The organism is Prevotella sp. tf2-5, assembly GCF_900115435.1.
GTDB lineage: Bacteria > Bacteroidota > Bacteroidia > Bacteroidales > Bacteroidaceae > Prevotella.
This window is the reverse complement of the sequence record NZ_FOWK01000007.1, coordinates 1-115,343: the sequence shown is the minus strand read 5'-3', so window position 1 is coordinate 115,343 and position 115,343 is coordinate 1. Positions and strand designations below refer to the sequence as shown.

The 115,343-nt window shown below is 46.3% G+C and carries 97 protein-coding genes, 2 tRNA genes and 3 pseudogenes (1 of these 102 running past the window's edge); 41 read left to right on the top strand and 61 right to left on the bottom strand.

Going from position 1 to position 115,343, the window contains the following annotated elements:
• Positions 1 to 710, top strand: partial view of a beta-glucosidase gene (locus BM257_RS08990; protein ID WP_092071478.1) — the 3' end only. It extends 1,648 nt beyond the left edge of the window; only the last 710 of its 2,358 coding nucleotides appear in the window; its start codon lies beyond the left edge, outside the window; the stop codon is at positions 708 to 710.
• Positions 711 to 959: 249 nt separating this feature from the next.
• Here the strand turns inward: BM257_RS08990 and BM257_RS08985 are convergent, their stop codons facing one another.
• The 4 genes from BM257_RS08985 to BM257_RS08970 form a co-directional block, all read right to left on the bottom strand.
• Positions 960 to 2,894 carry a DUF349 domain-containing protein gene (locus BM257_RS08985; RefSeq protein ID WP_092071339.1) on the bottom strand — a complete coding sequence of 645 codons (1,935 nt, stop codon included), beginning with the start codon at positions 2,892 to 2,894 and terminating at the stop codon, positions 960 to 962.
• A 113-nt stretch (positions 2,895 to 3,007) separates the two neighbouring features.
• Positions 3,008 to 3,934: a magnesium transporter CorA family protein gene (locus tag BM257_RS08980; RefSeq protein WP_092071336.1), complete on the bottom strand. Its 927-nt coding sequence runs from the start codon at positions 3,932 to 3,934 to the stop codon at positions 3,008 to 3,010.
• Positions 3,935 to 4,165: 231 nt separating this feature from the next.
• Positions 4,166 to 5,623 carry an aminoacyl-histidine dipeptidase gene (locus BM257_RS08975; protein ID WP_092071333.1) on the bottom strand — a complete coding sequence of 486 codons (1,458 nt, stop codon included), beginning with the start codon at positions 5,621 to 5,623 and terminating at the stop codon, positions 4,166 to 4,168.
• A gap of 11 nt (positions 5,624 to 5,634) precedes the next feature.
• The gene (locus BM257_RS08970) at positions 5,635 to 6,621 is read right to left on the bottom strand and encodes a lysylphosphatidylglycerol synthase transmembrane domain-containing protein (protein ID WP_092071330.1); all 987 of its coding nucleotides are present in this window, start codon (positions 6,619 to 6,621) and stop codon (positions 5,635 to 5,637) included.
• A 129-nt stretch (positions 6,622 to 6,750) separates the two neighbouring features.
• Here BM257_RS08970 and BM257_RS08965 point away from each other — a divergent pair, with 129 nt between their 5' ends.
• Together BM257_RS08965 and rsmA are read left to right on the top strand one after the other, a co-directional pair.
• Positions 6,751 to 7,779, top strand: coding sequence for an SDR family oxidoreductase (locus BM257_RS08965; RefSeq protein WP_092071328.1), 1,029 nt, complete (start codon positions 6,751 to 6,753; stop codon positions 7,777 to 7,779).
• Between the two features lie 13 nt (positions 7,780 to 7,792).
• On the top strand, positions 7,793 to 8,629 hold the full coding sequence (gene rsmA / locus BM257_RS08960) for a 16S rRNA (adenine(1518)-N(6)/adenine(1519)-N(6))-dimethyltransferase RsmA (RefSeq protein WP_092071475.1): 837 nt from the start codon (positions 7,793 to 7,795) through the stop codon (positions 8,627 to 8,629).
• A 265-nt stretch (positions 8,630 to 8,894) separates the two neighbouring features.
• On the opposite strand, the gene BM257_RS08955 is transcribed toward rsmA, so the two are convergent.
• The 6 genes from BM257_RS08955 to BM257_RS08930 all read right to left on the bottom strand — a co-directional run bounded on the left by BM257_RS08955 (position 8,895) and on the right by BM257_RS08930 (position 19,136).
• Complete coding sequence (locus BM257_RS08955; RefSeq protein WP_092071325.1) at positions 8,895 to 10,274, bottom strand: MATE family efflux transporter; 1,380 nt, start codon at positions 10,272 to 10,274, stop codon at positions 8,895 to 8,897.
• 49 nt (positions 10,275 to 10,323) lie between these two features.
• Positions 10,324 to 12,513, bottom strand: coding sequence for an alpha-galactosidase (locus BM257_RS08950; protein WP_092071322.1), 2,190 nt, complete (start codon positions 12,511 to 12,513; stop codon positions 10,324 to 10,326).
• Positions 12,514 to 12,520: 7 nt separating this feature from the next.
• Positions 12,521 to 14,578: a PAS domain-containing sensor histidine kinase gene (locus tag BM257_RS08945; RefSeq protein ID WP_092071319.1), complete on the bottom strand. Its 2,058-nt coding sequence runs from the start codon at positions 14,576 to 14,578 to the stop codon at positions 12,521 to 12,523.
• Positions 14,575 to 16,740 carry a sensor histidine kinase gene (locus BM257_RS08940; RefSeq protein WP_092071316.1) on the bottom strand — a complete coding sequence of 722 codons (2,166 nt, stop codon included), beginning with the start codon at positions 16,738 to 16,740 and terminating at the stop codon, positions 14,575 to 14,577. The genes BM257_RS08945 and BM257_RS08940 overlap by 4 nt, the downstream gene beginning before the upstream one ends.
• Positions 16,741 to 16,879: 139 nt before the next feature.
• On the bottom strand, positions 16,880 to 17,827 hold the full coding sequence (gene cysK, locus BM257_RS08935; protein WP_092071313.1) for a cysteine synthase A: 948 nt from the start codon (positions 17,825 to 17,827) through the stop codon (positions 16,880 to 16,882).
• 19 nt (positions 17,828 to 17,846) lie between these two features.
• The gene (locus BM257_RS08930) at positions 17,847 to 19,136 is read right to left on the bottom strand and encodes an O-acetylhomoserine aminocarboxypropyltransferase/cysteine synthase family protein (protein ID WP_092071310.1); all 1,290 of its coding nucleotides are present in this window, start codon (positions 19,134 to 19,136) and stop codon (positions 17,847 to 17,849) included.
• Positions 19,137 to 19,354: 218 nt separating this feature from the next.
• Between BM257_RS08930 and BM257_RS08925 the strand changes: the two genes are divergently transcribed.
• From BM257_RS08925 to rsgA, 3 genes are all read left to right on the top strand, one after another.
• Entirely contained in the window at positions 19,355 to 20,281 is a 927-nt protein-coding gene (locus tag BM257_RS08925; RefSeq protein WP_092071307.1) for a cation diffusion facilitator family transporter, read from the top strand.
• 70 nt (positions 20,282 to 20,351) lie between these two features.
• Positions 20,352 to 20,912: a ribosome recycling factor gene (gene frr, locus BM257_RS08920; protein WP_092071304.1), complete on the top strand. Its 561-nt coding sequence runs from the start codon at positions 20,352 to 20,354 to the stop codon at positions 20,910 to 20,912.
• Between the two features lie 28 nt (positions 20,913 to 20,940).
• Complete coding sequence (rsgA, locus tag BM257_RS08915; RefSeq protein WP_092071301.1) at positions 20,941 to 21,909, top strand: ribosome small subunit-dependent GTPase A; 969 nt, start codon at positions 20,941 to 20,943, stop codon at positions 21,907 to 21,909.
• 16 nt (positions 21,910 to 21,925) lie between these two features.
• On the opposite strand, the gene BM257_RS08910 is transcribed toward rsgA, so the two are convergent.
• Together BM257_RS08910 and BM257_RS08905 are read right to left on the bottom strand one after the other, a co-directional pair.
• Entirely contained in the window at positions 21,926 to 22,780 is an 855-nt protein-coding gene (locus BM257_RS08910; protein WP_092071298.1) for an aldose 1-epimerase family protein, read from the bottom strand.
• A 1-nt stretch (position 22,781) separates the two neighbouring features.
• Positions 22,782 to 23,255 (bottom strand): hypothetical protein, encoded by a 474-nt coding sequence (locus BM257_RS08905; RefSeq protein ID WP_092071295.1) that lies wholly within the window; start codon positions 23,253 to 23,255, stop codon positions 22,782 to 22,784.
• Positions 23,256 to 23,356: 101 nt separating this feature from the next.
• On the opposite strand from BM257_RS08905, the gene mnmA reads away from it, so the two are divergent.
• Genes mnmA through recA form a run of 4 tightly spaced genes read left to right on the top strand, consistent with a single transcriptional unit; the run spans position 23,357 to position 27,421 of the window.
• Complete coding sequence (mnmA, locus tag BM257_RS08900) at positions 23,357 to 24,427, top strand: tRNA 2-thiouridine(34) synthase MnmA (protein ID WP_092071292.1); 1,071 nt, start codon at positions 23,357 to 23,359, stop codon at positions 24,425 to 24,427.
• Positions 24,428 to 24,484: 57 nt separating this feature from the next.
• Entirely contained in the window at positions 24,485 to 25,099 is a 615-nt protein-coding gene (locus tag BM257_RS08895) for a DUF6621 family protein (RefSeq protein ID WP_092071289.1), read from the top strand.
• Between the two features lie 17 nt (positions 25,100 to 25,116).
• Positions 25,117 to 26,355 carry a saccharopine dehydrogenase family protein gene (locus BM257_RS08890; RefSeq protein ID WP_092071286.1) on the top strand — a complete coding sequence of 413 codons (1,239 nt, stop codon included), beginning with the start codon at positions 25,117 to 25,119 and terminating at the stop codon, positions 26,353 to 26,355.
• A 34-nt stretch (positions 26,356 to 26,389) separates the two neighbouring features.
• On the top strand, positions 26,390 to 27,421 hold the full coding sequence (recA, locus tag BM257_RS08885; RefSeq protein WP_092071283.1) for a recombinase RecA: 1,032 nt from the start codon (positions 26,390 to 26,392) through the stop codon (positions 27,419 to 27,421).
• A gap of 53 nt (positions 27,422 to 27,474) precedes the next feature.
• Here recA and BM257_RS08880 read toward each other — a convergent pair whose 3' ends face one another.
• Positions 27,475 to 28,821 (bottom strand): hypothetical protein, encoded by a 1,347-nt coding sequence (locus tag BM257_RS08880; protein WP_143096814.1) that lies wholly within the window; start codon positions 28,819 to 28,821, stop codon positions 27,475 to 27,477.
• A gap of 180 nt (positions 28,822 to 29,001) precedes the next feature.
• Here BM257_RS08880 and dnaK point away from each other — a divergent pair, with 180 nt between their 5' ends.
• A complete protein-coding gene (gene dnaK / locus BM257_RS08875) occupies positions 29,002 to 30,930 on the top strand; it encodes a molecular chaperone DnaK (RefSeq protein WP_092071276.1) in 1,929 nt (642 codons plus the stop codon).
• 173 nt (positions 30,931 to 31,103) lie between these two features.
• Here the strand turns inward: dnaK and BM257_RS08870 are convergent, their stop codons facing one another.
• The 6 genes from BM257_RS08870 to BM257_RS08845 all read right to left on the bottom strand — a co-directional run bounded on the left by BM257_RS08870 (position 31,104) and on the right by BM257_RS08845 (position 39,052).
• Positions 31,104 to 32,303 carry a VapE domain-containing protein gene (locus BM257_RS08870; protein ID WP_092071273.1) on the bottom strand — a complete coding sequence of 400 codons (1,200 nt, stop codon included), beginning with the start codon at positions 32,301 to 32,303 and terminating at the stop codon, positions 31,104 to 31,106.
• A 728-nt stretch (positions 32,304 to 33,031) separates the two neighbouring features.
• On the bottom strand, positions 33,032 to 34,237 hold the full coding sequence (locus BM257_RS08865) for a hypothetical protein (protein ID WP_092071270.1): 1,206 nt from the start codon (positions 34,235 to 34,237) through the stop codon (positions 33,032 to 33,034).
• 39 nt (positions 34,238 to 34,276) lie between these two features.
• Positions 34,277 to 36,814: a hypothetical protein gene (locus BM257_RS08860; protein ID WP_092071268.1), complete on the bottom strand. Its 2,538-nt coding sequence runs from the start codon at positions 36,812 to 36,814 to the stop codon at positions 34,277 to 34,279.
• A gap of 62 nt (positions 36,815 to 36,876) precedes the next feature.
• The gene (locus BM257_RS08855) at positions 36,877 to 37,362 is read right to left on the bottom strand and encodes a hypothetical protein (protein WP_092071265.1); all 486 of its coding nucleotides are present in this window, start codon (positions 37,360 to 37,362) and stop codon (positions 36,877 to 36,879) included.
• Between the two features lie 6 nt (positions 37,363 to 37,368).
• Entirely contained in the window at positions 37,369 to 38,829 is a 1,461-nt protein-coding gene (locus BM257_RS08850; protein WP_092071472.1) for a Fic family protein, read from the bottom strand.
• A 7-nt stretch (positions 38,830 to 38,836) separates the two neighbouring features.
• Positions 38,837 to 39,052 carry a helix-turn-helix transcriptional regulator gene (locus tag BM257_RS08845; RefSeq protein WP_092071263.1) on the bottom strand — a complete coding sequence of 72 codons (216 nt, stop codon included), beginning with the start codon at positions 39,050 to 39,052 and terminating at the stop codon, positions 38,837 to 38,839.
• 226 nt (positions 39,053 to 39,278) lie between these two features.
• Here BM257_RS08845 and ald point away from each other — a divergent pair, with 226 nt between their 5' ends.
• From ald to BM257_RS08790, 12 genes are all read left to right on the top strand, one after another.
• Positions 39,279 to 40,385 (top strand): alanine dehydrogenase, encoded by a 1,107-nt coding sequence (ald, locus tag BM257_RS08840; protein WP_092071260.1) that lies wholly within the window; start codon positions 39,279 to 39,281, stop codon positions 40,383 to 40,385.
• Positions 40,386 to 40,537: 152 nt separating this feature from the next.
• The gene (locus BM257_RS08835; protein WP_092071257.1) at positions 40,538 to 42,289 is read left to right on the top strand and encodes a hypothetical protein; all 1,752 of its coding nucleotides are present in this window, start codon (positions 40,538 to 40,540) and stop codon (positions 42,287 to 42,289) included.
• Positions 42,290 to 42,329: 40 nt separating this feature from the next.
• Positions 42,330 to 45,719, top strand: coding sequence for a leucine-rich repeat domain-containing protein (locus tag BM257_RS08830; RefSeq protein ID WP_092071254.1), 3,390 nt, complete (start codon positions 42,330 to 42,332; stop codon positions 45,717 to 45,719).
• A gap of 12 nt (positions 45,720 to 45,731) precedes the next feature.
• Entirely contained in the window at positions 45,732 to 45,917 is a 186-nt protein-coding gene (locus BM257_RS08825) for a hypothetical protein (RefSeq protein ID WP_092071251.1), read from the top strand.
• Positions 45,918 to 45,941: 24 nt separating this feature from the next.
• On the top strand, positions 45,942 to 47,522 hold the full coding sequence (gene eptA / locus BM257_RS08820) for a phosphoethanolamine--lipid A transferase EptA (RefSeq protein ID WP_218154502.1): 1,581 nt from the start codon (positions 45,942 to 45,944) through the stop codon (positions 47,520 to 47,522).
• 657 nt (positions 47,523 to 48,179) lie between these two features.
• A complete protein-coding gene (locus tag BM257_RS08815; protein WP_092071245.1) occupies positions 48,180 to 48,407 on the top strand; it encodes a hypothetical protein in 228 nt (75 codons plus the stop codon).
• Between the two features lie 2 nt (positions 48,408 to 48,409).
• Complete coding sequence (locus BM257_RS08810) at positions 48,410 to 48,916, top strand: hypothetical protein (protein ID WP_092071242.1); 507 nt, start codon at positions 48,410 to 48,412, stop codon at positions 48,914 to 48,916.
• Positions 48,917 to 48,924: 8 nt separating this feature from the next.
• Complete coding sequence (locus tag BM257_RS08805) at positions 48,925 to 49,176, top strand: hypothetical protein (RefSeq protein ID WP_092071239.1); 252 nt, start codon at positions 48,925 to 48,927, stop codon at positions 49,174 to 49,176.
• A 7-nt stretch (positions 49,177 to 49,183) separates the two neighbouring features.
• On the top strand, positions 49,184 to 49,357 hold the full coding sequence (locus tag BM257_RS14840; protein ID WP_177216069.1) for a hypothetical protein: 174 nt from the start codon (positions 49,184 to 49,186) through the stop codon (positions 49,355 to 49,357).
• Positions 49,358 to 49,565: 208 nt separating this feature from the next.
• Complete coding sequence (locus BM257_RS15305; protein WP_092071236.1) at positions 49,566 to 49,682, top strand: four helix bundle suffix domain-containing protein; 117 nt, start codon at positions 49,566 to 49,568, stop codon at positions 49,680 to 49,682.
• A 145-nt stretch (positions 49,683 to 49,827) separates the two neighbouring features.
• Positions 49,828 to 50,397 (top strand): very short patch repair endonuclease, encoded by a 570-nt coding sequence (locus BM257_RS08795; RefSeq protein ID WP_177216067.1) that lies wholly within the window; start codon positions 49,828 to 49,830, stop codon positions 50,395 to 50,397.
• Positions 50,398 to 50,408: 11 nt separating this feature from the next.
• Entirely contained in the window at positions 50,409 to 51,362 is a 954-nt protein-coding gene (locus BM257_RS08790; protein WP_092071230.1) for a D-2-hydroxyacid dehydrogenase, read from the top strand.
• An 8-nt stretch (positions 51,363 to 51,370) separates the two neighbouring features.
• Here BM257_RS08790 and greA read toward each other — a convergent pair whose 3' ends face one another.
• The 7 genes from greA to BM257_RS08755 are packed head-to-tail and all read right to left on the bottom strand — an operon-like array spanning position 51,371 to position 56,305.
• The gene (gene greA / locus BM257_RS08785; protein WP_092071227.1) at positions 51,371 to 51,835 is read right to left on the bottom strand and encodes a transcription elongation factor GreA; all 465 of its coding nucleotides are present in this window, start codon (positions 51,833 to 51,835) and stop codon (positions 51,371 to 51,373) included.
• A gap of 38 nt (positions 51,836 to 51,873) precedes the next feature.
• On the bottom strand, positions 51,874 to 52,548 hold the full coding sequence (locus BM257_RS08780; RefSeq protein ID WP_092071224.1) for a Crp/Fnr family transcriptional regulator: 675 nt from the start codon (positions 52,546 to 52,548) through the stop codon (positions 51,874 to 51,876).
• A gap of 27 nt (positions 52,549 to 52,575) precedes the next feature.
• The gene (locus BM257_RS08775; RefSeq protein ID WP_092071221.1) at positions 52,576 to 53,592 is read right to left on the bottom strand and encodes an FAD:protein FMN transferase; all 1,017 of its coding nucleotides are present in this window, start codon (positions 53,590 to 53,592) and stop codon (positions 52,576 to 52,578) included.
• A gap of 48 nt (positions 53,593 to 53,640) precedes the next feature.
• Positions 53,641 to 54,333, bottom strand: coding sequence for a DUF6048 family protein (locus tag BM257_RS08770; RefSeq protein WP_092071218.1), 693 nt, complete (start codon positions 54,331 to 54,333; stop codon positions 53,641 to 53,643).
• Positions 54,284 to 54,772: a DUF6452 family protein gene (locus tag BM257_RS08765; RefSeq protein WP_092071215.1), complete on the bottom strand. Its 489-nt coding sequence runs from the start codon at positions 54,770 to 54,772 to the stop codon at positions 54,284 to 54,286. The genes BM257_RS08770 and BM257_RS08765 overlap by 50 nt, the downstream gene beginning before the upstream one ends.
• Positions 54,760 to 55,731, bottom strand: coding sequence for a glycosyltransferase family 2 protein (locus BM257_RS08760; protein WP_092071212.1), 972 nt, complete (start codon positions 55,729 to 55,731; stop codon positions 54,760 to 54,762). Before BM257_RS08760 ends, BM257_RS08765 begins: the two co-directional genes overlap by 13 nt.
• Positions 55,732 to 55,747: 16 nt before the next feature.
• Positions 55,748 to 56,305: a DUF4199 domain-containing protein gene (locus BM257_RS08755; protein ID WP_177216066.1), complete on the bottom strand. Its 558-nt coding sequence runs from the start codon at positions 56,303 to 56,305 to the stop codon at positions 55,748 to 55,750.
• 260 nt (positions 56,306 to 56,565) lie between these two features.
• On the opposite strand from BM257_RS08755, the gene BM257_RS08750 reads away from it, so the two are divergent.
• Positions 56,566 to 56,639, top strand: a tRNA-Thr gene (locus BM257_RS08750).
• Positions 56,640 to 56,749: 110 nt separating this feature from the next.
• On the opposite strand, the gene BM257_RS08745 is transcribed toward BM257_RS08750, so the two are convergent.
• Together BM257_RS08745 and BM257_RS08740 are read right to left on the bottom strand one after the other, a co-directional pair.
• The gene (locus BM257_RS08745) at positions 56,750 to 58,651 is read right to left on the bottom strand and encodes a glycoside hydrolase family 97 protein (RefSeq protein ID WP_092071206.1); all 1,902 of its coding nucleotides are present in this window, start codon (positions 58,649 to 58,651) and stop codon (positions 56,750 to 56,752) included.
• Positions 58,652 to 58,721: 70 nt separating this feature from the next.
• On the bottom strand, positions 58,722 to 61,283 hold the full coding sequence (locus BM257_RS08740; protein WP_092071203.1) for an endonuclease MutS2: 2,562 nt from the start codon (positions 61,281 to 61,283) through the stop codon (positions 58,722 to 58,724).
• A gap of 123 nt (positions 61,284 to 61,406) precedes the next feature.
• Here BM257_RS08740 and BM257_RS08735 point away from each other — a divergent pair.
• Positions 61,407 to 61,494: transfer RNA gene (locus BM257_RS08735), tRNA-Ser, on the top strand.
• A 153-nt stretch (positions 61,495 to 61,647) separates the two neighbouring features.
• Here the strand turns inward: BM257_RS08735 and BM257_RS08730 are convergent.
• From BM257_RS08730 to BM257_RS08695, 8 genes and pseudogenes are all read right to left on the bottom strand, one after another.
• Positions 61,648 to 62,454: an MBL fold metallo-hydrolase gene (locus BM257_RS08730; RefSeq protein ID WP_092071201.1), complete on the bottom strand. Its 807-nt coding sequence runs from the start codon at positions 62,452 to 62,454 to the stop codon at positions 61,648 to 61,650.
• Positions 62,455 to 62,516: 62 nt separating this feature from the next.
• The gene (locus tag BM257_RS08725; RefSeq protein WP_092071198.1) at positions 62,517 to 62,807 is read right to left on the bottom strand and encodes a DUF1294 domain-containing protein; all 291 of its coding nucleotides are present in this window, start codon (positions 62,805 to 62,807) and stop codon (positions 62,517 to 62,519) included.
• A 9-nt stretch (positions 62,808 to 62,816) separates the two neighbouring features.
• Positions 62,817 to 63,032: a hypothetical protein gene (locus tag BM257_RS08720; protein ID WP_369821318.1), complete on the bottom strand. Its 216-nt coding sequence runs from the start codon at positions 63,030 to 63,032 to the stop codon at positions 62,817 to 62,819.
• 59 nt (positions 63,033 to 63,091) lie between these two features.
• Positions 63,092 to 63,337: a hypothetical protein gene (locus BM257_RS08715; protein WP_092071196.1), complete on the bottom strand. Its 246-nt coding sequence runs from the start codon at positions 63,335 to 63,337 to the stop codon at positions 63,092 to 63,094.
• Positions 63,334 to 63,540 carry a DUF4250 domain-containing protein gene (locus BM257_RS08710; RefSeq protein ID WP_092071193.1) on the bottom strand — a complete coding sequence of 69 codons (207 nt, stop codon included), beginning with the start codon at positions 63,538 to 63,540 and terminating at the stop codon, positions 63,334 to 63,336. The genes BM257_RS08715 and BM257_RS08710 overlap by 4 nt, the downstream gene beginning before the upstream one ends.
• A gap of 38 nt (positions 63,541 to 63,578) precedes the next feature.
• Positions 63,579 to 63,779 carry a leucine-rich repeat domain-containing protein gene (locus tag BM257_RS08705; protein ID WP_092071191.1) on the bottom strand — a complete coding sequence of 67 codons (201 nt, stop codon included), beginning with the start codon at positions 63,777 to 63,779 and terminating at the stop codon, positions 63,579 to 63,581.
• Between the two features lie 176 nt (positions 63,780 to 63,955).
• A complete protein-coding gene (locus BM257_RS08700) occupies positions 63,956 to 64,381 on the bottom strand; it encodes an Hsp20/alpha crystallin family protein (protein WP_092071189.1) in 426 nt (141 codons plus the stop codon).
• Between the two features lie 196 nt (positions 64,382 to 64,577).
• Positions 64,578 to 64,682: pseudogene (locus BM257_RS08695) on the bottom strand (YccF domain-containing protein); the annotation flags it as partial.
• A gap of 115 nt (positions 64,683 to 64,797) precedes the next feature.
• On the opposite strand from BM257_RS08695, the gene BM257_RS08690 reads away from it, so the two are divergent.
• Both BM257_RS08690 and BM257_RS08685 read left to right on the top strand, forming a co-directional pair.
• On the top strand, positions 64,798 to 65,361 hold the full coding sequence (locus BM257_RS08690) for a GNAT family N-acetyltransferase (RefSeq protein ID WP_092071186.1): 564 nt from the start codon (positions 64,798 to 64,800) through the stop codon (positions 65,359 to 65,361).
• Between the two features lie 2 nt (positions 65,362 to 65,363).
• The gene (locus BM257_RS08685; protein ID WP_092071184.1) at positions 65,364 to 66,092 is read left to right on the top strand and encodes a sulfite exporter TauE/SafE family protein; all 729 of its coding nucleotides are present in this window, start codon (positions 65,364 to 65,366) and stop codon (positions 66,090 to 66,092) included.
• 45 nt (positions 66,093 to 66,137) lie between these two features.
• On the opposite strand, the gene BM257_RS08680 is transcribed toward BM257_RS08685, so the two are convergent.
• The 5 genes and pseudogenes from BM257_RS08680 to BM257_RS08665 all read right to left on the bottom strand — a co-directional run bounded on the left by BM257_RS08680 (position 66,138) and on the right by BM257_RS08665 (position 69,751).
• Positions 66,138 to 66,839: an acyl-[acyl-carrier-protein] thioesterase gene (locus BM257_RS08680; protein ID WP_092071181.1), complete on the bottom strand. Its 702-nt coding sequence runs from the start codon at positions 66,837 to 66,839 to the stop codon at positions 66,138 to 66,140.
• A gap of 8 nt (positions 66,840 to 66,847) precedes the next feature.
• On the bottom strand, positions 66,848 to 68,035 hold the full coding sequence (locus tag BM257_RS08675; protein ID WP_255405675.1) for a transporter substrate-binding domain-containing protein: 1,188 nt from the start codon (positions 68,033 to 68,035) through the stop codon (positions 66,848 to 66,850).
• A 43-nt stretch (positions 68,036 to 68,078) separates the two neighbouring features.
• Positions 68,079 to 68,534 (bottom strand): annotated as a pseudogene (locus BM257_RS15170) (nitroreductase family protein); the annotation flags it as partial.
• 78 nt (positions 68,535 to 68,612) lie between these two features.
• Positions 68,613 to 69,080, bottom strand: a pseudogene (locus tag BM257_RS15165) (glutathione peroxidase); the annotation flags it as partial.
• Complete coding sequence (locus tag BM257_RS08665) at positions 69,077 to 69,751, bottom strand: HAD family hydrolase (RefSeq protein WP_092071176.1); 675 nt, start codon at positions 69,749 to 69,751, stop codon at positions 69,077 to 69,079. The gene BM257_RS08665 and the pseudogene BM257_RS15165, both read right to left, overlap by 4 nt.
• 143 nt (positions 69,752 to 69,894) lie before the next feature.
• Here BM257_RS08665 and BM257_RS08660 point away from each other — a divergent pair, with 143 nt between their 5' ends.
• The 4 genes from BM257_RS08660 to BM257_RS08645 all read left to right on the top strand — a co-directional run bounded on the left by BM257_RS08660 (position 69,895) and on the right by BM257_RS08645 (position 76,845).
• Entirely contained in the window at positions 69,895 to 70,530 is a 636-nt protein-coding gene (locus BM257_RS08660; protein WP_092071173.1) for an HU family DNA-binding protein, read from the top strand.
• Between the two features lie 486 nt (positions 70,531 to 71,016).
• Complete coding sequence (locus tag BM257_RS08655) at positions 71,017 to 72,201, top strand: aminoacetone oxidase family FAD-binding enzyme (protein WP_092071170.1); 1,185 nt, start codon at positions 71,017 to 71,019, stop codon at positions 72,199 to 72,201.
• Positions 72,202 to 72,322: 121 nt separating this feature from the next.
• Positions 72,323 to 74,191: an alpha/beta hydrolase-fold protein gene (locus tag BM257_RS08650; RefSeq protein ID WP_092071167.1), complete on the top strand. Its 1,869-nt coding sequence runs from the start codon at positions 72,323 to 72,325 to the stop codon at positions 74,189 to 74,191.
• Between the two features lie 2 nt (positions 74,192 to 74,193).
• Complete coding sequence (locus BM257_RS08645; protein WP_255405674.1) at positions 74,194 to 76,845, top strand: glycoside hydrolase family 3 C-terminal domain-containing protein; 2,652 nt, start codon at positions 74,194 to 74,196, stop codon at positions 76,843 to 76,845.
• Between the two features lie 54 nt (positions 76,846 to 76,899).
• On the opposite strand, the gene BM257_RS08640 is transcribed toward BM257_RS08645, so the two are convergent.
• The 7 genes from BM257_RS08640 to BM257_RS08610 all read right to left on the bottom strand — a co-directional run bounded on the left by BM257_RS08640 (position 76,900) and on the right by BM257_RS08610 (position 89,280).
• Complete coding sequence (locus tag BM257_RS08640; RefSeq protein WP_092071164.1) at positions 76,900 to 78,309, bottom strand: aldo/keto reductase; 1,410 nt, start codon at positions 78,307 to 78,309, stop codon at positions 76,900 to 76,902.
• 25 nt (positions 78,310 to 78,334) lie between these two features.
• The gene (locus tag BM257_RS08635; protein ID WP_092071161.1) at positions 78,335 to 79,822 is read right to left on the bottom strand and encodes a 4Fe-4S binding protein; all 1,488 of its coding nucleotides are present in this window, start codon (positions 79,820 to 79,822) and stop codon (positions 78,335 to 78,337) included.
• A gap of 16 nt (positions 79,823 to 79,838) precedes the next feature.
• The gene (tatC, locus tag BM257_RS08630; protein WP_092071158.1) at positions 79,839 to 80,582 is read right to left on the bottom strand and encodes a twin-arginine translocase subunit TatC; all 744 of its coding nucleotides are present in this window, start codon (positions 80,580 to 80,582) and stop codon (positions 79,839 to 79,841) included.
• Entirely contained in the window at positions 80,579 to 80,755 is a 177-nt protein-coding gene (locus BM257_RS08625) for a Sec-independent protein translocase subunit TatA/TatB (RefSeq protein WP_092071156.1), read from the bottom strand. Before BM257_RS08625 ends, tatC begins: the two co-directional genes overlap by 4 nt.
• Before the next feature lie 259 nt (positions 80,756 to 81,014).
• Positions 81,015 to 85,064: a hypothetical protein gene (locus BM257_RS08620; RefSeq protein ID WP_092071153.1), complete on the bottom strand. Its 4,050-nt coding sequence runs from the start codon at positions 85,062 to 85,064 to the stop codon at positions 81,015 to 81,017.
• A 19-nt stretch (positions 85,065 to 85,083) separates the two neighbouring features.
• Positions 85,084 to 87,147: a hypothetical protein gene (locus BM257_RS08615; protein ID WP_143096813.1), complete on the bottom strand. Its 2,064-nt coding sequence runs from the start codon at positions 87,145 to 87,147 to the stop codon at positions 85,084 to 85,086.
• A gap of 18 nt (positions 87,148 to 87,165) precedes the next feature.
• Complete coding sequence (locus tag BM257_RS08610) at positions 87,166 to 89,280, bottom strand: hypothetical protein (RefSeq protein ID WP_143096812.1); 2,115 nt, start codon at positions 89,278 to 89,280, stop codon at positions 87,166 to 87,168.
• 231 nt (positions 89,281 to 89,511) lie between these two features.
• Between BM257_RS08610 and BM257_RS08605 the strand changes: the two genes are divergently transcribed.
• Positions 89,512 to 89,958 (top strand): MgtC/SapB family protein, encoded by a 447-nt coding sequence (locus BM257_RS08605; protein WP_177216065.1) that lies wholly within the window; start codon positions 89,512 to 89,514, stop codon positions 89,956 to 89,958.
• A gap of 1 nt (position 89,959) precedes the next feature.
• Here the strand turns inward: BM257_RS08605 and coaW are convergent, their stop codons facing one another.
• The 7 genes from coaW to BM257_RS08570 form a co-directional block, all read right to left on the bottom strand.
• Positions 89,960 to 90,778 carry a type II pantothenate kinase gene (gene coaW / locus BM257_RS08600; protein ID WP_092071142.1) on the bottom strand — a complete coding sequence of 273 codons (819 nt, stop codon included), beginning with the start codon at positions 90,776 to 90,778 and terminating at the stop codon, positions 89,960 to 89,962.
• A 129-nt stretch (positions 90,779 to 90,907) separates the two neighbouring features.
• Positions 90,908 to 91,879, bottom strand: coding sequence for a S66 peptidase family protein (locus BM257_RS08595; RefSeq protein ID WP_177216064.1), 972 nt, complete (start codon positions 91,877 to 91,879; stop codon positions 90,908 to 90,910).
• Positions 91,880 to 91,914: 35 nt separating this feature from the next.
• The gene (locus tag BM257_RS08590; RefSeq protein ID WP_092071136.1) at positions 91,915 to 93,654 is read right to left on the bottom strand and encodes a helix-turn-helix domain-containing protein; all 1,740 of its coding nucleotides are present in this window, start codon (positions 93,652 to 93,654) and stop codon (positions 91,915 to 91,917) included.
• 25 nt (positions 93,655 to 93,679) lie between these two features.
• Positions 93,680 to 94,024, bottom strand: a complete 345-nt coding sequence (locus BM257_RS08585; protein WP_092071134.1) for a hypothetical protein — start codon at positions 94,022 to 94,024, stop codon at positions 93,680 to 93,682.
• 65 nt (positions 94,025 to 94,089) lie between these two features.
• Positions 94,090 to 94,425, bottom strand: a complete 336-nt coding sequence (locus tag BM257_RS08580) for a helix-turn-helix domain-containing protein (RefSeq protein WP_092071131.1) — start codon at positions 94,423 to 94,425, stop codon at positions 94,090 to 94,092.
• Positions 94,426 to 95,249: 824 nt separating this feature from the next.
• The gene (locus BM257_RS08575) at positions 95,250 to 96,008 is read right to left on the bottom strand and encodes a LytR/AlgR family response regulator transcription factor (RefSeq protein WP_092071128.1); all 759 of its coding nucleotides are present in this window, start codon (positions 96,006 to 96,008) and stop codon (positions 95,250 to 95,252) included.
• Between the two features lie 11 nt (positions 96,009 to 96,019).
• Positions 96,020 to 97,945 carry a histidine kinase gene (locus BM257_RS08570; protein WP_092071125.1) on the bottom strand — a complete coding sequence of 642 codons (1,926 nt, stop codon included), beginning with the start codon at positions 97,943 to 97,945 and terminating at the stop codon, positions 96,020 to 96,022.
• A gap of 236 nt (positions 97,946 to 98,181) precedes the next feature.
• Here BM257_RS08570 and BM257_RS08565 point away from each other — a divergent pair, with 236 nt between their 5' ends.
• The 8 genes from BM257_RS08565 to BM257_RS08530 all read left to right on the top strand — a co-directional run bounded on the left by BM257_RS08565 (position 98,182) and on the right by BM257_RS08530 (position 105,339).
• A complete protein-coding gene (locus tag BM257_RS08565; RefSeq protein ID WP_092071122.1) occupies positions 98,182 to 98,670 on the top strand; it encodes a hypothetical protein in 489 nt (162 codons plus the stop codon).
• Positions 98,671 to 98,682: 12 nt separating this feature from the next.
• Positions 98,683 to 99,165: a hypothetical protein gene (locus BM257_RS08560; protein WP_092071119.1), complete on the top strand. Its 483-nt coding sequence runs from the start codon at positions 98,683 to 98,685 to the stop codon at positions 99,163 to 99,165.
• A gap of 12 nt (positions 99,166 to 99,177) precedes the next feature.
• On the top strand, positions 99,178 to 100,134 hold the full coding sequence (locus tag BM257_RS08555; protein ID WP_255405666.1) for a DUF6175 family protein: 957 nt from the start codon (positions 99,178 to 99,180) through the stop codon (positions 100,132 to 100,134).
• Between the two features lie 9 nt (positions 100,135 to 100,143).
• Entirely contained in the window at positions 100,144 to 101,079 is a 936-nt protein-coding gene (locus BM257_RS08550) for a hypothetical protein (protein ID WP_143096811.1), read from the top strand.
• Between the two features lie 209 nt (positions 101,080 to 101,288).
• Positions 101,289 to 102,017 (top strand): hypothetical protein, encoded by a 729-nt coding sequence (locus BM257_RS08545; RefSeq protein WP_143096810.1) that lies wholly within the window; start codon positions 101,289 to 101,291, stop codon positions 102,015 to 102,017.
• Between the two features lie 12 nt (positions 102,018 to 102,029).
• Entirely contained in the window at positions 102,030 to 103,289 is a 1,260-nt protein-coding gene (locus BM257_RS08540) for a hypothetical protein (RefSeq protein ID WP_092071110.1), read from the top strand.
• Positions 103,290 to 103,646: 357 nt separating this feature from the next.
• A complete protein-coding gene (locus BM257_RS08535) occupies positions 103,647 to 104,102 on the top strand; it encodes a hypothetical protein (RefSeq protein ID WP_092071106.1) in 456 nt (151 codons plus the stop codon).
• A 202-nt stretch (positions 104,103 to 104,304) separates the two neighbouring features.
• Positions 104,305 to 105,339 (top strand): Fic family protein, encoded by a 1,035-nt coding sequence (locus BM257_RS08530; protein ID WP_092071103.1) that lies wholly within the window; start codon positions 104,305 to 104,307, stop codon positions 105,337 to 105,339.
• Positions 105,340 to 105,348: 9 nt separating this feature from the next.
• On the opposite strand, the gene BM257_RS08525 is transcribed toward BM257_RS08530, so the two are convergent.
• Complete coding sequence (locus BM257_RS08525) at positions 105,349 to 106,143, bottom strand: TIGR03915 family putative DNA repair protein (protein ID WP_092071100.1); 795 nt, start codon at positions 106,141 to 106,143, stop codon at positions 105,349 to 105,351.
• 151 nt (positions 106,144 to 106,294) lie between these two features.
• Between BM257_RS08525 and BM257_RS08520 the strand changes: the two genes are divergently transcribed.
• Positions 106,295 to 108,736, top strand: a complete 2,442-nt coding sequence (locus BM257_RS08520; protein WP_092071098.1) for a DUF3943 domain-containing protein — start codon at positions 106,295 to 106,297, stop codon at positions 108,734 to 108,736.
• 20 nt (positions 108,737 to 108,756) lie between these two features.
• Here BM257_RS08520 and BM257_RS08515 read toward each other — a convergent pair whose 3' ends face one another.
• From BM257_RS08515 to BM257_RS08495, 5 genes are all read right to left on the bottom strand, one after another.
• Entirely contained in the window at positions 108,757 to 110,046 is a 1,290-nt protein-coding gene (locus tag BM257_RS08515; RefSeq protein WP_092071096.1) for a putative DNA modification/repair radical SAM protein, read from the bottom strand.
• A gap of 109 nt (positions 110,047 to 110,155) precedes the next feature.
• Positions 110,156 to 110,488 carry a hypothetical protein gene (locus BM257_RS08510; RefSeq protein ID WP_177216063.1) on the bottom strand — a complete coding sequence of 111 codons (333 nt, stop codon included), beginning with the start codon at positions 110,486 to 110,488 and terminating at the stop codon, positions 110,156 to 110,158.
• A gap of 216 nt (positions 110,489 to 110,704) precedes the next feature.
• On the bottom strand, positions 110,705 to 112,564 hold the full coding sequence (locus tag BM257_RS08505; RefSeq protein ID WP_092071093.1) for a VapE domain-containing protein: 1,860 nt from the start codon (positions 112,562 to 112,564) through the stop codon (positions 110,705 to 110,707).
• Positions 112,565 to 112,714: 150 nt separating this feature from the next.
• Positions 112,715 to 113,155, bottom strand: a complete 441-nt coding sequence (locus tag BM257_RS08500) for a DUF6078 family protein (RefSeq protein WP_143096809.1) — start codon at positions 113,153 to 113,155, stop codon at positions 112,715 to 112,717.
• Positions 113,156 to 113,420: 265 nt separating this feature from the next.
• A partial coding sequence (locus BM257_RS08495; RefSeq protein WP_092071087.1) for a leucine-rich repeat domain-containing protein occupies positions 113,421 to 115,343 on the bottom strand: 1,923 nt, incomplete at its 5' end.

Genomic DNA, 115,343 nt, shown 5'->3' with positions numbered 1-115,343 from the left:
CATGGCAGGCAGGACAGGAGGGCGGAAACAGTGTCGTTGACGTGCTGAGTGGCAAACAGTCGCCCTCGGGTAAGTTTACCATGACATGGCCTGTCAAGTTCAGCGATGCCTACTCCTCTAAGAACTTCCCTGTAGATCAGACTGCCAAGCTCGACTTCATGAATACTGTTGAGCGTGGTAATGTGAAGAATGTGGACTGGACGAACTATGAGGAGGATGTCTACGTGGGCTATCGCTACTTTGACTCCTTCGATGTGCCTGTCAGCTATCCTTTTGGCTTCGGCTTGAGCTATACTTCCTTCGATTACACTGATGCCAAGATTGCGGAGAAAGGTGATGCTTATGTGGTGTCCGTCACTGTCAAGAATAGTGGTGAGCGTGAGGGTAAGGAGGTGGTGGAACTTTACATCTCTGCCCCTGATAACAAGGCTGCCAATAAGCCTGCCAAGGAGCTGAAGGCTTATGCTAAGACCAAGAACCTGAAACCGGGTGAGAGCGAGACGCTGTCTCTCAGTGTGAAGGCTGCCGACCTCGCATCGTTCGATGACACTGCCTCTGCATGGGTAGTGGCTGAGGGTGAGTATCAGTTCCTCGTGGCTGCCTCTTCACAAGATGTCAAGGCGACGCTGCCTGCTAAGGTCAAGGCTCAGCAGACTAAGGTGCATGATGTCATGAAGCCTACGGAAAAACTGAACCTGCTGAAGAGGTAGACACGCTCTTCCCAGTTCCGATGGGGTATTATATGCGCCCTTCGAGGGAGTTAGTGCCTACAGTCTTATTTTAAATAAGACATCAAAAACATATAACCATATAACATGACATGCTTCAAACGCCCTTGTACAAAGGGATTGAAGCATGTTATATGTTGTTCAAACATGTAACATACATCTAACATACATACCACATAATGAAGATATTCAAAAAAAATGAGGAAGCAATTGTTGCTTCCTCGTTTTGCTTTATTCTTTCTCGTTGTTCTTAGCGTCAATCGCTTTGATCTTCTCACGTACGAGTTGTACCTCGTCTTTCAGTTTCTGCACCTTACGATTCATCTCGTCGATGAGGGAGTTGCCCTTCTTGGAGGCAGCGTTGAGGAAACCGAGGTTGTTCTCGTAGGTCTGAACCTCAGCCTTCAACTGCTCGTATTGGCGCATCAGGCGAGCCCGCTCGTTGTCAAGGGCATCGGCACCGCGGTCAGCTACTTGCTTGAGGTTGTCCTTAAACTTGTTAAGGCGACGCTTAGCCACACTGATATTCAGTTCTTTATAGAGCTTGTCGACAACAGCGTGATATTCCTCATAGAGCTTGTCCTTCTCCTTGAAGGGTACGTGACCAATAGACTGGTACTGCTCCACGAGTTGCTGTACCTTCTCTTGCAGACCGTCGCCAGCCTCTTGGGCAGCGGCTTTCAGCTGTTCGATGATGCTACGCTTCTTCTCCAGGTTCTGGTATTCCTCACCACGACCACTTACGCCGGCAGCGTTACGAGCCTCGAAGAACTTGTTGCAGGCTCCCAGGAATTCCTCCCACAGCTGGTCACCCAGTTTCTTGGGAACCATACCGATGGTCTTCCACTCGCGCTGCAGGTTGATGAGCTTGTCACTTGTCGACTTCCAGTCGGTAGAGTCTTGCAAAGCTTTTGCCTTCTCGATGAGGGCACGCTTCTTTTCCGCATTCTCCTTGAAGTTCTCCTTGAGTCCTTTGAAGTATTCTGCCTTCCGTCCGAAGAAGTCATCACAAGCGGCACGGAAACGCTCGAAGATCTTGACATTCATCTTCTGGGGAGCAAAACCGATGGTCTTCCACTCAGCCTGAATGGCGATAATCTCCTTGGTATGACGCTCCCAGTCGGCACTACCCTTGTTCTCCTCAGCGGCAATCGCCTCTACTTTCTCACAGAGGGCAGTCTTGCGGGCGAGGTTATCCTCTTCCTTGGCACGCAGCTCCTCGAAATGCTGTTGGTGACGCTTGTTGATAACTGTTGAGGCAGCTTTGAAGCGGCTCCATATCTCCTCACGCAGTTCCTTTGCCACAGGACCGATCTCACGGAACTCCTGGTGGAGCTTCTGCAACTGGTGGAAGGCGCTGATCACCTCTGGCTCGTCGGCAAGTTTCTCGGCAGACTCGCAGAGTTTCGTCTTTAACTCAAGATTCTTCTTGAAGTCATACTCACGAGCCTCACTGTTGAGTTTCAACAGGTCATAGAATTGCTCGACATAGAGCTGGTAGTTACGCCATAGCTCGTTGGCTTTCTCGGCAGGGACGTTCTTGATCTCCTTCCATTCTTCCTGTAACGCCTTGAATTCCTTGTATGACTTGTTGGCTTCCTCGGGAGAGGTCACCATTCCTTTGATTTTCTCGATAATGTCGAGCTTCTTCTGGAGGTTCTCTTGTTTCTCCTGCTCTTGTTCCTTGAAGAGCTTCTGGCGCTTCTCCTTGATGATGCTCATCTCAGCCTTGAAAGCCTCCTCGTCCACATCAGGCAGTATCTGGTAAGCCTCTGGGTCACCACCACCATCGATATATTCTTTCAAACGGGCCTCTCGCTCTGCGATATGCATTTTATAGAAGACAGTCTTCAGGTAGTCTACCTCCTCTTTTTGTGGTGCTTCTTCCCCTTGGGCGATCTCACGGGCACGTTCCAGTACCTCTTTCTTGGTCTGGTACTGTTTGCGCTCAGGCTCCTCAGCGGGAGCTGCCACCTCCTCAGCGGGAGCTGCCACCTCTTCAGTGGGAGCTGCCACCTCTTCAGCAGGAGCCGTCGCCTCCTCTGCGGGAGCTTTCACCTCTTCTGCGGGAGCCGTCACCTCTTCTACCGGGGCAGTTGCCTTTGTTTCCACTACGTTCTGTTCCACGTTCTGCTCTTGTTCGAGAGCTTGTTCTTGAGAGTCCATCGTCTATTCTTTTTTAGTTAATGAAAATGGTTAGTACACACATATCAAGGTACAAACTTAGTAAAAAAACATGAAAGTACCTAATTTTTTGCCAATTATTTTCCAAAATAGGGCTAAATCAGTCGTTTATGACGGAAGAAGAACCATGAGGCAATGGAAATAGCAAGTGACAGGACGATAGCAATAATGAATCCTACGGGGTTACTTTCCATGCCGTTGATGAGGTTCATGCCGAAGAAACTGGATATCAAAGTGGGCAGCATCAGGATGATGGTCACAGAGGTCAGCGTACGCATGATGGTGTTCATGTTGTTGTTGATGATACTCTGGTAGGTGTCCATCGTCGACTCGAGGATGTTCGAGTAGATATTGGTTGTCTCCCGGGCCTGTGTCATCTCGATATTCACGTCTTCGATCAAGTCGGCGTCGAGCTCGTCAATCTGCAATTTGAACTTCAGTTTGGAGAGCAGCGTCTCATTGCCTCGGATAGAGGTGTTGAAATAGGTGAGCGAGTCTTGCAGGCGTGACAATCCGATCAGGCTCTCATTGTTCACCTCTTTGTCGAGGTTGCGTTTTGCCTTCTCAATGAGCATGGATATCTGTTTCAGTCGCTTCAGATACCAGACCGCACTGGAGAGGAAAAGTCGGAAGATCATATCGACATAGTCCGTGAAGCCCTCACCACGCTTCTGCTGGTAGGACACGAAGTCAATCATCATGTTCGTCTCGTAGTAGCATACGGTGATGGTGACATCACGTTTATGGATGATACCCAAGGGCACTGTAGTATATGGTGTACGTGAGCGTACCTCCTTGACATAAGGGATACGCAGGATGATGAGCATCCATCCGTCGTCGTACTCATAGCGGGCACGCTCGTCGGTATCGCTGATGTCTGAGAGGAAATAATCGGGTATCTGATACTGCTCTTCCAGCATCTGGATATCCTCTTCTGTTGGACATGTCACCTGTATCCAACAATTTGGCTGCCACTCCTCGAGTTGGCTGAGCCCACCTGTCATGTTCCAGAAAGTCTTCATAATGCTAATCCTTTTTTAGAAAAACGGTCTTAGCGGCAAGAGGATTAGCGGTCTTGCCTGCTGTCCTCACGCCTTACGAATTGTAATGATTCGCCGGGTAATCGTCCATTTTATTTGTTACTATTTTGGTTATTCGGTTGCAAAGGTACGAAAATATTTAAAAGAAAAAAGAAAAAAAGGTAAAAAAGTAAAGGCTGTGCCCCCTTTTTTACCCTTTTACCTTTTATTTTCTTACTTTTGTGGAATATCCTCCAATGTCTTCTTCAGCAGTTGCCAAAAGGGGTCGACGGTCTCAATAAGGGCACGCTCGCTAGTGGTGTGTGGTGACTTCATCGTGGGACCGAAGCTGACGACATCGAGGTGTGGGTACTTGCCAAGGATGACGGAACACTCAAGACCAGCATGATCGACCTGAATGATGCCGTCCTTGCCAAACAACTGTTTGTACTCTTTCAAGAGCAGATGCAGGATGGGGGAGTCGGGATTGGGGTCCCAGCCGCCATAGGATCCGGCGGTCTCCACCTTCATGCCTGCCATATTGAAACAACTCTCCAGCATCTTCACGATATAGTCTTTCATATCCTCGCGACTGCTTCGCGCAAGAATCTTGATGACAGCCTGACCACCCTCGATATCGATGATGGCAAGGTTGCTGGAGGTCTCTACGACATCGGGGTAGGAGGGTATCATACGTACCACGCCGTCATGACAAGCGTAGATGGCATTGATGAGGTTATCCTGGATCTCCACGGGCACTTCCTGAGCTGGTGTCGCTATTTCCTCGACACTGAACTTAATACCGGTCTCTATACCTTTGTATTGTCTGTTGAAATCATCAAGCCAGCTGTCTGCCAGTTCTTTCAGGGCATCGACGTTCTCCTTGGGAAGTGTCAGCACAACTTCTGCCTTGTAAGGGATGACATTACGCACCTTCCCACCATGCCATGAAGCGAGACGTGCCTCTGTCTGTTCGATGGCCTCACGGACGAAGCGCACCATGAGTTTGTTGGCATTGGCACGCCCCTCGTTGATCTCCAGACCGCTATGTCCGCTGCGCAGACCTTTCAAGGTGACACGGACGGCGGCATCCTCCGGGTCGGTGTCTGTCTCTTGATACCCCATCGTGGCAGTGATGTCGATACCGCCAGCGGAGCCGATGACGAACTTTCCCCAGTGCTCAGAGTCAAGGTTCATGAGGATGTCACCTTGTAACTCACCTGCGGGTAGATCGTTGGCACCATACATACCTGTTTCCTCGTCACGGGTGATGAGGGCTTCGATAGGTCCGTGCTTCAGGGTCTTATCCTCCATGATAGACATGATGGCAGCAACACCCAGTCCGTTGTCAGCACCCAGTGTGGTGCCCTTCGCCTTCACCCATCCGTCGTCAATCCATGTACGGATGGGGTCTGTCTCGAAGTTATGACTCGACTCTGTGTCACGCTCTGGTACCATATCCATATGAGCCTGTAAGATGACACCTTTTCGGTTTTCCATCCCTGCTGAAGCTGGCTTGCGGAATACGATATTGCCTGCGGGGTCTTTGAACACCTCTACACCGACTTTTTCCCCAAAGTCGAGCAGGAACTGTTGGATTTTCTCGAGATGTCCACTGGGACGTGGAACTTGTGTGAGTGCGTGGAAATTCTTCCAGACGCACTTAGGGTTTAGGTTTTGAATTTCGTTCATTGTATCATTATTTAAGGGTTTGATCTTACTTTGGTAAACGAGAGTGCCCCCCACGCATAGATGCCTAACAGGACGACCAACATGGTCTGGACAGTATGGACGATGAGGACGAAATAGAGGGCGTGCTCGTCAGCGACGCCATATAGGATCAGCATCGTTTTGACAGCAAAATGCCAGGGTCCCGCTCCATTCGGGGTGGGTACGATGACAGCGATGGAGCCGACGATAAAGGTTACCAGTGCGCACCCCAGTCCTAGGTGTGACGTGAAGTCAAAACAGAAGAAGGTGAGGTAGTAATGCAGGAAATAACTCAGCCAGATTCCTATGGTGAAGGCGACGAACAGTGGAATGTTGCGTACGTCCTTCAAAGAGATGACTCCCTGCCAGATACCCCTAAAGGTTGTTTTCACCTTATTATATATAGAGAGCTTGCGTAATAGGAAATGTAACAGGACAAGAATCGCTATTGCTGATATCGCCGCCACGAAATAACCTGCCCATGAGAAACCATGCAGGATGGTATGCAGATTGGTGCCTGTCTTGCGGAAGAACATGCCGAAGGTGCTCATCTCCAACAATAATACCACCGTCGTAATACCCATTACCAATAGGGAGTCGATGGCTCGTTCTGTGACGACGGTACCTAATGCCTTGGGGAAGGATATGTTGTCGAAACGCTTCAATACGCCACAACGGGTGAACTCTCCTACACGGGGGATCATCAGGGATGCGGCATACGAAAGGAAGATAGAGTGTATACTCACGGAAGTGCGCGGATGCTCGTCAACAGGTTCTAATGTCTGCTTCCATCGCCATCCACGAAACATCTGAGCAAGGATGCCAAAGGGAAACGACAACAGCATCCACGTCCAGTCCATCTCGTCCGTCATCACATGACGAATCTGTTGCCAGTCTTCTCCCCGGTACATCCAATAGAGGATGGCTCCACCCAGGAGGAGTGGCATGAGAATCTTCAGGATGATATTACTAATCTTCATCGTAGAGTGCAAAGATACAGTAAATTTTCGAATATGGGCTTAAAAAAGTGAGATTATCTTGATTTTTCACAGGATTTTCATTATATTTGCAAGCAGGAAATATATTAATTAAGTTACAGGCATTCGATCATGAAGATTTTGCTTATCGGTGGAACGGGTACTATCAGCAGTGCCATCACCAGGCAGTTAGCGGAGAGCCGTCACGAGTTGTGGATATTGAATCGTGGTAGTCGCAAGGACGAGGTACCGTCAAGTGTAAAACAGGTTATCGCGGATATTGACGATGAGCGTGCGGTGTTGCAACAACTTGGCAGTGAGCAGTTTGATGCTGTCTGCGAGTTTATTGGTTTTACTCCTGCTCAGGTAGAGCGTGATATCCGTCTCTTCCGAGACCGTACCCGACAGTATGTATATATTAGTTCAGCGTCTGCCTATAACAAACCAGCAGCTAGTCATGTCATCACTGAGGGTACTACACTCTCCAATCCTTATTGGGAGTATTCTCGTAATAAAATTGCCTGTGAGGAACTGCTGCTGCGTGAGTATCGTGATAACGGATTCCCTGTGACCATTGTCCGCCCCAGTCATACATATTGTGAGCGAGGTGTGCCCGTCAGTGTCCACGGACCGAAAGGCAGTTGGCAGGTATTGAAGCGGATGATGGAGGGAAAACAGGTGATCGTGCAGGGTGACGGTAGTTCTTTATGGACCCTGATGTGGAATGAGGATTTCGCTCGTGGTTTTATCGGACTCTTGGGAAATCCGAAAGCGATAGGTGAGGCTTTCCAAATTATGAGTGATGAGTCACTGACTTGGAATCAGGTCTACCAGTGTGTCGCCCGTGCCCTAGGAGTTACTTTCCGTCCTTATTATGTCGCCTCTGACTTCCTTGCCTCCGTGGCTCCTAAGGAATATGACCTGACAGGGAATCTGTTGGGTGACAAGTCTGTTACTGTCGTTTTCGACTGTACCAAACTGAAACGTGCCGTACCTGGCTTCCAGGCTGTTACCCGTTTTGATGAGGGTGTCCGCCGTAGTGTAGCTTATGTGTTGAGTCATCCTGAGCTTCAGGTTGAGGAACCAGAGTTCGACGCTTGGTGTGACCGTGTGATAGAGGCTCAGGAAAAAGCGAAAGCAAGTTTCCAGCCCATAGAATAGTCTTTGCCCGATGATAAAACAAGTACGTCCGAAGAAAAACCTGGGTCAGCATTTCTTGACAGACCTCTCCATCGCCAAGCGTATTGCTGACACGGTGGATGAGCCGTATGGTGACATTCCTGTATTGGAAGTGGGACCGGGTATGGGGGTGATGACCCAGTACCTGGTGGAGAAATCACGTCCTTTCAAGGTTGTGGAGATAGACAGGGAGAGTGTGGCGTATCTGAAGGCTACGCTTTTTAGAGAAGAGAACCCTATCATTGAGGGTGACTTCCTGCGCATGGACTTGCGTCAGGTGTTTAACGGACAGCAGTTTGTGCTGACGGGTAATTATCCCTATGATATCTCATCGCAGATATTCTTCAAGATGTTGGACAATCGCGACCTGATTCCTTGTTGTACAGGGATGATACAACGAGAAGTGGCGTTGCGTATCGCATCGGAGCCTGGCACAAAAGCGTATGGAATCCTGTCGGTATTAATCCAGGCATGGTATGATGTGGAATATCTCTTTACGGTCGAGCCTTCTGTCTTTAACCCTCCTCCCAAGGTACAGAGTGCTGTCATCCGCATGACCCGTAATCAGGTGAAACATCTGGATTGTAACGAGGATTTGTTTAAACGAGTGGTGAAGACAGTGTTTAACCAACGTCGTAAGATGCTGCGTGTCTCTTTGCGGCAGTTGGTTAACAGTAAAGAGGAGAATGGAGAGACACATGACTTTTTCTCCGATCCTATCATGACGAAACGCCCTGAGCAACTGACCGTACAGGAATTTGTGACATTGACGAATATGGTGGAGAATACACTCTGTGTTCGCACACAATTTGTTGATGTAAGTCAAGAATAAGCCTTTTTTCTCCTCAAAATAGAAAGATTTCATTGCTGGTTAATGAAATCTGCTTACCTTTGCATCGTGATTCAGAGGAACACATAAGGTAAAAGAAAAAGATTGTGGATAACATAATAGATATTTGGTTAGTTAGTAGTTTTAGGTTAGTAGTAAGGTATTAGTTTTTAGAGAAAGCAAGTTTTTAGTTATTAATAGGAAAAGGAAAGTAAACATGCCGGAAGAGTGATCTCCTGGCTGTTTTTTTGTTGGTCTATTGGGGGTTCTATTCTTTTATCTTCTTCAGCCAGTTGCCGGAAAAGAGTCGGATGAGGAAGAAAGATCCCCGGATAGTCAGTTCTACAGCCATAGCAATCCACACACCAGAGAGTCCGTAGATGGGTGCCAGTATTGCTGCCAGTGACAGGCGTACAGCCCACATACTGGTGAGGTTCATAATGGCTGGCTTCATAGTGTCTCCAGCACCAACGAAGACGCCATAGCATACGATAGACGCAGCGAACATCGGTTCGGCAAAAGCCTCGATGCGCAGACAGTATGCTCCCAAGTCGATGATGTCGCCAACGGGTGTAAGGATACTCATCAACTCAGAGGCGAAGATAAACATGAGTACTCCCATGAATGTCATCACACACATCCCTAGTCCTGCTGACATGTAGGCAAATGATTTGGTGAGCAGACGCTTGCCGGCTCCGAAGCTTTGTCCTACCAAAGTGGTGGCTGCATCAGAAATACCATAGCCTGGCATGTAGCACAGACTCTCCACTGTGATGGCAAGTGAGTGGGCGGCAATGGCTATGGTTCCTAATGGTGCCACAATGATGGTGCTTACAATCTGGGCTCCACCCATCAACACATGCTGTAATGCCATCGGAGCTCCTATCTTCACAGCATTGTTGACGACATCTGCTTGGGGACGGAAGGAACGGTGTGGACGTCCTTTCAGTCGTAATATGTCAGAGCGGCAGAGCAGGAAATAGAGCATCAGTCCTGCCGTGATCAGTTCTGCGAGTCCAGTCCCTATAGCGGCACCCATGACTCCCATGTTCAGCAGATAGATAAGACAATAGTTGAAGACGACATCCAGTACACATGACAAGATATTCAATGCCGAGGGTATCCTCATGTTACCGGAGCATTTCAGCATGGAGCTTCCCAGTCCTGTCATCTGGAAGAAGATACCGCAGAAACCGATAATGGCGAAATAGATGGAGGCATCATAGGCAATCTCCTCAGTACCTCCCAGCCAATAGGGAAGTTGTCCGCTGATCAAGATGCCGATGATGGAGATGGTCAGGCTATAGATAAGACAGCAGACCAATGACTGTCGCAAGATACGACGGGCTCGTTTGAAGTCGTTGGCACCAATGGCATGGGCGACTTGTACGGAGAATCCCATATTGGCAGCGGAGCCGAGTCCGCCCATCAGCCACCCCGTCGTCTCTACCAATCCGATGGCAGCAGATGCCTTGGCTCCTAAATGTCCCACCATCGAAGCGTCTATGAAGAACATGATGGTGGCGGAAATCTGAGCTAATATACTGGGAATACTCAGGCTGATAATCAACCTGAGTTTCTCACCCTGTGTCATCTCACGTCCTTCACGAATAGATGCCAGCAGGCTATCGCTTTTTCCGAAATTCATTCTTTAGATATTTCGATATATCGATATTCCGAGATATCGATAATACGAGTTACTCTGCCTCTAACAATAGGACACGACTCGACCAGTCGTTCTTCTTCGACCATTCCGTCTCGTTGCGATATGGCATATCCAAACCATGATTCATCAGATAGGCACCACTGAACGATTTGCCCTCTATGCTCATCGGCTTGAGGTCGATGCGGTTCAGCTCATGTACTTTATACATACGATTGGCATCCAGTCCTGCCATTTTCACACGTGGCAGATGCTCGTTTTGGAATGATTCTGTCTTCCACCAATAGAACACTGCTTTGTCCTGCTGGTCAGTGACGTACATCAATGAGGCAAGTCCCTTCTTGTCATAAGGAGACACAAGGCGATAGATGTTACCAAACTGGACGATAGGACGAATCTGCTTATATTCTGCAATTGCCTTACGGCACAACTCCTTCTCGTCGTCCGTCATGTTCCTGGGTTGAATCTCCATTCCTAATCGTCCACTCATAGCGACATCGATACGATATTTTAAAGCTGTCGTACGGAACACCGTATGGTTGGGAGTGGCAGAGATATGACTTGCCATCGCAATGGCTGGGAAGAAATAGGAGGTGCCCCACTGCATATAGATACGCTGGAGGGCATCGGTATTGTCGCTGACCCAGAACTCATCGAAATAGGGGAGCACACCCCAGTTGGCACGACCACCACCGGAGGCACATGCCTGGATGGTGACATCAGGGAACTTAGCACGGATGCGCTGGCAGGCTTTCTCGAAACCACGATGGTATTCGATATACAGGTGGCTCTGCTCGTTCATGGTCAGATACTGAGAGCCATGATTGAGGATTGGCATATTGGCATCCCATTTGATATAATCTATCTCCGGATATTTTGTCAGCAGGTTGTCGACAATGCTGAATACGAAATCCTGTACCTTCGGGTTGGAGAGGTCGAGCACGACCTGTGTGCCACCTCGTCCTAATATAGCATCACGCTTGGGAGCCTTGACAATCCAGTCGGGATGAGCCTCGTAGAGTTCACTGGTGGTATTAGCCATCTCAGGCTCTATCCATATACCGAATTTGATACCGTGTTTCTTGGCATCGCGAAGGAGTCCCTCGATACCTTCCGGCAACTTGTTCTTGTCTACAACCCAGTCGCCCAGTGAGGAATTGTCAGTCTTACGAGGATATTTGTCGCCAAACCAGCCGTCGTCCATCACGAAGAGCTCACCACCCATGGAGGCGATATCTTCCATCATCTGGTCCATGCCCTTCTGGTTGATATCGAAATACACACCCTCCCAGGAGTTCAACAAGATCTTACGTTCTTTGTCACCATGAGCCAGCATATACTTACGTCCCCATTTATGGAAATTGCGGGAGACACCTGAGAGCCCTTGCTGTGAGAAGGTCAAGGCGAGTTTCGGAGTAACAAAAGTCTCTCCTTTCTTCAGGTGATACTCTGAGTTGTCCTCATTGATACCAGCAAAGAAATAGTGGTATTCTGTATCGTCTGTCGTCACCTTCAGACGGTAGTTGCCAGAATAGCAGAGAGCGGCTCCAATCACTTGTCCGCAATTCTCTTGTCCCTTACCGTCGAGCGAGAACATCACCTCAGCATGGTTGGTATGAGAGTTGCGGGTACCGTCTTTGTTGACAATCACTTTCTGACCTGGTGTGATGGGCTCCTCTACCAGTTGTGTCTCGTTCGCCCAGGAGCCGTAGAAATGACTGAGCCAGACGTTACCACGACGAATAGGTAGCATAGCGGAGGCAAAAGTTGTCAGGGTGACAGCCTGTTTTTCGTTATTGGTGATTTCCGTCCATGCCTCTATCATATCTTCCTCAGGGAAAGTTCTGTATTTCATGTTGACAATGATAGGATAGGCCGGATCTTTGAGTTGGATTGTCGTGATATTGCCAGCACGTTGTACACCCTCCACTTCTAAGGCAGTAGAGAGGTTGCCATCCGAATGTCGCATGGCAAGGGCTGCTTCGGCAGGTGTGTTCAGTCCATAGGCTGGATAAGCATTCATCCGCCCGAACATCTCTGGTTTCTGTAAGTGTTGCAGTTCCTGGGTATTGAGCTTGGCACCAAAATACACATATTGAGGCTGAGCTCCTTTTACAATATCGAGTACCATTGAGACATTTCTTGTCTCAATGACGACTTGCTCTGCCCATGTCATAGTCGCTACCAAGCAGAGTAAAAAGCTGAGAGTGATTTTCTTTCTCATATTTTGTTTAGTTGTTGATTATTTCCTGATTGTTGATAACACATGGAATCCACATCCAGAAAGTGGAACCTTGTCCTACCTCACTGTCTACTCCGATCTTTCCGTTACAACGCTCAGCAATAGCCTTGCAGATAGACAGTCCGAGACCCGTTCCCTGAACATAGTCATTCAGTTTAACGAAGCGTTCAAATACTTGAGGACATTTCTCCTTGGGGATACCCGTTCCAGTATCCTCGCAATACATGTATATTCCATTGTCTTGTATGCGATAGCCCACTTTGATATGTCCGTTCTGGGTGTATTTGACGGCATTGGTCACGAAATTTGTGATCACCTGTGTGATCCTTCCCATATCCAGTCGTGTCTGCAGCGTTTGATAAGGGTTCTCCTTGATAAACTGCACATTCGGGTTTTCTACACGTTGTGCCAGCGTCTGGCAGATGTCATTGAAAGCCTTAGCGAAATCGACGTCTGCGGGTTTCATGATCAATCCATTGGCATCCATGGAGGAGATCGCCATGATGTCGTTAATGAGACGAAGTAACATGTCGCAATTATTATGGATGACGTGAATAATCTCTTTTTTCTCTTCAGCTGTCGTCATCATCTGCAGCAGGTCAGAGAATCCCACGATGGCATTGAGGGGAGTACGGATCTCATGGGTCATGTTCGCCAGGAAGACACTCTTCAGTCGTCCGGACTCAATCGCACGTTGTGTCTCTTGTTTCAGTAATTCTTGTGCTTTGTAGAATCGTGTCATATTACGTATCAGACCGAAAGCACCAATTAGTTTTCCTTCATCGTTAAAGATAGGCAGACTATTGATCTGATTCCATTGTACTTCATCTGTGGAGTGGAATAAAGGGCGCATATTGCGGAGTATGGACATGGGAGTCGTGAAATACAACTCTGGCTCTGTCAGTTTCTTGGCTACGTCAAGTTGGTCGTCACCAATGAAATATGTGATATACTCATCAAAAGTCAGCTCCTTTACAATCTCACTCAGTCCTTTCATGAACTGCACCTTTTTCTCTTGATAATCGATACGCCATGCCCGCATGTCGATAGCTTCCATCATGTATTGCAGCTCCATTTCATAACGCTGAATATCCTCGTTGGCTTTCTTGATTTGCTCATCGTTGAGTTTTGACTGCAGATATAAATCACGCTCTTCTGAGATATCGCGGATGGCTATGGCAATATACGTGAGTTTCCCGTTTTTGTCGTGAATAGGATGTAGACGTATCTCCAGATAGACATGTAAGTCGTTATAATCATTTTTCGAACATACCCAGAATTCTTCCACATGGTTCCTGTCGACATTCTCATGGAAGGGTGTAGCATCAAAAAGATTGGTGTTGGAGAAATAAGTGTCATAATCATCGCTGTCGAAATGACAGAGCTCGCGCATTTTCTTGTTAGCGTCGATTAGCCATCCGTCGGCACTATAGAATGACAATCCAATGATAGAATTCTCAAAGATGAGCTTGTATTTTTCTGTGAGTTCCTCCTCTTTCTCCTGTTGGAGCATGAGCTCTGTCTCATCAACCAGTGTACTGATAACTACATTGGGACGTGAGATACCACTGACATATTCTCCGATGCTGTAGTTATGGAGGTATCCCCATCTTGGCTCTCCTTCTTCGAAATTGAAGTTCCAACGGTAGTTGAACTCTTTCTCTTTCTCTTTTCCGCTAATGACCTGACGGATACTATGAAGCGCATCGGGCAGATCGTCGGGATGGACATGTGCCTTCCATTCATCAGACGTGATGCCTCTGTCTGGAATCATGTGCCCATATAGCTTGAAAGTATAATCCTTGGCAGGATCATACATAATCACATTGGTTTCACAACTTTTCAATGCTTGTTGCATGAGGTTGCTTGTCTGCCTTGACAGACGGGAGGCACGTCGGATGCGTTGTAAGATGATGCGGTTATAGACGATGACGATTAGAAAGACGAGAATCACAATAGTCACCAAGATAATGGGAACCATCTGGAGAATCTGATGGGAGAGCGTCCCTTGCAGGATGAGACTGGTGCTGTTCAATAGTATATTCATGCGATGACAGGTTCCGTGTTATTGTCGATATTTATTTTCTTCTGTATCTCTATAGCTTGGCAGGGTAAGAATATCCCTATTGTAGAGCCTTTTCCTAATTCTGAGGAGATTTCGATAGAACCGCCCATTTTCTTGACAAGAGCTTCGATGATCGGCATGTCAAGACCTGTTCCGGAGAGCCGCTCGTCCTTGTCACGAACGAAGCGATTGAAGATTTTGGGTAGTAGCTCGGGATCGATGCCGTCACCCGAGTCTTCAATGACAATCACCAATTCGCCGCGTAGGTATTCATATTTGGCACGGATAAATCCTTGATGGGTGTAATGGGCAGATATCGTACATATCATTTGAATAGCTTTTCCCAGATGCTCTATGTCGCCGTTGATGATCAGATGCTCATAAAGATTACTTATAGAGACTTTTACCTCAGGATTCAGTTTAGCCCATCCCATCTGGCAATAGGATTCAAAAACTTCAGCGAAGTCAAAGTCTTCATGCTTGAATTCCACCATGTCCGCATCAATACGTGACAGAAAGAGTATGTCGTTGATGAGTCGCAATAGAATATTCGTGTTACGTTTGATCTCTTCCACAAAGACCGTCTCATCAGCCTCATCATGCTCCATCTCAAAAAGCGAGGCAAAGCCCAGTACGGAATTCAGTGGCGTACGGATCTCATAGCTCATATTGGTGAGGAATGATTCCTTCAGAATTTCTGCCTCTTGTGCCTTTTGGGTCTCAACGGCAAGTAGTCGTTCCGTTTCGAGCATATCTGTCATGTTTCGACACAATCCAAAATAATGCTCCACTTTAGAGTCATTGTTCAGGATAGGTACCAAGTTGAACATGAATGCCATCTGTCGTTTCTTCTCGTCCCTGATCTCCGTCTCAATGGTTTGCTCTATCGGATGAGACGTGAGGTGATCCATGCGGTTCAGAGCGCTGGATACAATACGCCTGTATTGGGGCATGGCAAGACGGATACAGCGTAACTGTGAGAATTTCATCTGTGTCTTGTCTACGGTATTGGATATGGTAAAGGTGTAAGTGCTGGGGTGATAGTCCACGAGTCGTACGTTACTGATGCGCAGGGCATAGTTGATGTTGTCGATATACTCTTGGATATGTTTGATGGCTTTCTTCAAATCTTGTGCTCCTTTTTGTTGCTTATGGAAAGAGTTCACCATCTCACTGATGTTACGACCAGCGACATAGACACCCTCAAACTTTCCTTTATCATTAAATACCGTATTAACGGTTGCCTCATAATATATTTTGCCTCTTTCCTTCGATTTGTTTGCCCAGAAGCGTGTCTTGTCATATTCTTCTATGTCAATGATAGTTGACATGTGAATGTGGTCTGCCTTCTTGAAATCAATATTGTTAAGGAGAATGTTCTCATGGAAGTAATGCTTCTCCTTGATTATTGCCTCTTTGTCAGGAATATCCAGTGATGTGCAGGCTGTGTCGTTAAGGTCGGTCAAGAGTCCGTCCTTGTCGTAATAATACATATCTACCAATGATGAGTTGAATACAGTAGAGTAACGCATCATTAGTTTGTTGGTATTATTCTTTTTCTCTTGCTCGTTAGTAATGTCACGCTGTACACCCAGGATATGTTTTATTTGTCCTTTGCTGTCTTTCTCTGCAATTGAGAGATGGATTTCGTAGTATTTACGGTACTCTTCATCTTCCTCCTGGCTTCGGAGGTTGACAATAGAGGTGATTCGTTTGTTCTCACAGATTTCAAAGATAGAGGAACGCAGCTCCTCAAAGTCATCACGATTGAAGAATTTCACAAAATCAATGGGGTTGTATTCTTTGATGACAGTCCCATCTTCAGATATAAACCGATAATGTTGTGACTCGGTGTCATAAATCCACATCTGCATCCTTCCTGTCTGCATGATAGTGGAAAGGCGTATGTTCTGCTTGTGTTGCTGCTTGTTGATTTCCTGCTCACGATAAATGTAGAGCCGGTTGTAAAATAACAGTAGGAAAATACCAATGAGAAATCCTCCTACCAGATAGCTCAGGACATGATCAAAATCGAAAACGTTGTCAAAATGGATACCCTTGGCATATATCACCATAGGCAGCATGAGCGTCATGACAAGCGTTATTAGTCGGCTAGATATGTTACATCGTTTGTCGTAGGTCATTGTAATAGGCAATAGATTTAAGCTATTTGCCTACAAAGATAGGGTATTTCCTTCGTTTTCGCAAATTTTTTGTCCGTTATTTACAAAATCAGCCGCGAAAGGGGGCTTCGCGGCTGATTATAAATGGGAAAAAGAGGATTTATAGTGGATATTCGTCAAAGGCATAGAGCACGGTGGAGAGATAGCGCTCGCCGGTGTCCGGCAACAGGGCTACTATCGTCTTTCCTGCGTTTTCGGGACGTTGGGCGACGAGGGTGGCACCATAGGCGGCGGCACCAGAGGAGATACCTACGAGTAGACCGTCTTTCTGAGCGAGCTCACGACCGGTGCGGATAGCGTCATCATTATCGATATCCAATACCTCGTCAATGACGCTGGCGTCGTATGTCTTGGGTACGAAACCGGCTCCGATACCTTGAATCTTATGCGGACCACTCTGTCCTCCGTTCAAGACGGGTGAGGATGATGGCTCTACAGCAATGATTTTTATATTGGGGTTCTTCTCTTTCAGGTATTTCCCAATACCGGATACTGTACCGCCAGTACCTACACCTGCCACGAAAATGTCAATTTTCCCGTCAGTGTCCTTCCATATCTCAGGTCCCGTGGTGGCATAATGCTTGGCAGGGTTGGCAGGGTTCTCAAACTGTTGTAGGATGATGGAGCCAGGGATACTGTCACGCAACTCCTCGGCAGCACGGATAGCTCCCGCCATACCGTCTTTGCCACTGGTCAGGCGAACTTCCGCACCATATGCTTTCACGAGGTTGCGACGTTCCACACTCATGGTCTCCGGCATCGTCAGGATGAGCTTGTAGCCTTTGACGGCTGACACAAGGGCAAGTCCGACACCTGTATTGCCACTGGTGGGCTCGATGATGGTGGCTCCTGGTTTCAGGAGTCCTTTCTGTTCAGCGTCCTCTATCATGGCGAGGGCGATACGGTCTTTGACACTGCCGCCAGGGTTGAAAAATTCCACTTTGGCGATAATAGGCGTCTGCAGACCTTTTGCCGTAGAATAGTTGCTCAGTTCGAGCAGTGGTGTACCTCCGATTAACTCGGTCAGTTGTTTTGCGATGTTTGCCATATTTTTCCTTTTTATAATGTTAAATCTTTTCTAATGCTTGTGAGAGATCGGCGATGATGTCGTCGATGTGCTCTGTTCCAATGCTGAGTCGAACGGTAGCAGGCGTGATATGCTGCTGCTCAAGCTCTTCTGGAGACATCTGTGAGTGGGTGGTGGTATAAGGATGAATGACCAGGCTCTTGACATCTGCCACGTTGGCGAGCAGAGAGAAGATCTCTAGGGAGTCAATAAATTTCCACGCTTCTTTCTCACCGCCCTTGATCTCGAAGGTGAAGATGCTGCCGGCACCTTTGGGGAAGTATTTTTGATAGAGGGCGTGATCCTCATGGTCGGGGAGTGACGGGTGGTTGACCTTAGCAACCTTTGGATGGTTCTTCAGGAAGTCCACTACTTTCAACGCATTCTCCACATGACGTTCTACACGCAGGCTCAGTGTCTCCAGACCTTGTAATAATATAAACGCATTAAATGGAGAGATAGTGGCACCGGTGTCACGCAGGATGACGGCACGGATGCGGGTCACAAAGGCTGCGGCTCCTGCTACGTCAGCGAATACGGCTCCATGATAAGATGGGTCTGGTTTTGCCAGTGAAGGGAACTTGTCAGCGTTTGCCTTCCAGTCGAAAGTGCCTCCGTCTACGATGACACCACCTAATGATGATCCATGTCCGCCAATGAATTTCGTTGCAGAATGCACCACGATGTCAGCACCGTGCTCGATAGGACGGATGAGATAGGGTGTCCCAAATGTGTTGTCGATAATCAGGGGGATGTTGTGCTTGTGGGCAACTGCTGCCACTGCCTCAATATCTGTCACGTCGGAGTTGGGATTGCCGAAGGTCTCCGCATACACTGCCTTTGTGTTCGGCTGGATGGCAGCCTCTAGGGCGGCAAGGTCGTTCACCTTCACAATCGTGTTCGAGATACCTTGTGTCGATAAGGTATGTGTGATGAGGTTGAAAGAACCGCCATAGAGGTTGTCGGCTGCCACGATATGGTCACCGGCCTGTGCGATGTTCTGCAGGGCATAGGTCACCGCAGCGGCACCACTGGCGACAGCGAGACCGGCGACACCACCTTCCAACGCAGCCACGCGGTCCTCGAACACGCCCTGTGTCGAGTTGGTCAATCGACCATAGATGTTACCTGCGTCACGTAGTCCGAAGCGGTCGGCGGCATGTTGTGAATTACGGAACACATAGGAAGTGGTCTGGTAGATGGGCACAGCGCGGGCATCAGTGGCGGGGTCGGGCTGTTCTTGTCCTACATGCAATTGTAAAGTCTCGAAGTGTAGTTTCTTGTTGCTCATAATCTTTTATTTTTTTTGTTAATATGTTACTATGTCTTTAAAACATGTTATGATGTCTTTTCGACGTTGCAAAGGTACGGCGAAATCCGCATACCTAGAATAGCACAAATGGGGCATTCTGCATACCACGATTGTGGTATTTAGCCAAAAAGCCCCCTATTTATATATAAGGTATAATATAATTTCGTAACTTTGCAATGTCAAAGAATAACGTTTTTATGAGCAGAGAGAAAGAAATATATAAGGTGACCTTGGTGGGCAGTGCGGGTAATGCGGCATTGCTGACCTTTAAGTTCATAGCAGGTATATTAGGCAATAGCTCGGCAATGATTGCTGATGCCGTTCACTCATTGTCAGACTTTGTGACGGACATCCTGGTGCTGGTGTTTGTCAGTATTAGTGCCAAACCTCAGGATCGCTCCCATGATTACGGACACGGGAAATTTGAGACCATCGCCTCGTTCCTGATAGGTCTTGCATTGATAGTAGCTGCAACGGGTATCGTGGTGTCTGGTACGTTGAAGCTGCTGTCTTGGTGGGGTGGCAGTCAATTGGAGGCACCAGGATGGATCGCATTATGGGCAGCGTTGTTTTCCATTGTCATTAAGGAGTTGCTTTACCAGTATACTATATGGAGGGCTAAGGAGCTGGACTCCCAGGTGATGGTTGCCAATGCCTGGCATCATCGTAGCGATGCTCTCTCGTCGATAGGTGCCGCCTTGGGTATCGGTTTGGCTATCTGGTTGGGGCAGCGGTGGACAGTGCTGGATCCTGTCGCCTCCATTGTCGTGGGACTCATGCTGGTCAAGGTCGCTTACGATTTGCTCAAGACAAGTGTCAATGAACTGACGGAAAGCTCTTTGCCACCAGAAACAGAACAGGAGATCCTGCAGATTGTCCAGTCGTTTGGTGATGTGCGGCAGCCTCATCATCTGTGTACCCGTCGGATAGGCAGCCGTATCGCTATCGAGATACATGTGCGGATGGACGGAGGGTTGTCGTTGAATACTGTCCACGAACGTGCTACAACCATTGAGCGGAAATTAAAAGAGCGTTTCGGGCCAGATACACATGTGTCGCTCCACATGGAACCTGTCAAAACGTCATCAGGAGAAAACCTGGAAGAGCAGTCTCATCATAAATAATCTCAATTTTTTTTGGTTTTTTCTTTGAAATACACTATCTTTGTCGGAAGAATAATAAACACATAAGATTATGATAGACGTAAAACAGACATTAGCCTCGGCAGAGGAACGCATGGAGATGGCTGCCATGTTCTTGGAGGAAGAACTGAATCGTGTCCGTGCAGGACGTGCCAATGTTGCCATCCTTGATGGTGTACGTGTAGAGTCGTATGGTTCTAAGGTGCCCTTGAACCAGGTTGCTAACATCTCAACACCGGATGCCCGTACCATAGCTATCAAGCCTTGGGACAAGAAGCAGATCCGTGACATTGAGAAGGCGATTATGGATTCTGATGTGGGTATCACACCAGAGAATAACGGTGAGATTATCCGACTGGGTATCCCACAGCCTACCGAGGAGCGTCGTCGTGACTTGGTGAAGCAGTGTAACAAGATTGCTGAGAAGGCAAAGGTGGAGGTGCGTAATGTCCGTGCCGACATCAAGGACAAGTTGAAGAAAGCTATCAAGGACGGTCTCTCCGAGGACAACGAGAAGGATGCTGAGAACGACCTGCAGAAGTTGCACGACAAGTATATCAAGAAACTTGACGACTTGATGGAGGCGAAGAACAAGGAAATCATGACTGTCTAGTCGGCAGTTGACAATTGATGGTTGACAGTTGAAAGGACTTGTCATTAAGAATACGGGCAGTTGGTACACCGTTCTGACGGACGATGGATCAACTGTCGATTGTAAGATAAAGGGTAATTTCCGGTTGCGTGGCATTCGGAGTACTAATCCTGTAGCGGTAGGTGACAGGGTTGAACTTTCCTCCCCCTCAACAGGGGGAGGTCAGGAGGGAGTCTGTTTCATTACCGAGATAGAGGACCGTCGCAATTACATCATCCGCAAGAGTATCAACCTGTCGAAACAGAGTCATATCCTTGCCGCTAATGTCGATCAGGCTTTGCTGGTGGTGACTGTGGTGAAGCCGGAGACCTCCACGACGTTCATCGACCGCTTCCTTGCGTCGGCAGAAGCCTATCGGGTACCTGTTATCCTGTTGTTTAACAAGACAGACTTGTTAAACGAGGATGAGCAGCGTTACCAACAGATGATGGTCGACCTCTATGAGACCGTGGGGTATGAGTGTCACGCTATCTCTGCGGAACGAGGTGACGGAGTAGAGGAACTGCGTCCCTTGCTGGAAGGTAAGATCACGTTGCTGAGTGGTAATAGCGGGGTGGGGAAGTCGACACTCATCAACCGGTTAATACCTCATGCCAACCAGCGTGTGGCGGATATCAGTGAAGCTCATCAGACGGGTATGCATACCACCACCTTCTCCGAGATGATTCCACTGACAGCAGACCGCTCAACGCTAACCGAGACATCCTGGCTCATTGACACTCCGGGTATCAAGGGCTTTGGCACGTTTGATATGGAGAAGGAAGAGCTGACAAGTTATTTCAAGGAGATCTTCGAGTTCTCGAAACAATGTCGTTTCTCTGATTGTACCCATACCCATGAACCTGGGTGTGCCGTCTTGAAAGCGGTGGAAGACCATTATATCGCACAGAGCCGATACCAGTCGTATCTCTCGATGCTGGAAGATAAGGATGAAAATAAATATCGCGAGGCGTTTTGAGCTTCGCGATATTTATTTATTTAATGGTTATCGTATATTTCGACATGAAAGAGGCACCTGGTAACAGGTGGTTCATCAAGGGTTTGTCCTTGAACTCGCCACGGAAGTCACGAGGGTCACCAATTCCATACCACGGCTCGATGCAGACGAAGGGTGCCTGCTTGTCGTAGGGACTCCAGAACGCACAGACCGGTGTCTTGTAGTCGACAGTCACAGCGGGCTCACCATTAGTATCCATCAGCATGGCGCGACGGGTCTGGCTCTTGTGAATCTTCACGCTGTCGTTGCGGAAGAAGTTGTTCGATATCTCCATGATACCCATATCAGCCTCCAAAGGAACCTCCACCATGTCGTGACTGCCGTCGGCATAGCTTTTCAGAGCCTCCATCGGTTCTTCGTTGTCGAGCTTGATCATACCCTCCAGTTTACCACCGGGCATATTGAAGGCAGGGTGTCCGCCAATCTGGAAGTGGATCTCACGGTCGTCGGTGTTCTCCACATGCCAGATGACATGAACCTTATTGTCTTCTAAACGATAAGTGATGGCAAGGTTGAAATGATAGGGATATACCTTCAGCGTCTCTTCGTTGTCATGAAGGGCGAAGGTCACTTTGTCTTGTGTCTGACTGATCAGTGTGAACTCACTGTCGCGGGCAAACCCATGACGGGGCAGGTGATATTCCTTGCCGTCGACACGGTAGGTGTTGTCGTTGACGCTACACACCAGAGGGAACAGGATAGGTGAGTGACGAGGCCATTCCGGACCAGCCTGCCACATATACTCACGCCCCTCGTTGTCTCTCACACTCTGAAGCTCGGCTCCCTTCTCTGCGACTTTGATCGTCAGCAGACCGTTACTTAGTTCTATCATGCTATTTGATTCGTTTTAGGTTGGCTTTCATGTCACTGTCATCCACCATCAGCAGCTCACCGTCATCACTGAGTATCATCTTGGAACCGTTGTCCTCAATCTTAATGATATTGTTATTGGCAGTGTACCTCGACTTATAGTTGTAGAACTTCGTCTTCAGCGTCAGGTCAGCCTGCCACATCTTGCGGTTAGCCCAGCTGACACCCAGTTCTTTGGCACGCTCCTTGTCATACACAATCTTCATGCGCATTTTCATGTCGTGGCTATTGATGAACTCAATGGTGACAGTCATGGTGAAAATCTCATTCATCACATACTCTCGTTCCTTCCTTTGCTCAGCTGTCTCGTTCTCTTTCTCACCGAGTAGATGACTGACACTCATGTAACCGTTGTAGTAAATACGTCCTTTCATGTCTTGAGCATGTATGCTGAGTGTCAGCATCATGGCAAAGATGATTGATAAAATTCTTTTCATATTATTTGTTTCTTGTGATTTGGTTGCAAAGATACAAAATAATGACGGAAAAGAGTATGATATGTTTTGGTTTTTTTCTTACTTTGTCGTATCTTTGCATCATGAATCTGAAAGACCAACGAATTGCCGTATTGCTCTCTGGGGGAGTAGACAGCTCTGTAGTGCTGTATGAACTGGTACGACAGGGCTTGCGTCCTGACTGTTTCTATATCAAGATAGGTCCTGAGGAGGAAGAGGAGTGGGACTGCTCTTCGGAGGAAGACTTGGAGATGGCGACAGCTGTCAGTCATAAGTATGGCTGTAAACTGGAGATTATCGACTGTCATCAGGAGTATTGGGACCAGGTGACTGCTTATACGATGGAAAAGGTACGTGCAGGCCTTACCCCTAATCCCGATGTGATGTGCAATCGCTTAATCAAATTCGGAGCTTTCGATGAGAAACGAGGTCACGAGTATGACCTCATCGCTACGGGGCATTATGCCCAGACGGAAATAGACGAGGAGGGTAGGAAATGGTTAACGACGAGTCCTGATCCTGTGAAAGACCAGACTGATTTCCTGGCGCAGATCTATGACTGGCAGTTGAGGAAGGCATTGTTTCCCATTGGACATATGATGAAGGAAGAGGTACGTGTGATTGCTGAGCGTGAGCACTTGGTGAATGCCAAGCGTAAGGACTCACAGGGTATCTGTTTCTTGGGGAAGATCAACTATAATGACTATATCCGCCGTTACCTGGGAGAGAAACCGGGTGATGTGCTGGAACTGGAGACGGGAAAACGCATCGGACAGCATAAGGGCTTGTGGTTCCATACCATCGGACAGCGTCACGGTCTGGGCTTTGGTGGTGGACCGTGGTTCGTGGTGAAGAAGGATATGCGGCAGAACATCCTGTATGTCAGCAAGGGCTATGACCCACAGACGGCATATAAGCAGGAGTTCAGAATTCATGACCTTCACCTGTTGACGGCTCAGATAGACACTTCTACGATCTGTTTCAAGATTCGTCATACCCCAGAGTTTCATCGTGCGAAGGTGGAGACTATAGGGGATGGTGTCTATCAGATTCTTTCTGACACTCCCATCCATGGTGTGGCACCAGGTCAGTTCTGTGTGTTGTACGATGAGGCACATCATCGTTGTTATGGTTCAGGTGAAATTACCGTTTAACACTTTTTGATTCTAAACTCTCGTCATTTCATTTGTTTTTTAGTACTTTTGTACCCTATGAATGGAAACGTGCTGAATAAGACGGAGTGGAAAGAAAATGTGATTCTTGTCGATGCTGATTATGTCGACAAAGTCGCATTTGACCTGATAGTGAACTTCGAGCGTATGATTGGTCGTCGCATTCCGCAGGCAGATATGGCAAAATGGCTGGAATGCATAGCGTTAGATGGAGGAATGAAATACCCTACGACATCTACCCAACCTACAGAACCTGTCCAACAAACACAGGTCATCCTTCTTCATCAAAAACAGCAGATGGATAATTTCCAGCCCTCCGCATTGGCAGATGTAGACGGTAAGGCGTTCAGTGGTCCATTGGGAGAGTTCCTCATCAGTTGTGTTCCTGTGGAGGAGATGGTGACTGCCGAGGACTTGTTTATCGATTCTATGCAGATTATCTGTAATAGTGGGGATGTGAAACGGGTGATGGTGATTCCTGATGCTGACCATATATATAATAAGGTACGTGCGGGACTCCGTCATGCGGATGACAATAAACATATCACCGTGTTCAGTATGCAGCCGATGGAGGGTGGCAACTACCGACAGGAGATCCTGGGCTACTCGCTGATGGCGGCGCTGGGTATCAGGGCGGAAGAGATTAAAAATTGAAAAAAAAAATATAGACTATGGCAAGAGTATTGATGATTGGTGCTGGTGGCGTCGCCACTGTGGCAGCGTTTAAGATTGCACAGAACGCTGACGTGTTTACTGATTTCATGATAGCCTCACGTCGCAAGGCTAAATGTGACGCTATCGTAGAGGCGATCCATAAAAAGGGTTATGACATGCCCATACAGACGGCACAAGTTGATGCGGATGACGTGGAGCAGTTGAAGACACTGTTCAACAGCTACAAACCGGAACTGGTGATTAACCTCGCTTTGCCCTATCAAGACCTGACCATCATGGAGGCTTGTCTTGCCTGTGGCTGCAGCTATCTCGATACTGCCAATTATGAACCGAAAGAGGAGGCGCACTTTGAGTACTCATGGCAGTGGGCTTATCGGGAGAAATTCGAGAAGGCTGGTTTGACGGCAATCCTTGGTTGTGGCTTTGACCCTGGTGTGACCAGTATCTATACTGCCTATGCGGCGAAGCATCACTTCGACGAGATCCAGTATCTGGATATTGTCGATTGTAATGCAGGTGACCATCATAAGGCTTTTGCCACCAACTTTAATCCAGAGATTAATATCCGCGAGATCACGCAGAAGGGACTCTACTGGGAAGACGGGAAATGGGTGGAGACGGAACCGCTGGAGATCCACAAGGACCTGACCTATCCGAATATCGGACCACGTGACAGTTATCTGTTGCACCATGAGGAGATTGAGTCTTTGGTCATCAACTATCCCACCATCAAGCGTGCCCGTTTTTGGATGACCTTCGGACAACAGTATTTGAAACACCTTGAGGTGATTCAGAATATCGGAATGAGTCGTATTGACGAAGTGGAGTATGAGGCTCCGCTGGCTGATGGAAGTGGTGTAGCTAAAGTTAAGATCGTTCCTTTGCAGTTCCTGAAAGCTGTATTGCCTAACCCGCAGGATTTGGGTGAGAACTACGAAGGTGAGACGAGTATAGGTTGCCGCATCCGTGGTATCGGCAAAGATGGTAAGGAACATACTTATTATGTCTATAACAATTGCTCACATCGTGCCGCCTATGAGGAGACGGGTATGCAGGGTGTCAGCTATACGACGGGTGTTCCTGCCATGATCGGCGCAATGATGTTCTGTAAGGGACTTTGGAAGAAAGCCGGTGTCCATAATGTCGAGGAGTTCGACCCTGATCCTTTCATGGAGCAGCTCAATAAGCAAGGTCTTCCATGGCATGAGATACACGATGGTGACCTCGAACTCTAATTCGAAGTATCGAAAATAACTAAACATAACAACTATGGCAAAAAAAGAAATGGACGAGGGCGCAGCTATGAGCCCTCAGCAGGAAAAGATGAAAGCCCTGCAAGCTGCTATGTCGAAAATTGAGAAGGATTTCGGCAAGGGTAGTATCATGCGAATGGGAGATGAGCAGATAGAGAATGTGGAGGTGATACCTACAGGTAGTATCGGACTGAATGCTGCCCTTGGGGTGGGAGGTTATCCCAAAGGACGTATCATCGAGATATATGGTCCGGAGTCTTCTGGTAAGACGACTCTTGCCATCCATGCTATGGCTGAGGCTCAGAAGGCAGGTGGTATCGCTGCTTTCATCGATGCGGAGCATGCCTTCGATCGTTTCTATGCTCAGAAACTGGGGGTGGATATCGATAATTTGTGGATCTCTCAGCCTGACAATGGTGAGCAAGCATTAGAGATTGCCGATCAGTTGATTCGCTCTAGTGCCATTGATATCCTGGTGGTTGACTCTGTCGCTGCGCTGACTCCTAAAAAGGAGATAGAAGGGGATATGGGTGACTCTGCTGTCGGACTGCATGCCCGTCTGATGAGTCAGGCACTGCGTAAGCTGACGGCTACCATCGCCAAGACGAATACAACCTGTATCTTCATCAACCAGTTACGTGAGAAGATTGGTGTGATGTTCGGTAACCCTGAGACGACAACGGGTGGTAATGCCTTGAAGTTTTATGCCTCTGTCCGTCTGGACATCCGTAAGGTGACAGGTATCAAGGACGGTGACCAGGTGATTGGTAACCAGGTACGTGTGAAGGTGGTAAAGAACAAAGTGGCTCCTCCTTTCCGTAAGGCAGAGTTTGAGATCACCTTTGGTGAGGGTATCTCTAAGATTGGTGAGATCGTCGACCTGGGCGTAGAGTACGGTATCATTCAGAAGAGTGGTTCCTGGTTCTCTTATGACGGCTCAAAACTGGCACAGGGACGTGATGGAACGAAACAGTTGCTGAAGGATAATCCAGAACTATGTGAGGAACTCGAATCGAAGATCATGCAGGCAATAGCTGACAAAGCATAACTCAAGATATCTCAAAAAAGAAAGGCACTCTGTTGTGAGTGCCTTTTCTTTTGTTATTTCTTTGCTTTAGCGGCTGTTGTCCTGCGTGGGGTTCTGACACCTACCACCTTACCACTCTTGCTGAACTGAACGATCAGCCAGCTGTTGGTACGCTTGTAGGTCCACTCATAACGACCATCGTTGATGTCAGCCTTGCTCTCTGGCTCTCCGACAGCCATCTCCACCTCTTCCTCTGTCATACCCATTCCGACACGTCCCTCACGGATCATAGTGCGGGTAGCGGCATTGGTGTTCCTCAGCTTGCCTTCACCAAAGCCAAAGAGATAGCCGAAGTAGTCTTCCTTCTGTCCGTCAATGTCTCCTATGACACTCTCGTTGGTAAAGGTGACATCTTTCGTATAAGTACGACCGGTCTCTGTCTCAGACAGTGTCAAAGTGACATAGTTGCTGTTGCGGACAGGTGCCATTCCGTCAATACGGAATGCCATCAGCTTAGGAACTTTCACCACACGGTTGTCTTTTCCGCCACCTTTGGTTGTCATGCTGGTAGCGTATTTCGTATAGATGGTCTTACCCATATACTGTGCATAGTCGGTGGATACCTTCGTCTCACCTGTCATCAGGTCGAAAGAACCATAGAACGTGAATTTCTCGTTGTCCACGATAAACTCATCGTCACGCATACCACTATTGGTCCTACTCAATGCTACATTCTGGTAGAACTCATTGCCTCTCTTGTCGGCAACGATAATCTTCACAGGGAAGGAACGGGTACCGACACCAATGGCAACCACCTTGACCTCCATGCCTTTCTCTACCTTGACATCGTTATAGCTGTCACTGTCGTAGTCAACATCTACACGGTAGTCTGTGGCACGAGTGACCAGGGTGTGACCCATCAGCTTCTCACGGGCAATGTCCACATCTCCCAGATATGCCAAAGTGGGAACACCTGTCTTGCTGTAGCAGTAGTCCTCGAATTCTCCCTTTGGCAACTCGAAATAGTATTTCCTGTTGTCATCCTGACAAGTGAAGTTCATACGGGCACGACCATTCTGTCCCACAGAGTGGTTGTTGTAAATCATAATCTTACGACGAAGTTTACCACTGGGAACTTCCTTGCCGGTACCTGCGTCACGGAAAGTGTTGACTACCAAGTCGTACTTCTCTGGCAGCACCATGAACTTCATGCCGTCTTCCCAGTCACATAGACTGTAGTAACGGAAGTTCTGACTGACAAAGTCTGTTCCTGTAGGCGTTTCTTCTTTGGTAGTATTCTTAACTACCTTCGCCTCTGTTTTCTTTACTCCCTTTGTCTTGACGATGTAGGAGTCGGCACTCTGAGCCATCGCAATCGTTGTTGCAAAGGCGAGTCCCGTCAGAATAATCAGTTTCTTCATAGATATCTCTATTGATGTTTATTACGTAATAATGCTGCAAAGATATAAATTATTTTTGATACTTGTGCCAAAATGACGTGACAAACCGTCATTTTTCTTTGATTTTTTTGTTTTTGGCACATGCTTTGCTATAAAATCGTTGACATTTCATGCATATTAATAATAAAAAAAGATACAATTATGGGAAAAATTATTGGAATTGACTTAGGAACAACCAACAGCTGCGTTGCCGTTTTCGAGGGTAACGAGCCTGTGGTAATCGCAAACAGCGAGGGTAAGCGTACGACACCTTCTGTCGTAGGCTTTGTAGAGAATGGGGAACGTAAGATTGGTGACCCTGCCAAGCGTCAGGCTATCACGAACCCGAAGAAGACCGTTTATTCTATCAAACGCTTCATGGGTGAGAACTGGCAGCAGACGGAGAAGGAGATCTCGCGCGTACCTTATTCTGTAGTCAACGAGGGTGGTTATCCTCGTGTGGATATTGATGGTCGTAAGTACACACCGCAGGAGATCTCCGCAATGGTACTTCAGAAGATGAAGAAAACCGCAGAGGATTATCTCGGACAGGAGGTGACGGATGCCGTTATCACTGTTCCTGCTTACTTCTCTGACTCTCAGCGTCAGGCTACTAAGGAGGCAGGACAGATTGCCGGTCTGAATGTGCGTCGTATCGTCAACGAGCCTACTGCCGCTGCGCTTGCCTATGGTGTTGATAAGGCTAACAAGGATATGAAGATTGCCGTCTTCGACCTCGGTGGTGGTACGTTCGATATCTCTATCCTGGAGTTTGGCGGTGGTGTATTTGAGGTTCTGTCTACCAATGGTGATACACACCTTGGTGGTGATGACTTCGATCAGGTCATCATCGACTGGCTGGTACAGGAGTTCAAGAATGACGAGGGTGCTGACCTGAAGGCTGACCCGATGGCTATGCAGCGTCTGAAGGAGGCTGCAGAGAAGGCAAAGATTGAGTTGTCCAGCTCTACCTCTACAGAGATTAACTTGCCGTATATCATGCCAGTAGGTGGTATTCCTAAGCACTTGGTGAAGACCCTTACTCGCGCTAAGTTCGAGCAGCTCGCACATGGTCTGATTCAGGCATGTCTGGCTCCTTGTCAGAAGGCTATCGCTGATGCTAAGCTGAATACTTCTGATATTGACGAGGTCATCCTCGTAGGTGGTTCAAGCCGTATCCCTGCTGTTCAGGAACTCGTGAAGAATTACTTCGGTAAGGAGCCTTCAAAGGGTGTGAACCCCGATGAGGTGGTTGCCGTTGGTGCTTCTATCCAGGGTGCTATCCTGAACAAAGAGGGTGGTGTAGGCGACATCGTACTGCTTGATGTTACTCCGCTGACTTTGGGTATTGAGACAATGGGTGGTGTGATGACCAAACTGATCGAGGCTAACACGACCATTCCTTGCAAGAAGAGTGAGGTGTTCTCTACTGCCGCTGATAATCAGACAGAGGTGACCATCCATGTATTGCAGGGTGAGCGTCCTATGGCTGCACAGAACAAGTCCATCGGACAGTTCAACCTCACAGGTATCGCTCCCGCACGTCGTGGTATTCCTCAGATTGAGGTAACCTTCGATATCGATGCCAATGGTATCCTCAAGGTTTCTGCCAAGGACAAGGCTACAGGTAAGGAGCAGGCTATCCGCATCGAGGCTTCTTCTGGTCTGTCACAGGATGAGATCAACCGCATGAAGGCGGAGGCTGAGCAGAATGCTGAGAATGATAAGAAGGAGCGTGAGCGTGTCGATAAGTTGAATCAGGCTGACTCTATGATCTTCCAGACAGAGAACCAGTTGAAGGAGATTGGCGACAAGATCCCTGCTGAGCACAAACCTGCTATTGAGAATGCCCTCCAGCAGTTGAAGGATGCCCATAAGGCTGGTGATATCGCTGCTATCGATACTGCTATCGCAGCCCTTAACAATGCTTGGCAGACAGCCTCGCAGCAGATGTACCAGGGTGCACAGGCTGGTCCTCAGCCCGGTGCTGACCAGCAGCAGGGTCCCTTCTACAACCAGCAGGCTAATAGCCAGCAGCAAGCCCCCAAGGATGACAACATCCAGGATGCCGACTTCGAGGAGGTCAAATAATACTATTTGCAATAATATGAATATGGGCGTAACCACTCGTGTTACGCCCATATTTTTTTGTTATTCTTGCAAAAACATATAACCTTATAACATGATGGGGGGCAAATGCCGATGTACAAAGGGATTGACGCATGTTATATGTTGCTCAAACATATAACATACATATAACATCCTTATGCACTCCTGAGAGGGACTACCAGATAGTGGGGGCGGTTGTTGTATAACAGGTGCTCGATGCCCAGGTCCTTCATGGCAAGTCCCAGATGTATCTTGGTACTTCTATCGCCCTTGACGGACGGGTATTCTTGTTGGATGAACTGCAGAATCTGTCTGCTGTCGAGCTTTTTGGGATTTTCACCTTCCTTGGGTTTCCTGAAGCATACCTGAATCATCTCAGAAATGTCTTTCTGCTCCATGTAATTGAGGTTCAGCTCTTGGATACGAGCCACTTCCACATTGTTAAACCAATAGGGTGCCTTCAACTCCCTGATCTCATAGAGAACCTGTGCATACAACTGCTCATAGTCAATCTCTTCCTCGTTGTCGATGAGTTGTCCTTGGGGTACCGCCAGACAGATGTATCGGCGTGAACCAGTGGCATCCGTCAGCGGATGGGGATTGTTGGTGGTGGCGACGAAGGAGGCAAACCTTGGACGGTCTTCTTGCGAGCAGCCGAAGATAGGACGACCGTTGACCTTCGACTTCGACAGGGTCTGTTTCAGATGGGCATGCTGACTGGGACGGATGGCCTCCAACTCGTCGAGGTTCACCAGCAGGTTGTTGGTCAGTGCCATCTCCTTGTCGAACTTGTTCGAGAGGTTCAGGTGGTCGAGGAAGTACTCTCGCAGATGGGGTGGGAGCAGTCGGGTGACGAAGGTTGTCTTACCACATCCCTGTGCTCCTATTAAAGTAGGTACGCACTCGTTACCATGGATGGTGTCCATTTGCAACCAGTGGGCGACCGTCGAGCGGAGCCATACGGCAAGGAACCCATGCTGCTCTGTCGAGATACCAGGTAGTCTGCCGAACAATTTTGCCACATGGTTCTGTCCGTCCCATTGGGGTAGGTGCTCCAAGAAATCCTGAATCGGATTGAACGTTGGAACAGCCTCAGAATGAATCAGTTCCAGAATGTCCGTCTTGGGTTTCCCATCACAGATGTCCTCCTTTTTGGCATGGATGATGATACTGTTCAGAGCCTCCTGCGTCAGTGTCCGATAGACGGGCACCTCAGCAGGAAGGGTAGCAAACTCAATCTTCCCGTTCAGCATGTTGCGACGGAAAAGATAATTGTCTTGGAGGAACAACTCTGCTTCCAGAGCAGCCTCCAGCGAAGGCGCAATAGCCTCGCCATGAATGGTTAATTCTTGCATAAGATTTGATTAGAGGTTAATACTAGTTGACGTATCAGTTAGCCTGACAACAATCATCTGCAAAGGTAATACATTTAACACGCCTTGTCAATAGTTTTGGCAATAAATCGTGCAAAAATATGTTAACAGAATTGAGATCAAAGGTTAATAAATCTAAAACGCATAGAAGTATGTTATATGTATGTTATATGTTTGGGCAACATATAACATACGTCAATCCCTCTGTACATCGGCGTTAGAGCCCCCTCATGTTATAAGGTTATATGTTTTTTGAAAATACATAAAAATCTGTTACCGACTGAAGGGAACTCAGTTACCGACTGATCCCTGTTTTGTTACCGACTGAGGTCCACTTTCCTACCGACTAAAGCCCCCTTTCCTACCGATTGAAGCCCTAAATCGGGTCAATTAAAGCCTCCATTTGCTTAAGATATCGTTCATCACTTGTTCCGATACCTTCTATGGGGGTATTAAGATACCTCCCATGAGTGTTAGGAAGCATCCCCAAGGGGGTATAGAAGGTATCTCCAAGACCTTTGGGGATTATCCCCAAGTCCCACGGAGCCCGTACCTTCACCCTTCGGAGGCGGCACCTTCACCCTTTGGAGGCGGCACCTTCATCCCTTGGAGGCGGCACCTTCACCCTTCGGAGGCGGCACCTTCATCCCTCGTTGAGTCATATATTCTTATAACGTTTTCGATTTCTGCTTTATTGTTCTACATCATCACTAAGCAAACCTCACCTGCATCATGGGACATGGCACAGGTGAGATGGGGTCACCATAAAATGCGAATGACAAGTTTAAATCAGGACATTCAAAATAGAATCTTGCATCCATTGCCCTTCTCTTATCTCGACTGCATAATTCTTCAACGTATTCTTTTTGGAACGCGTCCTTCATATCATCCGGCAAGAAACTCTTAATCAAATCAAAAAAGCTCGTCAACTCGGTATAATACAGGTAAGGCGTATTGTTAAAGCAATAAACAAATAGTGCAGATTTAGGTTCTCCATTACAACCAAAGTGCTCATCAACAAGGAAACAAGCGTTGAACAGTCCGAATACGGGGGATTCCATCAATTTGTAGTGAGCTCCATCCTCTTCTTCACGTGGATGTCCATATTGTCTAATGCTTGACAACAGGTTCTGTAAGCTATATTCCTTATTTACTTCTTCAAGTATAAGGTCTTCAAATTGTTTTGGTGTGAGAACTTTTGTAACAACATTGTATTTAGAAAACATTGCTTCTGCCTTTCCTCTCATTTTTCTGTCACCAGAGACTAATATGTCACATTTTGACGCATAGAAGATGTGGCTAGCGTCAGCATCAATATTAGTAAACGATTTATCCTTATCTTCTGGTCGGAATCCACACATATCAAGTGCCAGACACAAAGACTTGAATCTAGCCTCCTCATTCATCATATTACGAATGCTATTGACTTGTGAAAGGGATAATTCCTCAATCGTGAATTGGGAATTAATGGATTTCAGACCTTTGTTGATTATCTCAAACACCTCTTCCGGATTAGCACCCTGTATTCTCTTTTGAACACTATCGGGAAAGCTCTTCCTGACATTTTCTTTAAACTGTTGAAAGATTTGCTGTGGGAACCAGTCTGTCTTCTGAATGATTTCTAAAGGAGTGCCAATTAAATCAATATAATCTTCAGGCAAGCAGAAAAGAGGATTGGTCAAATTGTTTTCATCTTCAAATTGGAGTAAATGTTTTCCGCATATTTCGGTAAGTGTAGCTATATCTCTCTGGTAAAATGGATTATTTTCATCCTTACTAACTTGAAGGTCACGAATGTGTGCATTGGAATAGGGGAAGATGAACAAATGTCCATATTCCTTTATCAGTTCATACAGTTTCGGATGCCTCGTCTGTATGTTATTGATACTATTCCAATCTAAATATATCTTTAGCATGACCTAATTTGCTATTGTTCTGTTTCACATCCTTCTGTTTCATTGATCTTTATACTTCCAAACATAACCCTTATAAGGTTCTCCACTTTGTACGTGTTCCCACATCCTGTTACGAGGAGCATCTATCGCCCTTGCAGCCTCAGAAATAGAAGAAAATGTAGCAATTTCTACGCCATCAAAGATTTGGCACACTTTACGATTGCGGAGATTCTTCCAACCATTCAATGCATACAAGTCGATACCTTTTTTCCTACAATAGTTGTCAATGTCCTTCCTTGCTTTACTTAGTTCTAATAAGCTTTTATATGGTGCACAAATCTCCTTTATTTCTTCGATAGTGTATTGGTATGGTGCATGTTGCACTCTTTTCAATGATTCCAACAAATCATCCCAATGATTCTTTTTTATTACATTATACACGTTAGGGTCATTATTCACTAAATCTCTGAGGAATGTGTACTTTCTCACGATCTCCTCACAAGCTGCTCGCGTCCACTTTGTAGGGCTTCCATAACAAAAGCCCTTCAACTCCTCATGCCAGCCTTGTTTTACCGCTATTCTGTAGATATGCGCAAAACGCTTTTTTACTTCAGAAACGAATGCGCATTGCTCATATGCTTTCTTGCATTGTTCAAAATCAACTTCTATTATTTCTTTGGATTCTTCTGTTTTTGGAATTATTGTCTTTTTAGGTTTCTCCACCTTTTCACTTTTGGCTACATATTTGACAGGTTTGGGATAACGTTTTCTTAAAAGGCCTGCATCTCTTAATAAATGATAAGCCTTTTTGGAGTAATTACTTAGTTCTTTTATATTTTTGAAGTACTGAGATATATCCCATGCTTCTTCAACGGTCTTAATCCTACCATGCATAATAATAGTAGGTCTCAATTCGTTGAAAAGATTATTATTCTTCAAATAGGTCCATAAAGTATGGTTCTTTAGTCTAATTATTTCTATAGACTTGTAATTGTCAGCCTCCCTTAGAGCCTCTTCCTTCGTATATCCTTTTGGTTTTCCAAAAACATCGTCAAGCATATTATTTTCGAAAAGCACTCTGTATGCCCATAAACAATCAAATCTTAATTGGCTACGATTCTCATAATGTCCTTTACGGACAACAAGGAGTGCATCCTCGATGGTATGATGAGTATGAATAACCCTGTTAGGGAATAGTTCATTAAGCAGTCCTTTGTAACGAGATTGTATGGCTTCGTAGGCACCTGGATACTGCTCAGCAAATACTGCTAAAACATATCCACATTCTTTAGCCTTTTCTCTAATTGCTTTTTTGCTCCATTTTATTGGATAATAAATGCCAACGGAACTTTCACGTTCTCCTGTCTTGGCTCTATTAAGTATATGCCACCCTTCCACTTTATAGTGAGTGACCCAGAATTTTTCTCTTTTTCCACTTTCATGAACAGGAACATCTCTCTCTAATTGCTTTGGTTTGGGAATAATACATTTACATTCTTCTGCAAACCGATAAACGGAAGAGTCTTCACTATTGCGATGCTGCCAATCTCTTTTAATCAAGCTGTTTGTCAAGCCAACATACACAGATTTCTGCTCAACAAATTCATAAGCATAGATGTATTTTGCTTCTTTATTGTAATCAGCAGTTTTAGGTGGAAGTTTCTTCAACCAAGTATAATTTTTTAACCAACCATTACTTCTGGCTTTATTATAGGCACCTGAAGCTTTTGTGCTAAAATCAAAAACGTATTCATATTTACGTGCTTCTAGTTCACAAGTTTCTTCATTCCATTTCTTTGCATTACCAGAACAATATGGACAACCCTTACCTTTTAAATGATTAGTTGGAGTCTGCCAGAAGTCACCATGTATAGGACACACGATACAGACCTTAGTTTTTCCGTTTACATATTCTACTTTATGATATTCGTATAGTCCTCCATGAATTTTTGTTGCCTCTTTGATAAACTTTTCCACAGGTTTACGCTGAAGTCTACTTCGTCTAGCGTCGTAACATTTGGGACAGGCTTGGTTGCTAGAAAAGATATTATCAGGCCGCATAGAGAATTCCCCATGTTCAACACCATCTGCATCCCTTTCATGGCATACAAGCGTAATGGGAACTTTCATGGCTTTATATTCCACCTTTTTATAACTATAGCGGTCACCAAAGATAGAACGAAGTTTCTTGATTATTTCCTCCTGAGTATATGATTGCCTTTTCTTTTTGGGCTTTGAAACGTCAATCTTATAGGATAGCCACGTATAATTCTTCAGCCAATGATGCTTCAATGCCGCATTATAAGCATCTTCACTTTGCGTTCTGAAAGATTTCATATCTTTATAACGAGAGGCTTCTTCGTAACATTTAGTTTCAGTCCAAATTCTTAATTTGTCTGCATTAACTTCAGTAGCACATTTTTTACACCCTCGACCAGCGGTATGGTGAGAAGGTCTTTGCCAGAATTCTCCATGTTGCTTACATATTATGCAAACATCTGTTTGTGCATCTACATACTCCACCTTGGAATAATCATACTTATCCCCATGCACCTCTCGGGCTTTCTTGATGAATTCTTCAGTGGTCAGCTTTTTCATAATCTTAAATAGTTTACACCTTCAAATGCTCATACAATTTCAGCCTCAGCACCTCGCCATTCTCAAATTCGAACTGGAACTTCTTGCGATTGAACCTTGGATTGTTCTTGTGGATGATCTGATGATAGTTCGGGCTGATGATAATGATGTTCGTGGAGTCGTTGTTCTGCGAACGGGTGAAGTAGTTCTGTCAACTTGCGATTATATTCCTTGCACAGTGCTTTCGCTTTTTTCTTATCCGTCAACTGTCTAACTTCTGAATCGTATTGACGCATCAGGCTTTCAGCCTCTTTGAGAATCTTGCGAGAGATTGGCTCGAAGTTACAGGACTCACCATCAACTGCAACCATAGGGAATCGACGCTGAGCATTGAGGCCCTTTTCGTCAAGCGAGTACCATGTTACAATACAGAAATCTTTATTGCCAGTACCCCCTTTCACCTCGTTTACCTCCATCAAAACAAGAGGGTGCGGGGCTATTTCTACTAAGGCATCGCCTTTCTTGAAACGTGGAGTTCCTTCCTTTATTTCGTTGTCAATCTTACTCATATTGCATTAATCAATATTATTCAACTTCCATACCTTAGCCTGTTCCGTAAGACGGTACATCTGTTTGGGGTGATTAGGCTGGTCAGGATATTTTCTTTCTATAGACCCATCACAAAGTGCTGGATTTATATAATTATCACGGAAAGTCATTCTATGTTTAATACCACATAGCTCCATCATTTTGCTGACATTTAAATACTCGTCATGCATTTGTTGAACCAACTTTTCTACTTGAACGGAACTTGGACGATAGTTAGACGGTACTTGGACGGTACTTGGACGGTCAAACTCTTTTTCGGATGTCCACTCTGCCATCAATGTTGCCTTCAAGATGAATGCATCGACATGGAATGATGGGATAGCACAACCTTTTGTTTCCAATTCGCTACAGATACGGTCAATACCCTCGCCAAACTCCTTGACATACTTGTATGCCTTTAGGTATTGGGCGATCTTGGGATTACGAGAAAAGTGGGTATGACGTATGTTGTCTGGTCTCACTAGCCCAGGCAAGTCTCCTGGAGTCTCAAAGACAAGGCGATCGTCGAACATCTTTATCTGTATCTCGGTGCCTTTGATGTTGTAGGCTCTGTGACAGCAACTATTGACAACCATCTCTTGTATGGCGTACTTTGAGTAGTTGCGACGAGTAACGAAAACACCATGCTCTCCGAGGAATGAGTGTTCACTGACTTGCGTTTCCAAATAGCTGATAGTGCTTCGAACCTGCTGAAGTATGGCACCCTCGAATGTCACATCCTTGATAACATTCATGTCTCTGCCCACTTTCTCCTCTTTTCCTTCATAACGGATGAAGCGAGTGCGGGCACGAGGGAAGAAACGCTGTGGATTCTTGCCAAAGAGAAGGATGCATGCAGTACTTACTTTCTGCTGCCCATCTGCCTCTATAACGAAATCATTATTCTCTCGCAGATACTCCATGCCAGACTTCCCATAGCCGATGACACTAATATAATCATTGACAAGAGTCATGTCAATATCATCGATGGTAGCACCATAAACATCCTTGTCTTCGTAATATCGTTCGCCCTTATCATAGAGGAGTTGCATGCGTTCGTCAAAGTTGAGTTTCTTGCTCTTGTCGCCAACACGCATGAAACATTCGTCCGCCTGATTGGTATGAAGTTGTCCGCTTGCAGGAATGTGCATCAGAAGAATGCGATTCTCCATACCACTATAATCCGTACAAGGAAGATACTCGCACCTAACTTTTACAGACGGATTGCAGAAATCAAAAGGAACGCGAAGCAACTCATTGAGCCGTTCCTCGTTTCCATCAATCCCTTCTATTCTGCGAGTCTTATCAGAAACGCCAATGGCAAGCACACCACCATCGGCATTAGCCATAGCCACAATGGGTATTGCTAATGCCTTGGGGTCAATCTGAATGCTCTTACAATCGAATGTCTGGCATTCTTTGCGAGCCTGTATTTCTTCTATTGTCATCATTTGATTATTTCTCTTGTTTGAATTCTTCCTGTCTTACCAACTCCTGCACCGGTACTTCAAGCGCATTGGCTATTGCAATGAGGGCTTCAAGGCTGGGCTGGGTGGTATTGGTGACCCACTTGGACACTGTAGCAGGATCCTTGCCGAGTTTGTCGGAAAGCCACTTATTGTTCAGGTCGCGTTCTGCGAGAACAACTCTTATACGATTTAACTTTGCCATGATAGATTACTGTTGTTTGACGGCAAAGTTACAAAAATTAATCGAAACAAATGCTGATATGCTCAAGAAACTCCATAAACAAGCCAAAATTTGATTAAAAGACCAATCATTTGATGAATACATGACAATATCCTGTCTAAAAAAAATAACGTGAAAAGATAGGAAATGTCGCAGATATTTCGTATATTTGCGACATAGTTTTATGTTTAACAAAAACCAAACGACAATGAAAGTAGGAGTCCCCAAAGAGATTAAGAACAATGAGAACCGTGTGGGCATGACACCATCAGGTGTTGCCGAGTTGATCAAACGTGGACATACTGTCTACGTACAGCATACTGCAGGGGAGGGCAGTGGGTTCTGCGACGAACAGTATCAGAAGGCAGGTGCGCAAATCCTCCCTGCCATCGAGGATGTCTACAGGGAGGCAGATATGATTGTCAAGGTCAAGGAACCTATTGAACCAGAATATCCGTTGGTCCGTAAGGGGCAGGTTGTCTTCACCTATTTCCATTTTGCCTGTGAGCAGGAGTTGACAGAGGCGATGATGAAGAGCGGTGCCGTATGTATCGCCTATGAGACGGTGGAGCGTGATGATCGCACACTGCCGTTGCTTATTCCGATGAGTGAGGTGGCAGGTCGTATGGCGACGCAGAATGGTGCCTACTATCTCCAGAAGACGAAAGGTGGTAAGGGTAAGCTGATGGCAGGTGTACCTGGTGTGAGACCTGCCCGTGTCCTTGTATTAGGTGGTGGTACGGTAGGTGAGGCAGCTGCCCGTATTGCTGCCGGTATGGGCGCTGAGGTGACGATCACGGACGTGTCGCTGCCACGGCTCAAACAGCTGGCTGCTGAGATGCCTGCCAATGTGCATACCCTTTATTCCTCCGAACATAATATCCGACAGGAACTGCCTACTACCGATATTGTCATCGGCTCTGTGCTCATTCCTGGTGACGCGGCTCCGAAGCTGATTACCAAGGACATGTTGTCACTGATGGAGAAAGGCACCGTTCTTGTCGACGTGGCGATTGACCAGGGCGGTTGTTTCGAGACCTCTCATCCTACCACCCATAGTGACCCTGTCTATATGGTTGACGGTATTGTTCATTATGCGGTGGCTAACATTCCGGGAGCTGTACCTCATACGAGTACTATCGCCCTTACTAATGCTACCCTTCGCTATGTCATCGCCCTTGCCGACAAGGGATGGCAGCAGGCATGTCGTGATGATATCTCCCTTCGTCGGGGTGTCAATATGATGGATGGCAAATGTACCTATGAGGCTGTCGCTAAGGTATGGGGACTCCCCTATACACCATTAGAGCTGTAAAGAATCTTTACAGCTTATGCTCTTCAAGGAAGCCCCCTGCGGCAGATAGTGAGCAGAGTGAAATTATATCAACAGGAAATGCTAAAATCGGTAGAATATTTGCTTATTAAAAAAATAAGCCGTAATTTTGCACCCGTTTTTAATAAATAGGTATGAGAAAGGTATTAGTAGGATTTTTGATGTTCATGGCAGTTGCCTTGAACATCAGTGCGCAGGATTTAAACCTGCCAGGACTTACATCGCCTGTGAACGTGAAGGTGACGGACGTAGGCAGGATGTCAGCCGATGTGGAGGAAGAAGTTGTTACCGACTCGCTGACGGGTCGGCAGGACACAATCTACCAAGTAGTTCCCAGGGTAGTATGGAAGTCGGAGGACGCCGACTTCATGAACGCACAGCATTCGCGCCGTGCAGTAACGACTTCGACGGTTAAAGGTAAGATACATGATAAGTTTGCCGAAATGACAGTCACTGTCTTTAAGTTCACTTACGAGTCTATCAACCACGCGGGAGAAACTGTCACGCTGTCTGGTATGGCTGCCGGTCCTGATCCCAAAGATGGTAGTAAGGTGAGTAATTTGTTGATTGGTACCCATATCACCATTACTTCCAACAGTGAGAGTCCCTCCGAAATGAAAACGTTTAAAGCTGGTGACTCAGGTGTTCTGTTTTCTATGTCTGGAAGCGCATCTTTGAATCTTACAACCGGCTTAAAAATAGGACAAAAGGTTGCAAAGGGAGTTGTAGATATAATTAAGACGGTCGGACAGCATTTAGTTTCCCCTGCCGATGCGATAAAGAATGATGTAAATAAGCTACATGATTGGATTAACGGTGTGGATCCCGCCCATTGTTTAGTGGTGATGCCCGATTATGAGGGCTATGGAGATACCCACTTACATGCGCACCCCTATCTCTATGAGGAACTGACTGCACGTCAGGTTCTGGACGGTGCAGTGGCTGCGCGCTATGCCTATCAGCATGATCCCGCTTTGAAAGATTTAACCTTAAAATTCCGTAATGACTGGCGAACAATCGTATGCGGTTATTCACAGGGAGGTGCCGTGGCTATGGCTACTCACCGCTTCATCGAACAGAACCATATGGACGAAGAGTTGCGCTTTACAGGTTCTATCTGTGGCGACGGTCCCTACGACCCCATGTCCACCTTGATGTACTACGTAATGAAAGACGTGGAGGGTAAGACTATGTCGATGCCAGTGGTGTTGCCGCTCATCGTCAAGGGAATGTTAGATTCTAACCCTTATATGCGAACGCACAAGGCCGAAGAATACTTTAACCCTAAGTTCTTAGAGACGGGTATCATGGACATGCTTAATGACAAAAAGCATTCAACGGGTGATATTGAGAATGCATTCAAGGATTTGTATAAGAACGGAAAAAATGGTAATGAGAATTACTATCGCGACATTTTGGAATCTAATGGCAATGCCAAGATGCGCAATATAATGAACGAGCAATGTCTTAAATACTTCACAGATATCTATAATAACTATAAGAATAAGTATAAGACGGCAGAGGGTATTCCCCTTCCCACTAAGCGTGGCGTGATGGAAGACCTGCACATGGCACTCGCAAGTAACGATATCACCAATGGGTGGACCCCGTCGCACCACATCCTGTTGTTCCACTCCCAAGCCGATACGACAGTACCTTACGACAATGCGGAGCGCGCTGTTGCCAAACTGGGCAAGTGGGCTGTGCTCCACACAGCGACTATGGGACACGACCACCTGGATTCTGGGGAAGACTTCTTTGCCGGTGCCTCAGAAGGTCTTGTGAAACTTGCCCTACAGGGTGACCTGCGCGTCGCCGTCGCTATCGAGACACTCATCAAATGTCCCTATAAAGACCAGAAGGCGGGTGACATTAAGAGTTGGTAAGTGAAATGTGAAATATGAAAAGTTTAAAGCTGAAAGAAATATGAGAAAGATATTATTCATCATTGCCATTCTCCTGCCGTCGTTAGCCTTTGCTGATCAGTTCAAAGCCAACATCAAGGCAGATGGAAAGGATATACCTGCCGAGTTCGTCACTATTGGCGACAATGCTTGTGCGCTGGGATCAGGATTCAATGCCTGTATCTCGCAATACACCAAGGGCAAGATTGTCATCCCCAAAGAGGTACAATATAACAAGAAGACTTATCAAGTACAGAAGGTAAATGCGTTAGCCTTCCGATTCTGTACGCAAATTACCATAGCCATTATCCCTGAGGGTGTCACCAGTATTGGCAACTTCGCTTTCATTGGCTGTACGTCGCTGTATGAGGTAGAACTGCCCGCTACGCTTCAGTCGTTAGGTTCTGGCAGTTTTATCAATCTGGCGAATCTGAAAACCGTAAAGTGCCAAGCCAAAACACCACCCACTTGGGAATATAATGATGTGTTCTATTTCTACAAGGACGGCATCGGTACCACTACATCGGTGACGTACGAAAAACACCTTTATGTACCTAAGGATGTTATAAGCGCCTATAAAAGCCATAAGCAGACTGATGATTCGAAAGGATGGAAAACTGCTGAAGGATGGGCTAACTTTACTGCTATTGACGATGGTACAGAGACTACATTCTACATTCACAATTACAATGATCTTAAAAAGTTTCGCGACAATGTGAATGCCCATGTTACTTATACAGGTGTAGAACTTGTTGCCGACATCGACTGTAACAATGAAACATGGGAGGTGAACATTGGTGACGATACTAAATATGCTTTCACAGGCATTTTCAAGGGTAATGGACATACCATCAGCCATCTGACAGTAAAAAACAAGTACGCAGGACTTTTCGCAAGAGTGCAGGGTGGACAAGTGAGAAACCTAACACTGAAGGACTGCACTTTCGAAGGAACTGAGACGGCTGGTGCATTATGCGGCAGATTGATTGGCTCTAGTAAATGCGTTATAGATTCAGTCTTTTCAGAAAACAATGTTGTTAAGTCAGCTATAGAATGCGGCGGATTAATTGGACATGTGTCTAGCCAACCTGCACAGATTAATAATTGTGTCGTCAAGGGTGGCAAGATCGAAGCCAGCAATTCTACCCAGTGGCTGGGCGGTATTGTAGGATATGTCGCCAACGCCTCGACAGCCACCAATGTCAGTGATTGCGCTGTGCTGGAGACGACAGCAACCCAAGTGAACAGCAAAGTGGGTCCTTTCATTGCTGGTGCAGAGAGTGGTGAGAAAGCTTATGTTGCTAACAGTTTTACAACATGGGATCTTGGCACCAGTCAGCAAAATAAAGTTGCACATGCGACCTGTGTTTACAAAGGAGCCCAATATGATTACAAAAACGATAAAGGTATTACTCATAGAATCAATTTCACCCCCAGCAAGAATGAGGGTTTGTTGGCTGTGGGTGTCTTAAAACTCAACAACTGGGTATATTGCCCAGGTGAATATCCGCTGCCAGCCTGCTTTGAGAATCGTATGCCAGAACCGAAGGTGAATGTGATGACGCTGCGCCCGAAATCTATGCCAAACGGTCGTATCAATGGTCTGACATTGGCAAACGAGGACCTTTCAGGTATCGATTTTACAGACTTCTACGGTGGCAGTAATGAAAAGAGCTTCATCAAATGTGAGTTCGTCACCACTCAGCTCTGGGTAGATGATAAGCTTGGTGGAGGTCTCGATCAGCATTTACTGCCCGTTACTAAGATGAAGATAACTGCCAATAATGGAGTGGAATACGATCGTGTGCTGGAAGCACATAAAACGGGCGAGAAAGTGGTCTATGACATCCCCATCTTTAAGACCAATGAAGACGGCACAGCCAAATTTGATGAAGACGGACAGCCCATTGTTGATGGATATGAAACGCTGGAGGAGGACGAATTCACCCCTGGTGTGTACCCCGTGTTGCTGCCCTATGAGACCACGATGCCCTTTAGCTGCCAAGTATTCAAACCTGCAAAGTTGGTCAGTGACCAAGATGGTTTAGCCACCATTGAATTGCAAGAGGTGGGGAACCGCGTCATGGAGGCCAATACCCCATACTATGTCGTTGTATTCTCTAACTTTGTGACACTCGGCACATATTCCAAAGCCACACTCGATCCCCAACACAAAAAAATCGGGTTGGGCAACTACGAGTTTACGGGTACGTCGTATTACCTCGACAAAGGTGCTGCCATTCAGAATAACCTTTATCAAGCCGATGAAGATGACGATTTGAAATGGCATGTGATGACTGCCGATAATCAGAAGGATGTAGATGTATCAGCCTTCAGGGCATTCTTCCGTTCCTTGACTGGAGAGAAGTCTGCCATTAAGCTGATTTTTGAGACCATATCTGATAAAGATTTTGAATACGAGGTGTACTTCGACGCTGACGACAACCGAACCCTCTATGTCACTAAGTATAAAGGCGAGGGTGGCGACGTGGTAGTTCCCAACACCGTCAAAGCCAGTGTGGGCGGCGAAGAGCAGGAAATGCCCGTAGTCTACATCGACGAAGAGGCATTCAAGGCTAAGGCCGACAAGATCCGTAGTATTGACCTGACTAAGTGTGAGAACCTGGATGGAATGTATGTTGATCGAAGCATGAAGGGTAACTCCTTCTATGGTTTGAAGGAGAGCACACTGGTGTTCACGCCTGAGAAGACAGCCTTCCCAAGTGTCAACGTCGTGGTGGGCAACATCTGCCAGAAACTGCTGCTGAAAGAAGGTGAGACCTTCTATTCTCCATACGACTTCAAGGCTGTTAATGTGGAATACGAGCGTGACATGGATGCCAATGACTTCTATACCATCTGTCTGCCATATAGTGCTCCAGCCAAAGATGGTGTGAAATACTATGCGCTGAGTGGTGTCAGTGGCGCTACCCTGCAGTTTAATGAGGTGACAGAGACAAAGCCGGGCGTGCCCTATCTGGTGGTGACCTCCTCATCCATCGAAGACCTTGACTTTGACGGTGATGACAAAACAACAACTAATGTTGTGAAGACCACTGTTGATGGCAGTGCGGTCAACGGCTATACCATGCATGGAACCTTCACCAAGCTCTCTCCTGCAGAGACGGTAGGTAAGTATATCCTGCAAGCCGGGAATAAATGGCAGAAGGCAAAGACGGAGAATGCCGCCGTCTATATTGATTCCTTCCGTGCCTATCTGACTGGTTCTGCCAATGCAAGGGAGCTGCTGGACTCAGAACTTGGTGATGGAACGACAGCCATTAAGAATATCCATACAACCGACAAGGACGGAACTGAGCAGTGGTATGACTTGAATGGACACCGCATCGACGGAAATCCTTCTAAGAAAGGTGTGTATATCCAGAAAGGAAAGATAGTCGTTTTACATTAAAATATAATAAAGATGACGAAGAAGTTAAAAGAATATACGGAGCCTCGTATGGAGGTGATAGAGATAAAATATCAGAGCCAATTGCTTATGGTCAGCGGTGTTTTGGATGAAACCCAGCCGCCAATCGGTCCGGCAAAGAGCCATGAGCTTGATCTTGATGATCTTAATGATCTCAATGATGTTTTTCTTTGGTTTTGACATGAAGCGGGAATGCTAAATAATTTGAGGAAGTTACCTTCCATATCGCTTTTTACATTCTCCTGGATTGTAAGTATCGGGATATTGTTGTTATACAATATCCCTTTCTTTCGTTATGTAGCAGCCAATACTAACGAAGGTACCGGCGGAAAGATATTTCTGCTGGTATCATTGGCTGTCATCATGTTAGTCCTCCATTTCATGATGACCTATCTGACCATGTTCTTGATGAGGACGGTGGGACGTGTCCTGCTTGCGATACTCTCGCTTATCAATGCCACAGCGGTCTATTTCATCCTCACCTATAGTGTGATGATTGACGCGACCACGATAGAGAACGTGTTCAATACCAGATACTCGGAAGCCTCGGGATTCTTCACCTGGTCGTTATGGCTCTCCATATTGCTCCTCGGCGTTCTCCCTGCTGTCTATTGTCTGCTGCAACCTGTCGTTTTGGGTAAGGCAAAGAAGATGGGCATCTGCTGTGGAGGCTCTTTGGCGGTAATCCTTGCAGTAGCATCGATGAATATCAGTCAGACACTGTGGATCAGTCAGCACGACACGGAACTGGGTGGACTGCTGCAACCCTGGTCTTATCTGGTGAACACCTGTCGTGTGGCAACGATTCATCTTGACAAACAAGCCGAGGAGATCAAACTTCCTGATGGTAAGATCATGGATGATGAGAAGGCGGTGGTGGTGCTCGTCATCGGTGAGTCGGCGAGAAAAGCCAACTTCCAGTTATATGGCTATCAGCGTGACACCAACCCGTTATTGTCGAAGCGACAAGGACTGAGGGTGTATCCGGCGACATCATGTGCCACCTACACCACAGCAGGAACCAAGGCTATTCTCGAACCAAAGAATACGGACAACCTGTATGAGCTGTTGCCGAACTATGCCTACAGGAATGGTGTCGACGTGTCTTGGCGTACGTCTAACTGGGGAGAGCCGCCCATACATATTGACGAATATCTTGTCAACGAGGAGCTGGGTGCCCAGTATCCCCAGGAGGACATGCACTATGATGGTGTCCTCTTTGCGGGACTCCGTGAGCGGATAGCGTCCAGCAAGAAGAGTAAGGTGCTGATCATCTTGCATACCAGTACCAGTCACGGTCCTAAATATGCCGACAAATATCCCAAGGAGTTTGAGGTGTACAAGCCGGTGGCAAAGAGTGTGGAGGAGGGGGAACAGCATGTCGGTATGCTGGTGAATGCGTATGACAATACCATACGTTATACCGATTACCTGTTGGACCATCTGATTGACACGTTACGTTCGATGGATGACTGGAAGAGTGCCATGATCTTTATCTCCGACCATGGTGAGTCGCTTGGTGAGAACAAGATGTTCATGCATGGACTGCCCATGCGACTGGCACCCAAGGTGCAGTATGAGATACCATTCCTGGTATGGACCTCGGAGCATTTCAGGGATTACAAGTCTGAGAAAGAACTGCCAGCAGTCCTTGAGCAGCATTATATCTTCCATTCCGTACTCAACCTGCTGTCCATACAGTCACCCGCATACGACAAGGACTTTGATATTTTCGCTCCCCATTTTAGCGAACCCCTTTCTCATACTGAACGAAGCCTCCATTAATGCAGATGAGTATCTTCTATGGGGGTGAACAATGCCTCCTATGAGTGATGCCAGGTGTCGTTATGGGGGAATAACAGATACTGCAATACCCCTTGGGAGTTATCCCCATACCCCACGAAGGCGGCAACGGTGACAAGGGTTTAAAAAATTACGTGTAGGAGAAAACAGGGGACTTACGATTGCAGAGATACACCTCTAACCTCCAACTGAAAATCGCGCAATCCTCGATAAACAAAGGGCGCAAGACCAGTTGGAGGTTGTCGGAACCTCCCACTAACCTCCAACCATATTTCATCATCGATCTATTCAATTCTTTGAGGTATTACCATTGAAAACATAAAAAAAAGGGGATACAGTTGGAGGTTAGTGAGAGGTTAGTTGGAGGTTGGAGCAACCTCCAACTGCCCCCAAACGCCCTGTACATCGGCATTTCAGAAGAAAACAGTTGGAGGTTAGAGGTTTTTGTGTAATTCTCTATGATCATAATAAATATCCATACAATCGCCGGTATACAATAAAGGTCTTTCAATAAAAACTGAGATGGTGACATATAATGGTTTACGCAACATTGTTAAATCAGACTAAATATTCGATTGATAGAGTAGCAGTCTGATTTTATATTTGTAACTTTGTAAATAATAAAATAAAGAATTAATTATGATTAATCATAATCTTTTTGAAAAGGTGAAACATGAATATATTTCCAATTCTGTATGCATGGGAGATCTCATGGCAGACATGAATATTGGAGACTATAGTTTAGAAGATATTTTTGATACAATATTAGCTCTTAAGGTGTGGGCAGATGGTGATATTTTTTATAGACTTCTAGGTACAAACGATTTTTCTTTGGACAATTTGGAAAAAGTAACAATAAACAAGTAATTATGATACAATACCAGTTTTTCCCTCGTTCTCGTGGTCTGACGGATGAAATGCGTCAGATAGTTGATTGTTTTAATGTTGTTAATGATAGGATTTCGTCTGAGACGAATGATTTGGTAAGTAATGACGTACTTGCTGTCTTACGACCTTATTTTGAGCAAATAGGTTTTGTGGTTGAGACAGGAAAGTCGAAAGAGGAAAAAATTGATGTTCCTGTTTTGTTTGGTGTTGATAATAAGGTAGACAAATCATTTTATGCAGATGCTTTAAGTCAAGATGGCAGAATCGTTATAGAAGTGGAAGCAGGTCAAGCCACAGAGAATCATCGTTTCTTGAAAGACATCTTTGAAGCAAGTATGATGTTTGATGTAGAATATCTTGTACTTGCTGTAAGGAATAAGTATAGATCGCATAATGATTTTGACAGAGTATTTACATTCCTCGAGACTTTGTATATCTCTAATCGTCTTCATCTACCCTTGAAGGGTATTTTGCTCATAGGATATTAATCTGAATAATGTACGATACAATTAAATATAAAGGAAGGAATTATCCTATAGCCATAATTCCTGATGTGTTTTGTAATAAAGAGAGAGAAATTATCATAGGTTCAAGTTCTCTCAATAACGCTTTATACAATGAAGAAGAAGGATATCCTGATAAGGAAGCAGAGTATCTTGATGAACAAATATATGCATTTATGGATGAAGATTATTTTAATCTCAGCCTTGATGATTTTATTAGCGTAACAAAAAGATATATAGATTAAAAGCAAAATGAAAAAATACAGAGTTACCTGTACCAAGATTTACAATGGTGAAATAGTTGTGTTGGCATCTTCTTCGGCTGAGGCTGTAAAGTGGGCTCAAGATCATATTGATTTACTTGATGAGCAGGATCATTGGAATTTTGGAGAAGCCACGGCTGATTATGCAGACGAAGAAGAGTAAACATTATGGGATACTTTTCTGATGAAACATAGTGATGGCATCATAGGTTGGTAATGCAGTCCCTCCGCGGCTTGCCTATTATTTAGCTTTGTCAATAAAAGATTGTCTTACCTTATATAATAATAAGATAAACCGTTTTAGGTGAAATCTTTAGTTTTGCTGTCTTTTATTTGGGCGTTTCATGAGTAATTTACACTAGTTTGACGTACTGATATCACGATTGATAGAGTCGCAAAAGCGAAGATTCCTCAAAGAAGGTGGCATTAAGGAGCAAATGTATAAGGCTCGGAGTTCTCGGAGATCTCAGAGGGAAGATAAAACTTAATTTTTCTTTCTAAAAGATTTCTTTTCTAATTATTCTTCGTATTTTTGCACCAACATGAAACAATTCGAAGTCGTAGCAGCCGATTAGGCTCCGTTGACTGGTTACCTGCGGATAGGGTGGCTGTGGAATCAATAATCAAAGAATAATGGATACTCTCTCAAGACAACAGCGGCACAATAACATGGCGGCGATTCGGTCGAAGGATACGAAGCCGGAGATGATTGTGCGTCGAGGGTTGTGGAAGAGGGGATTCAGATACAGATTAAATCATCGGAGGTTGCCTGGGCATCCTGACTTGGTGTTGAGGAAATACAGGACGTGTGTCTTTGTGAATGGCTGTTTCTGGCATGGACACAACGTGGCGCTGCCACGGATGTCTGATGGAAGATGTAAGATGGATGATGTGATTGTGGACTCGGAGTGCTGTAGGATTCCGCATACCAATCGGGAGTTCTGGGTAAATAAGATCCGAAGGAATAAGGAACGTGACAAGGAGGAACAACGCAAATTGGCAGAGATGGGTTGGCACTGTATCACCATTTGGGAGTGCGAGTTGAAACCCTCGAAGCGTGAGGAGACTTTAGAGTCTCTTGCCTTCACCCTCAACCATATCTATCTACAGGATCATAGGACAAATAAGATGGAAGAGGTCAGAGGTGAGAAGGAGGATGAATTAGAGATGCCAATGGCAGCAGAGACAGATTTTGACAGATAAATATATAGGATATGACTAAGATAGTGATACTTGACGGCTATGCGGCAAATCCAGGGGATTTGTCGTGGCAGGAATTAGAGAAGTTAGGACAGGTAACGGTCTATGAGCGCACGAAACCTGAGGAGACAGTGGAAAGGGCAGCAGGGGCGGAGGTCGTGCTGACCAATAAGGTTGTCATCAATAGGGAGGTGATAGCTCAATTGCCCAGTCTGAAATATATTGGTGTGCTTGCCACGGGCTATAACGTGGTGGATATCGTGGCTGCTCATGAACGTGGTATCATCGTGACCAATGTGCCAGCCTATAGTACGGAGAGCGTTGTGCAGATGGTGTTCTCCCATCTGTTGACGGTAACGAACCGTACGGAGCATTATGCCATCCAGAACAGGGCTGGGCGATGGAGTAACAATCCTGATTTCAGCTATTGGGATACCAATCTGATGGAACTTGCCGGGAAGACGTTCGGCATCGTGGGACTGGGGAATATCGGCAGTCGTGTCGCACAGATCGCCCTTGCCTTCAGAATGAAGGTGAAAGCCTATACCAGTAAGTCTGCAGACCAACTGCCTGAAGGTGTCCAGAAGGCTGATATGCAAGAGCTATGCTCGACGTCAGATGTCCTCTCATTACACTGTCCACTGACTGCTGATACCAAGCATCTCATCAATGCCCAGACGTTAGCTTTGATGCAGCAGACGGCTATAGTCATCAATACCGGTCGTGGTCCATTGGTGGACGATGAGGCTGTAGCCGACGCGTTAGCATGCGGAAAAATTGCCGCTTATTGTGCCGATGTGCTTACGGAAGAGCCGCCAAGAGCAGACAACCCCCTGCTTCAACAGCCCAACGCTTATACCACGCCCCATATTGCCTGGGCTACTAAGGAGGCACGCATCCGATTACTACAGGTCGCTATAGACAATGTACGTGCTTTCCTGGGTGGTATGCCACAGAATGTCGTTTAAAAAGATTTTTATCTTTCGATACTCTCAATGCGGAGTTTCAGCATACCTGCTGGGACACGTACTTCCACGACATCACCCACCTTCTTGTTAAGGAGAGCTTCGGCGATAGGTGACTTGATGGAAATCTTACCCTCACGGAGATTGGCTTCGTGAGGACTGGCAATGGTATAGGTCATCTTACTATTATTGGCAAGATTGGTGATTCCCACCTTACAGAGCAGTTGTACGGTGTCACTGCCGAGACGTGAGGTGTCAATGACACGGGCATTGGCAAGGATACGCTGTTTAAAACGAATCCTTCCAAGGAGCCGGGCCTGTTCACGCTTGGCGGCATGGTATTCGAAATTCTCACTGAGGTCGCCTTTGTCACGAGCCTCGGCAATAGCCTCTCTGACCTGAGGCAGTTCCACGTTCTCCATCTGTCGGAGTTCTGCTACGAGCTTATCGAAGCCCTCTTGGGACATGTATTCCATAATAGATGATTATCTTTGATTATTCTTAATAGGGTCCGTCACATCAGCAAACGTTCGATCATAGGAATCTCAATACGTCCGCGATGGAGGGTTAGAAGACCGTCTTCCTGCATCTGGTTAAGAGCCAGAGAGATGTCCAGACGGCTATCGTTGAGCAGGTCGGCAAGCTGTTGCATGAGGATATAGAACGTCTTAGGACCTGCGGGGTATTGGCAATGGGCGAAGAAGAAATGGATGATACGCTCACGGAGCGATTTCGGACAGGTACGCCAGGGATGATGCAGCAGTCGCTGTGTCTCCGTAGCCATCTGGTTCAGCATGTTAAGGCGGAACACCAGTTGTGTCTCCAGTAACAGCATCACCTCCTGTTTGTCAATGGTGATGAGGTTGACATCCGTGAGTGTCGTATAGGTATGGGTAAATTGTTGGTGAATGCCGAACAGTCGTTCAGGCTCTGGCAGATAAGGAGCCGACAGCCGTTCTACGATGCGATAGGCACGATTGTCTGCCATGTGTTCTGTCTGCAGGGTACCGTTGATCAGGAAGGTGAGACGGTTACAGGGTTCTCCAGCACTGATTAGGCGTTTACCCATCGGGAGTTTATGAAATCCTATCTTGGTATGTGTCACCACCTCCATCAAGTCGGCATGGCTCATACCCTGGAAGAGTGTGAACTGCAGGAGTTTGTCATAGAGATGGAGTGGGGTAGACATATATAGTTTAAAGTTTAAAGATTAGAGTTATTGTTCTATCTTGTCTTTCATGGACGGAGAATACCACACGGCAAGATTGTTGTCTTTGTCGCTATAGATGAGGTATGCCATCAGTTCGGGATGACGCTCCAGGATGCGCTTGGCACCTTCGAGTCCTAATACCATGAAGGAGGTGGCGTAAGCATCAGCGGTGGCACAGTCTCTTGCCAAGACGGTAGCCGACAAGATATTATGCTGGACGGGATAGCCCGTCTTCGGGTCGATGGTGTGGGCATACCGCTTTCCACCTTTATAATAGAAACGACGGTAGTTACCACTGGTAGCCATCGCTTTATCTGTCACGTTGAGGACGGTCTGCTGCTCATGACTGACAGAGAGCGTGTCATCCGTCGGTTTGATGACGGCAATCCTCCAAGGCAGTCGTCTGGGACTGATACCACTGGTGATGATCTCTCCTCCAATCTCCACCATATAATTAGTGACCTCTTTCTCCTTTAGCAAACGTGCCACCACATCCACACCGTATCCCTTGGCGATAGCCGAACAGTCGAGCATCACCCTTCGGTCACTCTTCGTGATGGTATTGCCTTTGGCAGATACTTTCTTCCAACCGATAAACTGACGGATGGAGTCCACTTGCTGGGGGGTGGGCATCTCTCCGTTCTTGAAACCAAAGCCCCAGGCATTGACCAATGGCGCAACAGTGATGTCAAAGGCTCCGTCTGTTTCCTGGGACACCTCCATCGCTTTGTAGAAGACCTCCATGAACATCTGGTTGGCTTTCCCACCATTCTCACGATTGATGTGTGAGATGATAGACTGCTCGTTGAACATAGAGAGGGCGGAGTCCACCTGCATGAGCGCCTCCCTGATCTCCTGATGGTAATCTTTGTCTGCCTGGTAGGTGATGGTATAGAATGTGCCGAAGATTGGTCCTCTGTCAGTATGATAGGGCATAGACTGTTGTTGGCGGATGATAAGCACTGTGCCGACAATCAGTAGTATGAGGAAAGGCAACTGCCAAATCAGTTTCTTCTTTTGCATGTTTTTTAGTTTTTATAGTGACTATAGTTCCTATAGTACCTATAGTTCCTATATATCTATAATCACCCTGAAATCAGCACTAATCTTGTTTTTGTCATAGGTACCAAAGCCAGGGACATACCAGGTCTGTCCGATATCTCCTTCCTTATGACTGATACGCCGTTTGTATCGAATATTCCATCCTAAATGCAGGGGCCCGAAAATCTTAGCGTCAATACCGAAGACGAGTTCTATCCAGTGCATGTTGCATTTCAAGCCCTCAATACCGAAGCCTGTCTCATATTGCCAGACTGGGTCTGGAAGGTCCTCGCGGATGATATCAACCTTATAAGAGGTGAAGGCATAGCGGATACCTCCATAAAGGCGGTTAGACTGGTGTTTGTTCTTCAGCAGGTTCAGGTCAATACCCACACGGAAATAGGGTGCCGTCGTCTTATAAGTGATACCTGTTACCTCGTCATTCTCATGGTTAGCCTTACCCACACCAATCTCCACCACAGGGAACCACTGGTCATGCAGGTTGAGGCGTAACCCTCCTTCTATCTCACCACAGTCGCTGAGCATCAACTTGGCAGGTCCTACCAGGTCAAAAGATACTGAGAAACCTCTGAAGAGAGGAATGGAGTCTTTCTCCATGCGAAACAATTTCATTTGCGCATGGGCTGTTGAAGCCACGATGAGCAGGGCAAGACTAATAACGAGCCTTGAAATAGATGTAGAAATGTTCGTGGTTTGTCTCATAATTGACGGTTGAGTGTTTAATCACTATGGAGTCGATGATATGGTGGGTCGTCCGCACGTCTGTCAACTTGTGGAAATATGCTGCCTGGCAGTCAACTGACTCGAAATGCGGATAGTTCTCCTTCTTCACATAGACCGTGTCTTGATAGATATGTCCTAATGTGTCACGCAAGGTGTAATAGAATACGTCCTCTGGCTGGGTATAGCTGATATACATATCGTAGGCAGTAATACCTGTGGCTTTGTTCAGCAATATCGTGTCCGTACCGTCAGCCCGTTTAGACGTGATATCCAGCGTGTCAACCTTCAGCGTGTCAGTAGTACCGTTGGCTTTCTTCAGACCGTATACGGTGCCAACCTTGTTCTGTACAGGACAATCAATGCTGGTACATGCCCCGATAATCAGGATGGTGAGGATGAAGATGACTATTTTCCGCATCTGATTTCCTCCTCTATCTGGTAATCGTTACGTCCTGCACTGTTACGACTGATGAGGTCACCCAGGAATCCGGCAAGGAACAACTGCGTACCTATCATCATCATAGTCAGTGCGATAAAGAAATAGGGGGAGTCTGTCACCAGTCGCATGGGGATGCCGTTATAGAGTGCCCATGCCTTCTGTACACCCAGGAAGAAAGCGGCGAAGAATCCGATGATGAAGACAATCGTGCCAAGGAAACCAAATACATGCATGGGTTTCTTCCCGAAGGTACCTAGGAACCAGAGGGTCATCAGATCAAGATAACCGTTGACGAAACGGTTCCAGCCCATGAACTTCGATTTCCCATATTGTCGTTTTTGGTGGTGTACGGGTTTCTCACCAATCTTGTCGAAACCAGCATTCTTGGCGAGGTAGGGGATAAAACGATGCATTTCTCCGAATACCTCGATGTTCTTCACCACTTCCTGGCGATATGCCTTCAGTCCGCAGTTGAAGTCATGCAGGTTCTTGATACCACTGACCTTGCGGGTGGTGGCGTTGAAGAGTTTGGTGGGCAATGTCTTTGACAACGGGTCACCCTGGCTGCGGTTCTGCTTATAGCCGCTGACAAGGTCGTAGCCGTCCTCCTTGATCATCTTGTATAGTTCGGGAATCTCATCGGGAGAGTCTTGCAGATCGGCATCCATTGTGATGACGACATCACCTTGTGCCTCTTTGAAACCACAATAGAGAGCAGGACTCTTACCATAGTTACGACGGAATTTGATGCCTTTCACATGTTCTGAGCGTAAGGAAAGCTCGTTGATGACCTCCCATGAACGGTCTGTCGAGCCGTCATTGACGAAGATAACCTCGAAACTGAAATTGTTTGCCACCATCACACGCTCTATCCAGTCATAGAGCTCTGGCAGTGACTCGTCCTCGTTATATAAGGGTACTACTACTGATATATCCATATGCTGTGTTGAATGTTTATTGTTTAGCGTTTAGAGAGTCAGACTTGCTGGTTCGTCGCTGCATGATGGCAGCAATAGGTATTCCGAGAATAAACCCTGAGATGATATTGATCGTCAGCATATTCAAGGAATAGTCAATGGGACGCATTCCTGCTATCAATTTGATGTTCTCGTCTATCTCTTTTGTCATACCGTAAAGTTCAATGATCTTCTGTCCCTCTGGCGATTGTATGGTTTCAAGAATCTTTCCCATCAAAAAGCCATTGTCTATAAAGGTGAAATAGAGATAGATGGCTACGGCAAGCAGAATACCAGCATAAAAGAAGATGAATACGGTATAGGCGTAGCTTCGAGTGAAAGAGATGATGCCCTCCCTTCCGTAATCACGGAAATGTCGAAGCCTGCTTGCTGCGAAGAATGGGGTGGCACAAATCAGTACCATTGCCGCAAGTCCCAGCATCGGATTCGATAATCCGAGGATGTAGCAGGCGAAACCTCCTATCCACAACAAAGCAAGTAATACTCCGTCTTGTCGTGCGAAAGCTTTTAATTGTGTATATTCCTGTGGTGTCATATTCGAGTGCAAAGGTACGAAAATTTCGATTAAGAGAGAACAAAAGTAATGCATTTCTTTTGTCGAACGTAAGAAATTTATCCAATAAGTGAGCAAAAAACAAATTTTATTTGCGTATTCTAAAAAAAGTTAGTACCTTTGCAGCCGCAAAACCAAACATGGGCAAGTCCTGTACGGCCAGCTCCCTCGGAATCCTCCAGGACGGGAACGTAGCAAAGGTACTTGGTTGTAGCGGCGCGATACAGTCAGCTTGCCCACCTGCCTCTTTAGCTCAGTTGGCCAGAGCACGTGATTTGTAATCTCGGGGTCGTTGGTTCGAATCCGACAAGAGGCTCAAAGAAGAGATGAGGAAGTAATCGAAAGCTAGCTTTCAGGTGACTTCCTCATCTCTTTTTGTACACCTTCTAACGGCAGGTGTCTTGGATATTCAATCCGACAATTCTCTCATTTGATGATTGCACTCCATCCACCACCAGGAGCGAGGTGTATTTTCAGTGTGTCCCCTCTCTTTATTGTCTGAAGTGTCTTGGTGTAGTCGTTGGCATCGCGGTCGGCATTGACACCATCGGCAAAGACCTCTGCCTGGTGCGTACCCTCTGTGAGCATAGGGAACGTGATGGTGAGGTCACGTGCTGTCCAGTTGGTCATGGCGGCGACATACCAGGTAGTGCCTTTGCGCTTGGCGATCACGGCATACTCGCCTATCTGCCCGTCTAAGCCAATAACCTCGTCGAAGACGGTAGGGATTTGGGCGATATGGTCAGTAGTGGACTGCTCACGCTCATACTTGGTCGGTGCGTCGGCAAGCATCTGCAAGGGTGCATCGAAGAGAGTATACATTGCCACCTGATGGGCACGGGTGCCTTGACTCATGGGGTGGTCGTTATTGCCGAAGAATTCCGCACGGGTGGCATTTGTCATACTGCCAGGGGTGTAGTCTAATGGTCCTACGAGTTGGCGCAGATAGGGGATAGACACATCATAGCGGGGCTGGTCATGTAAGGGACCATCACCCACACGGGGTTCCCATTTCGAGTTCTCCAACCCTTTCACTCCTTCAAAATTGACAATATTCGGGAATGCCACCTGAATACCTGTGGGACGATAGCCATGGTAGTCGAGCAACAGGTGGTTACGGGCGGCACAGTCGGCTATTTTCCAAGCAGAGCGCATCACCTCCTGGTCGTCACGGTCGAAGAAATCAACCTTAAAGCCTTTCACACCCAATGAAGCATAGTATTTGAAGTCATCCTCTGTATTGTTGATGCAGTTACGCCACGAACTCCATAGGATGATACCCACCCCTTTCTTCTCGGCATAGGGCAGCAGACTCAGCAGGTCGATGTCCGGGTTCAGCTCAGAACGCAATGACTCATCAGTGCTCCATCCCTCGTCAATGATGATATACTCCAGATGGTTCTTTGCCGCAAAGTCGATGTAATAGCGATAGGTGTCTGTATTCATACCGGCACGGAAGGGTACACCTGTCAGCATGGTGGCGTTCCACCAATCCCATGCTACCTTACCTGGTTTGATCCATGATGTGTCACTAATTTGACACTTGGGTCCGAAACGGTGAGGCAGGTTTGCAGTCAGCAGTTGTTTGTCTTGTCCTGTCACCAAGACGATACGCCAGGGAAGGGCACCTTTCACTTCTTTGGCGATATAGCTGGCACGTGCTGTCGGCACGAGGTTCAGACGGGCATACCCGCCAATCTTGGAGGTAATAGGATATGGTGCAAAGGCTGCTTTCAGCCCATGTGTTCCGTTCCTCAAGAGGAACATGCCTGGGTAGTCGACGGATCCCATATCAGCGATGACGGCGAGCTTTCCCTCTGGCAGTCGGACGGCAAGTGGATTGATGGCGAGTGAGTCAGTGAACATTTTTGACAACGGCTGTTCGTCATAGTATGATTCAAAACTGTAGCAATAACGCTCTCCGCCTCGGTTGTCGTTGACATAAGGGATAAACGCATCGTAGTCGCTGGTAAAGTTGAACTCTGCAGTCTCGCTATTGACAGTGATTCCCTTTTTGTCCAGCACATGGATACGGTAGGCGGCAGCGTCGTTGTCGGCACGGAACTCCACCTGATATTGTTTGTTGCTGACGATGGCAGTATTCTTTGTCACCTTACCGCTCATCTTCTGAAAAGCACCGTTGAGCCCGATCTCAGAGGGAGTCAGTACGGTTGTGCTCCCTTGTTGTACCTCCCATGCTAACCTATTGGCATCTGCATGGATGGTGATCACTAACTTACCGTCTGGTGAGGAAACAGTATAGTCTTTTGCCGTTGTACCCATTGCGAAGGCAACGAACATAATTAGTAGTATTGTTTTGGTTTTCATATATTTAAATGTTTAGATATTTCAATTCTTTTAGTCGCTTTACTTTGAAAAGCATCTTATGACGATTTCTTTATTCCAAGTCCACGACGGTGATGCCGGCACCGCCAAACTGCACGTGTTCGTCCTTAGCCTTCTTGACATTCGGAACAGTATTGAGATACTGACGGATGAGTTGGCGAAGGATACCTGTGCCTGTTCCATGGAGGATGCGTACACGGCTCATACCTATTAGAATGGCATCGTCAATGAAGTGCATGACGGCATCTATCGCCTCATCGCCACGCATCCCTCGTACATCAATGTCCTGATGAAAGTTCTGACGGCGGTCCTCCATCGTAGAGCGTGTCATCTTTGAGGTCTGGATGGCAAGGTGGGCATGTTTATCGACACTGTTCTGCACAGTCTCTGCTCCTTTGGATGCTGCCCGCTCTAGTTGTTCCAGTTTCACTTTAGAACGCAGACCACCAAAGATAACCGTGACCAGCTTACCTTGTATGTTTTCAATCTCGCCAATGCTGTTAGTACCCTTGATGCGGACACTGTCGCCCTTCTCCAACGGACGGTTCTCTGGATGCAAGTTTTCTTTCGCTCTGGCAGCCAGTTTCTCGCTGGCTCTCTTCTGTTCCTCGTCTTTCTTCTCCTTGCGTTGGGCTTTTCGTGCCTTTCGCTCTTCCATTTGACGCAGTTTCTTAGCGAAGTCCTCTTCGCTCATCAGACCCTGTTGGTCGTCATTCGTTACCTGTTTACGGAACTCATTCAGTTCTTCGCGTACCAGTCGGGTACGTTCTTTCTCTGCCTGAGCTTCCTTAATCTCACGGATGGTATTTTCTATCTTACGGTTAGCCTCAGTCAGTAGTTCCTCTGCCTGTTGCTGAGCGCGACGGAGGATCGCCTTACGCTCCCGTTCTATCTCCTCTAAGTTACTCTCATAACGCTGGATATGTCCCTCCAGTGATTTCTCATGCTGGTGTATTGTCTGGCGTTTGCCTTCCCAATAGCGTTTGTCTCGGACGATGTCCTGTAGGTATTTGTCACTCTGGATATAGTCTGAACCGACGATGTCGGAGGCATCTTTGATAACCTCCTCGGGGATTCCCGTCTTACGGGCGATCTCGATGGCGAAGCTACTGCCAGGTTGTCCGATGGCAAGTTGGAAGAGTGCCTGCATCTGATGACGATCGTAGAGCATGGCACCATTGACGACTCCTTCATGGTCTTCTGCGAAGTGTTTCAGGTTCTGATAGTGAGTCGTGATGACACCGAAGGCTTGCTTCTCCCAGAATTGCTTGAGTACCGCTTCGGCGATAGCACCGCCAATGGTAGGCTCTGTGCCGCCTCCAAACTCATCTATTAGTAGTAGAGTATGGGCATTCGACTGTTTCATCATGTTTTTCATATTCAGTAGATGACTGGAGTATGTCGAGAGATCGTCGGCGATACTCTGCTCGTCGCCAATATCTATCATGATATGTTGGAAGACACCCACCGTGCTCCTGTCGCCAATGGGGATGGAGAGTCCACACTGCAACATATATTGTAGTAGTCCTACTGTTTTCAGACAAACCGACTTGCCACCAGCATTAGGACCTGAGATAATCAATAAGCGTTTCTCCTTCGTCAGCAGGATATCAAGGGGAACCACCTCCTTGTCTTGTCGAGACAGGGAGCGTTGCAACAATGGGTGAATAGCATGGATCCAGTCAATATACGGCTCGTCTTTGGCAATCGGCTCGAAAGCGGTCATCTCTTGAGCCAGTTCTGCCTTGGCACGGATCAAGTCTATCTGTGCCAGGAACTGATAGGAGTCGAGAATCTCCTGAACATGAGGACGTATCTCATCGGAGAAGACCGTCAAGATACGGATAATCTCACGCCGTTCTGCTGCTTCCAGTTCACGGACCTTATTATTTGCCTCTACCACTTCGGTTGGCTCGATGAATACTGTCTTTCCTGTTGCACTCTCGTCATGGACGATACCCTTGATACGCCGTTTCAGTCCTGGTGCCACAGGAATGACCAGTCTGCCGTCACGCATGGTAGGAGCGACATCCTTATCCACCAACCCATCACGCTGGGCAGCATGCAAAATAGTATATAAGGTTCTTGAGATACTGCCCTCTGTCTGTGCCATCTCATGGCGAATACCTGCCAATGTCATCGTGGCAGAGTCTTTTATCTTGCCAAACTTATCCAGAATAGAGTCAATGCGACGAATCATCGCTGGGAATGTCAGTACATCTTCTGCAAGACGGTGTAGGGCAGGGTAGGGATATGCTGGATTCTCTTCGTCACCTCCGTTTTTGTTCAGGAAGTTCACAATTTGTGTGATGGTCTCTAACGAACGTCGTAAATCGAAAAGCTCATCTTCCTCCAGATGTGTGTTCTCCATACGGATACGGGTAATTGACTCACGGACATCAAAGAAATAATTCAGAGGGAAATTCTCCGCTTCTTGTTGCAAACGGCGGAACTCACGAATCTGTTCCTGCCATTCGTTGATGGTTGTCGCATCGTCGGAGAAAGCGATTTCATCCACTTTTTCCTTCCCCAATGTACTTAGACATTGAGCTTTCAATAACGTACGTATCTCGTCAAAGCCAATCTTCGCTTCAAAGTTCTTCGGGTAAATCATGCTGCAAATATAATCATTTTACCCCTATCTGACAAAAAAGTATATCAAAAATTTGCAGGATTGGAAAAATACCATTACCTTTGCACCCGATTTTGGAGGAAATCACCTGTGAAGTCAGGTTTTGGAGAGATGGTAGAGTGGTCGATTACAACGGTCTTGAAAACCGTCGTGCTGAGAGGCACCGGGGGTTCGAATCCCTCTCTCTCCGCCAGCTTAGCTGAATATCAGCAAGTTACAAGTTTTTCGCACGTAAATACGCACAGTTTAAGCGATTTACGTGCGTATTTTATTTCTATCATTTTCTGTAAAACCGCGTTTAAGTGACAAAGATACACATTTTCTTTGGTTTTGCAAAAGGATTCTCTCAATTATTTATGGGAAAGTACCCTATAGTTCCACATCTAAAGGACTGCAATTGTTCACCCATCACACCCTTCATTACCTCAAATACATTGTCACCTGTGCAATGACTGGTATAGAATTGTGTTGTGGAGTAATGATCTTTCAGTCTTTCAGCCAAAATCAATTGTTCTTCCTCCGGTTCCTGACCATCAAGCAAATGGAAGCCACCTACTACGGATCTTACAGAATAGGGACATGCTGCCAGTATGTTCTCCAGTCCATTGTGAGCGCAGCCAGTAAACAAGAAACCATCAGTATATAAACCTAGTTCGTGTTGGAAATTATCAGGCTTACAATCGCCATTAATATCTTCTACGAACAGATGCTTGTTCCCTTTTGGCATTGGATAAATCTGGGGAAAATGGGCTATAACATAAAGGTCATCTGAAATCTTACATGACTTGTCTATTGTTATGAGCCTGTCCTTGATGTTTTCTGGCCATACCGTTGTTATGCTATGCAGATTACCTCGTTTGGAGTAGAACTTTTTGTTTATTACATCAGGGGAGACGATAACTTTTGCTAATCGGTTTTGCTCCAAGAAATATCGTAAGCCTCCTGCATGGTCGCTATGTCCGTGGGAAATGAAAACATAGTCCACACTGCTGAGATCTACGCCCAACAGCTTCGCATTCCTGATAAACACATCACTAGCTCCAGTATCAAGCAAGATCTTATGTTTCTCTGTTTCCAGAAGGATAGAAAGACCATGCTCTGTAGAGAGACGGTTGTCATTGCTTCGATTATCTGATAACACAGTCCACTTCATAACATATCACTTTTGAGTCATTGGTCAGGATACCAGCCTCGAAGTTCGTTTCTTAAAACTTTTCATATTGTTTTTGATATTATAAAATTGGCGATTATTGCGAGTTGGACAATAATGATAGCAGGTACGCCATACTTGAATTTCTTATGCTGTGTCTTGTGGTGCCAGACTTTCATTCCTAACCAAGCTCCAATGCTTCCACCGAGTATCGCCAGCATCAATAGTGAGGCTTCTCTAATACGCCATAAGGATTTCTTTGCCTTCCACTTGTCGATACCGTACACGAAGAAAGTAACCGCGTTGATGAAAGCGAGGTAGATAAGGACGATATGTGGGAGGCTCAATTCTTTCATCAGTTCATTTTAGTCATGTGATAGCCCATCCTGTTCAACTGCATAGCGGCTCCAAACAGGTAGAGTTGATGCAGGCATGAGACATAGGCATCGAAAGCCTCCTAGGGAAGCGGAAGGGAAGTCGTTGAACTCCCTGATACCGTCGGGAATGTAGGCTTTCGCTATCTGCTCCCACTTATCTTCAACATCGGGACACTCAGGCAGACGTGCATCAATTTCTTTCATTGACTGAAGGAACAGGTGCAAGTCCTGATGTAGCTGTTTTTCAAATTGTTCAATCATTGTTATAGCATATTTTCAAGTATCTCAATAGCTTTGGTTATGTCCTCTTGAAACTTTTTGTGATCTCTCAGGAAGTCAGCTCTGTTACCAGAAATAGCGTCAAATAGTTCCTGGCTCATTTCATCTACATACGAGGCAATGGCGATCTCTATGTCGTCCTTTTGCCAGTCGAGCGTCGAATGAACATAGATTCTCTGCTTCTGATGCAGAAAACTGTAGGCTGTCTCTATACTATCTTTCGTTATCATTCTTTCTTGTCATAGCCTATCGGACGGAACTGTTTTTGTTGTTCACTCCAAACAAAGCCTTTCTCCAACAGATAGTCCTTAATCTCATACGGCTCTCTGCTGAAAGCAAAGCACAAAGCTTCAAGGCTGTCAAACTCTTCATCCCTCAGAAGCATGTTGACGCTCGAAACTAAGATTGCAGGGTCTTTTGGCAGGTAGTCCATAATATTTCTTTTCGCAATTCCAGACAAACACAACGTCTCTAATATAGCTCTACAGCAATGAAAGGATTTACTATTTTTTTCACAGTGCTTGGAATGGAAACAGAACGTAAAACCCTTGAGTTGGAAAACGCTCCGCCCCCAATTTCAGTCACTCCTTCTGGAATGACGGCATGAATAATGGAATGGTCAGCCTCTAGAACAACTTTTCCATCCTCGCTAAGTATCAACTTTTCATTCATATGTTCTACTTTAATTGCCTTTTTCGTGTGCAAATATAATTAATTATTCGTAAAGAAACAAAGACAATGGCATTTTATCATTAATCAGGTCCAAATCTCATCCAAAACTCGGAGAAAAGAGACCCCGGCTTGCATTTCTGCAGGTCGGGGTCTTGCTGTTTTGAAATAGAATCACTTTATGATACCTCAATGGCCTTGGTAACCTTCTCCTTCGGCTCGGTCTTCGGCATCGTGATAGTCAGGATGCCGTCCTCTACCTTGGCTGAGATCTGGTCTTTCACAACATCATCTGGTAGTACGTAGTTCTGCTCGTAGTTGGAGTAGCTGAACTCGCGGCGCAGATAGTGATGGCGCTTGTCCTCATGCTTGTGTTCCTGTTTGTTCTCAATGGCGATGGTGAGGTTGCCCTCGTCATTGATGGCTACGCGGCAATATTCTTTTTTGATGCCTGGAGCTGCAAGTTCCATCGTGTAGGCTTTCTCACTCTCCTTGACATTGACTGCGGGTGCTGTACTGTTGGCACGAGGCATGAAATCAGTGTTAAAGAAATCATCAAACATTGTCGGGAACCAACCATTGTTTTTCATTAATCCGTTCAACATAATCAATACCTCCTAATTATACTTTTAGTTTAACTTATTTGTTCTAGATCGCCTCGGCTTTTGCTTCGGCTCTCACTAACAGATAAGCAAAGTACATGCCTATAGAAAGAATCCGTGCCAGAATGACAATCGGTGAAGTCAAACTGGCACGAAATTTAAACTTGCTTAAACTATGCTGACAATCCTTTAAACTCAGTTAAACATTGAGGTGATAAGCTAATTCTTTCCCAAAAGGTGAAAGGACCAGCTTTGCCAGCTTATAGTGCATCTTCCCGAATGGGATGCTAATAATGGTGATGCAAAAATCTTATTACTTAAAGATTGTTGCAAAGTTCGTATTTTCATCTGATATTTGGAGAATTCTTAGTACTTTTGTACCTAGTTTTGAGATTAATTAAGGAATTGGCGAAGAACGAATGATAGAGATTCGAAAAGCGATTACAGCACAGTCGGAGGAAATAACGAAACTGATAATGACAGCCATGACAGATGATTGCTGTCTACATTTCTGTGGTAACGGATACGGACTTGATGATTTCCGCAAGATGATGACGACTCTTGTTGAACGCGAGGATTCGCAGTATAGCTATCGGAATACGTTGGTAGCAATGGATGGTGATAAAGTTGTCGGTATCTCCGTCAGCTATGATGGAGGACGTCTGCATGAACTTCGTCGCGCCTTTATCGAAACTGCAAAAGAATATATCGGCAAGGATCATACGAGTATGGATGACGAGACGCAGACTGGCGAACTGTATATTGACTCATTAGCCGTACTTCCAGAATATCGACGTCAAGGCATAGCACGAAAACTGCTGTTGGCTACTAAAGAACAGGCTAATCGTATGGGCTTGCCTTGTATTGGACTCTTGGTAGATAAAAATAATCCAGCCGGCGAGGCATTATACGCTTCTGTCGGATTCCGATATGTAAATGATAGCCACTGGGGCGGACATCCCATGAAACATCTGATATTATAGCTATGAGTAGTATCGTCCTTTCCATATTCCTACTGAGCATTGGTGCGAGTTTCATTCAACGCACTACGGGTTTCGGTTTTGGCATCTTCATTATGACGATGCTGCCGTTTCTCATGCCTAGCTATGGCGAGGCTACGACACTCTCTGGACTGTTGGCAATTACCACTTCCGCTGCTATCGCATGGCGACTGAGAGGCTATGTAACATGGAGCAGACTTTGGCCGATATTGCTTACATTCATCATTGTTTCTACGATAGCGATCTTTGTTCTGACACGTATCGAAGACCATATTCTGCGTCGCATCCTGGGTGTGGCACTCATCCTTATCAGCATTTATTTCATGCTCTTCAGCCAGCGCATCAAACTACCAACGACCATGAGTGTACAGGTTGGTGCAGGAACACTCAGCGGACTGATGGGAGGTTTCTTTGGTATGCAAGGACCGCCAGCTGTACTCTATTTTATTCAGAGTGAACAAACGAAGGAACACTACATGGCGATGGCGCAGACCTACTTCCTGATAGGTAATGTGATGATGACAGGTGTGAGAGCCTACAAAGGCTTCTTCACCACTACTGTTGCCATTGACTATCTATATGGTCTCGGTGGCGTCATCATAGGAACGTTGCTTGGTGCATACGTTTTCAAGCATATTCCCAATCACATCTTCAGATACATTGTCTATGCCTACATCTGCATCTGCGGTGTAATTATACTAATAACAAATTAAGTACTATGGTATACCTGAATTAGTCCGGTCAGAATATAGTCTAAGTTATGTAAACTCTATGATGGCACTTACCTCACTACCGATAGACAGGGAAACAATGATGCCGTCTGCTAATTTGTAAATAGTAGGAGTCAGACAATCACCATGCTTAGCTGCTACTCGATATTCTACCCGAAGACCGCTTACCACAAAATTCTCAGGCAACAGTTCCATCGCCATACGGACATAGTTCGCATTATTCAGATGTTTGTTGTAATCGATGTCGGCACGAAGAACCTTGATAGGCTCAAGAACCTTGCCACCGTCCTTAGGCAGAATAATGCGGCGGTCTTTGTAGTTCATTTCCAACTGTGGCTCCAGCGTCATAGATTGTATGGTTGCATCATCCACACGTTTCAGTTTGCCAACCGCCTTGTCCACGAATGCTCCCATGCTCCATGTCTTGTAGCAGGGATCCCCCTGTGCGTCGTAGATGAACGTGTTACGGAATCCGAACATGGGTTTCATGCCATAGACGGAGGTTGTCACCGTCAACTCTTCTTTGTAGTCGGGTACACGGATAATCTCAACCTGCCGCGTTGCCAAGAGTTGCGCCATGTTCTGCTGTAAGAAGTAGTTCTTGACTTCCGGCTCGCTGTCGATCCACATCTCTGAGCAATCCTGCATCATCTGGAGTGCTGAATAAAGTTTTAGTTTGCCCTCGCTGTCACAGGTGCTTGTTGTTACCTTATAAGTTAAAGTGTACATATTCTATTTCAATTGTTTTCCGTCTGATATACCAATCCATACTTTTCATGTAGTTTCCGAAGAGAGCCGTCTGCCTTCATCTGATGAATGACATTATTCACAATCTGTAGCAGATCCTCCTGCCCCTTCTGCATCAGGACACCAATCTCGCCATGAGTAAAAGGATCGTTCAACAGTGGGGCTGCAAGTCGGGGGTCAGTCTGCACATAATAAGGAGCCTCTGTAATTTCCGTTATCATTACGTCAGCTTTACCTTCGGCTACAAGTGTTGGTATTTCCTCGTTCTTTTGGTGAACGACTATATTAGCGTGAGTCAGGTTCTCGTTGGCAAATTGTTCATTCAGTCCCCCAGGATTCACCATTACAGTCACTTCGGGCTTGTCGATGTCTGCCAACGACCTGTAGCGGTCTGCCTCCGAAGCCCTGCACAGGATGGTCTTGCCGTTAGCCAGATAGCCCTCACTCATTAGCATTGTCTCACGTCGGGCATCGGTGATGGTTATACCGCCAATGGCGAGGTCGAACTTTTGAGGTTCTGCCAATACATCTTCCGTTAACGTAGGCCATGAGGTCTTTTTGAACTCTATGTTTACTCCTAACCTTCTCGCTATCTCTTTTGCAATTTCAATACCAAAGCCCCAATAAGTCCCATCGGGTTCGCAGAAAGATAACGGTCTATAGTCGCCAGTAGTACCAAAGAGGATAGTGCCTCGCTCAACTATCTCGGCGACTTTTCCGTCGATGGGAATATTTGTATAGGTTGACAGGATGAAAACCGAGAGTTGACCGTTCTCCTTCCCGAACTGGATAGCACCTTTTAGGTCGTTCTCTGGGAATAGCTTTGTACTGTTGAAGTAATAAAGGTTATCCTCACTGTTAAACCAACCGCCTACATAGCCTTCGTGTTGCAAAGCATGTCTTACCACCTTGTCGAGTTGGTCACGCGAATGGCTGTTCTGAGTAGCTGCATAACTGACAGCAATTCCTTCAGTCGGTTCAGTCATTGTGCGGATGTCAATAGTGAATCCGTCTGGATGGGTCTGACTGAAAGCCCAAACCTTATCAGCAATAGTTGTTATGTTGCTCTGCTCAGTAGCGTTATCCTCATTTGAAGAGCATGAGGCAAAACTAGTCGTCCCACAAATGGTAAGGATGGCTAGTAACAACCCAATCCGATATTTTTCCAATCTTATCATATGTACCCAATAAGGGAATCAGTAAACCTAATTACAATAGTTGTCATTTGATATATTTCACTTTCGATGCATCACGAGGTTTGGCATCTGGCTGTTCATCGGGATAGCCGATAGAAATGACATAAAGCAGTTTGTAGTCAGCAGGGATGTCAAGGCTATCACGGAAAGCCTTTGCCTTCTCGTCATTGGTTAAGAAACGAACAGGTCCTGTCTGGATGCAAGTGCCAAGTCCCAAAGACTGTGCCGCCAGCATCATGTTCTGTCCCATCAGACCAGCGTCAAGGTTGAAATTGCCGTTCGCTGGAGCACAGACACAAATAAGGTTTGGTGCATTACGGGTCTGTCCCTTCACATCGTCCATCAGTTGTGGATTCTCAATGATACGCACAGCCCAATTTTGGCGGTTCATGGCACTTGGAACATTAATGCCAGCAAGGGCTACAATCTCCAGTTTCTCATGCTCTACAGGCTTGTCGAGGTACTTACGGACAGAGCGACGTGCCATGATGTTACTTAGCACAGGGTTGACCACCATCTGCATGTCGGCTTCGATGGTTGCCACCTGGTCACGAGACTCATAACGCTTGATGACCTTTCCGTCGCGTCCAATCAGGAATTTAGTGAAATTCCACTTGATGTCACCACCGCCAGCTTGCTCCTTCAACCATGTATAAAGAGGATGTGCGTTCTCACCGTTTACATCAATCTTGTCAAACTGAGGGAAGTGGATGTCAAAGTTGGCAGTACAGAAGCTGCGAATCTCCTGAATGGTGCCAGGAGCTTGCTGACCGAACTGGTTACAGGGGAAGTCCAGGATCTCGAAGCCCTGACTGTGATACTTCTGGTAGAGAGGTTCCAGGTCTTTGTACTGTGGTGTGAATCCGCATCGGGTAGCAGTATTCACAATCAGCAACACTTTCCCCTTATAGTCTGAGATCGAGACCTCCTGTCCTACATCGTTCTTTACCTTGAAGTCATAAATGCTCTGCGCTGAAAGGGTCAGCACACCCGTCATTGCCATGAGGTAGAAAATCATTCTTTTCATAATTCGTGTAGTTTTTGTGAATAATTGTTTGCTATTTCGATAAGTTTGTCTATACTGTCAATGATATAGTCAGCTCCAGCCTCTTCAAGTTCCTTTCTTGTTCCGTTCCCGTAAGTCACGCCACAGGTCTTAGTTCCAGCGTTTAGTCCCATTAGGATGTCTACGTTCATATCCCCGACGACAAGAGTCTGACTGGCATTGAAACCTGTGGCTGAAAGAGTCTTGAGGGCAGGCTCAGGATTAGGTTTCGCTTTATCTACGTCGTCTGCTCCGACCAAGTATGAAATATACTCCGCTATATCCAAGTCGTGTATCAATCCAGACAGAGATTTGTGCCAGCGTGAAGATGCTATCGTGAGGGAGTATCCCATATCCTTCAGCGCAGCCAGTGTTTCTTTGACTAGAGGGAATGCCTGCGGTTTCATATTCAGCAGGTTCTCTTGGAAGATTCTCCTGTAGGTGTCAGCACATAATTGGATGGTCTCTTTGCTCTCATCAGGATATAATGCCTCAAAACAACCGTCCAGAGGCAGTCCAATCTTGGAAGCACATTCGTCATCAGTATGACCACCCAATCCTAACTCTGCAATCGTCATTTGCATCGTCGTGACGATATTCCGTCGGGTATCACCTAATGTACCGTCAAAATCGAATATAATCAGTTTTATCATCTCTCAGTCATAGTATTCTTCACCATGATATCCATTGCCACCTTACAGAGATATTTCCTCATTATTGTTAATATTGGTTGCAAATATAACGATAATTCTGCGAAATTCACTATATTTGCCCCATTATTTGAAAACAATTCATTATGCCACGTAAGACAGACGGAGTACTTTTTGAACTTCAGCCGCGCCCCACGAAGGGTGAGGACGGCAAACCTTTGCTCTATGCACAACCCGTTGTAGAGTACAAATACGATCTTGATGCCATTGACGATTTCTGTTGCAAATACCGCCATACCAGCAAGGGTGAGATGAAGCATTTCTTCAGTCTGCTGGAGGAGGTGACAACGATGTGGTTACGTCAAGGTCAGCGTGTGGAGACACCTTTCGGATCCTTTGCCCCCAAGTTGAGACTCTTGGGTGAGCATACCGACCCGGAGAAGGTGACGGGACTGGACGTGATGTATCATGGTGTCGAGTTCATTCCCTCCAAGCAGTTCGTGAAAGATGCTGATTGTGGCACTCACGGTTTCCGCCGTCGCAGGAATATGGTGGGCAATAGTCAGATGTACGACTCCCAGGCGATGGATGCGGCACTGCGGAAAAGTGTCCGTTATGGATATGTCACCATCAAGACTTTCCAGACTTTCAGCGGGTTGAAATACAGCTCGGCAAAGAAATTCCTCGACGGTCTTTGTCAAGGTGACCATCCGCGGATGCACCGTTATCGTGACGGTCGCATATGGCACTACGTACCCGTCCAAGACTCTCCCTCTCTGTAAAACAGGTTCTCAGCGACCGCTGTGAATGTTTTTGCCGACCGCTAAAGATATTTTTGGCGGGCGCTGTGAATATTTTTGCCGTCCGCTAAAAATCCGGAAGGCACTTTCTTTCTCCCTGTTTCAAAGGCTCTTTACCCCTGTTCCAAAGGCTCTTTACCCCTGTATCAATAGCTCTTTGTCTTTGTTACAAGGTTCTTGAATGAAGAGCCGAAGATGACATACTGCGTATTACCCGCAATCGTTCCCTCGTACTGTCCCTCTGTCGTCATAAGTCTTGAAACCTTTAAACTGTCTGGGCTTCTCTGAGTTGGGCCGTGTGACGGTCTGACTTATTATAGAATGTTAACGTTCTACTATGTTTGTTTTGTTCTTCTCTCGTTTTTTCGTAACTTTGGCTTCGCCGAACTTACTTGGCACTCGGAAATGAAAAGAAAAGTAAACTTTCCTTTTGCGTTTCTCTCGTTTTTTCGTAACTTTGTCCATCAGATGAAGACAGCAATTATAGGCGGTGGTGCCGCAGGCTTTTTTCTTGCAGTCAACTTGAAAGAGATGATGCCAGAGATGGAGGTCACTATCTTCGAACGTGCCCAGCGGGTTCTTACAAAAGTGGAGGTCTCTGGTGGTGGACGTTGTAATTGTACCAACTCTTTTGAGGATGTGACGGACTTGCGGATGGTTTATCCTCGTGGGCATCGGTTGATGAAACGTTTATTCAATGTCTTCGATTACCAATCTGCCTTTGCGTGGTTCGAGCATCATGGTGTCCCCCTGATAACACAAGATAACCAGTGCGTGTTTCCTGCAGCCCAGGACTCACATGCCATTATCAATTGTTTCCTTACCTTAGCTCGTCGTCATCAGGTACAGATATGTCTTGGGAGGAAAATACAATCACTGGATGCCCTCCAGGATTATGATTTCATTGCTGTCACCACGGGAGGTTCTCCAAAAGGGGAGGGACTGAGATGGCTCGCCGACCTGGGACATGAGATAGAGCAACCGGTACCTTCGCTCTTCACCTTTCAGGTCGCTGACAAGTCGTTGACAGCATTGATGGGAACAGTGGTGGGACAGACAACGGTGATGATACCAGGGACCAAACTGCATGCAAGTGGTCCTTTGTTGATAACTCATTGGGGAATGAGCGGTCCTGCTATCCTGAAACTCTCCAGCTATGCGGCAAGATTGTTGGCGGAGAAGGAATATAAGTTACCTGTCAGTGTTCGCTGGACGACCGCCCGGGACTCCGATATAGAGAACATCCTTCATGAGACCATGAGGGTTCATTCCTCAAAACAACTTCCTACCTTCAATCCTTTTGGACTGCCCCAGCGTTTGTGGGCTTTCCTTATGACGAGATCATTGGCAGACAGATGGGAGGTGAGATGGCATGAACTGGGCAAGAAGGATGTCAACCGTATTGTCAACATTCTTTGTAACGATACTTATCAGATTAGCGGACGTGGAACTTTCAAAGATGAGTTTGTTACCTGTGGGGGCATCTCGCTGAAGAGTGTAAATCCATCGACCCTTGAGAGCAAACTCGTGCCCCGTCTCTTCTTTGCTGGTGAGGTGCTGGATGTGGATGGTGTTACAGGTGGCTTTAACTTCCAAGCAGCATGGACGACTGCCTATACGGTAGCCTCTGCTATCGTCTCGAAATTATCTTAATTGTAACAATCATTTTCGCTGGTGTGTCATTTTGCTGTTCTCCTTATCATAAAGTTGGAGAATACAGATTCTTTTTGTATTTTTGCATCCAAGGAATTGAATACTAACTGACAAAAGTAAAATGAAAAGATTGATAGTAAGACTAGTAGCGGCTGTTGCTGTTTGCATGGCAACTGAGGGCTGGGCTCAACAAACCGGTGGTCAAAAGTCAATTGTCTGTCACGATGACGGGACAGTGACTTTTTATTACAAGAATGACAAGGCAAAGTCTGTTTTCGTTGATGTACAGTTTGCCGGTCGTCAAGAGATGAAACGTGATGCTGGTACAGACAGATGGACTGTGACGGTCGGACCTGCGGCTCCTGATATGTATCCTTATTGTTTCATCGTGGACGGTGTCGGTGTCATGGACCCTGAGAATCCTCAGTATTTCCCCAATGAGGGTTTTAAGAACAGCCTGTTGGAGATTCCCTCGAAGACTGGGACATTGGCGTACGATATAAAAAAAGTGCCTCATGGTCGATTGGAGTATATTCATTACTATTCCAAGAGTCTGGGCGGTACGAATCATGCGGTCGTCTATCTGCCACCTAATTATATGATGGATATTCAGAAAAAATACCCAGTGTTTTACCTGATCAGTGGCACTACGGATACGGAGGAGGTTTATTATAAGGTAGGTCGTGTCAATTATATCTTGGATAACTTGTTGGCGGAGAAGGCTGCCAAGGAAATGATCGTTGTGCTCCCTTATGGTAATCCTTATAAATTGTTGCCTGCCAAGCAGGATAGTCTGGGTATGCCCCAGACACATTTCGGCGGGGATGTGTTCAGTAAGGATCTCATTCATGATTTGATGCCATATATCGAAAAGAACTATCGTACGAAGAATGATGCGGACCATCGTGCCATAGGCGGTTTCTCTCGTGGTGGTAACCAGGCGCTCTTCAATGGATTAAGCAATCTTGATAAGTTCTCTTATCTCTGTTCCTATAGTTCCTTTACATCAACGGATATTCCCTATGTCTATGACCATGCTGATGACACTAATAAGAAGATCCATTTGTTCTGGCTGGGCGTTGGAACGGATGATTTCCTTTATGGTAATGCCCGTGACTATATGGAATTCCTTGATAAGAAGGGAATTCGCTCCGTTAAGGAATTCACTAACGACAAATTTGGACATACTTGGATGAACGCCAAATACTTCTTGTATAAGACGCTACCTTTATTATTTAATAAGAAAGCCGCTGAGGCTGCGATGGCAGGGGGCAGACCGGCTCCTGCCGCTACCGGTAAGGAACCGCAGTTTACACCAGGTGTGATGGCACGCTTGTTCCCCAAGCCAATCATTTCCCCAGAGTATACGGAGCAGGGTGTCACTTTCCGTTTTAAGGCACCAGAGGCACAGAAGGTGGAACTGGAGTGCGAGATTCTTCCAAAGCCCCTGCCGATGGCAAAAGATTCAGATGGTGTGTGGACCGTGACGATGACGGATTTCCTCTTCGAGACTTTTAAATATTGTTTCGTGGTGGATGGTACTCAGGTGGCAGACCCTAGCAATATGTACCTGTCACCCGACAAAGGCTTTAAGTACAGCATTGCCGATAATCCCCAGTCACCATTCAACTTCGCATCCCAGGGTGATATCGCACATGGCAGGGTAGGCTATGATGTGGAGCGACAAGAAGCATGGTATATGTCTCCTATGCCGGCAACTCCTATCATGCCTGTGTTCATCCAACTGATTCCTGGTGAGGGTGATACGATGGAGAGCTGGTTTAAAGTAGGTGGCGCTGATGCTATTGCCGACCGTTTAATCGCTGATGGTAAGTTAAAGTCGTGTGTGTTGACAACCAGTACACTGGATTTTATGCGACAAGGTCCTCAAATGCCGGATTTCAAGGTTATCACACTTCGTGCAGATGATTATCCGACATGGTCACAACGTCGTCGTGCTTTGATAAAACTATTGATGAACAAAAATTAGCTATGATGAAAAATATCGTCTTTCTCTTTTTGACAATCTGTCTTTCGGTAAGTAAGACTTCTGCACAGTATCAATATCCGTTCCAGAATCCTAAGCTTTCTTATGAGGAACGAGTGGAAAACCTTATTTCCCTGTTGACGCCAGAGGAAAAGGTGGGGTTAATGATGAATAAATCGGCATCTGTCGACCGTCTCGGTATTCCGTCGTATAACTGGTGGAGTGAGGCGTGTCATGGGGTACGTCAGAGTGACTATACCGTCTATCCGCAACCCATCGGTATGGCAGCGGCATTCAACGCCCCACTGTTTTACGATGTCTTTTCAACTGTCTCTGATGAGGCTCGTGCTAACTGGAACCGCAGTGACCATAATGTCTTCAACGTTCCGATGGGCGTGATCTATTATCCTGGGAATCCTGAGCTTACCTTCTGGTGCCCGAATGTCAATATCTTCCGTGATCCCCGTTGGGGACGTGGTCAGGAAACCTGTGGTGAGGATCCTTATATGAATGCTGTATTGGGTGTACAGACTGTGCTGGGTATGCAGGGGAATGATAGTCATTATCTCAAGACCCATGCCTGTGCCAAGCATTATGCGGTGCATAGCGGACCAGAGCCGTTACGTCACTCCATGAATGTGGAACCAACGAACCGTGACTTGTGGGAGACCTATCTGCCTGCTTTCAAAGCTTTAGTGAAAAAGGCGCATGTTCGGGAGGTGATGTGTGCTTACCAGCGTTTCGAAGGAAAACCTTGTTGTACGAGTGACCGTCTGCTGATTGATATCCTGCGTAACAAATGGGGTTATGATGGCTTGGTGGTTACGGACTGTGACGCAATCAATAATTTCTATAGCAAAGGACAGCATGAGACACATAAGGATCCGTTGTCGGCAAGTGTCGATGCGGTACTGAACGGTACGGATCTGGAGTGTGGCAAGGTGTTTATGTGTCTGACAGAGGGCTTAAAGAAAGGATATATCAAAGAGGCTGACCTCGATCAGCACCTGCGTAAGACTCTTTACGGACGTTTCGAACTGGGTATGTTCGATCCTGCTGAGATGTTGCCTTGGGCGAACTTAGGTCCGGAGGTTATCAGTAGTGAGAAAAATAATGAGCTTGCCACCCAGGCTGCTCGCGAATCGATGGTACTGTTGGAGAACAAGGTGCGCTCTCCGTTAAGCGGGGAAGCGGTTTCCGCCGGTGGGGCAAAAGTTCCCGTCCTCCCGCTTTCAAAGAGTATCAAGACGATTGCTGTAATTGGTCCTAATGCAGATGATGCCGCGATGCTGAATGGTAACTATGGTGGTACACCGACAAAGGCGCATACTCACTCTTTATTGGAAGGTATCAAGGCTGCTGTGCCAAACACAAGAGTCATCTATCATAAAGCCTGTGAGCTGAATGACGAGTATAACACCATTCATCATCTGCAAGACTTCAATGACGGTAAGGGTGTTTTGGTGGAATTCTGGAATAACCGGAGATTAGAAGGTGAGCCAGTAAAGAAAGACTATTACAAGGAGATGGCTTTTACGACTTTTGGTGCATGGGGCTTTGCCGAGGGTGTTAACAACGATTCTCTGTCCGTTCGAGTGAGTGGAACTTATAAGTCGACATTCACTGGTGAGATGAAGTATTCGTTGACTTCTGACAATGGTTATGTCCTCAAGGTAAATAACGAGGTAGTGGAGACGGCAGAGCCGTATCTTCCTCAAGGTGGCTATTTCCATCGTTCAATGGAGTATAAGTCCTTCCCCGTCAAGGCTGGTGAGACTTATGAGGTTGTGATAGAGTACCGTCGTGGCAACGGACAGTTTGCGATGCTACGTGGTGATATTTGTGAGCGTATCCTTGTTGATTTCACACCTTTAGCCGAGGAGGTGAAGAATGCCGATGCCATCATCATTATCGGAGGAATCTCCGCTCAGATGGAAGGCGAGGGTGGCGACAAAGCGGATATTGAGTTGCCGAAAGTACAGCAACGTCTGCTACGTGCTATGCATGCTACGGGTCGTCCAGTCATTTTTGTCAATTGCTCTGGATCTGCTATTGCCTTCGGCAGTGTGGAGGGACAGTATGATGCACTTTTGCAGGCATGGTATGCTGGACAAGGTGGCTCCAAAGCTCTTGCCGATGTGCTCTTTGGAGACTATAACCCTGGTGGAAAGTTGCCAGTGACATTCTATCGTTCTACCAATGACTTGCCAGACTTCCTCGACTACTCAATGAAGAACCGTACGTATCGTTACTTCACAGGACAGCCGCAATATGCGTTTGGTTATGGGTTAAGCTACACTACTTTTGCGGTCGGAAAAGCTAAACTGTCTGCGAGATCAATGAAGAAGGGAGGAACGGTGAAAATAATGGTCCCTGTGACGAATACGGGTAAGCGTGAGGGAACAGAGACGATACAGATCTATGTGAAAGCACTCGAGGATGCGGAAGCACCCATCAAAGCACTGAAGGGATTCCAGAAACTGAACCTGAAGCCTGGTGAGACGGCAACGGCTGCCATCTCATTGGATGATGAGGCGTTTGAATATTATAACGAGGCTATCGACGAGTTGTCTGTCAAACCGGGACGTTACCAAATCCTCTATGGTACGTCGTCCCTCGACAAAGACCTGCAGAGTCTTGACTTCGTAGTGAAATAACAAAATAAGAAAGGCATTCCCATCGAATGCCTTTCTTGTTTTTGTATTTGTTTATTATTCTTTTGCTTTCTCTTCTAACATCCAATTGTTACGTTTTAAGGTTTCCACGAACTCACTGATCTTCTGGAGTTCTCGTGGGATACGGATGTTTTGTGGACAATGCGGCTCACACTGACCGCAACCGATGCAGTGGTCTGCTTGTCGGAAACGAGGTACGGCACGGTCGAGGCTGATAAGGTAGTTACGGCGTAACTTGGCATACTCGTCATCCATCTTCAGACGGGGCAGGGTACCCTCGTTCTTACATTTATTATAATGGACGAAGATAGCAGGGATGTCAATGCCGTAAGGACAGGGCATGCAATATTTGCAATCATTACAAGGAATGTTCTCCAGTCCCACAATCTTCTCCGCAATCTCACTATGCAGGTACTCCTGTTCTTTCTTGGTCAGAGGCTTCAACGGACAATAGGAGAGTAGGTTGTCTTTCAGATGTTCCGTATAGGTCATGCCGCTGAGTACGGTGAGCACACCTTCTGGAGTGCCCGCATAGCGGAATGCCCATGAGGCGACACTGCGTTCGGGAGCATGCTGTTTCAGTTCGTTGACGAGATACTGGGGCAGGTTTGCAAGTCGTCCGCCCAACAGTGGCTCCATGATAACGGCAGGGATATGGTATTTCTGCAACTCTCCGTACAGATAACTGGCATCCACATTACGGTTATTAATCTCGTCGGCATAGTTCCAGTCCAGGTAGTTCAACTCTATTTGTACGAAGTCCCAGTGATATTTGTCGTTCATGGCAAGTACCTCGTCAAATACCGATTTCTGACCATGGAAAGAGAAACCAAGGTTGCGGATGCGTCCTGCCTCACGCTCTTTCATCAGGAAGTCCATCATGCCGTTATCAATATAACGACGATTAAACTCATCCATGCCTCCACCAATAGCATGCAGCAGATAGTAGTCGATATAGTCTACCTGCAATTCCTTCAGAGATTTCTGGTACATGCCGATACTTGCCTCACGTGTCTGTGAGTCAGGGTGGAAGTTTGAGAGTTTAGTGGCAACAAAATACTCCTCACGCTTGTGGCGGCTGAGGGCTATGCCAGTACAAGTCTCCGACTTACCCTGGCAGTAGACGGGGCTTGTGTCGAAGTAGTTGACTCCATGCTCAATGGCATAGTCTACTTGTTTGTTGATCATCTCCTGATCGTAATCGTCCTTGTTCTCTGTCTTTGACGGCAGGCGCATCATACCATAGCCGAGGATGGATACTTTTTCCTTCGTCTTGGGATTGATGCGATAGGTCATCTGACCTGTCGGCGGTTCCACCTGTTTGGTATATTCGCTGACCGCCTTGGTCTCGGTCTTTGACTTGCAGCCCGTCAGGACGGCAGCGGTTGTCACTGCTCCACCTCCTAACAACTTGAGGAAATTTCTGCGGTTTATATCTTTTTTCATCTCTTTAAGTTCTAAACGATCAACTCTAAACTTCTTTATGTATCTCATGTCCCTCCACATAGATTGCAGAGAATGGTCGTGCCGGGCACAGATACTCGCAGGCTCCACAGCCGATACAGCGGTTCTCATTAACGGCGGGAATCATTGGTGACTCCTTGTCGTCTGGACTGGAAGGTACCATCTCGATAGCACCTACAGGACAGTGTCGGGCACAGTTGCCGCACTCTACACTGTCAGTCAGCGGAATACAGTTTTTCTTTACCCAAACAGCATGACCGATCTGCGTTGATGCTTTGTCTTCATGACTAATGGGCTTGATAGCCCCGGTAGGACAGACCTCTGAGCAACGGTTACATTCTGGACGACAATAGCCACGCTCATACGACATGACTGGTTGCAACAGATGAAGCCAATCACTGGATGGACGCAATACTTCATTTGGACACTCAGAGATACAGAGTTGGCATCCCGTACAGCGCTTTGCCATGTTCTGTGCAGACAAAGACCCTGCAGGTGTCAGTGGTGTCTGTCGCTCTGGTGCCACCTTGTCCTCAATTTCAGCGAGTCCGCCGTCTGTCTTCTTTGCCTCTTGGGCAAGGGCGGCAGTGGTCAGCAAAGCGGAAGAGAGAAGGAAACTGCGCTTGGAGGAATCAACGGTTTCGCTGGAGTCAGCAGGTTTATCGGGTCGTCCGTTAGATTTGTTAAACCCATACCTCAACGCTCCGAACTTGCAATTCTCGATACAATTGCCGCATACCACACAGCGTGTAGCGTCAACGGAATGTGTCTTGTAGTCGATACATGCTGCCTTGCAGTTCTTTGAGCATAGTGAACAGTTTCTGCATTTGTCTGCGTCAAAGTGAATCTTCAAAATAGAGAAGCGGCTCAGGAACGAGAGAACAGTTCCCACAGGGCAGACTGTGTTACAATAGGTTCTTCCATTGCGCCAAGCAAGGAAGAAAAGAATAATAAAGGCAACGATGGCTATCACCAATGACGGCAATGCTCGCATCCAGATATTACTGTGATAGAACATGTAGCTGTCGTTGTGCTCAGCAATGAAGGCAAGTACATTGTTGCCTGCCTGATAGATAGGTTGTAACAGGTTCGTAGCAATGAGCCCGAAGGTGGAGTAGGGCGCTAGCAGTTGTACGACCACGCCGATACCTAAAAACCAACACGCAATACCTAGTACGAGGAAAGCATAGCGCAGCCACGACTTCGCTTTCGAGAAAGTGTAACGGTTCTTTTTCGCCTTCTTACCAAACCATCCGAAGATGTCTTGTAAGACGCCTAACGGACAGATGACGGAGCAGTAGATGCGTCCGAAGATGATGGTCAGAACTACGAGAACCACGATAGCCGCCACGTTTAGTGCCAGAATCGCTTCTAAGAACTGTAGTTTCGGCATCCAACTGACCCAATGGTGCATTGTTCCCGTGAAGTCGAGGAACAACAGAGTGATGCCTATAAACATCACGGCAGCCAGTGTGATTCTGATTTTCCTTAACATAAAGTTTTGTTTAGTTTTATTTTGTTATTATTCTTACAATCAGTATACTCAGTTCATAGAGCAGGTAGATAGGTAGTGCCACGACGAACAGTGTGAAGGCATCAGTAGTCGGTGTGATAATCGCTGCCACAATAAGTATTGCCACAAGGGCATGACGGCGGTAGGTCGTCATCAGTTGTCCGTTAATCAGTCCCATTCTCCCCATCAGCGCACAGACTACAGGCAGTTCGAAGACCACTCCCATGACCAGACTCATCCCCAACAAAGTGTCGACATATGACTGCAACGTCAGCATGTTGGTAACATCAGGTGATACCTGATAGGTACCTAGGAAACGGACGGTGAAGGGGAATACCACAAGGTAATTAACCAATGTTCCGATAAGGAACATCAAGTATGCGGCTCCCACGATCCACACGGCATAATGCCGCTCGTTGGCATAGAGTCCGGGTGACACAAAGCGAAAGAGCTCATATAATATATAAGGTGAGGCGACCAATAATCCGGCATAGATAGCCGTCTTCATGTGTATCATGAATTGTTCCGTCAATCCGGTGTTCATCAGGTGGATATTGAAATCCTCAGTGTCTAGCAGACGGTAGGTGATGAAGTCACTCGAACGGGGAGCCAGTACAATAGAAAACAATTCGTCTTTCAGACAGAATGCAATGATACCAAAGAGGACAATGGCACCAAGCATTCGGAATAGCGTGCCTCGAAGTTCGTCCAGATGATCCCAAAACGTCAGCGGCTCACTCATTCCTTCTTGGCTTCTTCCTTCTCGTCGTCGATGTTGACATCCTTCATGCCGTCTTTGAAACTCTTCACGCCTTTGCCCAGTCCTTTCATGAGCTCAGGAATCTTTTTGCCCCCGAACAGCAACAGGACTATGATGGCAATCACGAGAATCTCAGTCGTTCCTAATCCAAACATATTTTAGTCTTTTTAGTTATATCATTTGCAAAGATACGAAAAGTCAAGAGCAAATCAAAAGAATTTCTTCTTTTTTTGCAATTTTTTCGCGCACACAAAAAGAGGCGTTTACGGATATATGGTCTCCTCTTTCTCATCGAGGGAAAAATCGAAGGAACGGGAATCAGACTGACTAGCATCCAACAAACGAGCTGCATACGATAGCGTCACAGTCTGCAATTCGGGTTTTTTATAAGGTTTTTTTTCCATTTTCTACATTTTATTGACTCATATATTGATGACCATTGTAGATATAAACACCCTTTTGGGGCTTACCAGTGAGTCTTCGACCCTGAAGGTCGTAATAACATCCAGTATTCGACTCCATACCTTTAGCTTCACGGATATCGTCAGTATCTTCTGACATATCACCATCACTGTCAAACTCATCGGCAGAGAAGTCCATCACATCACCAGTCTCCACACCATTCTCCGTGCGGATATATTTCACTTTAAAATCAGCAACAGGCAATACTTCCAAAGCAGAGAAATAAGCTCGGAAAGGAGAAACACTTACCTTGCTGTGTTTCTTGCTAACACGTTTCATCATGCCGTCGTTCTGAATAATATAGGCTTTTTGCGCAATTAACTCATCGTTGTTAAGGAACTTCATCGTTCCACACCACCAGCCCATTTGCTTTGTAGCGTCAGCATTCTTGACTTCCTGTGGTTCCAAAGGTTCTTCTTTTACCAGTACGTTCTTAGCACTGAAACTAAACGAGCCTTTTTCAATGACTACCACATAAGGCTCACCAGCCATCAATACTGGGAAGTCGTTAGTAAACTGGAGCACCTTATTGTCGAGGTCCACTTCATGGAGTTTATACACCTTGATGTCTTCGAAATTCTCCAATTGTTCCAAGCGCATGGTAAAAGGAAGGGATACTGTATAAGCCTTACTCTTCCATGTCCCGTCAGTCTGTTGGGTAGCAGCAAAGGTACGCCCGTTCATGGTCAAGTCATAGTATATCTGCTCCTCGGTCATCCCGTGTTCCATCAGATACGTATCACGGTCGTGCAGCAGTTTCAGGAAATTGGTATTATCCTCCCTCTCCATTGGCATCAGTTTCGCCCGTGAGTCGTTGAGAGTGGGATTTGTGAAGAAACAGTTCTCCACCTTACCATTCTGACGATAACCTAAAACAGCATTAAAATCCACAGATGCCGTGATACTATTGCCTAAATAGATACAGTTAGACACAACACCATTAGTCAGTGTACCGACTACACCACCTACGCCAGAACGACCCTTCACAGTGGCATGGCTAGAACAGCCGGTCACCAAGGACGCGTTATTGTTGATGAAAGCAATGACACCCCCGGCAGCAGTCTCCGCCTCAATGGTAACATCTCTCAGGACATGACAATTCTCAACGTGTGAGCCTCCAAAAACCGATGTGGCAATTGCTGCAGCAGAATACCCTTTAAAACTACTGTTCCGGATAATAATATTTTTTACCGATGCCCCCTTGTCAATGATATCAAACAGAGCCGCGTCCTGATGATTTGTCAGACTCATCTTCATACCACTAATAGTAAAGCCTGCGCCATCATAATGTGCAGAGAAATTCTTGATCGGTGTGAAGTTGTTTGTTAAACTAGAGTCAAACGTGATGTCAGCACCCTGTTTGAAGTATTTTCCTTTCAGTCTTGTGGCATCAGTCCCATTAAAGTTCTCTTGCAACTCTTTCAGTTGTTGTGCACTCCTGATATTGTAAGGAGAAGCCTCTGAACCGTCACCGCTCCAGCTGTCATAAAGTTTTTTGGTGAACACCAGGCCTGCGTCACGGTCGAACTCTAAGGAGAGAGAGCATACGGTACGACAGCCATACTGATCGAAAGATGGGAAAATAGTGAAGAAGCAACTAAAGCCGTCTACAGGTTCTCCCTGATGGATAATTTCATTACCTTCCAAAACGGCAATTTTATCACGGTCCTCATCGGCAAAACCTACCGCTTCATAGGTGCCCTTCAGGTCAAAGTCCAACTCATAGTTTCCGCCACCATCCGTATCTTCAATAAGTACCAGTGGGAATGTAGGATGATTCACCGTCGTGCCATCGTTCTTAAATTGATAGAAGTAGGGTCTTCCAGCTTCGATACCAGTGTTTCGCTCGAACAGGATATTCATCTGCGTATTGGCAATGGAATATCCGGAATATCTGTAAAGTGTTGCTCCTTCCAGCGGAGTGTCTTTCAGATCGGTAACACTGAAGGGCAGACAGATGGAATGCAGTTTTCCATCTTTCTTGAGTGCAAGGTTATTGATGGTGACTTCAGCTTTGAAACCATTATATTTCTCTAATATCGCTGTATTCTCCTCGTCCGACGCGAACGCATCCAGAATGACGATCCTGGGTTGATAGAGTATTACCTTCTGTCTGTCTTCAAAATGGTAAGTGACACCCTGTGCCTTTTGATAGGTGGCTACTGCCGTATAATGTGTCTCACCCAGCGATTCCTCTGTCGGCTCTATCCGCGATTTAATATCCTCACTGATAGTAGCATTCAAGTTCACCGTCTCACCGGTCATAGAATTAGTGAGGGTCACCTTTGCTGCTGTATAGTCATCGTTCCATTCCCAATTCTCTTTGAAGTTATATCGGTAGCGGGCATAGTATGAAACGTTCATCGTCGGCGAGAAGGTCATTCCTCGAGCCAGCAGTTCTCCTTTCTCCTGCTCACTATCCTTCATCTCGATATCAGAAGGAATGTTGGTTAGTTGCGGCAGATAACCCTTGAAGGTCAGTCCTTCCGTCTTAGGAGGAGCCGGCAACGATATGTCCATTCCTTTGATGACCTGATATTCCTCACCTTTCTCATACGTCTTGCCATCTTTGCTATAATAGTACGTGACGGTCCAGTAGTCAGAGTAGTCTTTATTCATTTTTCCGCAGACACAAGCCTGACCGTCTTTGTAGGTATGAGTCTCCTCTACCTTGTAATTGCACAGTGTACACTGACGCACATGTTTCTCCTCATCCTTATAGACATAAGTAAAGTTGGGGTGGGAGCAGCCTTCTATCCGTACGAAAGTATAGGAATGATCCGTACACGCATCCTCGCGCTGAGCCGTGTTGGCAGCATGGAGATATATTCCCTCTCTGTATTTGGGATCTTTGATAGCTTCCTGATGTGTGCTGTACGACACCATCATATTGTCGCCGATGTATAGTTCTCCTTTACTATAGAACAAATGACCACCCTTGTAGGAACCGGCACCAATAGGGGCAGGGGCGACGGTGTTGCTCTGTCTGGTGACAGCCATGACGGTACCTCCCGTGATGGTCACCTTGCCGCCGTCACCATACATACCACCGCCAATAGCCGGTGCCAGCCACTCGTCATGTTCATTGCAGGATGCGAACACGAGTCCACCAGTCACCTCTAATGTACCTCCTTTTCCAGAATGAGAGCCGCCGATGCCTGCAGCTCCGCGTCCGCCATAGGCATATACCTCACCACCATAGATATGGACATCACCGCCTTCGGCACCACCGATACCTGCACTTGCATAATTAGAATCGGAGCCTCGTGCGGTTACTTTACCACCATAGATATTCACCTTGCCGCCTTTACTTCCATGTCCGCCACCGATGGCAGCACCAGAAGGACCGCCTGTCGCGTCCACAGTACCGCCATAGATAGTGATAGGACCTCCCTGATCTCTGACGTAACCACCACCGATGGCTGCCGACCATTGATCAGACTTGGCAGTCACTGTTCCGCCATAAATGACAATCTCGCTTTGTGGGTCTATCTGTCCCTTAAAACCACCTCCGATAGCTGCGGAGCTGGATTTTAATTGAGTAGCAGAGATGTTACCGCCGTGGATATATAGAGAGCCCATCCCGTCACTCTCGACACTGCCGAGAGCCGCATTAAGGTCAAAGTAGTCGTTGCAGGCTTCTAACTTTCCTTGATTCTCTCCGTCCGACTGACTGTAAATATAAAGCTTGGTATTGTCTCTTTTCTGGACAACCACTTGTTTTGTACGCATTCTGCAGCCATCGGTGAGGATTAAATGGACTTCGCCCTTGAAATAGAACTGGAAGCGCTCCACGTTGCCTTTCACCACATACCAGCCACTGTTGAAACCTTCCCGGCTACTATTTTCACCGGTTATCTCTTTATAGGAGTTGCAGGTCCTCGTCACCGTTACCACCTGTTTCTTCTCACCGTCCCATGAGCGTTCCAAGTAGTTGACTTGGGCATGTGCAGTCAGAACCGTCAGACAGCATAGAGATAGGAAATATCGTAAAATCATCATCTCACATCATTCGTCTATATTACTCCACTCGCACTACATAGGCGTTTCTCAACTTGATATTCGTGTTGTCACAACGCCAATAGATAGTAAACTGTTTCACACCACGTCCCTCCGCAATACCAGGCAGTTGGTCTTTATTGGCATCCAGGACACGTTTGGCATGCTTGATGATAGAGGTAGCCAGCAGCACACTATTCTCCTCGCTCTCACATACAGTAAATACATCGGAGAAAATATCAGAGAAGTTCCTCTTAAAGTCATTCTCCAAGTTTGTCTGTGCATTAGAATAGTATTTTATTCCATCCATCCATTCGTTGATGACGATGAACATACGCCAAGTCTGCAAATAGCGGTTGGGCTTTTTCAGTTTGTGGGTATAGGTGTCTATGGGTGTCTTGGTGCGTTCCACAACTCGATTTGTCGAGTTGTTATAGATGAGCAGCATACCCACCTCTGGTTGTGATTGTATCTCGAGGGTATATTCACCGCTGGGGTTCTCTACAGACCAGCAAGCGTCGTTCATCAGGTTGGCATCGTTCACCAAGATATCCGCAACGATGTCATGTTCCCATTTACCGACTTTTCCTGACACCTGAACATCTTTGCCGGAATAGATCCATGTTGTTTTGGTGTTTGCCGTGTTCTTGACAACGCTAAGGTCTTTGATGCTTTTCGAATTACCCATGGCAAAGGAGGTGCCATTTGTCTTTCCTTTGGTCGCTGAGCCACCGCCATTAACAGAGGCTGTTACAGAAGCAGAAGTAACTCCCAATGTAAAACCATAGGTGTCCGTATTTGTTGATGACGTGGATGACGATGTGGTTAAATTGATGGATTGAGTGATGGTTTGGTTCGCCGTCTCAGGAGTAGCAGCCTCTCCTTTGATAATACCCTTATCGCCTTTTAGATTCATGGAGGTCTCGTATTTCGTCAGGTAATTGCCATACATCAGGTCGTAATTTTTCCAATTGGGTGCGACTCCTAGCCAGAAATCGGATTTCTGACCTCTGGCATAAAAGAGATCTGTTCCGTTGTTCGCTCCAAGGCTAAGTACCACTTTCTGACTGACATAATAATAGTCACGGTTGCTTGACATATTATGTACACCCCAGTAGCTAAGGGTCGTCTGACATGCTTTGGGTTTATAGGAGAACTTATTGGCACTGGTCTTGTAGTTGATGTTCTGATGGTGTGTGAACGTCTCACAAGCACTCTCTAAGTCATTAACAGCCATATTGCTGCTGGCACGTCGGGAAGCCCTGCTCTGAGTTTTCTCTGTATCTTTCACTGTGTCTTTCTCACTTTCAGTATCGTTCAGCCACTGGGCAGCCCCGTCGGCATACAACCCATAGCGGTAGGCTGTCAACTCCCCAGCTTGATAAGAGGTCTCAGTGGGCTTTTCAACGATATTACCATCGGTGTCTGTGGCATAAGTGATGATTTTGTCCTCGACATTGTCGGATTCCATGAAGAAATAGTCTGTGGCACCGAGGATGACCATTTCCGCACAAGCGGCATCGCTTGCAGTTCCACGCATGTAGTTGTTGAGATTTTCCTTGCGCTCTGACATGCGCCCTGCCATGGAGGCTCTGACGGTAGCCTCTTTCTGCTCAGGAGTCAGGTCAAAGACATCGTCGACATAATCTTCTACGATGGCGGCAAGCCCCTTGTCTATCCTGTCAATGAAGTCGTTCAGCTGTTGCTCAGTAGGTGTCTCGATGGCAAGGTAACCCTCGTCAACTAAGATTTGTGCCATTTGGTTGATAACGGCATCTGACAGGTTGCCGGCATCGCTGCCCTTGACCAACACGAACTTGGTATCTTCCTGGATGGCACTGGTCACACGAGGCAATCGCTTGATGAGTGCGGCACCTGTGGACTTTTCGTCAAACTGACTGAGCGACGCTGCCGGCAGGTTGGCTGTCACACGGATTCCCAACTGGTCGGTGGCAGGCTCCTCTATGTTGTAATCTGTATGATCGTTGCCACTATTCGTATGGTCATCGTCACTACATGAGGTCAATATCATATTACCGCTTGTCATAAGGATGGCGGCAAACATCCATTGCATATATTTCTTCATAACTTTATACATCTTACGTCACTCTACTGTTACTTCATAGTCTTGCTTGGTCTCAAGATTCTTGTCACTACTCCAGGTAATGCGGAACTTCTTAATGCCGAAGCTCTTGGCGGTTTCTTGCAGGATGTCCTTGTATACGTTGAACACTTGTTGTGAGTAGAGAATGTATGCCGTAGCGTTCTTGACACTCTCAGGAGTCAACTCGCCTATCTCAAATGTGTTTTGGAATAGATCTGGGAACTTCTTCATGAGCATCTGTTGAAAGTCCGACTGTGCTCCTGACATGATTCCAGACATTGGACCGTCCTTCCACTCGAGTACACGGACGAGCATACGCCATTTCTGCACAGCGCGGCAGGGCTGTGCCAGAGGAACGTTCCATATATTGTCAAAGGTGGTCTTTGTCTCTTGTATCTTCGCCTCGCCTTTGCCATTCAGTTTGAGAACGCCTGTCGTGGGAATGCTGCCTACACTGACGGAATACTGTCCTGTGGGGTTCTGTACTGACCAGCAGGCATCATTCACCAGGTTGGCGTCGTTTATCAAAATATCGGCTGGCATCTCATGAATCACATTGCCGGGTCCGGAGGTCTTAGGACGTTTACCGTTATAGGTCCAGGTCACCTTAGTGCCTGCGGTGTTTTTGACCACATCCAGGTCCTTGATGCTCTTCGAGTTGGTCATGGAAAAGGAGTTACCGTTGGTAATACCTTTGGTTTTTGAATAGTCATATTTGGCAACTCCTCCAAAGCCTCCTGAAATCCAACCTACTGTCCCCATGAAGGAATGGGTGGATGATGTAGTTGTCGAATGCGAGTCTGTGGCATTGACGGATTGCGTGGTGACTTGGTTGGCAGTCTCGGGGGTAGCCGCCATGCAGACGATAATGCCTGCGTTCTTCGAATCCGTCGCTTGCAAGTCCATCGATGTCTCGTATTGCGTCAGGAAATTGCCATACCAGCGGAAGCCCGTCTTTTTGCCGTCCTTATCAATTTCTTCTAACCAGTCCTGAGGAGCAAAATTCCTGGTGAAGAACGGGTCGAAATCATCACTCTTTCCCATTCTAAGCAAGATATCCTGCTTCACGTAGTAAAAGTCATAATCTCCATGATGGACACCCCATGTGCGGAGGATTGTCTTCACACGCTCATGCCAAATCAGGTCTCGCTTGTTTTCGTTGACTTTGACATTATAGGGTCTGAAATAGATCTGTGAAGACTTGGTGAATGTCTCGGTGGCATTCATGATGTCATTGATGGCGGTCATGCCAGACGCACGACGGGAGACGCGACGGGAGGAGCCGTCTGCTTGGTACCAGGCATCCTCCTCCTCAAACTGTGCTTCAATATCGTTTATCCACTGGGCGGCATCATCGGCGATCAGTCCGTACCGGTATTCGGTAGTTTCTCCTATCTCATAAATTTCTGATTTTTCCTCTTCCAGAATGTTACCATCCGTATCTGTATATAAGGAGCTCACCTGAACTTGATCGTCAAGGGGTTCCTCGAAATAGGTGTCCACAGGACCAAAGATAATGAGCTCAGCACAGGCTTTGTCAGCAGATGCTGCCCGCATGGAGCTTGACAAAACAGCCCTGCGCATTGACATGCGTCCTGCCATCGAGGCGTTGACGGTAGCCTCCGTCTGTTCTGGAGTCAGGTCAAAGAGATCGTCAGTATAGCCCTTTACAATAGCGGCAATGGCTTCTTCTATCTTATCCATGAAATGGTCTAGCTGCTGATTTGTAGGGCGTTCAATAGCTACATAGCCTCCTATGGCTAGTACGTTAGCCATCTGCGCCATCACTGCGTCTGACTGACTGCTGATGTCACTGCCTTTGATCAACACCAACTCGGTGTTGTCCGAAATGGCACTGTTTACTTTTGGCAGACGCTTGATGAGGGCTGCGCCAACAGACTTGTCAGCAAACTGACTAAGGGATACTGCAGGTACGTCAACGGTCACACGGACACCCAACTGGTCTGTGGTGGGCTCTACCCATGTGTATTCTGGATCGGTAGTGTTGTTGGTACCGTTATCATCATCACTGCTGCATGAGGTCAATATGGATGCCCCACTTGTCATGATAGTTATGGCAAACAGCCATGGAAGAAATTTTCTCGATACTCTCATTTGCTTTTTGTGATTGTAGTTGTACGTTTTCTATATATGATTATCTACTTTTTGTGTGCAAAGATACAATTATTAATTGTATACGCAAATAGAAAAACATATTTTTAACATTCGTCACACATATAGATGTGCTAAAAAATTATCGTCATTAGACGAATATTCATAGGAAATGTGTATCTTTGCATGCATGAAGGATATAAAAAACGATAAGACAGCAAGTAAAAGATGGATATGGAATTAGAATTCTTAATGCGTATTTTCTGCGCCGCCCTGTTGGGAGGACTCATCGGTCTGGAACGTGAATATCGTGCCAAGGAGGCGGGCTTCCGTACTCATTTCCTGGTAGCCCTCGGCTCGGCAGTGTTTATGATAGTGTCGGCATACGGTTTTACGGATGCCCTGACCAATGATTTACAACGCTGGGACCTCTCCCGTGTAGCGGCTCAGGTGGTCAGCGGTATTGGTTTCATTGGCGCTGGTACCATCATCTTCCGTAAGAGTGAGAATATGGTGAGTGGACTGACCACGGCTGCGGGGCTTTGGGTGACGGCAGCTATCGGTCTCGCCTGTGGCGGTGGTATGTATATCCTTGCCTTTGGTAGTACGGTGATGGTACTATTAGGACTGGAAGCATTTAACTACTTCCTTCATAAATTCGACAAACACCGTAAGGAGTGATCTATTTCTTGTAATTCAGTGCCGCACCGATAGCCGTACAGAACTCGGAGTATTTAGGGATGTGGAAATGCACGTTATAGAGCTTTTCCAGCATCGGGTAGATGTCCTTGCATTGTGGCAACAGGGTAAGGTTGCCTATCAGCACGAAGTCTTTGATACCTGAGTTGAGCGCTGACAAGATGGCGGCAGAACCTATCGTCTGCAGTACCATGATGATGATACCCAGTGCCACGTCTTCTTTCGGCGCGTCGTACTGCGCCTTGGAGAACAGGGATGCCGTAGCGTCCATCGGCAGTCCTGGCAGCGGATGGGTGGAGATGTCACCAATCAACAGGTTGATATTGTGGATGTCTCCCTGCAGTGCAAGACTCTGAATCTGTTTGGGGTCACGGGTGTTCAGCATCACACGGCTCAGTCCCTGCAGCGTACCTCCTCCGATGCCGATACCTCCGATGTGACGGATGTCGTCTCCCTCACATTGTACGAAACTAGTACCTGTTCCCATGGATACTACAATCGCCTTGGTGAGTCCTGACTCAAAACGGGCTCCCAAGCCATCTGCGATAAACTCATCGACCTTCTGGGTGGGAATGCCATAGACAGGCTCGTCGATATAGGCGGCACCGACTCCTGTAAGCATCACCTGCTCAACGTCTCCTAACGCTATCTTGTTGTCATGCAGGTATTTACCGAAGGCTCCATAGAGCGAGGTTACTTGGTCTGCTGCCGTGATACGTATCGGTGAGATGACCCGTTTATCACGCAGTCCTACTATCTTTGTCGTGGAGATGCCCACGTCTATTCCAATGACTATTCCCATGGTTGTTTTATTGTTTGATTCGACAAAGGTACGAATAAGTGAGAAGAAAACCAAAAGATTTTTGAGTTTTCTCGAGCGCAAGTACTTTCGACGAAGTCAAGGGTACGAAAAAACGTTACAGCCGTCCTCTTATTTCAACAGCATCGTTTCTGTATTCTCTATATGATAGGTCTGCTGGGTGCCCTCAATATTGAATGTCAATACAGAATTCTCAGAAGTGACAGTAAGCGAACATGGCGCACCCTCAATAAGTGGGATACAACTGTTACTACCGACAGGGAAACCACAGCAGACAGGAATATCAAGATCATGCAGATGAGTTAACAGCATCTGTTCGACACTACCAAACTGCAGATCGTATCTAATAGAATTGAAGCCTCCGAAGATAACACCCTTTACCCTTTCGAAACTGTTCTGCAAGCGTAGCATATAGAATAATCTGTCGATGGTATGCAGCGATTCTTCTACCTCTTCAATAAAAAGGATGAAGTCTTGATTTTCTGGCAACTGGAATCTTGAACCTGAGATCACAGCATAACTTGAAAGATTTCCTCCCACAAGGATGCCTTCCGCATGACCACAGCGATTATAGGGATTGCATGGAACAATGTACTGTGGTATTATACCCATCAGTAAGTTATGTGTGATGGTGATGGCTGGTTCTTGTTGGTTGGCAATCTGGATTCCCATTGGACCATGAATACAAAGTGTTCCTGTAGTTGCAACGACATAAAGCAGCATCGTGATATCACCATGCCCTATCAGCCATTTGGGATGTTTCTGGAATATCTCCAAGGGAATCCGGTTCAACAGGTGCATGGAACCGTATCCCCCTCGTGAACAAAATATGGCTTTAATGGTATCATCCTCTAACGCCCATAAAAGGTCGGCTGCGCGCTCATCCGCTGTTCCCGAATAGGCATCCACATTTAGACTTGTGGTATGAGGGCCGATGACGGGCTGCAGCCCCCAACTTCTCAACACCTCCGCTGCTTGAATAATAGCCTCCCCTGGCACCCAATAAGCAGGGGACACAAGGGCCACCCTTTCCCCTGCTTTTAAATAAGGTACTCTCAATATCTTTTTACCTTTTTCAATCATTACTTGTATATTAAACGACATTTTGACCAGAAGGGCTACAAACTCTGGCGGTATTCCTGCGGGGTGACTCCGTACTGACGCTTAAACTGTTCACGGAAGTTGGCTGGTGTGAAGCCCACAGCAGCGGCGATGGCAGCGATGGTCATCGAGGGGTTATCACGTAGCAGAGGAAGTGCCTCCTCCATACGGATATTATTGATGTACTGCGGGAATGAGGAACTGCCAGCATACTGAGCCAAAAGGCTGTTGAGCGTATGACGGGTGATACAAAAACGCGTACAGATGTCCTGACGCTGAAGCGAGACATTAGCATAGAGCTGCTCTGTGCGGATGGCAGTATCAATCGTTTCAAAAAGAGCAGAGTTAGTCTCTGGCACCTCTGACTCACCAGCCTCATCAGGTTCTTCTGTTTCTTCCGTTTCATCAGCAAGCACCGGCAGTGGCGTGCCATTGATCATACGAACTAAGGCACGGTTCTTCTCGCTGATAATCTGGCGCTGACGACGATAGTAGAACGAGACGACACCAGCAATGATTAACAACAATATGATAACACCGATGATGATTGATTTAATGCGACTGGCCGTCTCAGCCTCCTGAATCTTCAGTTCCTGCTCCTTGGCATGATAGCGGGCGGCATAGTTGTGGGCCTCACTGGCATGCAGACTGTCACTGAGCACCTTAGCCAGATTGGCATGACGGTTCATCAGATTGTAGGCCTCTACGAGATGCCCTTTGGCACGGGCAACGATAGCTCGGTCGCGCAGGATCACGGCATAGTCGTCATTAACGGTATCATTGCCCATACGATACACCATCTCATCACAGGTGGCCATCGCCTCGTCATACATACCTAGCGCCATCTGCGTTGGAATAATCATCCTACGAGCACTGAATGAATGACCATAACCACTTTGGTCGAAGCGAGCGAGATATTCACGGGCATGGGTGGCATCACCCGTCATGGCATAGGCACCAGCCAGGAAACCGTTTGCTTGGGCACGGCTGAAGTCAATATAGCGGTCGCGGTCGGCTGGCTTGTCACTCCACGACAAGCGATAGCTGTCTTCGGCATAGTCCTTGGCATGCTGCTCGTAATGATCAAGCCGGTCAAGGATACGCTGTGCCAAGGGTATGACCTCAGCATGACGCCCCTGATCATTCAATACAGTAATCTTACGTTTCACGGCAATGATGAAGGCATCCATGCGGTCGATACTGCCGGGTGCATCCAGCTGACGGATCGCCTCGTCGATTTTCGACATGCCTTCCTCTGGCTGTCCCAGGTGAGCCATCACCATACCGATCTCTGCCTCCGTACGCCATTCTTCCGTATCTTCTCCCAGCAGACGACAGACCTCGACCTTTTGCGTCGCCCACTTCACATAGCCTTCAAAGTCGGTCTTGGTACGACTGGTGATCATCAGCAGGTCGAGAATGTTCTCCTGCTCATGGAGTGTATTAATCACGGAATCATGCTTCAGCAGCTGCTCGCAGATTTGGATGGCAGAATCCTGCCGCTGCTTGAGGAGCGACTTGCTATAAATCTTGGCACGGATAAACTGGGCACGGTATTCATTGATGTTGCCAAGCAACAAGGCTGAGTCAAGCATCACGAGTGCACGATTCGGATGATAGCCATAAGCCACCAATACGGAGTCCTCCTGATAAGGTGTATCACCCAAATTCGGAATATGTCTTGCTGAATTATTTCTACCACAACTGGCGAAAGCCATCATAGAAACAAACAGCAGGACTTGAAGGACATTTCTCATACTTTAATACAATAGTCTTAGTTTCTTAATCTTCCTCACGGGAAATGTAAAACGACGGAATGTCACGACGGAGGGTCAGCACCCAGTCGTCACCGTCAGATTGATATTTTGCACGGTCAATATGATCATCCATCAACCATATCATACGGTTATCGATAGGTTTACCGCCATGACGGAGCGTCAAGGTAAAACGTTGCTTTGAGGTTGTCACACTGACTTTACAAGGACGACCTTGCAGCTCCCCCAGGGCTATCTCCACCAGCTGCACTACAATGCGCAGCAGTTCTCTGTCGGATTGTTCTGCAACCACACGCTTCACAAACGCGATTACCGTCTCGTTTTGATTTGGTATATAAACGATTTCATTCATAACCGAATGCAAAAATACGCAAAAACATCTATTCTACCAAAAAAAATGATGCACGCATTTGGGCTTTATACCAAATGCGTGCGATATTTCGTAGGTGTCATGCCATAATGACGCTTGAACTGATCACGCAAATTAGGAGGTGTGAAGCCTACTTCAAAGGCAATTTCTGTAATTGACATTTCTGGGTGATGGGTTATCAGCTCGTAAGCCTCCTTGACACGGATATCATTAATGTACTGAGGAAATGACAATCCACCAGCATGCTGGTTCAGAAGGTCATTCAGACGATGACGACTAATGCCGAAACGCCTCATCACGTCTTCACGCATCAGGTTCACATTGGAATAGAGTCGTTCATTTCGTATTACAGAATCAATTCTCTTAAAGAGTTCTTTGCTCATGTTGATTTATAGTTTCATGGTGCAAAGGTATGCTAAAAAGAATACATTTGAATGAAAACACATGCACGCATTTGGGTTTGAGCCCAAATGCGTGCATCAAAAGGCGAAAAAAAACGACATCCAACGATTTATGTAGCTGACGCAATGTCATAAACAGTTAACAGTTGGTATTATACAAGTATTCAACCGATGGTAGGGATAAAGCGTGACAGTTGTGACAGATGACAGTTAGTGAAAAAATCACAGATCACAAATCACAGTTAACAAAGGGTTATATCAAATATCAAATATCAGTTAATTAAAATTGAAAAAATGTGATATCAAATTTATTATATATATAATATATATATTATATATATAATAATATATATACATAAAATATACGGTTTTTTGTGTGTTTTATTTTTACTAAACTGATATTTGATATTTGATATAGATTCGGTCAATCTCAAAATAAAAACTGTGATCTGTGATCTGTGATTTTTTCGCTAACTGTTAAACTGTTAAAAACCAACCAAAGATTACTGTCACAACTGTCACTGTCACGCAAAAGTGGGGTTATTGATTCCGATGCCTGCGATGCCTGCTTGCAGTATCTCCCACGCTTGATTCCAGTATCTGTTATAGGGGTATTCCAGGCATTGGAATAGGGGTATAGAAGGTATTGGTGACAATGATAACGGGCATTGTAATGATTATTGCTTCTCCGTCATGTATTTCCAGTAGCGGCGGGGCATGTCGCTGAGCTGTTTCTTGGGTCTCTTGCATAATCTTTCGTCTTTTGTCGCAACAAAGGAACGAAAAAATACTTAATAATCCATTCTCTACAAAGAATAAAAAGCTGCCATTAAGCTTGCGCGATAGTTTTTGCTGATTTTAAGTTCTCTATTTCCCTCAAGGGGTTCTGTTAGGATACAGGTAGAGTCTTGTATCATTTTGATGTGATTGATATTCACAATATAACGTTTGTGAATTTGGACGAAGTCTGTAGAGTAGTTGAGGATTAAGTCAGAAGTAGTCCTGTGGCGTAAAATATAGCAAGAGTTATCGGTGCATACGACTTCCCATAGTTTGCGATCTTGATTATAACGGAAGAATGCGATGTTCTCCAGTTGCAAAGTCAAGTGTTCATTTAAGGAATTCACTACCAGAATGATGGGAAGATGTAGATTCTCATGGGGTATTATTTGGGGGACACTCGCTAACTTGTTCTCGTAATAGCGTGTCATGATTTGTCCCAAATCTTGTTCAGAGGCAGGTTTCAGGAGGTAGTCGAAAGCCTCTCGGCGGATAGCCTCAAGCATGTATTTGTCATGACCAGTATAAAAGACGACCTTTGTTTCTGGTTTGATGTCACTGCGGATGAGACTACAGAATTCTAGTCCGGACATGTTAGGAAGTTCTACGTCAAGGAAGATGATGTCTGGCTCTTTGTCGATAATACCTTTAGCGGCAGACTCTGCGTCATTGGCTGTACCAACGACCTCTACGGAGTAGTTTTTCTCCAACATGCGTACCAGTACCTCGACAGCCTCTTGGTTGTCATCAACGATATAGGCACTAGTCAGTTTTTGTTTGTTCATAACCGTATCGTTTAGAATTGATATTCATCGGGCAGGAGAATCCATGAACGACATCCCCTCGTCTCACCATGTTGATAATTTCCTATTCCGAAAGTGATGGGCATATGATTCTTCTCGTTGAGCAGTTGGATGGTCTGTTGAACAACCTTCATTCCAGTTTTCCTGCTGTTACTTATGTTGTATTTCAGTCCGTTACCGTTGTCAAGAACTTCTACAAAAGTAGCATTCTCTTTCCTGCTGACATGAATGTAAAGCCGTCGTTCCTTTCCTTCTTGTGGCTTGATAGATCGTAATCCGTGTTTGATGGCATTCTCCACAAAAATCTGAATGGTCATAGCAGGAAGTTTTACATTCGACATGTCGATGCCCTCATCTATCAGTTTCTCATAATGGAAATCATCGCCCATCTGTTGCCCTTCAATAGAGACATAGTAGTCGACGAAAGCAAGTTCTTCCTCTAATGTGGTCTCTAGCGTGTCTGCCATGTCGACACCTCTGCGGAGAAGTTGTGTCAATGTTTCAAAGTTTACCGTTTTGCCGTCCATCTGCGCAAGCATCTCATGGTTCAAGGCATTATAGATAAAGTGAGGGGACAGTCGGTTTCGGGTGTTTCGCAATCGTGTCTCGATAAGTTGTTGTTTGAATTCAAGAGCCTGCATGCGTCCCTTCCTGCGATGCATCAGATAAAGGACGAAAAGCAAGATGGCAGCCAGCAGAGCCGTGACAAACAAAACCCATGCTAACCGATTTGTCATCTTACCATGTTCTATCTCCTGCCTTTGTTCCATGAGTTGCTTATCATGCTCATACTCCAAAAGTCGTGTACTCATCTGCATCTTTACGTTTGCCGTTTGGATAGAGTCGTTCAACGCATGCAGCTCTTGGTGTGTTTTGTAGGCATTAGTATAATTGCCTGTCTTCTGCCACACTTGCTCTACAGCTTTCAGCCGCATGACCTTGGCGGCAGGTATCATTTCCTCAGGGGTGTTCTCTTGTTGTATGATACGGATGGCGTCTGCTGTCCTTCCTTCCAGCAGTGCCAACTCAATCTTTGAAGTTCCGATATAGTAAAGCAGCATAGGGAAGTTCACCTTCCGATAGAAGGAGTCTACCTCTTCTACGATAGGTCTGGCTGCATTGGCATCTTTCAGACTAATGAGGATCTCTGCGATATTAGCACGTGCAGTGTAGTAGTCCCAAGTCTTGTCTGGGTCGTCTTTCACCAGTGATGCCGCTTTCTCAAAGCAGGGCAGCGCCTCCTTATACTGCTCTTGCAGATAGTGGTCATTGCCCAGATTATTGTAATAGATAAACTGGTCAGCCTTCTTCATCTGTGGCAGAAGCTGCTCACAACGCTTAAACCATTTCTTGCTATTACCAAAATCCGCCATGGCGGTAAAGACAGTACTGATACCCAGATTAATGGCTATCTTGCTGTCGATGGTTGTCTGGAAAGAGTCTGCGACAGCTAATGCCTGCATATAACCATCCGCACTGAGGTCCAGTTTCCCCATCTGACGATAGAAATCCGCTTTGTTCGTCATGCCGACGACTCTCAGGTCAGGGTTCATCCTCTCCTGTTCCATCAGTTGGACAGCCTTTTCTGTATAGACGAGAGCAGAATCAATTCTTCCTAACAAAGCACCATAATAGACACCACGTGCCATCATCCACTGGGCACGTAGCAGTTGCAAGTCCCTGGACATCCGTTTTTCGTTACGAAGCAGATACTGGTGTATGCGTTCCGTCGTTTGGACAAAGGAGTCGACAGCATACGCCTCATAGAATTTGTTGTTACGTATAGACAGTTCTATATAAATAGAGTCGCTGTCCTTGTCGGCAAGTTCCTGATGGGACATAAAACTTCCGTTATGCTGGCAGGCGATGAATCCCAAGACAGTCGCAATTATTCCTATCCAGTGCGAAAAACCTTTCATTTCTTTGGCGTTTGTTTTTGCAAAGATACGAAAATAAATGGAATAATGATATTATTCCTTTTAATTATACTGACATCCCTGTGAGAATTTTATCCCCCTTGTCTTGATTTTTTGGCGGCTTAACGAACAAATCTCCCTTTTAGCGGAATTCGTTGATAATCTCTGTTTGTAGGAAAGACGAAAAAACGTTATCTTTGCCAAAACCTAATGTAATTGTTAACGTAAAATAAGATATAATGAAAACAAACTATTGGATATGTTTAATCGTGCTCCTTCTCTGTTCGGTTTCCACAGTGGATGCCAAGAAGAAAGACACCCCTTTGAACTATGAGATTAGTTGTGCTGGTTCTGGGACTCAAGGTTATTCATTAGTCAAAGTAAAGGCTGTAGTGGATAATAAGAAAGAAATAGGTGATGACATTTTGAAACGCTGTGCTGTTCATGGCGTGTTATTCCGAGGTTATAGTGGTGGTCAAGGGTGCGTATCGCAACCACCATTAGCAGGGAGTGCTATTGTAGAACAGCAATACAGTGATTTCTTCCAGCCATTCTTCCAAAGTGGTGGAGGTTGTGAGTCCTATTGTACTATAGTGGAAGGTTCTTTGCAAACAGTCAAGCAGGGTAAGCAATACGTGGTAACAGGTATTGTGAATGTGTCAAAGTCGCAATTACGCAAAGACTTGGAGAAAGCTGGTGTGGTAAAGAAACTAAGTAGTGGATTTTAAAGTCTGGATGATATGAGGAAACAGATTATTATTATTACGTTCGCACTGCTGTCCTTAGGTGTTCAGGCACAAGTGGGCAATTCAGCCCGTGTCGGGTTTGAGACTCAATGCCTTGGTGTTGAGGAAGACGGGTCACAGACATTACGTGCCTGGGGCTTTGGCAAGAAGAGGAAAGATGCAGTAGAACAGGCGATGAAGAATGCTGTGAGGGATGTCCTCTTTAAAGGAATAAAGGAAGGCATGGACGGTTGTAATCTGCGTCCCATGATTATGGAGGTCAATGCCCGTGAGCGTCATGCTGCCTATTTCAACAAGTTCTTCGCTGATGGAGGAAAGTACAAGAGTTTCGTATCCTTGAAAGATGAGAATAAGAAGAAGTCACGTGAGAGTGTTAAAAGTGATCTCGGAACCCGATGGAGTGTTACTGTCCGTGTCCTTTGCCCTAAACTCCGTGAACATCTGATAAAAGATAAGATTATATCACAGACACCATAAAAAGAATAGAAAATGATGAAGAGGAAGATATATACAGTGATGGCACTGCTGAGTTTTACCATCACTATGATGGGACAGGCAAAACTGCCAAAGTTGATGGTTGTGCCCAGTGATGTGTGGTGCTCTGAGAACGGATGCATGGAGTCAATGGAAGTGATGGGTGAGGTTGTGACCTACCCGGATTATAAGCGTGCCATGCAGACAAGTCGCGAATTGATGGCGGTGATAGGTAAAATCAATACCCTCATGGCAGAACGAGGATTCCCTTTACAGGACATGTCGCAAACATTGAAGTCTATTGAACGTACCAGTCAGGAGAATAGTGTGTTACGTACTAAGACTTCTGGTGCGGGCTTGGCAGAGAGTCCCGTCGATCGTCTCCGTCGCACTGCCCGAGCAGACATTATCATTGAAGTTGACTGGGGAGTGAACATCAATGGCCCCAAACGCTCCATCACCTATAACCTTCGTGGACTGGATGCTTATAGCAATAAGCAAGTGGCTGGCGCTGAGGGTACTGGTGCCCCTTCTTTCTCCGCAGAGATACCTGTATTGATAGAGGAAGCGGTTCAGAATCATATGGACCCCTTTACCACCCAGTTGCGAGAACACTTCGATGATTTATTGGAGAAAGGTCGGGAAGTGGTGATAGAGTTACAGATCCCAGACAATGGTCAAGACCTTGATTTTGAGACAGAATATAGTGGAAAGGAATTGGCAGAGGTAATTGATGAGTGGATGCATGATAATACAGTAGAGCATCGTTACAGCAAGAGTGATGGTACGGAGAACTATTTACTCTTCGATCAAGTTAGAATACCGATTTATCGTCCAAATGGAATGGCGATGGATGCAGACGCTTTTGCTCGTCAGTTGCGTAATTATTTGAGAAATGCCCCCTATAATATCACCAGTAAGGTCGTTAATCGTGGTTTGGGGCGTTGTCTCTTGATTGTTGGAGAAAAATAGTGATAAGAGATGAAGAAGATAATATCTATATTATTAATAATGTGTACGGCACTACCGACCTTGCAGGCACAGGATTGTGAGTTGCCGATAGCAGTGGCTTTTAAAACCACTTCCCAGCCTGTCCCAAACTCCACGCAGCGTATGATAGGTAATAAATTGAGACAACTGCTTTCCGCCAATGGGGTGTCAGGGTCGTTGGAATTTCATTCGTTTGCCTTGGTTCCGGAGTTTGAGGTCATGGGCAAGTCTGTTACTCCTGGTCCCCCTAAACAAGTCGTTTATCAGTTGATATTGAGTCTGAAAGTGATGAACGTTGATGATGGTGTTGTATTCTCATCCTATTCCACCGATATGGATGGTGTAGGGACATCAGAGGCGGCAGCCTATAATGATGCCGTGAAACGTCTCTCTCCGAAGAATCAGGACATGAAGCATTTTATCTATGAGGCACAAGACCGTATCATTGACTATTACAATAAGAATTTGGAGAGGACTCTTGCCAAAGTGGGGATGCTGAAACAGACTCGCAAATATGATGAGGCTCTCTATTTGTTGATGAGAATACCAGAGTGCACGAATGGCTATGAGTCTGTTTTGAAGATGATGGAGGAAGTTTGGCTGGCGCATGTTAATCTGGAAGGAATGAAACTGCTTACCAAAGCACAGGCGATCTGGGGTGCACGGACTGACAGTGAGGCAGCTATTGAGGCGGCTAATCTATTAGCGCAGATTGATCCTGAGTCCAACAGTTATGCGGCAGCTGGTGAGTTGATGCGTGAGATAAAGGCGAAGGCAGAGAAGAACACCCCTTGGGATATCGGACTGAAAGTCTACGAGGACAATGTCAGCCTGGAGAAGCAGCGTATTGATGCGGCAAAGGAAGTGGCTGTCACTTATGCCAAGCATCAGCAAGCCAACAATCCCACCTTTATGTTTGTGAGGTAAACCATATATTAATAACTAAAAACAAATAAGCTATGAAGAAAATGATGATTTTAGTCCTTTTGTCAATGATAATTGGCTTAGGGAATGCTGTAGCACAGGAAGCTCCTGTTTGTGAGGGAGAGATAACAACTCAAATTCATTCTGTTACGAAAATGAAGTCGCAGGTGCTCACCAAGAACATTTTAGCAAAAATGATTCTGAAGAGAGTAATGAAAAAAGTTGAAAAGAATGGTGCCGGATTTAACGGAACCTATACAGCAACAACTATCTTTAAAGGCTTTAATAAGTACAAGTCATTGACACCTTACAACAACAGCGTAACAATTGTGGAGAAGGATGGCGACAATATGAAGACCACCACCTATTTCCCATATATCAAGAAAGGCTATTATCAGAACACCAGCATTTCTGCCAACAAAAAAGAGACAGAAGCCATACAGAAGAATGATGTGGTGAAAACAGGTGAGACCATGGTCATCTTAGGATACAAGTGTGACATCTATCAGGTGAAGTCGGAGGTAAAAACGGATACAGCAGGTACGCAATCCACTACGATAATGAATCATCAGTTTGCAGTATGTAGCGATCCTTCATGCCTAGGCTCTACAGAAGATGTTCCTCTCCTTCCTGGAGTAAAGGGTTCCCCCCTGAAATACATCAATAACACTTCTTCCATGACATCGAACAATATGCTGAATCTTGATTTCCTAATGTATCTTGACAGTGAAACAAAGTCTATCATACCGCGCAAAGTAGAGGACTCAGAATTTGAAGTTCCCTCTGATATTAAACTGATTGATGGCAACAAGGATCCTGATAAGATTCTGAAAATCACAGAGGAGAACACGAAGTATATGAAGAAAAAGAAGCTGTGGACAGAAAAGGCACCTGACGAGGTGCGGATTTTTGACAATCTCCAGGAAGATTGGGATTATTAAGATGATTCGACAATGAGAAAAGGCCTTATCGCCATATTACTGATGGTGTCTTCTGCTGTCTTCTGTCAGACAGAAGACTCCATCTTCCTCTATCGTCGTGGCTCTATCTATTCCATGATGATAGGGCATCGCAGCTTGGCTTACGAGCAAGAGATAGAGAATGCTTTCGATGAGATGCCAGTACCTGACAAATATAATGATCACGGGCTGGGCAAGAAGGTCTTCTATACTTCTGACAAGAAGATTGAGGTTAAAGGGCTCAACAAGCACGGGGGATTTATCGTCAATGCATCGTCGAACCCTTCCGAGATGAATGATTTCGATGCTTTCCTTCAGAAACAACAGGTAGCAAGCCGACTTGTCGCAAAGTGGTTTCATCGCAAAAGAGGCGATGGCATTTGTGACATGGAACTGGTACAGGAACGTGGTTACCAGAATGCTTCTGAAGTGGACAAGCGCTTAGCGGCACTCTCTATCCGAAAGGATGCTTTGTTGAGGGATGCGGGTGAGGAATTGATTGGTAGCACGTTTGTCTTGGTCAACGATATCCGCTATATCGACAAGAGTAAAGGCTCTTCTGTCATCGGAGGTGTCGTTAGTGCCGTATTAAAGGGATCTGCTCTCCTGCAAGGAAACAGCAATGCATTAGAACAAAAGGACTTGGGCAACTTAATAGCCAGCTATAAAGGGTTTAATGTCAAGATAAAGACATATCTGTACCAATTGGTATGGGATGATGATATCTCGTCTTTTTGGTATAACAATGTCTATACAGAGGGTAAAGACGAGTCGAAGAAAGAGGCTTTTGAGAACAACAGGGGAAAATTCTCGTTGAGGTATCTTGGTATGCAGGAGAGCAATGGTAGAGATGTGTCTTTTGCTGGCATCAACGAGTCGAAACCCCAACAGATGGTGCGTAAGGCTTGTCAACGTGCTTTCGATGAGAATATCGCCAATCTCCAAAAGAACTTTGAGGTGTTCAAAGTCAAAGCTCCTTTAAGGAGTATCCAGCCTCTGACATGTGAGATAGGACTAAAAGAGGGTATCACGGAGAATAGTCGTTATGAGGTACTGGAGACTGTTGAGGACAAGAACGGACATGTCGAGTATAAACGTGTCGGGGTCATCCGACCTGTCAAGAACAAGATATGGGACAACCGTTACATGGCTGCGGAGGAAGGAGCAGAGAATGCCACACTGGGTTTCACCACCTTCGAGAAGGTAAGTGGTGGCAGTTTCTATCCTGGTCTGCTGGTTCGTGAACTGAAGTAATTCAATATGAAACCCTTAAGCACTGCTACGTACGCATATTCAGAAGTTGTCGAACGTCAACTTTGTCTTTTCTGGCAGTCGGCGTCTACTGATGGAGGAGATGTGCAAAGTATTGTTGAATAAATATAATTTTCTGTATTTTGTGTAGGGAAATAGTGGAAGAATCACCGTGACAGGTTTTGTGATGCAGTGGAGACAGTAATTGAAGTGAAAATTTTCTCCCTCTTATACATCATTTTCATCGCTTCAACGGCATTTCGTCCCATTTGAGTTAATTCATCGACTTTTGCCGTTTGCAAAGTTTGTGCGGTTTCTGTATCTTTGCAATATAATTACTAACTCTAATATGATTAAACTATGAAGAAGATTATTTCAATGATGTTGATGTTTACCGCAATGGCACTATTTGTTGGTTGCGGCAGTGATGATGATGGCGGCTCTAATGGTGGCGGAGGAGGCGGTGGCGCCTATGTCGGAGAATGGGTGTTTGTCAAATCCTATGATGAGAATGATTTTTATGTGGAAGTTATTAAGTTAAACTCCAATGGCACAGGAACACAGACTTTGTATCATTTGTGCGAATATGAGGCTGTATACGAAGTTGGAAACTTTACTTATTCAGTATCTGACAGTCAGATAACTATTAAGACCCCAAAAGAAACTTTCACGGGTAATTATTCCATGGGTACCTACGACGGTTCTAGGTTCTTTGCGGTAACAATTAAGGGCAAAACGACTACCTATATGGAAATGACCAGTGAGATTCGTAATGAAATTAATGCATACCACCCTGTACCTGGGGATGTTCATTAATTGACGGAGATACATTCTCCAGGCATTGGAATGGCTATTGCTTCTCCGTCATGTATTTCCAGTAGCGGTGGGGCATGTTATGTCTATTGGAATCATGGTATTGGCTCAAAAATCAACGAATAAAGTGCATTTTAAGTGTAATTTGATCCGATAAATAATAAAAATTGTGTAATTTTGCACCGATAAACCAAGAAAACAGATTATGGGTGCATCGAAAGAGATACTGGAATTCCTGCACTATCATCCGCTGTCGTCACGTGAGGAGATAGGGCTTGGCATAGCATTTGTGGGCAGCGATGCTACTCTGAAGCGTGAGATTGCTGCAGGTGTAAAAGATGGCGAAATAGTCGTGACTGGTAAAGCACGGGCTACACGCTATAGCCTCTCACCACAGACGCATCTGCTGACACCGTTGAATCTCGATACCTATTTCGAAAAGGATATTGACCAAAGGCAGGTGCAGACCTCGTTTAACTTCAACCTGATTCGTGAGCTGTTACCACAGGTACAGCTCTTCACTAGTGAGGAACTGCAAGTGCTGGAAAGTCTGCAAGCTGAGTTTCGCAACCACGTCAACGAAATGTCCGACAACGAATACCGCAAGGAAATGGAACGACTGGGTATTGACCTGAGTTGGAAATCATCTCAGATAGAAGGAAATACCTATTCGCTCTTGGAGACCGAGCGGCTATTACGCGAGAGCAAGACAGCCGATGGCAAAACCAAGGAAGAGGCTGTGATGCTACTGAACCATAAAGATGCGCTACGTTTTATTTTGGACAATCCCGATTACCTTCAAACACTGACACTGAGTCATATCGAGGACATTCATACGTTGCTGACAAAGGAATTATCGGTAGATAAGGGCATTCGTCATCGCCGTGTGGGTATCACAGGCACCAACTATCATCCACTGGATAATGAATTTCAAATACGTGAGGCTATGCAAGATATGTGTGACCTCATCAATTCTCGGGTGGATGTTTTTGAAAAAGCCCTGCTTGCGTTGCTCCTACTTTCCTATATTCAGGCTTTCAGTGACGGCAACAAGCGAACGGCCCGCATCACCAGCAATGCCATTTTGATAGCCAATGGCTACTGTCCGCTGTCGTTTCGTACCGTAGACAGCGTTGACTACAAAAAAGCGATGCTTATCTTCTACGAGCAGAACAACCTTTACGCCTTCAAGCAAATATTTATTGATCAGTTCCACTTTGCCGTAGAAACGTATTTCTGATTGGAATGATTATTGCTTCTCCGTCATGTATTTCCAGTAGCGGCGGGGCATGTCGCTGAGTTGTTTCTTGGGGTTCATGCGCTCTTTGATGCAGACAGCCTTGAAATAGGTGCGCCATAAGTCCTGGAAAAGTTGGTCGTTCTCACTAAGAACCGCCTCGTCTAACTTACCGTTCGACAAATCAAAGGGCAAGGAATTCTCATCCTCAAAAGTGATGCGGATGGGAGACCCCTCCATCCTCCCCTGTTGAGGGGAGGCATCATAATAATAGCCATAGTGTCGTTTGGCATCATAGATGAGCCACGACTGGTCGCCGAAGCGGTCTTGGAAATGACTTGTGATGAGAGGCAGTACGTTATGGTCGGGCGATACCACAGCGAGATAGGTGCCGTCCTTCGTTTTCTGGAAGCGGATGAACTGTTTCATGCGCAACTGTTCGTGCATCACCCTTCGTGCCGTATTCGTCACATGCAGCACGTCAGGATCAGAGAAGTTGCGTTCGATACCCTTGGTTCCGAATACTTTGTAGATATAGTGGAAGAGGGGAGTGGGCAGGTCTTCCTCTTCTGACTGCCAACTGACCATCAGGAGTCTCAGGGCCTCTTTGGAGACCCGCTTCTCCAGTCCTGTCCATACCCTCGACGCCTTCTCCTCTGTCGTCACCACTTGCCATACCTCCTCGCAGAACAGTGGTAACTGGGAGCCCTCGCACACCAGCATGTCTGGTTGCTGATGGCGGAAGTAAGCGTCGAAGACGGCAGACAATATGCCATCCATTGTCTTGTCGAAGGTATATACTAACATATCGACCGCTAAGGTACGAAGAAAAAGCCGAAGTGCAAAATATAACAGCATAAAGTAGTATTGAATTATACCACAGGACACATTATAAATAGAAAAAGACACTGAATTTTGTTTTTTTTTTTGTACCTTTGCATGAAATAAACGGATAAAGATGAAGAAGATAAGTATTGTTGCCCTATTGTGGTGCACGACCGTCAGTGTGATGGCACAGAAATTCCCGGTGGGCATTTTCAGCGTACAGGACACGGTGAAGGGGTTCCAGTTGGGCGTTATTTCGTCAGTGAATCCCGACGGTGGTAAAGGACTCCAGTTGTCGGGTTTCACCAACACATCAGGACATACCTTTAACGGTCTGCAGTTAAGTGGTATCAGTAACATTACGGACGGCATGAACCGCGGCGCACAGTTGTCCGCCATCATGAATGTCTCGACTTCCATGATGCGTGGTTTGCAGTTAGGAGCCGTCAACTATGCCGACTCGCTGAACGGTGCACAGGTTGGTGTGTTCAATGTCGCCCGTAAGCGCCCGAAGGGTTGGCAGGTAGGACTGGTCAACGTGTCGAATGACAGCATCGGTCATAAGATCGGTCTGGTGAATATCAACCCGATGACCACCATTGACTGGATGCTGTATGGAGGTTCTTCTACCAAGGTGAATTTCGCCGTACGCTATCGAAACAAGAGTACCTATAATATCTTAGGTGCCGGCACGCATTTTATGGGTTTTAATAGTCGTTTCTCCGGTGCTATCTACTATCGTCTTGGTCAGTATTTCCAACTGTCGCCGAAGTGGAGCCTGAGTGGTGATATCGGCTACTATCATGTGGAGACCTTCAAGAAGAACTCGGACGAAGGCCCCGAGCGTCTGTACTCCTTACAGGCTCGTATTAATGCCGACTACCAGTTCAGCAAGCGTTTCGGCGCCTTTGCCTCTGTGGGGTGGGGACTCACCCGCTACTATAACCGTAACGAGACCTACCGAAACCGTCCGTTGTTCGAAATGGGTCTGACCATTCGTCGTCAGAGGAGCAATCACGACGACCTCTGGCAGAACTCCAGTCTAAGGAAGAAGGTGGCTGATGACTATCAGGAGACGGGCGATAGCACGATGGCCCTTGAACCCAAAAAACGTTTCTGGGGTGCGGCCCTCGAGGTAACCGGTATCAATGTCGGCGTGCATCTGATGGACCGTTATCTGCTGAAGGAGCCCTTCGTAAAGACTACGCTGCATAGCATTGGCGACAACTTCCGCAAGGGTATGGTGTGGGATAACGACCTGTTCACGATGAACATGTTCGCACACCCCTATCATGGCAACCTCTATTTCAATGCGGCGCGTGCCAACGGCTTGAGTTATTGGGAGGCGGCACCCTTCGCCCTGTTGGGATCGGCAGAATGGGAATTCTTCGGCGAGACCGACCCCCCTGCCATCAACGACCTCTTCGCTACCACCTGCGGCGGTATGGCAATCGGTGAGACACTGCACCGACTGAGTCTTACGCCACTCGACGACCGTGCTCGCGGTTGGAACCGCTTCTGGCGTGAGGCAGTGGCTACTTTGTTAAACCCCATCCAGGGACTGCATCGTATCATCAGCGGTGATGCTTGGCGCGTCAAGCAAGATCACTACCATTATCACGACTTCCATAAGATACCCATCCAGGCTTCGTTCTCGACCGGTCTGCGCTATGTGGCTGACGATGGTGCCCTGTTCCGCGGCGACTACTGCCCGTATGTAAACATTGGCTTTGTCTATGGTACGGGTGCCGACGGCGAAAAGCACACCAAGCCTTTCGACTTCTTCGACTTCGATGCTACATTCTCTTTCGGCGGTAGCCAACCCGTCATCAACAATATCAACATCATGGGGCGTCTGTGGAGCACACCCGTCATCGATCGTACGGCAAAGAACGAACACGGCAAGAGTATGTATGGCGAGTTCGGTTTCTATCAGCACTACAACTATTATGACTCCAAACCCATCAAGAACGGCTCCAACCTGACACCCTACCGCATCAGTGAGCCCGCATCGTTCGGTCCTGGCTTTATGTTTGTGATGGAGCATCCCAAGGCAGCGCTCACCCGTGCTGAACAGCGCATCTTCCTGAGCGGTATTCTGCTGGGTGGTACCAAGAGCGACTATTTCAACATTATCGAGCGCGACTACAATATGGGTAGCGGTTTCAGTATCAAGACGAAGACGGTGCTCGACTTTGGCAACACGGCACGCCTCACGCTGAACGCCAAGTATTTCCGAATCTTTACATTCAAGGGATACGAGGATAAGCTGGCACCACTGCAGGAACGCATTGACAATGGCGAATTCACGGCAGATTATCTGCGCTCTATTGCTGACGACAAAGACAAGTTCGAGGAAGTGACGGGCTATGACCTGCGCTATCTGAATGCTCAGGGTGACAAGGGAAATGCCGGACTGCTGATCATCAATCCCGTGCTGGAGATCCATCTGACGAAGCAATGGGGCATCATCGTTCAGGGTTCTTACTTCGTTCGTCGCACCTATTACAAGTATCACGACAATGTGCATGCCAGCACCTTTGAGACCAAGATGGGAGTGATCTGCCGCTTATAAAGATGAGTCGATAATAAAGTTTATTCTTCGAAATCAAGGGTGAGTTGCTGCTCGTCGGCAACTCTCTTTTGTTGTGCCTTGGAGACGAGGAGGGGGCGGAGACGTTCTGGGTGCAGCTCGTTGATACCGACAATAGGTTGCGAGAACTGACTGGTAAGTTCTCCACAGGTAATGAAAAACTTTGCCTTTTTCATCACTACGCCCATCTTCTTCAGATGATATGATGTGAGTCGGTTGAAGCGACGGCTGTTGACGATGAGCCATGCTGACTTCGTACCGATGCCGGGTACCCGGAGGATACGTTCATAATCGTCGTGGTTGATGTCCACAGGGAAATATTCTGGATGGCGTAATGCCCAACCTAACTTCGGGTCGATGTCGAGGTCGAGGTGGCTGTGGGCATCATCTACAATCTCGTTGACGTCGAAATGGTAGAAGCGTAAGAGCCAGTCGGCTTGGTAGAGACGGTTCTCACGCACCAAGGGTGGCTGTTTGAGGATAGGCAGCCGCTTGTCGTAGGTGTTCACACTGATATAGCCGGAATAGTAGACACGGCGCATGGTGGGCTGACCATAGAGCAACGACGACATCTGCAGGATGTCCTTGTCTGTCTCGTTGGTGGCACCCACAATCATCTGGGTCGACTGCCCTGCTGGCACGAAACGGGGGGCATGACGGAACTTCTTACGCTCCTCTTTGTTTTCCAACGAACTCTGTTGGATGAGACGCATGGGCTGGAACACGCTCTGATGGTCTTTCTCTGGTGCCAGTGCCTTCAGGGACTCCTCCTTGGGAATCTCGATGTTCACACTCATACGGTCGGCATAGCGTCCTGCCTCGGCAAGTAACTCCTGCGAGGCACCAGGTATTGCCTTCAGGTGGATATAGCCGTTGAAGCGGTGGATGGTGCGGAGGTCACGGACAATGGCAGTCAACCGCTCCATCGTATAGTCGGGGTTACGCACTACACCACTGCTGAGGAAGAGTCCTTCGATATAGTTACGACGGTAGAACTCCATCGTGATCTCCTCCAGTTCCGAGACGGAGAGGGTAGCACGTTGGATGTCGTTTGTACGACGGTTGACACAGTAGGCACAGTCGTACATGCAGTAGTTGGTGAGCATGATCTTCAGCAGTGAGATACATCGCCCGTCATCGGCAAAAGAGTGGCAGATACCTATTCCCCCGACGGTGTTGCCTACCATTCCTTTCTTACCGCTGCGCACCGTTCCACTCGACGAGCACGATACATCGTACTTCGCCGACTCCGTCAGGATGCGCAACTTCTCCATCGTCTTCTCTGTCAGCATGGGTGCAAAAATACAATAAAGATGTCCCAGAAGTCAGGACACCTTTATTATTTTAACGTTTTTTAATCCTGAATTTCGTAATCCTATACTGAGACTACTCAGCAACAGATTATTTCTTGCAGTTCTTCTTACACTGTCCTTTGTGTTTGCAGTCCTTGCAGTTGGTATCGCTGCAAGTAGCCTTGCACTCCGTACATTTCTTGCAGTCTGCACCACAGCCAGCCTTCTCAGCCTTCTTCTTGCAGCAGTCTTTCTTCTCAGCATCTTTCTTGCAGCAGTCAGCTTTCTTCTCAGCCTTCTTCTTGCAGCAATCCTTCTTCTCAGCTTTTTTGTCGCAGCATTCTTTCTTAGCCTTGGGCTTGTTGTCCGACTGTGCGCTCACCGTTGTAGTGGAGCACAGGAAAGCCATGATCATCATGGCACTTACAATTACTTTCTTCATATCTAATTTGTTTAAGTGAATATTCCAGTTGCAAAGATACGAACTATTTTGCAAATACGCAAAGTTTCAGCATTATTTCGTAATTTGCATCCCAGAGTGTTTTTTGTTATTTTTAATATCACAACATCACCAAACTTGCGCAAATGTCGATGGACAGAGGGCTGAGCTTGGTGATGTTAGTGGTGATGTTTGTGATGTTTCTATGCTATTTGGGAGCTATTTTGTTGGTTTTTGACTCACAAAATACTCCATTCCGAAACGAGTGCGACGCTGTCGTAGTCCATCCATATTGGCAAGGAAGCGACCGAACCTGCGTATATTACTGTTTTGGATAGCCGAACCAGCATACCGTTTGATGACCTGATGGACAGCCGCGGCTGTCATCCACTGACCACCCTTCTCTGTGTCAGGAATCTCAAAGCATTCTGCGAAATACATCTCCTCGGGGAAACGCAATTGGAACTTTTTGTTTGACTCCATCACCAGACGGGTCTGCTGCTCATCAAGCCAGTAAGGCTCTTTCTGGTCCAGCAAGGTGATAGCCTGCGCATACAGTTGCGGATAGTTGATGGGACAACTGACATCAATCGGTCCTGTCAGTTCCACCCCGATGAACCTGCGGTTACCAGAGGGGTCAGATAACAGGTCAACCACATTCGAGGTGGCGATGAAGGAGGCAAGTCGAGGAAAGTCCTCCACATGCTTGCCATAGGGACGTTTCACCTTGACACTTGCCAACTGTACAAGGTTTTTCAGAAAACCCTCCTGTACCTTGGGCGAGATCTGGTTAAACTCGTCGAGATTGACAAGCAGGAACTGGCTCATTGCCTGCAGCACCGACTTTCTCTCACTAAGCACGAGATTGTCCGTATACCCCCATTGCAGTTCCGGGGGTAGTAGCAGCTTGCAGAAAGTCGACTTGTTGTAACCCTGTTGGGAAATAAGGAGGGGCACCATGGAGTTACCATAGCGTGTCTGATGTCCCCGCCATTGCATCACCATGCCCAGGAACCACGTGCGAAACCATTGTTCCCAATGAGGATTGTCATTCGGCACCGTCCTTGCCAGTCTGCCGATATGGTCTTTCCCGTCCCATTGTCCCCGTACGCTCCAGAGGTATTCGTCAATAGGGTCGTATGGACGGACAAGACTCGATCTCAGGTAACGGTGGATGTCCTTGTCCCATACGTTTAGTCCTGCAAGGCGTGCCTCCATCGCTATCCCGTTTCGCACACGCTCATCGACAGCCATCCACCCGTAGTGCCATTTGTCTTTCCGCTGGTATTCCACATACCCCATCACCTTGTTCATGCGGAAGGAATAACGGTCCTCCAAGAACTGTATCAACTCACGTGTCTCTTTCCCAATGCGGGAATCCGACGTGTCCTCTTGGTTGTCTGTTGTGTCGATGGTGTTTTCCAGAAGTGTTGAAGTAGCTGAACTTTCTGGTATCAGAAGGGGTAGGGTACGGTTGGTGATGACAGGTGAGTCGTCGTAGGTCATGCGGAATCCTGTCATCAGCAAACCGTTCTCATTTGCCCTTACGGCAGGACCGATGGTAAGACGGTTGTTGGTATGGACGGTGCGCAGTACGACCTCATAGAGACCTCCTGCCATCGGATAGGCTTGCTGGCAAAACCGCTCCGCGTCCTCTTGTGTCTGGGGCAGACTGCCGTCCGGTCGACAAGCACCGATAACAATCTTTACCGTCTTCCCACTGCTTCCTGCGAATGCCGCAATGGTAAAAGGCAGGATACGTGTGGCTTGCTTGACAGCCTCCACCTCCTCATGACTACATAGTGGTCCCGCTGTCAGTGTCAGCCATCCGCTGAATGATTTCATGACTGCGTTACCCTCTGCGTCACTCCTCAAAGCCACAGAAGGATAGACCACAGGTAACCTGTGCATATACGGAAACTCGGAATACTCCGTGGAAAACGGGATAAAGTTGCGTAGTGTATTGACAATGTCGTCATAAGCATTGTCGCTGACGATGGGTAACATACTCTCCACCTGTTGTCGTTTCAGGTGCTTTTTATTCTTCTTGTCTGTTCTAACAAGTGTTAGTATCATCATTAGTCGTTATTAAGTATGGTTTTAAATATGTGTTCCCATTAAGGGAATGATTGACTCCCATTAGGGGAGCAGGGGTATTCCCTACGTGGGAATGACAGATTTCCTTCGTGGGAAAGATGGATTCCCAGCGTGGGAATCTTCCCGAAGCCTCTATGTGAAGTCAAAAGCGGTAACGTAATGGTCGAAGGAAAGTCCTTCCGTGCTCCCATATCGTGCCATGATGCCGAGGATTTCCTTTTGCAACTGGGGTGACATCAGTCGCTCCCCATGGTGATAGCGATAGTAGGTACTCATGCCACTACTCAGATATGTCCTGATTCTCATCCGTGCCTCAGATGCCAGATACGAGGGCAGATGGCGGTACAGGTTATTGAAGCCGTATGCCAACTGTACGGGCTTGCACGTTCGGTAATGCTGACAGTCTCCGTTCTTCCATGCGGCAGGATAGATGGCTGTACCTGCCGTCATCGTGACAGGAGCCAGTAGCCCTGCTTGATAATGTAAACACTCGTCCGCCTTCGGACACTTGCTGTTAAAACACAAATGATACCCCCATGGGACATCCTGAAAACTAAGTTTTCTTTCTTCCATAAAATTTTAGTTTTTAGTTGATACTATCTCTGTTGATAATACATCTGCAAAGATATAAAAAATTCTCCTGATTTACAAGAAAATTGCTCACTTTTTACCAAAAACATCACAAACATCACCACAAACATCACCAGTCTCCACCCTCTGTCCATCGGCATTTGCGCAAGTTTGGTGATGTTGTGATATTAAAATACAAAAATCACATGGTATAATAAAGCACGCAGTCCCAAAGGATGCGTGCTTTATCTTTATAGAGTGTTACTAACTATTTAACAAAAATCTTTCTGGTTGTTCCGTCACTCATCTTAACGATGTTGATACCTTTTTCTGGAGTTTCTATACGGCGTCCCTGCATGTTGTATCTTGCTATCTCATGAACGTCTTCTGTAGATGTATTATCTATCTTGATAGTATTAATACCCGTTGGATTGTTGCCTGTATCGAAGGTCTTGATCTCTCCATAGTAAGTACCTGTTGAAGTCGTGGCAAATGCAACATAACTGTATGAGCTATCGTAATCAAGATCAGGTAAGTTTGCCTCCATTACAGTGCCACTCGCTTCTATTGTCTTTGCCGTGCTTGGAATATCTGTTGCGGAAACTCTGCTAGAAGTACCTCCCGCATTCTTCCAATACTTAAATCCTTGAACAATCACATCGTCAGATCCACCTAAGGCATATCCTTTTATAAGTGCAGTGTTACCGTTGACCTCAATCTTGTCATAAGTATGAACTGTTGGCTCAAAGAAAGAGGTATTCGTGGGATCAACTCCAATCCAATCACCATAGTAATAAGTACCATTATCAGCCAAGTAATAAGGACGGAACTTCCAGAGTTTTTCGGTGTTTAAGTTTCGGATATATCCCTCCATCGTTCCTTCAAACATATTTGCTGTTCCTGTATTTGACGCGAAATCATCAGTCCAGTCTGTGCGTCTCCACTCAAAGCCTACATTCTTCTCCTCATCATCAATATTTGATTCTGCTGCCACAATAACATTACCAAGAGATACTACCTTTGGCTGTTGGGTTGTGAGGGTTAGAGATTCGGTTTTCATATTATATGTTTTGGTATAGTCGCGAGTGTATTGAAGATTCTCGCCATATTTAATAGTAATAGTATAGGTTGCCTGATAAGAAGTATTTGGATTTAGACCTGTTACATAAATGTTATTTCCTTCAATTATTTTATTATTAAGTTTGATGGTTATTTCTGCAATTTCAGCATTACCTTCAGTATATGTCCCTTTTGCAGAGAGTGATGAAGCTGTTATGCTGGTAACATTAATAGAAGGTGAAATAGATTGAGTAAAAAACGAGCTTTCACATCTATAAGACATTTCTCCAAATTTGACATAGACATACTGTGTACCTGAATAATCTGGATATAAATTCTTTACTTCAATCGAACTGCTTGTTACCTCTTCTCCGTTATATTCGTAAGTATATTCACTATACATATTATTGATTTCAATAGCAAAACTCGTCTGTGTCCTTGATGGGCAAGAGAGGTAAGGAGGAGCAAGGGATTTAGAAGTCTCTTGTTCATAAATATTGTTATATTTTCCATTCCACAAATTAAATAATGTCCATGTTTTGTGTTTTGTGTAGAATTTTGTTGAACTTCTAAATGCATAATTGCTAATAGAGGTGACATTATCGGGTAAAATAATAGACGATAAGTATTTACAATTTCCAAAGGCATAAGCTCCGATGCTTGTTACACTATTAGAAAAAGTGATAGAACTTAAGAATTCACAATTATAAAAGGCATAAGCTCCAATGCTTGTTACATCATTTCCAATTATCAAGTTATTAACATATTTTCCAAAAATATATACAAGAGAAGAGTTGGAACTACGATTAGCTGAAACTATACTATTACTATTTAATGTAATATTTTCGAGTTTATAACAATTTACGAATGCATTACTTCCAATTGAAGTAACGCTGCTAGGGATGGTAACAGAAGTAAGACCCCTACAATCATAAAACGCAGAACTGCCAATGTTCGTTACGTTGTTTGGAATAGTGATGAAGGTCAGACCGCTGCAATTCCGAAATGCTTCACTACCGATGTTGGTCACAGAGTTTGGAATGGTGACAGAAGTCAGACCACTGCAATTTTGAAACGCCGAACTTCCAATAGTTGTCACGCCGCTGGGAATGGTGATTGATGTCAGACCGCT

Bases quoted from the DNA above. Each gene is read 5' to 3' on its own strand.
- BM257_RS08985 (WP_092071339.1), bottom strand. From the start codon at position 2,894: ATGGACTCTCAAGAACAAGCTCTCGAACAAGAGCAGAACGTGGAACAG.
- BM257_RS08980 (WP_092071336.1), bottom strand. From the start codon at position 3,934: ATGAAGACTTTCTGGAACATGACAGGTGGGCTCAGCCAACTCGAGGAG.
- BM257_RS08975 (WP_092071333.1), bottom strand. From the start codon at position 5,623: ATGAACGAAATTCAAAACCTAAACCCTAAGTGCGTCTGGAAGAATTTC.
- BM257_RS08970 (WP_092071330.1), bottom strand. From the start codon at position 6,621: ATGAAGATTAGTAATATCATCCTGAAGATTCTCATGCCACTCCTCCTG.
- BM257_RS08965 (WP_092071328.1), top strand. From the start codon at position 6,751: ATGAAGATTTTGCTTATCGGTGGAACGGGTACTATCAGCAGTGCCATC.
- BM257_RS08955 (WP_092071325.1), bottom strand. From the start codon at position 10,274: ATGAATTTCGGAAAAAGCGATAGCCTGCTGGCATCTATTCGTGAAGGA.
- BM257_RS08950 (WP_092071322.1), bottom strand. From the start codon at position 12,513: ATGAGAAAGAAAATCACTCTCAGCTTTTTACTCTGCTTGGTAGCGACT.
- BM257_RS08945 (WP_092071319.1), bottom strand. From the start codon at position 14,578: ATGAATATACTATTGAACAGCACCAGTCTCATCCTGCAAGGGACGCTC.
- BM257_RS08940 (WP_092071316.1), bottom strand. From the start codon at position 16,740: ATGACCTACGACAAACGATGTAACATATCTAGCCGACTAATAACGCTT.
- cysK (WP_092071313.1), bottom strand. From the start codon at position 17,827: ATGGCAAACATCGCAAAACAACTGACCGAGTTAATCGGAGGTACACCA.
- BM257_RS08930 (WP_092071310.1), bottom strand. From the start codon at position 19,136: ATGAGCAACAAGAAACTACACTTCGAGACTTTACAATTGCATGTAGGA.
- BM257_RS08925 (WP_092071307.1), top strand. From the start codon at position 19,355: ATGAGCAGAGAGAAAGAAATATATAAGGTGACCTTGGTGGGCAGTGCG.
- frr (WP_092071304.1), top strand. From the start codon at position 20,352: ATGATAGACGTAAAACAGACATTAGCCTCGGCAGAGGAACGCATGGAG.
- BM257_RS08910 (WP_092071298.1), bottom strand. From the start codon at position 22,780: ATGATAGAACTAAGTAACGGTCTGCTGACGATCAAAGTCGCAGAGAAG.
- BM257_RS08905 (WP_092071295.1), bottom strand. From the start codon at position 23,255: ATGAAAAGAATTTTATCAATCATCTTTGCCATGATGCTGACACTCAGC.
- mnmA (WP_092071292.1), top strand. From the start codon at position 23,357: ATGAATCTGAAAGACCAACGAATTGCCGTATTGCTCTCTGGGGGAGTA.
- BM257_RS08895 (WP_092071289.1), top strand. From the start codon at position 24,485: ATGAATGGAAACGTGCTGAATAAGACGGAGTGGAAAGAAAATGTGATT.
- BM257_RS08890 (WP_092071286.1), top strand. From the start codon at position 25,117: ATGGCAAGAGTATTGATGATTGGTGCTGGTGGCGTCGCCACTGTGGCA.
- recA (WP_092071283.1), top strand. From the start codon at position 26,390: ATGGCAAAAAAAGAAATGGACGAGGGCGCAGCTATGAGCCCTCAGCAG.
- BM257_RS08880 (WP_143096814.1), bottom strand. From the start codon at position 28,821: ATGAAGAAACTGATTATTCTGACGGGACTCGCCTTTGCAACAACGATT.
- dnaK (WP_092071276.1), top strand. From the start codon at position 29,002: ATGGGAAAAATTATTGGAATTGACTTAGGAACAACCAACAGCTGCGTT.
- BM257_RS08870 (WP_092071273.1), bottom strand. From the start codon at position 32,303: ATGCAAGAATTAACCATTCATGGCGAGGCTATTGCGCCTTCGCTGGAG.
- BM257_RS08865 (WP_092071270.1), bottom strand. From the start codon at position 34,237: ATGCTAAAGATATATTTAGATTGGAATAGTATCAATAACATACAGACG.
- BM257_RS08860 (WP_092071268.1), bottom strand. From the start codon at position 36,814: ATGAAAAAGCTGACCACTGAAGAATTCATCAAGAAAGCCCGAGAGGTG.
- BM257_RS08855 (WP_092071265.1), bottom strand. From the start codon at position 37,362: ATGAGTAAGATTGACAACGAAATAAAGGAAGGAACTCCACGTTTCAAG.
- BM257_RS08850 (WP_092071472.1), bottom strand. From the start codon at position 38,829: ATGACAATAGAAGAAATACAGGCTCGCAAAGAATGCCAGACATTCGAT.
- BM257_RS08845 (WP_092071263.1), bottom strand. From the start codon at position 39,052: ATGGCAAAGTTAAATCGTATAAGAGTTGTTCTCGCAGAACGCGACCTG.
- ald (WP_092071260.1), top strand. From the start codon at position 39,279: ATGAAAGTAGGAGTCCCCAAAGAGATTAAGAACAATGAGAACCGTGTG.
- BM257_RS08835 (WP_092071257.1), top strand. From the start codon at position 40,538: ATGAGAAAGGTATTAGTAGGATTTTTGATGTTCATGGCAGTTGCCTTG.
- BM257_RS08830 (WP_092071254.1), top strand. From the start codon at position 42,330: ATGAGAAAGATATTATTCATCATTGCCATTCTCCTGCCGTCGTTAGCC.
- BM257_RS08825 (WP_092071251.1), top strand. From the start codon at position 45,732: ATGACGAAGAAGTTAAAAGAATATACGGAGCCTCGTATGGAGGTGATA.
- BM257_RS08815 (WP_092071245.1), top strand. From the start codon at position 48,180: ATGATTAATCATAATCTTTTTGAAAAGGTGAAACATGAATATATTTCC.
- BM257_RS08810 (WP_092071242.1), top strand. From the start codon at position 48,410: ATGATACAATACCAGTTTTTCCCTCGTTCTCGTGGTCTGACGGATGAA.
- BM257_RS08805 (WP_092071239.1), top strand. From the start codon at position 48,925: ATGTACGATACAATTAAATATAAAGGAAGGAATTATCCTATAGCCATA.
- BM257_RS14840 (WP_177216069.1), top strand. From the start codon at position 49,184: ATGAAAAAATACAGAGTTACCTGTACCAAGATTTACAATGGTGAAATA.
- BM257_RS08795 (WP_177216067.1), top strand. From the start codon at position 49,828: ATGGATACTCTCTCAAGACAACAGCGGCACAATAACATGGCGGCGATT.
- BM257_RS08790 (WP_092071230.1), top strand. From the start codon at position 50,409: ATGACTAAGATAGTGATACTTGACGGCTATGCGGCAAATCCAGGGGAT.
- greA (WP_092071227.1), bottom strand. From the start codon at position 51,835: ATGGAATACATGTCCCAAGAGGGCTTCGATAAGCTCGTAGCAGAACTC.
- BM257_RS08780 (WP_092071224.1), bottom strand. From the start codon at position 52,548: ATGTCTACCCCACTCCATCTCTATGACAAACTCCTGCAGTTCACACTC.
- BM257_RS08775 (WP_092071221.1), bottom strand. From the start codon at position 53,592: ATGCAAAAGAAGAAACTGATTTGGCAGTTGCCTTTCCTCATACTACTG.
- BM257_RS08770 (WP_092071218.1), bottom strand. From the start codon at position 54,333: ATGAGACAAACCACGAACATTTCTACATCTATTTCAAGGCTCGTTATT.
- BM257_RS08765 (WP_092071215.1), bottom strand. From the start codon at position 54,772: ATGCGGAAAATAGTCATCTTCATCCTCACCATCCTGATTATCGGGGCA.
- BM257_RS08760 (WP_092071212.1), bottom strand. From the start codon at position 55,731: ATGGATATATCAGTAGTAGTACCCTTATATAACGAGGACGAGTCACTG.
- BM257_RS08755 (WP_177216066.1), bottom strand. From the start codon at position 56,305: ATGACACCACAGGAATATACACAATTAAAAGCTTTCGCACGACAAGAC.
- BM257_RS08745 (WP_092071206.1), bottom strand. From the start codon at position 58,651: ATGAAAACCAAAACAATACTACTAATTATGTTCGTTGCCTTCGCAATG.
- BM257_RS08740 (WP_092071203.1), bottom strand. From the start codon at position 61,283: ATGATTTACCCGAAGAACTTTGAAGCGAAGATTGGCTTTGACGAGATA.
- BM257_RS08730 (WP_092071201.1), bottom strand. From the start codon at position 62,454: ATGAAGTGGACTGTGTTATCAGATAATCGAAGCAATGACAACCGTCTC.
- BM257_RS08725 (WP_092071198.1), bottom strand. From the start codon at position 62,807: ATGAAAGAATTGAGCCTCCCACATATCGTCCTTATCTACCTCGCTTTC.
- BM257_RS08720 (WP_369821318.1), bottom strand. From the start codon at position 63,032: ATGAAAGAAATTGATGCACGTCTGCCTGAGTGTCCCGATGTTGAAGAT.
- BM257_RS08715 (WP_092071196.1), bottom strand. From the start codon at position 63,337: ATGATAACGAAAGATAGTATAGAGACAGCCTACAGTTTTCTGCATCAG.
- BM257_RS08710 (WP_092071193.1), bottom strand. From the start codon at position 63,540: ATGGACTACCTGCCAAAAGACCCTGCAATCTTAGTTTCGAGCGTCAAC.
- BM257_RS08705 (WP_092071191.1), bottom strand. From the start codon at position 63,779: ATGAATGAAAAGTTGATACTTAGCGAGGATGGAAAAGTTGTTCTAGAG.
- BM257_RS08700 (WP_092071189.1), bottom strand. From the start codon at position 64,381: ATGTTGAACGGATTAATGAAAAACAATGGTTGGTTCCCGACAATGTTT.
- BM257_RS08690 (WP_092071186.1), top strand. From the start codon at position 64,798: ATGATAGAGATTCGAAAAGCGATTACAGCACAGTCGGAGGAAATAACG.
- BM257_RS08685 (WP_092071184.1), top strand. From the start codon at position 65,364: ATGAGTAGTATCGTCCTTTCCATATTCCTACTGAGCATTGGTGCGAGT.
- BM257_RS08680 (WP_092071181.1), bottom strand. From the start codon at position 66,839: ATGTACACTTTAACTTATAAGGTAACAACAAGCACCTGTGACAGCGAG.
- BM257_RS08675 (WP_255405675.1), bottom strand. From the start codon at position 68,035: ATGATAAGATTGGAAAAATATCGGATTGGGTTGTTACTAGCCATCCTT.
- BM257_RS08665 (WP_092071176.1), bottom strand. From the start codon at position 69,751: ATGATAAAACTGATTATATTCGATTTTGACGGTACATTAGGTGATACC.
- BM257_RS08660 (WP_092071173.1), top strand. From the start codon at position 69,895: ATGCCACGTAAGACAGACGGAGTACTTTTTGAACTTCAGCCGCGCCCC.
- BM257_RS08655 (WP_092071170.1), top strand. From the start codon at position 71,017: ATGAAGACAGCAATTATAGGCGGTGGTGCCGCAGGCTTTTTTCTTGCA.
- BM257_RS08650 (WP_092071167.1), top strand. From the start codon at position 72,323: ATGAAAAGATTGATAGTAAGACTAGTAGCGGCTGTTGCTGTTTGCATG.
- BM257_RS08645 (WP_255405674.1), top strand. From the start codon at position 74,194: ATGATGAAAAATATCGTCTTTCTCTTTTTGACAATCTGTCTTTCGGTA.
- BM257_RS08640 (WP_092071164.1), bottom strand. From the start codon at position 78,309: ATGAAAAAAGATATAAACCGCAGAAATTTCCTCAAGTTGTTAGGAGGT.
- BM257_RS08635 (WP_092071161.1), bottom strand. From the start codon at position 79,822: ATGTTAAGGAAAATCAGAATCACACTGGCTGCCGTGATGTTTATAGGC.
- tatC (WP_092071158.1), bottom strand. From the start codon at position 80,582: ATGAGTGAGCCGCTGACGTTTTGGGATCATCTGGACGAACTTCGAGGC.
- BM257_RS08625 (WP_092071156.1), bottom strand. From the start codon at position 80,755: ATGTTTGGATTAGGAACGACTGAGATTCTCGTGATTGCCATCATAGTC.
- BM257_RS08620 (WP_092071153.1), bottom strand. From the start codon at position 85,064: ATGATGATTTTACGATATTTCCTATCTCTATGCTGTCTGACGGTTCTG.
- BM257_RS08615 (WP_143096813.1), bottom strand. From the start codon at position 87,147: ATGAAGAAATATATGCAATGGATGTTTGCCGCCATCCTTATGACAAGC.
- BM257_RS08610 (WP_143096812.1), bottom strand. From the start codon at position 89,280: ATGAGAGTATCGAGAAAATTTCTTCCATGGCTGTTTGCCATAACTATC.
- BM257_RS08605 (WP_177216065.1), top strand. From the start codon at position 89,512: ATGGAATTAGAATTCTTAATGCGTATTTTCTGCGCCGCCCTGTTGGGA.
- coaW (WP_092071142.1), bottom strand. From the start codon at position 90,778: ATGGGAATAGTCATTGGAATAGACGTGGGCATCTCCACGACAAAGATA.
- BM257_RS08595 (WP_177216064.1), bottom strand. From the start codon at position 91,879: ATGATTGAAAAAGGTAAAAAGATATTGAGAGTACCTTATTTAAAAGCA.
- BM257_RS08590 (WP_092071136.1), bottom strand. From the start codon at position 93,654: ATGAGAAATGTCCTTCAAGTCCTGCTGTTTGTTTCTATGATGGCTTTC.
- BM257_RS08585 (WP_092071134.1), bottom strand. From the start codon at position 94,024: ATGAATGAAATCGTTTATATACCAAATCAAAACGAGACGGTAATCGCG.
- BM257_RS08580 (WP_092071131.1), bottom strand. From the start codon at position 94,425: ATGAGCAAAGAACTCTTTAAGAGAATTGATTCTGTAATACGAAATGAA.
- BM257_RS08575 (WP_092071128.1), bottom strand. From the start codon at position 96,008: ATGAACAAACAAAAACTGACTAGTGCCTATATCGTTGATGACAACCAA.
- BM257_RS08570 (WP_092071125.1), bottom strand. From the start codon at position 97,945: ATGAAAGGTTTTTCGCACTGGATAGGAATAATTGCGACTGTCTTGGGA.
- BM257_RS08565 (WP_092071122.1), top strand. From the start codon at position 98,182: ATGAAAACAAACTATTGGATATGTTTAATCGTGCTCCTTCTCTGTTCG.
- BM257_RS08560 (WP_092071119.1), top strand. From the start codon at position 98,683: ATGAGGAAACAGATTATTATTATTACGTTCGCACTGCTGTCCTTAGGT.
- BM257_RS08555 (WP_255405666.1), top strand. From the start codon at position 99,178: ATGATGAAGAGGAAGATATATACAGTGATGGCACTGCTGAGTTTTACC.
- BM257_RS08550 (WP_143096811.1), top strand. From the start codon at position 100,144: ATGAAGAAGATAATATCTATATTATTAATAATGTGTACGGCACTACCG.
- BM257_RS08545 (WP_143096810.1), top strand. From the start codon at position 101,289: ATGAAAAAAGTTGAAAAGAATGGTGCCGGATTTAACGGAACCTATACA.
- BM257_RS08540 (WP_092071110.1), top strand. From the start codon at position 102,030: ATGAGAAAAGGCCTTATCGCCATATTACTGATGGTGTCTTCTGCTGTC.
- BM257_RS08535 (WP_092071106.1), top strand. From the start codon at position 103,647: ATGAAGAAGATTATTTCAATGATGTTGATGTTTACCGCAATGGCACTA.
- BM257_RS08530 (WP_092071103.1), top strand. From the start codon at position 104,305: ATGGGTGCATCGAAAGAGATACTGGAATTCCTGCACTATCATCCGCTG.
- BM257_RS08525 (WP_092071100.1), bottom strand. From the start codon at position 106,143: ATGTTAGTATATACCTTCGACAAGACAATGGATGGCATATTGTCTGCC.
- BM257_RS08520 (WP_092071098.1), top strand. From the start codon at position 106,295: ATGAAGAAGATAAGTATTGTTGCCCTATTGTGGTGCACGACCGTCAGT.
- BM257_RS08515 (WP_092071096.1), bottom strand. From the start codon at position 110,046: ATGCTGACAGAGAAGACGATGGAGAAGTTGCGCATCCTGACGGAGTCG.
- BM257_RS08510 (WP_177216063.1), bottom strand. From the start codon at position 110,488: ATGAAGAAAGTAATTGTAAGTGCCATGATGATCATGGCTTTCCTGTGC.
- BM257_RS08505 (WP_092071093.1), bottom strand. From the start codon at position 112,564: ATGATGATACTAACACTTGTTAGAACAGACAAGAAGAATAAAAAGCAC.
- BM257_RS08500 (WP_143096809.1), bottom strand. From the start codon at position 113,155: ATGGAAGAAAGAAAACTTAGTTTTCAGGATGTCCCATGGGGGTATCAT.